Source organism: Streptomyces sp. NPDC015144, assembly GCF_043079735.1.
Taxonomy (GTDB): Bacteria; Actinomycetota; Actinomycetes; order Streptomycetales; family Streptomycetaceae; genus Streptomyces.
In genome coordinates this window covers 1-110890 of the sequence record NZ_JBIBUU010000002.1, presented here as the reverse complement: position 1 = coordinate 110890, position 110890 = coordinate 1, and the positions used below count along the sequence as shown (strand labels likewise).

The 110890-nt window shown below is 71.1% G+C and carries 113 protein-coding genes, 1 rRNA gene and 2 pseudogenes (1 of these 116 cut by a window edge); 57 read left to right on the top strand and 59 right to left on the bottom strand.

What is annotated here, in order from left to right:
• Nucleotides 1–316, bottom strand: the start of a protein-coding gene (gene ispD, locus ACF08W_RS04585; protein WP_352279027.1) for a 2-C-methyl-D-erythritol 4-phosphate cytidylyltransferase. Its footprint begins 431 nt before the window's first position; the window shows 316 of its 747 coding nt (coding positions 1–316); its start codon is at nucleotides 314–316; its stop codon lies off the left edge, out of view.
• 489 nt (nucleotides 317–805) lie between these two features.
• Nucleotides 806–1288: a CarD family transcriptional regulator gene (locus ACF08W_RS04580; RefSeq protein WP_006380568.1), complete on the bottom strand. Its 483-nt coding sequence runs from the start codon at nucleotides 1286–1288 to the stop codon at nucleotides 806–808.
• A gap of 652 nt (nucleotides 1289–1940) precedes the next feature.
• Between ACF08W_RS04580 and ACF08W_RS04575 the strand changes: the two genes are divergently transcribed.
• Nucleotides 1941–2588: a DUF461 domain-containing protein gene (locus ACF08W_RS04575; protein ID WP_385215583.1), complete on the top strand. Its 648-nt coding sequence runs from the start codon at nucleotides 1941–1943 to the stop codon at nucleotides 2586–2588.
• A 200-nt stretch (nucleotides 2589–2788) separates the two neighbouring features.
• Here the strand turns inward: ACF08W_RS04575 and ACF08W_RS04570 are convergent, their stop codons facing one another.
• Nucleotides 2789–3469 (bottom strand): response regulator transcription factor, encoded by a 681-nt coding sequence (locus tag ACF08W_RS04570; protein WP_072487966.1) that lies wholly within the window; start codon nucleotides 3467–3469, stop codon nucleotides 2789–2791.
• A complete protein-coding gene (locus tag ACF08W_RS04565) occupies nucleotides 3466–4740 on the bottom strand; it encodes an ATP-binding protein (protein ID WP_352279024.1) in 1275 nt (424 codons plus the stop codon). Before ACF08W_RS04565 ends, ACF08W_RS04570 begins: the two co-directional genes overlap by 4 nt.
• Nucleotides 4741–4938: 198 nt before the next feature.
• Here ACF08W_RS04565 and phoU point away from each other — a divergent pair, with 198 nt between their 5' ends.
• Nucleotides 4939–5616, top strand: a complete 678-nt coding sequence (phoU, locus tag ACF08W_RS04560; protein WP_352279022.1) for a phosphate signaling complex protein PhoU — start codon at nucleotides 4939–4941, stop codon at nucleotides 5614–5616.
• Between the two features lie 237 nt (nucleotides 5617–5853).
• Nucleotides 5854–6003, top strand: coding sequence for a hypothetical protein (locus ACF08W_RS04555; RefSeq protein WP_352279020.1), 150 nt, complete (start codon nucleotides 5854–5856; stop codon nucleotides 6001–6003).
• Nucleotides 6004–6175: 172 nt separating this feature from the next.
• Here the strand turns inward: ACF08W_RS04555 and ACF08W_RS04550 are convergent, their stop codons facing one another.
• On the bottom strand, nucleotides 6176–7492 hold the full coding sequence (locus ACF08W_RS04550) for an MDR family MFS transporter (protein WP_392278403.1): 1317 nt from the start codon (nucleotides 7490–7492) through the stop codon (nucleotides 6176–6178).
• A 235-nt stretch (nucleotides 7493–7727) separates the two neighbouring features.
• On the opposite strand from ACF08W_RS04550, the gene ACF08W_RS04545 reads away from it, so the two are divergent.
• Both ACF08W_RS04545 and ACF08W_RS04540 read left to right on the top strand, forming a co-directional pair.
• Nucleotides 7728–8489 (top strand): phosphoglyceromutase, encoded by a 762-nt coding sequence (locus ACF08W_RS04545; RefSeq protein ID WP_383072658.1) that lies wholly within the window; start codon nucleotides 7728–7730, stop codon nucleotides 8487–8489.
• Between the two features lie 96 nt (nucleotides 8490–8585).
• Nucleotides 8586–9038 (top strand): NUDIX domain-containing protein, encoded by a 453-nt coding sequence (locus ACF08W_RS04540; protein WP_392278402.1) that lies wholly within the window; start codon nucleotides 8586–8588, stop codon nucleotides 9036–9038.
• Between the two features lie 59 nt (nucleotides 9039–9097).
• Here the strand turns inward: ACF08W_RS04540 and ACF08W_RS04535 are convergent, their stop codons facing one another.
• Nucleotides 9098–9541 (bottom strand): ATP-binding protein, encoded by a 444-nt coding sequence (locus tag ACF08W_RS04535; protein ID WP_392278401.1) that lies wholly within the window; start codon nucleotides 9539–9541, stop codon nucleotides 9098–9100.
• Nucleotides 9542–9644: 103 nt separating this feature from the next.
• Between ACF08W_RS04535 and ACF08W_RS04530 the strand changes: the two are divergent.
• The 3 genes and pseudogenes from ACF08W_RS04530 to ACF08W_RS04520 all read left to right on the top strand — a co-directional run.
• Nucleotides 9645–10409: pseudogene (locus ACF08W_RS04530) on the top strand (DUF1152 domain-containing protein); the annotation flags it as partial.
• 601 nt (nucleotides 10410–11010) lie between these two features.
• The gene (locus ACF08W_RS04525; RefSeq protein WP_266416166.1) at nucleotides 11011–11259 is read left to right on the top strand and encodes a hypothetical protein; all 249 of its coding nucleotides are present in this window, start codon (nucleotides 11011–11013) and stop codon (nucleotides 11257–11259) included.
• Entirely contained in the window at nucleotides 11256–11498 is a 243-nt protein-coding gene (locus ACF08W_RS04520; RefSeq protein ID WP_352279011.1) for a hypothetical protein, read from the top strand. Before ACF08W_RS04525 ends, ACF08W_RS04520 begins: the two co-directional genes overlap by 4 nt.
• Before the next feature lie 72 nt (nucleotides 11499–11570).
• Here ACF08W_RS04520 and ACF08W_RS04515 read toward each other — a convergent pair whose 3' ends face one another.
• From ACF08W_RS04515 to mshA, 4 genes are all read right to left on the bottom strand, one after another.
• On the bottom strand, nucleotides 11571–11912 hold the full coding sequence (locus ACF08W_RS04515; RefSeq protein WP_392278400.1) for an SCO0607 family lipoprotein: 342 nt from the start codon (nucleotides 11910–11912) through the stop codon (nucleotides 11571–11573).
• A gap of 138 nt (nucleotides 11913–12050) precedes the next feature.
• On the bottom strand, nucleotides 12051–12845 hold the full coding sequence (locus tag ACF08W_RS04510; RefSeq protein WP_392278399.1) for a hypothetical protein: 795 nt from the start codon (nucleotides 12843–12845) through the stop codon (nucleotides 12051–12053).
• A gap of 165 nt (nucleotides 12846–13010) precedes the next feature.
• Complete coding sequence (locus ACF08W_RS04505) at nucleotides 13011–13553, bottom strand: YbjN domain-containing protein (RefSeq protein ID WP_392278398.1); 543 nt, start codon at nucleotides 13551–13553, stop codon at nucleotides 13011–13013.
• Complete coding sequence (mshA, locus tag ACF08W_RS04500) at nucleotides 13546–14883, bottom strand: D-inositol-3-phosphate glycosyltransferase (protein WP_385215558.1); 1338 nt, start codon at nucleotides 14881–14883, stop codon at nucleotides 13546–13548. Before mshA ends, ACF08W_RS04505 begins: the two co-directional genes overlap by 8 nt.
• A gap of 279 nt (nucleotides 14884–15162) precedes the next feature.
• On the opposite strand from mshA, the gene ACF08W_RS04495 reads away from it, so the two are divergent.
• From ACF08W_RS04495 to ACF08W_RS04485, 3 genes are all read left to right on the top strand, one after another.
• A complete protein-coding gene (locus tag ACF08W_RS04495; protein WP_392278397.1) occupies nucleotides 15163–15939 on the top strand; it encodes a class I SAM-dependent methyltransferase in 777 nt (258 codons plus the stop codon).
• Nucleotides 15940–16225: 286 nt separating this feature from the next.
• On the top strand, nucleotides 16226–17281 hold the full coding sequence (locus ACF08W_RS04490) for an NlpC/P60 family protein (protein ID WP_392278396.1): 1056 nt from the start codon (nucleotides 16226–16228) through the stop codon (nucleotides 17279–17281).
• Between the two features lie 532 nt (nucleotides 17282–17813).
• Nucleotides 17814–19139 carry a PP2C family protein-serine/threonine phosphatase gene (locus ACF08W_RS04485; protein WP_392278395.1) on the top strand — a complete coding sequence of 442 codons (1326 nt, stop codon included), beginning with the start codon at nucleotides 17814–17816 and terminating at the stop codon, nucleotides 19137–19139.
• A gap of 55 nt (nucleotides 19140–19194) precedes the next feature.
• On the opposite strand, the gene ACF08W_RS04480 is transcribed toward ACF08W_RS04485, so the two are convergent.
• The 4 genes and pseudogenes from ACF08W_RS04480 to ACF08W_RS04465 form a co-directional block, all read right to left on the bottom strand.
• On the bottom strand, nucleotides 19195–19530 hold the full coding sequence (locus ACF08W_RS04480) for a DUF2516 family protein (protein WP_352278999.1): 336 nt from the start codon (nucleotides 19528–19530) through the stop codon (nucleotides 19195–19197).
• 130 nt (nucleotides 19531–19660) lie between these two features.
• Entirely contained in the window at nucleotides 19661–20299 is a 639-nt protein-coding gene (locus ACF08W_RS04475) for a hypothetical protein (RefSeq protein WP_392278394.1), read from the bottom strand.
• Between the two features lie 171 nt (nucleotides 20300–20470).
• Nucleotides 20471–20896: a helix-turn-helix transcriptional regulator gene (locus tag ACF08W_RS04470; protein ID WP_352278995.1), complete on the bottom strand. Its 426-nt coding sequence runs from the start codon at nucleotides 20894–20896 to the stop codon at nucleotides 20471–20473.
• A gap of 353 nt (nucleotides 20897–21249) precedes the next feature.
• Nucleotides 21250–21429 (bottom strand): annotated as a pseudogene (locus ACF08W_RS04465) (hypothetical protein); the annotation flags it as partial.
• Nucleotides 21430–21556: 127 nt separating this feature from the next.
• On the opposite strand from ACF08W_RS04465, the gene ACF08W_RS04460 reads away from it, so the two are divergent.
• On the top strand, nucleotides 21557–21745 hold the full coding sequence (locus ACF08W_RS04460) for a hypothetical protein (RefSeq protein ID WP_392278393.1): 189 nt from the start codon (nucleotides 21557–21559) through the stop codon (nucleotides 21743–21745).
• Nucleotides 21746–21848: 103 nt separating this feature from the next.
• On the opposite strand, the gene ACF08W_RS04455 is transcribed toward ACF08W_RS04460, so the two are convergent.
• The gene (locus tag ACF08W_RS04455; protein WP_392278392.1) at nucleotides 21849–22982 is read right to left on the bottom strand and encodes a CU044_5270 family protein; all 1134 of its coding nucleotides are present in this window, start codon (nucleotides 22980–22982) and stop codon (nucleotides 21849–21851) included.
• Entirely contained in the window at nucleotides 22979–23599 is a 621-nt protein-coding gene (locus ACF08W_RS04450; protein ID WP_392278391.1) for an RNA polymerase sigma factor, read from the bottom strand. The genes ACF08W_RS04455 and ACF08W_RS04450 overlap by 4 nt, the downstream gene beginning before the upstream one ends.
• 274 nt (nucleotides 23600–23873) lie before the next feature.
• Between ACF08W_RS04450 and ACF08W_RS04445 the strand changes: the two genes are divergently transcribed.
• The 3 genes from ACF08W_RS04445 to ACF08W_RS04435 all read left to right on the top strand — a co-directional run bounded on the left by ACF08W_RS04445 (nucleotide 23874) and on the right by ACF08W_RS04435 (nucleotide 27477).
• A complete protein-coding gene (locus ACF08W_RS04445) occupies nucleotides 23874–24470 on the top strand; it encodes a nucleotidyltransferase family protein (protein ID WP_392278390.1) in 597 nt (198 codons plus the stop codon).
• Between the two features lie 449 nt (nucleotides 24471–24919).
• Nucleotides 24920–25216, top strand: coding sequence for a hypothetical protein (locus ACF08W_RS04440; RefSeq protein WP_352279055.1), 297 nt, complete (start codon nucleotides 24920–24922; stop codon nucleotides 25214–25216).
• A 428-nt stretch (nucleotides 25217–25644) separates the two neighbouring features.
• Complete coding sequence (locus tag ACF08W_RS04435) at nucleotides 25645–27477, top strand: CocE/NonD family hydrolase (RefSeq protein WP_392278389.1); 1833 nt, start codon at nucleotides 25645–25647, stop codon at nucleotides 27475–27477.
• Between the two features lie 290 nt (nucleotides 27478–27767).
• Here the strand turns inward: ACF08W_RS04435 and ACF08W_RS04430 are convergent, their stop codons facing one another.
• Nucleotides 27768–28196 carry an ester cyclase gene (locus ACF08W_RS04430; RefSeq protein ID WP_352278989.1) on the bottom strand — a complete coding sequence of 143 codons (429 nt, stop codon included), beginning with the start codon at nucleotides 28194–28196 and terminating at the stop codon, nucleotides 27768–27770.
• Nucleotides 28197–28290: 94 nt separating this feature from the next.
• On the opposite strand from ACF08W_RS04430, the gene ACF08W_RS04425 reads away from it, so the two are divergent.
• Nucleotides 28291–29163 carry an alpha/beta fold hydrolase gene (locus ACF08W_RS04425; protein WP_385215533.1) on the top strand — a complete coding sequence of 291 codons (873 nt, stop codon included), beginning with the start codon at nucleotides 28291–28293 and terminating at the stop codon, nucleotides 29161–29163.
• A gap of 48 nt (nucleotides 29164–29211) precedes the next feature.
• Here ACF08W_RS04425 and ACF08W_RS04420 read toward each other — a convergent pair whose 3' ends face one another.
• Nucleotides 29212–29901 carry a VOC family protein gene (locus ACF08W_RS04420; RefSeq protein WP_392278388.1) on the bottom strand — a complete coding sequence of 230 codons (690 nt, stop codon included), beginning with the start codon at nucleotides 29899–29901 and terminating at the stop codon, nucleotides 29212–29214.
• A gap of 123 nt (nucleotides 29902–30024) precedes the next feature.
• On the opposite strand from ACF08W_RS04420, the gene ACF08W_RS04415 reads away from it, so the two are divergent.
• The 4 genes from ACF08W_RS04415 (at nucleotide 30025) to ACF08W_RS04400 (ending at nucleotide 33786) form a co-directional block, all read left to right on the top strand.
• Entirely contained in the window at nucleotides 30025–30792 is a 768-nt protein-coding gene (locus ACF08W_RS04415) for an N-acyl homoserine lactonase family protein (RefSeq protein WP_392278387.1), read from the top strand.
• A gap of 82 nt (nucleotides 30793–30874) precedes the next feature.
• Entirely contained in the window at nucleotides 30875–31984 is a 1110-nt protein-coding gene (locus tag ACF08W_RS04410) for a MerR family transcriptional regulator (RefSeq protein ID WP_392278386.1), read from the top strand.
• A gap of 102 nt (nucleotides 31985–32086) precedes the next feature.
• Nucleotides 32087–33001, top strand: coding sequence for an oxidoreductase (locus ACF08W_RS04405; protein WP_385215522.1), 915 nt, complete (start codon nucleotides 32087–32089; stop codon nucleotides 32999–33001).
• Nucleotides 33002–33261: 260 nt separating this feature from the next.
• Complete coding sequence (locus ACF08W_RS04400) at nucleotides 33262–33786, top strand: DUF2199 domain-containing protein (RefSeq protein ID WP_392278385.1); 525 nt, start codon at nucleotides 33262–33264, stop codon at nucleotides 33784–33786.
• 44 nt (nucleotides 33787–33830) lie between these two features.
• Here the strand turns inward: ACF08W_RS04400 and ACF08W_RS04395 are convergent, their stop codons facing one another.
• From ACF08W_RS04395 to ACF08W_RS04380, 4 genes are all read right to left on the bottom strand, one after another.
• A complete protein-coding gene (locus ACF08W_RS04395) occupies nucleotides 33831–34508 on the bottom strand; it encodes a TetR family transcriptional regulator (protein WP_392278384.1) in 678 nt (225 codons plus the stop codon).
• Nucleotides 34509–34554: 46 nt separating this feature from the next.
• Nucleotides 34555–35814, bottom strand: coding sequence for a GNAT family N-acetyltransferase (locus ACF08W_RS04390; RefSeq protein WP_392278383.1), 1260 nt, complete (start codon nucleotides 35812–35814; stop codon nucleotides 34555–34557).
• 100 nt (nucleotides 35815–35914) lie between these two features.
• Entirely contained in the window at nucleotides 35915–36901 is a 987-nt protein-coding gene (locus ACF08W_RS04385; RefSeq protein ID WP_352278974.1) for an asparaginase, read from the bottom strand.
• A gap of 47 nt (nucleotides 36902–36948) precedes the next feature.
• Nucleotides 36949–37581: an ABC transporter substrate-binding protein gene (locus ACF08W_RS04380; protein WP_392278382.1), complete on the bottom strand. Its 633-nt coding sequence runs from the start codon at nucleotides 37579–37581 to the stop codon at nucleotides 36949–36951.
• Between the two features lie 116 nt (nucleotides 37582–37697).
• Between ACF08W_RS04380 and dtd the strand changes: the two genes are divergently transcribed.
• On the top strand, nucleotides 37698–38147 hold the full coding sequence (gene dtd, locus ACF08W_RS04375) for a D-aminoacyl-tRNA deacylase (RefSeq protein ID WP_352278970.1): 450 nt from the start codon (nucleotides 37698–37700) through the stop codon (nucleotides 38145–38147).
• Nucleotides 38148–38201: 54 nt separating this feature from the next.
• Here the strand turns inward: dtd and ACF08W_RS04370 are convergent, their stop codons facing one another.
• From ACF08W_RS04370 to ACF08W_RS04345, 6 genes are all read right to left on the bottom strand, one after another.
• Nucleotides 38202–39167 carry a YgfZ/GcvT domain-containing protein gene (locus ACF08W_RS04370; RefSeq protein ID WP_392278381.1) on the bottom strand — a complete coding sequence of 322 codons (966 nt, stop codon included), beginning with the start codon at nucleotides 39165–39167 and terminating at the stop codon, nucleotides 38202–38204.
• Nucleotides 39168–39219: 52 nt separating this feature from the next.
• Nucleotides 39220–39705 (bottom strand): Fur family transcriptional regulator, encoded by a 486-nt coding sequence (locus tag ACF08W_RS04365; protein WP_392278380.1) that lies wholly within the window; start codon nucleotides 39703–39705, stop codon nucleotides 39220–39222.
• A gap of 106 nt (nucleotides 39706–39811) precedes the next feature.
• Nucleotides 39812–40384, bottom strand: coding sequence for an FABP family protein (locus ACF08W_RS04360; RefSeq protein ID WP_385215502.1), 573 nt, complete (start codon nucleotides 40382–40384; stop codon nucleotides 39812–39814).
• Nucleotides 40385–40735: 351 nt separating this feature from the next.
• Nucleotides 40736–41662, bottom strand: a complete 927-nt coding sequence (locus ACF08W_RS04355; protein ID WP_392278379.1) for a hypothetical protein — start codon at nucleotides 41660–41662, stop codon at nucleotides 40736–40738.
• A complete protein-coding gene (locus tag ACF08W_RS04350) occupies nucleotides 41659–42498 on the bottom strand; it encodes a hypothetical protein (protein ID WP_392278378.1) in 840 nt (279 codons plus the stop codon). The genes ACF08W_RS04355 and ACF08W_RS04350 overlap by 4 nt, the downstream gene beginning before the upstream one ends.
• Nucleotides 42495–43385 carry a hypothetical protein gene (locus ACF08W_RS04345; protein WP_392278377.1) on the bottom strand — a complete coding sequence of 297 codons (891 nt, stop codon included), beginning with the start codon at nucleotides 43383–43385 and terminating at the stop codon, nucleotides 42495–42497. The genes ACF08W_RS04350 and ACF08W_RS04345 overlap by 4 nt, the downstream gene beginning before the upstream one ends.
• A gap of 106 nt (nucleotides 43386–43491) precedes the next feature.
• Between ACF08W_RS04345 and ACF08W_RS04340 the strand changes: the two genes are divergently transcribed.
• Nucleotides 43492–43854, top strand: coding sequence for a DsrE family protein (locus ACF08W_RS04340; protein WP_352278959.1), 363 nt, complete (start codon nucleotides 43492–43494; stop codon nucleotides 43852–43854).
• A 33-nt stretch (nucleotides 43855–43887) separates the two neighbouring features.
• Here the strand turns inward: ACF08W_RS04340 and ACF08W_RS04335 are convergent, their stop codons facing one another.
• From ACF08W_RS04335 to ACF08W_RS04300, 8 genes are all read right to left on the bottom strand, one after another.
• Entirely contained in the window at nucleotides 43888–44145 is a 258-nt protein-coding gene (locus ACF08W_RS04335; RefSeq protein WP_352278957.1) for a DUF3099 domain-containing protein, read from the bottom strand.
• Between the two features lie 166 nt (nucleotides 44146–44311).
• Nucleotides 44312–44599 carry a DUF1416 domain-containing protein gene (locus ACF08W_RS04330; protein ID WP_030925040.1) on the bottom strand — a complete coding sequence of 96 codons (288 nt, stop codon included), beginning with the start codon at nucleotides 44597–44599 and terminating at the stop codon, nucleotides 44312–44314.
• A gap of 51 nt (nucleotides 44600–44650) precedes the next feature.
• Nucleotides 44651–45496, bottom strand: a complete 846-nt coding sequence (locus tag ACF08W_RS04325; RefSeq protein WP_352278956.1) for a sulfurtransferase — start codon at nucleotides 45494–45496, stop codon at nucleotides 44651–44653.
• Nucleotides 45497–45664: 168 nt separating this feature from the next.
• Nucleotides 45665–45772, bottom strand: a complete 108-nt coding sequence (locus ACF08W_RS04320; RefSeq protein WP_350983699.1) for a putative leader peptide — start codon at nucleotides 45770–45772, stop codon at nucleotides 45665–45667.
• A 238-nt stretch (nucleotides 45773–46010) separates the two neighbouring features.
• Nucleotides 46011–46700, bottom strand: coding sequence for a DUF2993 domain-containing protein (locus tag ACF08W_RS04315; protein WP_392278376.1), 690 nt, complete (start codon nucleotides 46698–46700; stop codon nucleotides 46011–46013).
• 171 nt (nucleotides 46701–46871) lie between these two features.
• Nucleotides 46872–48488 (bottom strand): hypothetical protein, encoded by a 1617-nt coding sequence (locus tag ACF08W_RS04310; RefSeq protein WP_392278375.1) that lies wholly within the window; start codon nucleotides 48486–48488, stop codon nucleotides 46872–46874.
• A gap of 10 nt (nucleotides 48489–48498) precedes the next feature.
• Nucleotides 48499–48753: a MoaD/ThiS family protein gene (locus ACF08W_RS04305; RefSeq protein ID WP_352278951.1), complete on the bottom strand. Its 255-nt coding sequence runs from the start codon at nucleotides 48751–48753 to the stop codon at nucleotides 48499–48501.
• 56 nt (nucleotides 48754–48809) lie between these two features.
• Nucleotides 48810–49703, bottom strand: coding sequence for an alpha/beta hydrolase (locus ACF08W_RS04300; protein WP_392278374.1), 894 nt, complete (start codon nucleotides 49701–49703; stop codon nucleotides 48810–48812).
• Between the two features lie 258 nt (nucleotides 49704–49961).
• Between ACF08W_RS04300 and ACF08W_RS04295 the strand changes: the two genes are divergently transcribed.
• From ACF08W_RS04295 to ACF08W_RS04275, 5 genes are all read left to right on the top strand, one after another.
• On the top strand, nucleotides 49962–50786 hold the full coding sequence (locus ACF08W_RS04295; RefSeq protein WP_385215480.1) for a winged-helix domain-containing protein: 825 nt from the start codon (nucleotides 49962–49964) through the stop codon (nucleotides 50784–50786).
• Nucleotides 50787–50810: 24 nt separating this feature from the next.
• Entirely contained in the window at nucleotides 50811–51854 is a 1044-nt protein-coding gene (locus ACF08W_RS04290) for a LacI family DNA-binding transcriptional regulator (RefSeq protein ID WP_352278947.1), read from the top strand.
• Nucleotides 51855–51954: 100 nt separating this feature from the next.
• Complete coding sequence (locus ACF08W_RS04285; protein WP_392278373.1) at nucleotides 51955–53061, top strand: S1C family serine protease; 1107 nt, start codon at nucleotides 51955–51957, stop codon at nucleotides 53059–53061.
• A gap of 110 nt (nucleotides 53062–53171) precedes the next feature.
• Entirely contained in the window at nucleotides 53172–53903 is a 732-nt protein-coding gene (locus ACF08W_RS04280; protein WP_392278372.1) for a response regulator transcription factor, read from the top strand.
• Nucleotides 53900–55330: a HAMP domain-containing sensor histidine kinase gene (locus ACF08W_RS04275; protein WP_352278943.1), complete on the top strand. Its 1431-nt coding sequence runs from the start codon at nucleotides 53900–53902 to the stop codon at nucleotides 55328–55330. Before ACF08W_RS04280 ends, ACF08W_RS04275 begins: the two co-directional genes overlap by 4 nt.
• Nucleotides 55331–55916: 586 nt before the next feature.
• Here ACF08W_RS04275 and ACF08W_RS04270 read toward each other — a convergent pair.
• From ACF08W_RS04270 to ACF08W_RS04255, 4 genes are all read right to left on the bottom strand, one after another.
• Nucleotides 55917–56363: a helix-turn-helix domain-containing protein gene (locus tag ACF08W_RS04270; RefSeq protein WP_385215468.1), complete on the bottom strand. Its 447-nt coding sequence runs from the start codon at nucleotides 56361–56363 to the stop codon at nucleotides 55917–55919.
• Between the two features lie 80 nt (nucleotides 56364–56443).
• Nucleotides 56444–57820: a PQQ-binding-like beta-propeller repeat protein gene (locus tag ACF08W_RS04265; protein ID WP_392278371.1), complete on the bottom strand. Its 1377-nt coding sequence runs from the start codon at nucleotides 57818–57820 to the stop codon at nucleotides 56444–56446.
• Nucleotides 57821–57913: 93 nt separating this feature from the next.
• Complete coding sequence (locus ACF08W_RS04260) at nucleotides 57914–58423, bottom strand: DinB family protein (protein WP_392278370.1); 510 nt, start codon at nucleotides 58421–58423, stop codon at nucleotides 57914–57916.
• A gap of 109 nt (nucleotides 58424–58532) precedes the next feature.
• Nucleotides 58533–59123 carry a TetR/AcrR family transcriptional regulator gene (locus tag ACF08W_RS04255; RefSeq protein ID WP_385215459.1) on the bottom strand — a complete coding sequence of 197 codons (591 nt, stop codon included), beginning with the start codon at nucleotides 59121–59123 and terminating at the stop codon, nucleotides 58533–58535.
• A 239-nt stretch (nucleotides 59124–59362) separates the two neighbouring features.
• On the opposite strand from ACF08W_RS04255, the gene ACF08W_RS04250 reads away from it, so the two are divergent.
• Nucleotides 59363–61312 (top strand): serine/threonine-protein kinase, encoded by a 1950-nt coding sequence (locus tag ACF08W_RS04250; RefSeq protein WP_392278369.1) that lies wholly within the window; start codon nucleotides 59363–59365, stop codon nucleotides 61310–61312.
• Between the two features lie 17 nt (nucleotides 61313–61329).
• Here the strand turns inward: ACF08W_RS04250 and ACF08W_RS04245 are convergent, their stop codons facing one another.
• Nucleotides 61330–62241, bottom strand: coding sequence for a phosphatidylinositol-specific phospholipase C (locus tag ACF08W_RS04245; RefSeq protein WP_392278368.1), 912 nt, complete (start codon nucleotides 62239–62241; stop codon nucleotides 61330–61332).
• On the opposite strand from ACF08W_RS04245, the gene ACF08W_RS04240 reads away from it, so the two are divergent.
• Nucleotides 62240–62878 carry a hypothetical protein gene (locus ACF08W_RS04240; RefSeq protein ID WP_392278367.1) on the top strand — a complete coding sequence of 213 codons (639 nt, stop codon included), beginning with the start codon at nucleotides 62240–62242 and terminating at the stop codon, nucleotides 62876–62878. The genes ACF08W_RS04245 and ACF08W_RS04240 overlap by 2 nt on opposite strands.
• A 306-nt stretch (nucleotides 62879–63184) precedes the next feature.
• Here the strand turns inward: ACF08W_RS04240 and ACF08W_RS04235 are convergent, their stop codons facing one another.
• From ACF08W_RS04235 to ACF08W_RS04205, 7 genes are all read right to left on the bottom strand, one after another.
• The gene (locus ACF08W_RS04235) at nucleotides 63185–63763 is read right to left on the bottom strand and encodes an RDD family protein (protein WP_392278636.1); all 579 of its coding nucleotides are present in this window, start codon (nucleotides 63761–63763) and stop codon (nucleotides 63185–63187) included.
• Between the two features lie 526 nt (nucleotides 63764–64289).
• Nucleotides 64290–64973 (bottom strand): hypothetical protein, encoded by a 684-nt coding sequence (locus ACF08W_RS04230; RefSeq protein WP_392278366.1) that lies wholly within the window; start codon nucleotides 64971–64973, stop codon nucleotides 64290–64292.
• 314 nt (nucleotides 64974–65287) lie between these two features.
• Nucleotides 65288–67666 (bottom strand): hypothetical protein, encoded by a 2379-nt coding sequence (locus tag ACF08W_RS04225; RefSeq protein ID WP_392278365.1) that lies wholly within the window; start codon nucleotides 67664–67666, stop codon nucleotides 65288–65290.
• The gene (locus ACF08W_RS04220; RefSeq protein ID WP_392278364.1) at nucleotides 67663–68088 is read right to left on the bottom strand and encodes a DUF6507 family protein; all 426 of its coding nucleotides are present in this window, start codon (nucleotides 68086–68088) and stop codon (nucleotides 67663–67665) included. Before ACF08W_RS04220 ends, ACF08W_RS04225 begins: the two co-directional genes overlap by 4 nt.
• A gap of 203 nt (nucleotides 68089–68291) precedes the next feature.
• Nucleotides 68292–68651: a hypothetical protein gene (locus tag ACF08W_RS04215; RefSeq protein WP_392278363.1), complete on the bottom strand. Its 360-nt coding sequence runs from the start codon at nucleotides 68649–68651 to the stop codon at nucleotides 68292–68294.
• Between the two features lie 331 nt (nucleotides 68652–68982).
• Complete coding sequence (locus ACF08W_RS04210; RefSeq protein ID WP_352278921.1) at nucleotides 68983–69177, bottom strand: DUF397 domain-containing protein; 195 nt, start codon at nucleotides 69175–69177, stop codon at nucleotides 68983–68985.
• A gap of 13 nt (nucleotides 69178–69190) precedes the next feature.
• A complete protein-coding gene (locus ACF08W_RS04205; RefSeq protein ID WP_385215434.1) occupies nucleotides 69191–70042 on the bottom strand; it encodes a helix-turn-helix domain-containing protein in 852 nt (283 codons plus the stop codon).
• A gap of 247 nt (nucleotides 70043–70289) precedes the next feature.
• On the opposite strand from ACF08W_RS04205, the gene ACF08W_RS04200 reads away from it, so the two are divergent.
• Nucleotides 70290–70766 (top strand): ATP-binding protein, encoded by a 477-nt coding sequence (locus ACF08W_RS04200; protein WP_385215430.1) that lies wholly within the window; start codon nucleotides 70290–70292, stop codon nucleotides 70764–70766.
• Between the two features lie 138 nt (nucleotides 70767–70904).
• Here the strand turns inward: ACF08W_RS04200 and ACF08W_RS04195 are convergent, their stop codons facing one another.
• Nucleotides 70905–72758, bottom strand: a complete 1854-nt coding sequence (locus ACF08W_RS04195; protein WP_392278362.1) for a bifunctional metallophosphatase/5'-nucleotidase — start codon at nucleotides 72756–72758, stop codon at nucleotides 70905–70907.
• Between the two features lie 327 nt (nucleotides 72759–73085).
• Here ACF08W_RS04195 and mshD point away from each other — a divergent pair, with 327 nt between their 5' ends.
• From mshD to pstB, 11 genes are all read left to right on the top strand, one after another.
• Nucleotides 73086–74009, top strand: coding sequence for a mycothiol synthase (gene mshD, locus ACF08W_RS04190; RefSeq protein WP_392278361.1), 924 nt, complete (start codon nucleotides 73086–73088; stop codon nucleotides 74007–74009).
• Between the two features lie 123 nt (nucleotides 74010–74132).
• Entirely contained in the window at nucleotides 74133–74540 is a 408-nt protein-coding gene (locus ACF08W_RS04185) for a GntR family transcriptional regulator (RefSeq protein WP_392278360.1), read from the top strand.
• Nucleotides 74540–75436 (top strand): ABC transporter ATP-binding protein, encoded by an 897-nt coding sequence (locus ACF08W_RS04180; protein WP_392278359.1) that lies wholly within the window; start codon nucleotides 74540–74542, stop codon nucleotides 75434–75436. Before ACF08W_RS04185 ends, ACF08W_RS04180 begins: the two co-directional genes overlap by 1 nt.
• The gene (locus ACF08W_RS04175) at nucleotides 75433–76383 is read left to right on the top strand and encodes an ABC transporter permease subunit (protein ID WP_392278358.1); all 951 of its coding nucleotides are present in this window, start codon (nucleotides 75433–75435) and stop codon (nucleotides 76381–76383) included. The genes ACF08W_RS04180 and ACF08W_RS04175 overlap by 4 nt, the downstream gene beginning before the upstream one ends.
• A gap of 285 nt (nucleotides 76384–76668) precedes the next feature.
• Nucleotides 76669–78921, top strand: coding sequence for an RNA degradosome polyphosphate kinase (locus ACF08W_RS04170; RefSeq protein ID WP_352278907.1), 2253 nt, complete (start codon nucleotides 76669–76671; stop codon nucleotides 78919–78921).
• Entirely contained in the window at nucleotides 78908–79894 is a 987-nt protein-coding gene (locus ACF08W_RS04165; RefSeq protein ID WP_392278357.1) for a CHAD domain-containing protein, read from the top strand. Before ACF08W_RS04170 ends, ACF08W_RS04165 begins: the two co-directional genes overlap by 14 nt.
• Entirely contained in the window at nucleotides 79891–80331 is a 441-nt protein-coding gene (locus tag ACF08W_RS04160) for an NUDIX hydrolase (RefSeq protein ID WP_392278356.1), read from the top strand. Before ACF08W_RS04165 ends, ACF08W_RS04160 begins: the two co-directional genes overlap by 4 nt.
• A gap of 185 nt (nucleotides 80332–80516) precedes the next feature.
• On the top strand, nucleotides 80517–81653 hold the full coding sequence (gene pstS / locus ACF08W_RS04155; protein ID WP_352278902.1) for a phosphate ABC transporter substrate-binding protein PstS: 1137 nt from the start codon (nucleotides 80517–80519) through the stop codon (nucleotides 81651–81653).
• 176 nt (nucleotides 81654–81829) lie between these two features.
• Nucleotides 81830–82825: a phosphate ABC transporter permease subunit PstC gene (gene pstC / locus ACF08W_RS04150; protein WP_366298556.1), complete on the top strand. Its 996-nt coding sequence runs from the start codon at nucleotides 81830–81832 to the stop codon at nucleotides 82823–82825.
• Entirely contained in the window at nucleotides 82822–83907 is a 1086-nt protein-coding gene (pstA, locus tag ACF08W_RS04145; protein WP_352278899.1) for a phosphate ABC transporter permease PstA, read from the top strand. Before pstC ends, pstA begins: the two co-directional genes overlap by 4 nt.
• Before the next feature lie 28 nt (nucleotides 83908–83935).
• A complete protein-coding gene (pstB, locus tag ACF08W_RS04140) occupies nucleotides 83936–84712 on the top strand; it encodes a phosphate ABC transporter ATP-binding protein PstB (RefSeq protein ID WP_352278897.1) in 777 nt (258 codons plus the stop codon).
• A 184-nt stretch (nucleotides 84713–84896) separates the two neighbouring features.
• Here pstB and ACF08W_RS04135 read toward each other — a convergent pair whose 3' ends face one another.
• Nucleotides 84897–85895: an inorganic phosphate transporter gene (locus ACF08W_RS04135; RefSeq protein WP_352278895.1), complete on the bottom strand. Its 999-nt coding sequence runs from the start codon at nucleotides 85893–85895 to the stop codon at nucleotides 84897–84899.
• Nucleotides 85896–85900: 5 nt separating this feature from the next.
• The gene (locus tag ACF08W_RS04130) at nucleotides 85901–86521 is read right to left on the bottom strand and encodes a DUF47 family protein (protein ID WP_352278893.1); all 621 of its coding nucleotides are present in this window, start codon (nucleotides 86519–86521) and stop codon (nucleotides 85901–85903) included.
• A 200-nt stretch (nucleotides 86522–86721) separates the two neighbouring features.
• On the opposite strand from ACF08W_RS04130, the gene ACF08W_RS04125 reads away from it, so the two are divergent.
• Nucleotides 86722–87072 (top strand): metal-sensitive transcriptional regulator, encoded by a 351-nt coding sequence (locus ACF08W_RS04125; protein WP_352278891.1) that lies wholly within the window; start codon nucleotides 86722–86724, stop codon nucleotides 87070–87072.
• A gap of 33 nt (nucleotides 87073–87105) precedes the next feature.
• On the opposite strand, the gene ACF08W_RS04120 is transcribed toward ACF08W_RS04125, so the two are convergent.
• Nucleotides 87106–87300, bottom strand: coding sequence for a hypothetical protein (locus ACF08W_RS04120; RefSeq protein WP_352278889.1), 195 nt, complete (start codon nucleotides 87298–87300; stop codon nucleotides 87106–87108).
• A gap of 112 nt (nucleotides 87301–87412) precedes the next feature.
• Nucleotides 87413–88312, bottom strand: a complete 900-nt coding sequence (locus ACF08W_RS04115) for a hypothetical protein (RefSeq protein WP_392278355.1) — start codon at nucleotides 88310–88312, stop codon at nucleotides 87413–87415.
• Nucleotides 88313–88442: 130 nt separating this feature from the next.
• On the opposite strand from ACF08W_RS04115, the gene ACF08W_RS04110 reads away from it, so the two are divergent.
• Both ACF08W_RS04110 and ACF08W_RS04105 read left to right on the top strand, forming a co-directional pair.
• Nucleotides 88443–88631 (top strand): hypothetical protein, encoded by a 189-nt coding sequence (locus ACF08W_RS04110; protein WP_392278354.1) that lies wholly within the window; start codon nucleotides 88443–88445, stop codon nucleotides 88629–88631.
• A 56-nt stretch (nucleotides 88632–88687) separates the two neighbouring features.
• Entirely contained in the window at nucleotides 88688–90301 is a 1614-nt protein-coding gene (locus ACF08W_RS04105; protein ID WP_392278353.1) for an FAD-binding oxidoreductase, read from the top strand.
• Nucleotides 90302–90408: 107 nt separating this feature from the next.
• On the opposite strand, the gene ACF08W_RS04100 is transcribed toward ACF08W_RS04105, so the two are convergent.
• From ACF08W_RS04100 to ACF08W_RS04085, 4 genes are all read right to left on the bottom strand, one after another.
• Nucleotides 90409–91140, bottom strand: a complete 732-nt coding sequence (locus ACF08W_RS04100; RefSeq protein WP_392278352.1) for a phosphatase PAP2 family protein — start codon at nucleotides 91138–91140, stop codon at nucleotides 90409–90411.
• A gap of 296 nt (nucleotides 91141–91436) precedes the next feature.
• On the bottom strand, nucleotides 91437–92438 hold the full coding sequence (locus ACF08W_RS04095) for a bifunctional lytic transglycosylase/C40 family peptidase (protein WP_352279052.1): 1002 nt from the start codon (nucleotides 92436–92438) through the stop codon (nucleotides 91437–91439).
• A gap of 187 nt (nucleotides 92439–92625) precedes the next feature.
• Nucleotides 92626–93225 carry a hypothetical protein gene (locus ACF08W_RS04090; RefSeq protein WP_385215391.1) on the bottom strand — a complete coding sequence of 200 codons (600 nt, stop codon included), beginning with the start codon at nucleotides 93223–93225 and terminating at the stop codon, nucleotides 92626–92628.
• On the bottom strand, nucleotides 93222–95513 hold the full coding sequence (locus tag ACF08W_RS04085; protein WP_392278635.1) for an alpha/beta hydrolase: 2292 nt from the start codon (nucleotides 95511–95513) through the stop codon (nucleotides 93222–93224). The genes ACF08W_RS04090 and ACF08W_RS04085 overlap by 4 nt, the downstream gene beginning before the upstream one ends.
• A gap of 599 nt (nucleotides 95514–96112) precedes the next feature.
• Between ACF08W_RS04085 and ACF08W_RS04080 the strand changes: the two genes are divergently transcribed.
• The 9 genes from ACF08W_RS04080 to ACF08W_RS04040 all read left to right on the top strand — a co-directional run bounded on the left by ACF08W_RS04080 (nucleotide 96113) and on the right by ACF08W_RS04040 (nucleotide 105991).
• Complete coding sequence (locus tag ACF08W_RS04080; protein WP_392278351.1) at nucleotides 96113–96883, top strand: DUF4232 domain-containing protein; 771 nt, start codon at nucleotides 96113–96115, stop codon at nucleotides 96881–96883.
• Between the two features lie 153 nt (nucleotides 96884–97036).
• Nucleotides 97037–97471, top strand: coding sequence for a DUF6892 domain-containing protein (locus tag ACF08W_RS04075; RefSeq protein ID WP_385215386.1), 435 nt, complete (start codon nucleotides 97037–97039; stop codon nucleotides 97469–97471).
• Nucleotides 97472–97553: 82 nt separating this feature from the next.
• Entirely contained in the window at nucleotides 97554–98192 is a 639-nt protein-coding gene (locus tag ACF08W_RS04070; protein ID WP_392278350.1) for a DUF402 domain-containing protein, read from the top strand.
• 314 nt (nucleotides 98193–98506) lie between these two features.
• Complete coding sequence (locus ACF08W_RS04065; protein ID WP_352278875.1) at nucleotides 98507–98815, top strand: hypothetical protein; 309 nt, start codon at nucleotides 98507–98509, stop codon at nucleotides 98813–98815.
• 184 nt (nucleotides 98816–98999) lie between these two features.
• Entirely contained in the window at nucleotides 99000–99872 is an 873-nt protein-coding gene (locus ACF08W_RS04060; protein WP_392278349.1) for a hypothetical protein, read from the top strand.
• Nucleotides 99862–101244: a hypothetical protein gene (locus tag ACF08W_RS04055; RefSeq protein WP_392278348.1), complete on the top strand. Its 1383-nt coding sequence runs from the start codon at nucleotides 99862–99864 to the stop codon at nucleotides 101242–101244. The genes ACF08W_RS04060 and ACF08W_RS04055 overlap by 11 nt, the downstream gene beginning before the upstream one ends.
• Nucleotides 101241–102791: an SCO6880 family protein gene (locus ACF08W_RS04050; protein WP_385215376.1), complete on the top strand. Its 1551-nt coding sequence runs from the start codon at nucleotides 101241–101243 to the stop codon at nucleotides 102789–102791. Before ACF08W_RS04055 ends, ACF08W_RS04050 begins: the two co-directional genes overlap by 4 nt.
• A gap of 154 nt (nucleotides 102792–102945) precedes the next feature.
• Entirely contained in the window at nucleotides 102946–104376 is a 1431-nt protein-coding gene (locus ACF08W_RS04045) for an ATP-binding protein (protein ID WP_392278347.1), read from the top strand.
• Nucleotide 104377: 1 nt separating this feature from the next.
• Nucleotides 104378–105991, top strand: coding sequence for a type VI secretion protein (locus ACF08W_RS04040; RefSeq protein WP_392278346.1), 1614 nt, complete (start codon nucleotides 104378–104380; stop codon nucleotides 105989–105991).
• 100 nt (nucleotides 105992–106091) lie between these two features.
• Here the strand turns inward: ACF08W_RS04040 and ACF08W_RS04035 are convergent, their stop codons facing one another.
• Entirely contained in the window at nucleotides 106092–106658 is a 567-nt protein-coding gene (locus tag ACF08W_RS04035; protein ID WP_352278866.1) for a GNAT family N-acetyltransferase, read from the bottom strand.
• Between the two features lie 147 nt (nucleotides 106659–106805).
• Here ACF08W_RS04035 and ACF08W_RS04030 point away from each other — a divergent pair, with 147 nt between their 5' ends.
• Genes ACF08W_RS04030 through ACF08W_RS04015 form a run of 4 tightly spaced genes read left to right on the top strand, consistent with a single transcriptional unit; the run spans nucleotide 106806 to nucleotide 110522 of the window.
• Complete coding sequence (locus tag ACF08W_RS04030) at nucleotides 106806–107741, top strand: ABC transporter ATP-binding protein (RefSeq protein WP_392278345.1); 936 nt, start codon at nucleotides 106806–106808, stop codon at nucleotides 107739–107741.
• A complete protein-coding gene (locus ACF08W_RS04025; protein ID WP_392278344.1) occupies nucleotides 107738–108538 on the top strand; it encodes an ABC transporter permease subunit in 801 nt (266 codons plus the stop codon). The genes ACF08W_RS04030 and ACF08W_RS04025 overlap by 4 nt, the downstream gene beginning before the upstream one ends.
• Entirely contained in the window at nucleotides 108535–109860 is a 1326-nt protein-coding gene (locus tag ACF08W_RS04020; RefSeq protein ID WP_392278343.1) for a sensor histidine kinase, read from the top strand. The genes ACF08W_RS04025 and ACF08W_RS04020 overlap by 4 nt, the downstream gene beginning before the upstream one ends.
• Nucleotides 109857–110522: a response regulator gene (locus ACF08W_RS04015; protein ID WP_392278342.1), complete on the top strand. Its 666-nt coding sequence runs from the start codon at nucleotides 109857–109859 to the stop codon at nucleotides 110520–110522. The genes ACF08W_RS04020 and ACF08W_RS04015 overlap by 4 nt, the downstream gene beginning before the upstream one ends.
• 98 nt (nucleotides 110523–110620) lie before the next feature.
• On the opposite strand, the gene rrf is transcribed toward ACF08W_RS04015, so the two are convergent.
• Nucleotides 110621–110737 (bottom strand): 5S ribosomal RNA (gene rrf, locus ACF08W_RS04010).
• Nucleotides 110738–110890: the final 153 nt, after the last annotated feature.

Genomic DNA, 110890 nt, shown 5'->3' with positions numbered 1-110890 from the left:
CCTCGGGCAACGCCTCGATGCCGAGCCGCACCGACTCCTGCCGGGTGGCGCCGCCGGGCACGACCAGGTAGTCGGTGCGCTCGGGCAGGGCGTGCTCGTCGAGGAGGTTCTTGACCTCGGGGGCGCCCTCCGGCGGCGCCACGACGACGACCAGGGAGACGGCGCGGGAGGCCGCCATGGCCCGGACCGCGTGGATGAGCATGGGCGTACCGCCCAGCGCGCGGAGCGCCTTGGGGGCGCCCGGACCGAGCCGCACCCCGCGGCCGGCCGCGGGAATCACGGCGGCGGTGCGGGACGGACGCGATTGATCAGACATCGGTTGCACTCCGAAGCTTCGGCATGTTTGTTTCCACGGCCGACATGGGTATGGCCAGAAACGAGCCGGGCGCCCAGTCCCGACTCGGCCGGACCCTTTCCGTGACGCCCGGCCGATTCGGACCAGCCGCCCCGGCGGCTCGGGGTCGACCGCACAAGATCGCGAGCAAGGTATCGGGGCTCTCACTGATGAAGCCAACGCATCGGTGAGTCCAGATACATTTCAGCCAGGCTGCATTGAAATCAAGACACTCGCAGTCTGGAAATAGCCATGTCATAGACATGCCGCAGTGCCCGGCGACATACCGTGCATACGGCTGTCAGCGGGCACTGCGGCACATTGATGGGGACACCGGCCGATCGCCACCGGCACGGTCAATCGCGTCGACGAGACCGACTCGGCTTCGAACAACGCACCCCGACCGGTTCCGGTTCAGTACGGCCGGTTCATTCCGATCGACTCAGCCCGATCGGGCTCGGTCCGATCGGCTCAGGATGCGAGGACCTCGTCGAGCAGGGCCTCGGCCTTGTCTTCGTTGGTGTTCTCCGCGAGGGCGAGCTCGCTCACCAGGATCTGGCGGGCCTTGGCGAGCATCCGCTTCTCACCTGCGGAAAGTCCGCGCTCGCGCTCACGACGCCACAGGTCGCGGACCACTTCGGCGACCTTGATGACATCGCCGGAGGCGAGCTTCTCGAGATTTGCCTTGTAGCGCCGGGACCAGTTCGTCGGCTCTTCGGCGTACGGCGCGCGCAGCACCTCGAAGACCCGGTCCAGCCCCTCCTGCCCGACTACGTCGCGCACACCCACGAACTCCGCATTGTCCGCCGGCACACGAACCGTCAAGTCGCCCTGGGCGACCTTGAGCACCAAGTAGGTCTTGTCCACGCCTTTGATCTGGCGAGTTTCGATAGCCTCGATCAGCGCGGCCCCGTGATGGGGATAGACCACGGTGTCGCCAACCTTGAACGTCATGTGACAGGTACCCCTTCCGTGGCTATCAATCGTAACACGAGAACGGCTTCTCCTGAATGGCGTTTTCGCAGGTCAGGGCATATCTCGGGGCTTGACAACAGCAACGGGCACGTGCTGCGGAAGGCTTACGGAGGGCGGTATTCGCAGGTCGGAGCGGTTGTGCGGGCAAGGTGAAACACACACGTCCCACACATCCGTACCACCCGACGAAGGTGACGAACATCCCGTTTTGCCGGATTCTGGATGCCGGACTTTCCCTACTCCGTTCGGAGATCGATCACCCATCCGAGCGTAAGCCGAGGTAAGTGGTGTTGATCAATGGAATTGGCCGTCGGCGCGGCATGATCGCTTATGCACTCGGAATGCGCCACGCTCCATGAATTGATCACCGGCGATATGTGAACAGCACGTGTCGACGCGTGTCGGCCCGTTTCGGAGCGGCCCGGAGGACACCCGTCCGTACCTCTTCGTCCGTGCGGCGCGACCCTCGGTGATCCGAACGGAAGACCGGGGAGACCGTCTTTGGGGCGGGTCGGGTGCGGGGGCGGCGGGGCGGCTCGGTAGCCTAAGGCCGCTGACACACCCTTAGGACGGCTTTACGCGGCCGTCCTCCCCCGTCCGCCGCCCGAACGTTCAAGGAGTTGCCGCCGCCGTGAGCCGCAGCCTTCGACACGGCGCTCTCGCCGCCACTGCCATCGTGTTCTCGATCGCCTCGCTCGCCGCGTGCGGCGCGGGCAATGACGCAGCGACGCTGCAGGTCAAGCCGGACAATGCCGCCACCACCATCGGCGACATCAGCGTCCAGAACGTGAACGTCATCACCCAGCCCCGGCTCACCGCCGAGGGCCCGGCCGTCATCGCCGCGACGCTGTTCAACGACGGCACCAAGGCGCAGACCCTGAAGTCCGTGGCCGTCCAGGGCGGGGGCGCCCCGGTGCAGCTGCACCCCGCCAAGGGCGAGAGCCGGATCGTGATCCCGGCCGGCGGCCAGGTGACGCTGGGCGGCGCGAACAACGCCGCCGCCGTGATCGAGGGCGGCTCGGAGGCCGCCAAGGCGGGCGGCGTGCAGCGCGTCGTCTTCACCTTCAGCTCGACCGGCGAGGTCCCGATCGACGCCCTCGTCGTGCCCGCGGAGAGCTACTTCAAGGATTCCGGCCCGAGCAGCCTGCCCGTGCCGCCGTCGAAGACCCCCGCGTCGCCGACCGGCTCCGCCACCGGCAAGCCCGCCCAGGGCGCGTCCGGCGACGCCGTGCCGGACGCCCCGAGCGACTCCACGTCCGCCTCGGCCGACTCGCGCTGACCGTCCACCGCACGGCGGGGACACGACCCCGCGCGCATACGTGAACGGCGGAGGGCGCCCTCCCTTTCGGGGGCGCCCTCCGCCGTTTCCGTGCGCCTCCGTACGCCGGTGACGGCTTACGGCTTACGGCTTACGGCTTACGGCTTACGGCTTACGGCTTACGGCTTACGGCTTACGGCTTACGGCTTACGGCTTACGGCTTACGGCTCGAACTTGTAGCCCAGGCCCCGCACCGTCACCAGGAAGCGGGGCGCGCCCGGATCGGGCTCGATCTTGGCGCGCAGCCGCTTGACGTGGACGTCGAGGGTCTTGGTGTCGCCGACATAGTCCGCGCCCCACACCCGGTCGATCAGCTGCATGCGGGTCAGGACCCGGCCCGCGTTGCGCAGCAGCATCTCCAGGAGGTCGAACTCCTTGAGCGGCAGATCGACCTTGCCGCCGGCGACCGTCACGACGTGGCGGTCCACGTCCATCCGGACCGGGCCCGCCTCCAGGGCCGCGGGGGTGACCTCCTCCGGCTCGCCGCGGCGGCGGAGCACCGCGCGGATGCGGGCGACCAGCTCCCGCGAGGAGAACGGCTTGGTCACGTAGTCGTCGGCTCCTATTTCCAGGCCGACGACCTTGTCGATCTCGCTGTCCTTCGCCGTGACCATGATCACCGGCACGTTGGACCTGCTGCGCAGCTGGCGGCAGACCTCGGTGCCGGGCAGGCCCGGCAGCATCAGGTCGAGCAGGACGAGGTCGGCGCCGTTGCGCTCGAACTCGTCAAGCCCGTCCGGGCCGGTGGCCGCGATGGCGACCTCGAAGCCCTCCTTGCGGAGCATGTAGGAAAGGGCGTCGCTGAAGGATTCCTCATCCTCGACGACGAGCACTCGGGTCACGGAAGGACCTCCGGGGCTGGGATTGGTTCAAGGGTGTCGGAGTGGGCGGGTCCCTCGGGACCCTCGTCGTCGTTGACGGTGCGCGGCCCGGCCGGACCGCGGTCGCGCTCCCGTACGGAGCCCGCTTCGGGCAGCCGCAGGGTGAAGGTGGAGCCCTGGCCCTCCGAGCTCCAGACCGTGACCTCCCCGCCGTGCGAGGCGGCCACGTGCTTCACGATGGCGAGGCCGAGGCCGGTGCCACCGGTGGCCCGTGAGCGGGCCGGGTCGACGCGGTAGAACCGTTCGAAGACCCGCTCGCGGTCCTTCTCCGAGATGCCTATGCCCTGGTCGGTCACGGCGATCTCGATCTGGTCCCCGCCGGGTACGGACACCCGCCGGGCGGCGATGCCCACCCGGGTACGGGCGGGGCTGTAGTTGACGGCGTTCTCGACGAGGTTGCCGAGGGCCGCGGCGAGCTGTCCGCGGTTGCCCCAGATGTGGAGCTCCGCGGTGCCGCCGGCCGCCATGGTGATCTGCTTGGAGCCGGCCTGCTGGCGGCAGCGGTCGATGGCCTCGGCCACCAGCTCGTCCACCCGGACCGGCTCGGCGTCCTCCAGCGGGTCGTCGTTCTGCACCCGCGAGAGGTCGATGATCTCCTGCACGAGGTTGGTCAGCCGGGTCGCCTCGACCTGCATCCGGCCCGCGAAGCGCTCCACCGCCTCCGGGTCGTCGCTGGCGTCCATCACGGCCTCGGAGAGCAGCGAGAGCGCTCCCACCGGGGTCTTCAGCTCATGGCTGACGTTGGCGACGAAGTCGCGTCGTACCGCTTCTATCCGGCGGGCCTCGGTGAGGTCCTCGACCAGCAGGAGCACCAGGCGGGAGCCGAGCGGGGCGACCCGGGCCGAGACCGCGAGGGCCTCGCCCCGGCCGGTCCCGCGCCGGGGCAGGTCCAGCTCGACCTGGCGTATCTCGCCGTCCCTGCGGGTGTCCCGGGCCATGTTGAGCATCGGTTCCACCGCGAGCCGACCGCCCCGTACCAGCCCCAGCGCGTAGGCGGCGGAGCTGGCCTTGACCACGCTGTCGCTCTCGTCGAGCACCACCGCCGACGAGCTGAGCACGGACAGGACCGTGTCCACTCCGGGCGGCAGGGGGGCGTTGCTGTCGGGCCGCATGGAGGTCCGCGTCGGCTTCTTCTGGTCGCGCTCGCTCCAGCGGAACGCGAGCATGGCGATCACACCGGTGCCCGCACCGCCGATCGCCGCAGCTGCGGCGACCGCCGCGTTCACGTCCATACGTCAAGGTTATGCGGGTACCGGAGGACTCTCCCAGCCATCCGAGTGCCTGTCCGAACACTCGTCGCCCAGAGTTCACCGAGGGGCAAGGGCTGGTTCACTTGGGCGGCCGGAGCCCGACGCGTAGGCGCCCCAAGGTGGCAGCGTGGGGTTCGAAGCTGGCCCCGGCCTTACGAAGAGGACTGGAGAGGGACTTCCATGCGTGACGCGTACCACGAGGAACTCGACTCGATCGGCGAAGGGCTGGTCGAGATGGCCCGGCTCGTCGGGTCGGCGATCGGCCGGGCGACGACCTCCATGCTCGACGCCGATCTCAAGCTCGCGGAGAGCGTGATCGCCGCCGACCAGAAGGTCGACGACCTTCAGCACGACCTGGAGGCGCGGGCCATCGCCCTGCTCGCCCGTCAGCAGCCCGTCGCGACGGACCTGCGCATAGTGGTCACCTCCCTGCGGATGAGCGCCGACCTGGAGCGCTCGGGCGACCTCGCCCAGCACGTCGCCAAGCTGGCCCGGCTGCGCTTCCCGGCGTCGGCGGTCCCGCACGACCTGCACGCCACCATCCTGGAGATGGGGCAGCTGGCGCAGCGCCTGATGGCCAAGGCCGCCGAGGTCATCATCACCAAGGACGTCGACCTGGCCCTCCAGCTGGAGCAGGACGACGACGAGATGGACCTGCTGCACCGCACGCTCTTCCAGCACCTGATGGACGACCGCTGGAAGCACGGCATCGAGACCGCCGTGGACGTGACGCTGCTCGGCCGCTACTACGAGCGCTTCGCGGACCACGCGGTGTCGGTGGCGAAGCGGGTGGTGTACCTGGTGACGGGCGAGCACGCGGACGAGATCCAGCAGCAGGCGGCGGTGGAGGGCGCCTGACACGGGTACCCCGGGGGCGTACGGGACGGCCGGGACGGTACCGGGGCGTGCGGGACGGTACCGGGGCGCGTAAGAGAGCGTGCGCGGGGCGCATGGGCGGTCCTGCGCGAATGCGCCGTTGATGCGCCCGCCGGTGCGGGCATCCAATGGGGTGGGGCTGCGCGCCTTGCCCGTACGCCCCGGCCGTACGCGCGTCGTCATGGCGTACGGCCCTGTCGTACGCCTTGAGGAGGATCCATGGCCGATTCCCCCGTCACCGACCCCCAGCAGGACGTGCCCGCCGAGGCGGTCCGCCTGCCCCTGCTCGGCGCCTGTGGCTGCGGCTCCGGCTGCGGCTGCGGCTGCCAGTCGGGCGCCCCGTGCCAGTGCGGTGGCTGCTGCGGCTGACCGTCCGTCGTGCCACCGGGCGCGCCCCGCGCGAAGCTTTCGCGCGGGGCGCCGCCGTGTTCCGGTGCCGTGTTTCCGTGTCGGGCCGGGGTGCTGGGGGCGTGGTGCTCCGTCCCGGTGCTCCGTCCTGGTACTCCGGTCCGGTGCCCCGTCCCGTTCCGGGTGCGGGTGCTCAGGCCGTCCGCTCGGCGGGGGCACCGGCACCGGCGTCGACGCCGTCCTCTTCCGCGACCGGGCCCGGCCGGCCCCCGGCCGCCGCCACCGCGTCCGACGCCGGAAGGTTCCGCATCAGCAGCCCGTACCCCAGCGCGGCCACCGTCCCCAGCACGGCGCACGTCCCCCACAGCCACTTCGGGCCGAACCGGTCGATCACCACGCCCGACATCAGCGGGGCGATCAGCGCCGCCACGGCCCACGACATCGTGTACATGCCCTGGTAGCGGCCCCGGCCCCGGGCGGGCGACAGCCGGACGACCAGGCTGCTCTGGATCGGCGAGTTGACGATCTCGGCGACCGTCCAGACGCAGATGGTCAGCGCGTAGGCCCCGACCGAACCGGCGAACGCGGTCAGCCCGAACCCGTACCCCGCCAGCAGTGAGGAGACGACCAGCAGCCGGCGCGGATCGCGGTGCTCGATGAAGCGCGTGACGGGGATCTGGAGCACCACGATCAGCACCCCGTTGACGGCGACGGCGGTGCCGAAGTCGGAGCTGGAGAACCCGTCCGACCCCATGGCCACCGGCAGCCCCACGTACCCCTGCTGGAAGATCAGGGCGATGACGAAGGAGAGGCCGACCACGCTCATGAACCGGCCGTCGCGCAGCACGGTGGAGAGACGGACCTCCTCCTCCACCCCACCGCCGCCACCTGCCGGGCCGACCGCCGCGGCCTTCTCCGGCCGGGTCTCGGGCACCTTCAGGAAGACGACGACGGCGCAGGCCAGCGTCATCACGGCCTCGCCGAGGAACCCGGCGAGATAGCTGTACTCGGCGACGAACCCGGCACCGGCCGAGGAGACCGCGAAGCCGAGGTTGATGGCCCAGTAATTCAGCGAGAAGGCCCGTACCCGGTCCTCGGGCCGGACGATGTCGGCCATCATCGCCTGCACGGCCGGCCGCGAGGCGTTGCTCGCCATGCCGACGACGAAGGCGACGCCCGCGATGGCCACCGGGTGGACCATGAAGCCGAGCACCGCCACCGACAGGGCCGTCGACGTCTGCGCGATCAGCATCGTGGGGCGGCGGCCGAGCCGGTCGGTCATCACCCCGGCCCCGAGCGAGGAGACGACCCCGCCGAGCCCGTGCAACGCGGCGACCAGCCCGGCGTACGAGGCCGAGTACCCCCGGTCCAGGGTCAGGTAGAGCGCCATGAACGTGGCGACGAAGCCACCGAGGCGGTTGACCAGTGTGCTGGTCCACAGCCACCAGAACTGGCTGGGCAGACCGGACACGGATGCGCGGGCGGCCCGTCTGAGACCAGCGACGGACATGCGGAATCCCCCGGGGACGTAGATGACGTGGATACGGAACGAAAGCCGCTGGGTAAGCGGCCCGGCCGTTGTCCACACATTACGAATCCGGAATTCCGGTCCGCCAGTCGTTTGACGCCCGCCGTCAATCGACCGCTCGACGGGCCCGGCCCCCGGCCCCGGCCGGAGGTGTCCGCCCTGTCCGATCTATGGCCGCCCGCGCGGGGTTCGTACGGGTTCGATTACGCTCGGCCCCATGGCCGACGCACCGTACAAGCTGATCCTCCTCCGCCACGGCGAGAGCGAATGGAACGCGAAGAACCTGTTCACCGGCTGGGTGGACGTCAACCTCACCGAGAAGGGCGAGAAGGAGGCGGTCCGCGGCGGTGAGCTGCTGAAGGACGCCGGTCTGCTCCCCGACGTGCTGCACACCTCCCTCCAGAAGCGCGCCATCCGCACCGCGCAGCTCGCGCTGGAGTCCGCGGACCGCCACTGGATCCCCGTCCACCGCTCCTGGCGGCTGAACGAGCGCCACTACGGCGCCCTCCAGGGCAAGGACAAGGCCCAGACGCTGGCCGAGTTCGGCGAGGAGCAGTTCATGCTCTGGCGCCGCTCGTACGACACCCCGCCGCCCGCCCTGGAGGACGGCACCGAGTTCTCGCAGAGCGACGACCCGCGCTACGCGACGATCCCGCCGGAGCTGCGCCCGCGCACCGAGTGCCTCAAGGACGTCGTCGTCCGCATGCTGCCGTACTGGTACGACGGCATCGTCCCGGACCTCCTCGCCGGCCGCACGGTCCTGGTCGCCGCCCACGGCAACAGCCTCCGCGCCCTGGTCAAGCACCTCGACGGCATCTCCGACGCCGACATCGCGGGCCTGAACATCCCGACCGGCATCCCGCTCGCCTACGAACTGGACGCCGACTTCCGCCCCCTGAAGCCGGGCGGCACCTACCTCGACCCGGACGCGGCGAAGGCCGCCATCGAGGCCGTGAAGAACCAGGGCAAGAAGAAGTAGGTTTTTCGATCATGCCTCCCACCTGCGCATACGGCACGGGCGGGAGGCGTTTTCGTACGCTCGACGGGCTGCCAGGTCGGTCAGGGGAGGGGAACGATGGAGGCCGAGGTCAGGACACGCGTTTCCGCGTACGCGATAGCCGTGCGGGGCGACCACATGCTGGTGGCCCGGCTGTCGGAGGCGTCACCGGTCTTCGCACCGGGGCTGTGGCATCTGCCCGGCGGAGGGATCGACCCGGGTGAGCAGCCGGCCGAGACGCTGGCGCGCGAACTGCTGGAGGAGACGGGCCTCGAACTGACGAAGGCCCACCTGCTCGACGCACGGACGTACCCGGCCCGGCGGAACGGCGTGGACTGGAGCCTGACGGCCCTCTTCTACGCCGTCTCCCTCAAGGACGGGGAGCCGACGGTCACTGAGGTAGACGGCTCCACCGAGGCGGCCATGTGGGTCCCGCTCACCGACCTGGGGCCCGGCACCGTGTCTCCCCCGACGGCCGACGCCCTGAGCATGTTGGACCGGGCGAAAGCGGCCCTCGTCACCCCACACTGACAACCGTGCCAGGGCAGACCGCGCCGCCGAAGGCGGCACCGCCGTCCCGGGCCGGACCTTCACTCTTCCTGCGGCCCGGCATCGTCAAGCACGAAGACCACCGCCGTGCCGCCGAAGCGACTGGGTACCGCATGCCAGGAGTTGGCGATCGAGTCGACCAGGAGCAACCCACGCCCGTGCACGTCGTCGGCGCCTGCATGCCTGAGGCTTACGTGCGCCGGGGTACCCGGGCTGTGCCCTTCGACGCGGAGCGAGGTGCCGTCCTTGAACCACTCCACCCGTACCAACCATGGTTCGTCGGAGCCTCCGTGATGGATGGCGTTGGTCACCAATTCCGAGAGCATCAGGGCACAGTCGTCGACGGAACATGCCAAGTTGTACGGAGCGATGAACCTCCGGAACCAGCGCCGCGCGCGGGGAACCGACTCTGGAACCGGGTGCAGGGTCATCGCCCCGAGGCGAGGCGATTCCTCGCAGGGGTAGCGGTCCACCATGTAAGCCATTCGCTCTCGCTCCTTGCCGCCGCCTTCACAGTCGAGGCAGCACCGCTTCGATGTGGCACGGGAGTTGTCGGTGGTGCGTAACCGCCAGAAGCGCACGCGAGCCATGGACATCGGAGGGGACGTCCTGGCGCAGGGCGACGAGCCGACGCTGAAAAGCCCCGTCGCCGACGCCCTCGCTCTGGCCGCGTGCTGTCAGGTGAACGCGCCCATACGCCTCCTGGTGGCCGGTCCCGGCCTGGACGGCGAGCTCCCTCTCGAAGACCTGCGTGGCCTGCTCGGCCCCCTCGTCCACGTCTTCACCGCGAAGGACACCGAGCCGATCGACTCGGTCCTGAAATGGCACCCGTCGGAAGCGACCGCAATGCTCGCGGCGACGGCGCGAGGAGTCCGGGGTGCCTGCCAGGTGCGCGACGCCGGGCTCCCCGTACCGCTCACGAACGAGGGCCCGATCGTCGACGAAACCGATCTGGACGAGGCGTTGAGCCGCAACCGGCTTGCCCGCGCCATCATGGCGACGGATACCCTCGACGAAGTCGAGGCTCTCAGCCGGGAAATCTGCGGTCGCTCGGAGATCGACTACGAACGCCACAAGGCCCGGCGGCTCAGCGAGCAGCCGTCGCCGAAGCTGGCCCCGGAGACCGTCCTGGCCCGACTGGACCGGTTCGAGGCCGAGGCCCAAAGCCGCAACGTCACCCACACGACGTTCCGCCACCTCAGCGAGGCTCTTGGTCTCCACGGGAACCAGCGCCGCCCCGACCTGCGCGAACTACTCATCAGCAGCCGCCCGACGCAGTACGACGCGCCTCTGTGGCGCATCGCCGAGAAACCCGAGCAGCAACTCTCTCCGCATATTTCACGCGCCCCCTGACCGGGCCTGCGCTTCAGCAGGACCGGCTTCCTTCCCCGCGCGCCCCTGCGCTTCAACGGGCTGAGGGTATGCGCCGGTGTGCGCCTTCCGTGGGCGAGGGGTGCTCGGCACACTCGCCTGGTGGGTCCGTCCGGCGGCGTCAGGAGGAAGTGTGGCTCGAACACAGTCCAGGTGCGGAGCGCTTACGCAGAAGGGGACGCGATGTCAACGGCTGGCCATGGTCGGGGCGTCACGCTGCGACCGTCACCGTGGCGAGTGGTCCTCCTACGAGACGGAGAAGCGCCGAGCGAAGAAACGGCGCAAGTAGGGGCGTCCTTGAGCGGGAGGCAGTAGCCCCCTTCGGCGTTCCGTACGCCGAGGCCTGGTCGTGACGTAGCCTCAGGTCGCGCCAACTTCCCTCGTACGCACGTTATGTCATGGATTGCCGAAGGTGTTCGTACCCGTTTCCGGCGGTCCGTGCGTATGGCGTCGGCGGCGGCGCTAAGGTCTTCGTCACACTGCTGGCACGTGTTCGGAAGGTTGCCGTCCGGAACGCGGCCGGGTGGCGTCCCGGGGGCGTTTCCGGGGCGTACGGGGAGAGCGACGAGAGCGGGGAGCAATCATGGGCGAGCCCCTGAAGACCTTCGTCGGTGGTGCCGAGGTCGACGTGCCCAACAGCATTCCGGCCATCCGGGCCACGCTGCCGGAGGAGAGACGCGAGGAGTTCGACCGCGCCATCAACGAGGCGGGGGTCCACGAGATCCAGGCGGTGATGCGGCACTGGATGCTGGAGGCCGTGCCCGACCCCGAGGCCGAGCGGATTCTGGACCGGCTGGCGCAGGACGAGGCCGAGAGGCGGAGCGTCGCTTGAGCTTCCGCATCTCCTACGCGCCGCCCGCCGACGACTCGCTGGCCAAGATGCGCGACGGCGAGACCTTCCGGGCCGAAATGGCCCGCACGCTCGGCCTCGACCCGTACGGGCACGGCTCGTCGGCGGTGAAGAGCGAACGCGACCGCCGCGAGGCGACGGTCGCGGGGGCGATCGTGCTCTATTACGTCTCCGGATCGGTGCTGACCGTCACCGTCGTACGGCTCGTCCCGCTGCCCTGAACCGCCCGCGCCCGGATCACGCACCGGGAATCGCCTGCCGGGGCTACGAGCCGCCCGGTTCGCGTCCCGGGGCTACGAGCCGGCCGGGACCTCGATGATGTCGCCCTTCTTGTCCACGGTGTGGGTCCGCCAGTAGATGTCCCACTTGTCGTCCACGTGCTTCGGCACCTTGCCCTCCGGATAGCGGACGTATCCCTTCGGCGGGTCCTCGCCGTTGGGCTGGCAGGCCGATCCGGTGCCCCCGACCGTCATGACCGGGTACTCCCCGCCGCCGCAGGTCGCGTCCTGCATCGAGCAGCCCGTGGCGAGCGCCGCCACGGCCGTCGCCGCGAGGGCGAGGGCCACCGCCGCCCTGTTCCGGCCCCGCCCGTTGCGCGTGGAGTTCGTCCGGCCGTTCCGACTGGTCCCGTACATGGTCCTGCTCCTTCTGCTCGCTGGTGCCCCCAGCCTGCCCGGCGCAGAAACCGTCGATCATGAGTACGAGTACTCACACCCCGGGGCGCCACGTACTTGTCCGTCCGTACGTACGTGGCGCCCCGTCGCACACCAGGGTCAGGCGAGCTTCGCGGCCTGGGCCTCGACCACCGCGGCCGGCAGTTCGAAGTCCCCGCCCTCGCTCGCCGCCGCCAGGTTCATCGAGGAGAACGAGGCGAGTGTGCCGCCCTGACGCACCACCACCAGCTTCATCCGGGTCTTCTCGCCGTCCTGCTGCACCTCGATGGTCCAGGCCGCGGACTCCTCGCCGCCCTTGACCTTCTCCTCGGTGATCCCGGCGACCTTCTGCTTCTCGCCGGCCGCGGTGTACTCGAAGCCGCCCGCGCACTCGGTGGCGGCGGTGCGCATCGAGGCGACCGACTCCTGCGCGCCCTTGCCGTCGTACGAACCGAGGGCGAGCTGCGTGGTCGTGATGTCGAAGGCGGCCTTGAACGCCTTCTCGACGTCCGCGTCGTCCTGCTTCTTCAGGTCGGCCTTCTTCGGCTTGCTGACGACCGTGCGCTTGGTGAACGCCGCCGGCTCACCGACCTGCGAGCCCATCAGCGCGTGGACCAGCGGGGTGCAGACCTCCTTCCCGACCTTGATCTGGTCGACAGGGAGGGTGTCCTTGGCCGCGGTCTTGCTGATCTCGTGGTCCTTGACGTCGCCCTGGGCCAGCGCGACCTTCTCCAGCTCGGCGGCGCTCAGCGCCTTCGCGGCGGGCGCGGCCGCCGCGGACTCCTTGCCCTTGGCGCCCTTGTCCCCGGCGCCCGGGTCGGACGCGGAGTCCGAACCGCCGCACGCGGTGACGAGCAGAGCCAGGGACGCCGCGGTGGCGGCAACAGCGGTACGACGTATGGCGATGGAGCGCATGGTCTGGTCTGATCCGTCTCTATGGGTCGAGTGTTCGATCTTGATCACTCTAGAAGCGGAAAATGACCTGATGACCCGTCAAATCGGGCGCAGGGGGCGATCGTGACGTCCCCGTGATCATCCTGTGAAGGCGGCCGCGCGCGGTGGGGCACGGCCGCCGGGAACTCAGTCGGCCGCACCGTCCGGCTGCCGGGTCAGCCGGTCGAACGCGTCCAGGTTCCGGGTGGACTCGCCGCGCGAGACGCGCCAGGCGTACTCCTTGCGGATGGCGCTCGCGAACCCCAGCTCCAGCAGGGTGTTGAAGGACCCGTCGGCCGCTTCGAGGACCACGCCGAGCAGCCGGTCCAGCTCCTGCGGGGTGACCACGGAGAGCGGCAGCCTGCCGACGAGGTAGATGTCGCCGAGCCGGTCGATCGCGTAACTCACGCCGAAAAGACGGAGGTTGCGCTCCAGCAGCCAGCGGTGGACGGCCGCGTCGTTCTCGTCGGGGTGGCGGACGACGAAGGCGTTGAGGGAGAGCGAGTGCGTGCCGACGCGCAGCGAACAGGTGGTGGACAGCTTGCGCGTGCCGGGCAGCTTGACGACGTAGTCGCCGGGCGCGGGGCTCTCCCATTCGAGCCCGGCGTCCTCCAGGGTCGCTTCGACGACCCGCGCGGCCCGCTCCGTCGTCACGGCTCCGCCGGTCAGGTCCTCGGGTACGTCAGCCATGGTGCGAGCGTACGCGACGGCGGTGGCCCTGCATCGCGGCCGTGTACACCTCGGCGGTCGCGGCGGCGGCGGTGTCCCAGCCGAAGCCCCGGGCGTGCGCGGCCGCCGCCGCGCCCATCCGGGTGACCAGCTCCGGCGAGGCGAACCGGGCCAGCTCGCGCGCGTACGCCGCCGGGTCGTGCCCGGGTATCAGGAAGCCGCTCACCCCGTCCCGCACGGCCACCGGGAGACCGCCCACGGCCGCCGCGACGACCGGGGTGCCCGCCGCCTGCGCCTCGATGGCGACCAGGCCGAAGGACTCGCTGTGCGAGGGCATGACCAGCACGGACGCGGCCCGGAACCAGTCGGCGAGCTGCTCCTGCCCGACCGGCGGCTGGAACCGTACGACGTCGGCGATGCCCAGCAGCGCCGCCAGCTTCTGGAGCCCCTCCGGCTTGGCGAGCCCGCTGCCGCTCGGGCCGCCGACGATCGGCACGACCAGTCGGCCGCGCAGCGCGGGCTCCCGGTCCAGCAGCACCGCCACCGCCCGCAGCAGGACGTCGGGCGCCTTCAGCGGCTGGATCCGGCCCGCGAAGAGCGGGATCAGGGCGTCCTGCGGCAGCCCGAGCCGGGCCCGCGCGGCGGCCCGGCCGTCGGCGGGGCGGAAGCGGTCGAGATTGACGCCGGGGTGGACGACGGCGACGGACGCGGGATCGGCGTCGTAGAAGCGGACGAGCTCGTCGGCCTCCTCGGCGGTGTTGGCGATCAGCCGGTCCGCCGCGTCCACGATCTGGGTCTCGCCGATCACCCGGGCGGGCGGCTCGGGGGTGTCGCCCTCGGCCAGAGCGGCGTTCTTGACCTTCGCCATGGTGTGCATGGCGTGGACGAGCGGGACGCCCCAGCGCTGGGCGGCGAGCCAGCCGACATGGCCGGAGAGCCAGTAGTGGGAGTGGACCAGGTCGTAGTAGCCGGGGCGCTGGCCGGCCCACGCCTGCATCACGCCGTGCGTGAAGGCGCAGAGCTGGGCGGGCAGCTCCTCCTTGGCCAGGCCCTCGTACGGCCCCGCGTCGACATGGCGGACCAGGACGCCGGGGGCCAGCTCGACCTCCGGGGGCAGCCCGCCGGTGGTGGACCGGGTGAAGATCTCGACCTCGACGCCGATCGCGGCGAGCCGTCTGGCCAGCTCGACGATGTAGACGTTCATCCCGCCCGCGTCGCCGGTGCCCGGCTGATGGAGCGGTGAGGTGTGCACGGAGAGCATCGCGATGCGGCGGGGCCTGCGGTGGCCGCCGGGGAACCTGAGGCGCGGCGCCGCGCGGCCACTGCCGCGCCGGGAGACGTACTGACTCACGTCGTCCGGTCCTCCTCATCCAGGGCATGACTGCGGAGGGACCCGAGCCCCGCCAGGGGCTGGAACATCGGAACGCCCTCTTTCATTTCCGCTTTACCAAATCATTACGGTGCAGCAGGCGCACTTCGGGCGCGCGACCGGCGCGCCATCCGCGCCCTCCCCGGCCCGCCCTTCCCGGCCGCCCTCGCCGGACCCCCCTCCTCGGACCTCCCCCCTTGACCCTCCCGCCCGAGCCCCCGTCTCCTCGGCGCGCCCCGCAGGATCGTTACGCTCGGTGTCATGCGCCCCATCGGCACCGCGACCCGCGGGACCACCAACCCGAACCGGCTCCGCCGCATGGACCGCTGGATCGCCGCCACCCACGGCCCGGCCCTGCGCCGCGCCGACCGCCCCGTCGCCGTCGACCTCGGCTACGGCGCCGCCCCGTGGACCGCCGTCGAACTGCTGCACCGGCTCCGCACCGCCGAGCCGCGCACCGCCGTGGCCGGGATCGAGATCGATCCGGAGCGGGTCGCGGCCGCGAAGCCGTACGAGTGCGAGGGCCTGACCTTTCTGCACGGCGGCTTCGAGATCCCGCTCCCCGAGCGCCCCGACCTGATCCGCGCGGCGAACGTGCTGCGCCAGTACGAGGAGGGCGAGGTGGCCGCGGTCTGGCGGCGGCTGTGCGCCCGTCTGGCACCGGGCGGGCTGCTGGTGGAGGGCACCTGCGACGAGATCGGGCGGCGGCACGTGTGGGTGGCGCTCGGCCCGGAGGGGCCGCGCACCGTGACGTTCGCGGCCCGGCTCGCCTCTCTGGACCGCCCCTCCGACCTGGCGGAACGCCTCCCCAAGGCGTTGATCCACCGCAATGTGCCCGGCGAACCGGTCCACGCCTTCCTGCGGGACTTCGACCGGGCGTGGGCCGCGGCGGCCCCGTACGCCTCCCTGGGGGCGCGGCAGCGCTGGATCACGGCGGTGCGCTCGCTGTCGGGCGACTGGCCGCTGGCCGACGGGGTACGGCGGTGGCGGCAGGGCGAGGTGACCGTGGAGTGGGCCGCCCTCCGGCCCCACCCGTAACGCCTGCCGGCCCGCCCGCGGCGCCTGCCGACTCGTCACACCTGCCTGCCCGCGGCATCTGTCCGCCTGTAGCACCTTTCGGTGAACGCGCCCGCCGGGGGAACGGGATCGGCGCTCCGATCGTCCAGAGAGAGGGGAACGGGGGAAGCGGGGGCGCCACCGGGGATATATGGCCGTCAGGACAGCTGTCGTGCGCCCCTGTTGCTTTTCGGTACGGCATGGCACGATCTCGACATCGGCGAAAAGTTACTGACGGTAAATCAGGTTTTATTCGGAGGGGTGTCCCGTGAACCGACGTCACTGTGCCTCAGCCGCGATCACTCTGGTCTGCGCGCTGTCCGTGCTCATCACGCCGGTCCAGGCCCTCGCCGCGCCCACGCCGCCGTCCGCCGGCGCCAAGGCGCCGAAGAAGACCCTCGAAGAGGTGCGCGAGGAGATCGACGCCCTCTACCGCAAGGCCGGGGCGGCCACCGACGCGTACAACCTCGCCGAGGAACGGGCCGACAAGCAGTCCACCGAGATCGTGAAGCTGGCCCGCGCCATCGTCGTCGGCCAGGCGAAGATCACCGAACTCAAGGCCCAGGCGGGCGCCCAGGCCCGCGAGCAGTACCGCACCGGAGGGCTGCCGCCCGGCGCGCAGCTGATGCTCAGCGACGACCCGCAGCTCTTCCTGGACGGCGTGAGCCGGGCCCGGGAGGGCCAGCAGGCCGCCCAGGGCGTGCTCGGCGAACTGACCAGGACGCAGCAGGACCTGGAGACGTACACCAAGGACGCGAGCATCAACTGGAAGAAGCTCGAAGCCGGCCGGGTCAAGCAGGCCAAGGCCAAGAAGCGGATCGACGCCCAGATCGCGGCGGCGAAGAAGCTGGAGTCCCGGCTGAAGAAGGAGGAGCGGGCCCGCCTGCTCAAGCTGGAGGAGGAGGCCGCCTACCAGCAGCAGACGGCCTGGCTCAGCTCCGGCGCCCTGAAGGACATCAACCGCGAGGCGAGCGCCGCCGGCAAGAGAGCGGTGGCGTTCGCGACCGCCCAGATAGGCAAGCCGTACGTGTGGGGCGCCGAGGGCCCCGGATCGTACGACTGCTCCGGGCTCACGTCCCAGGCCTGGGCGGCGGCCGGCCAACCGATCCCGCGCACCTCCCAGGAGCAGTGGCGGCTGCTGCCGCGCATCGCCATCAAGGACATGCGCCCCGGCGACCTGATCATCTACCACTCCGACGCCAGCCATGTGGGCATGTACGTCGGCGACGGCGCGATCGTGCACGCCCCCCGGCCGGGGCGCAACGTGACGCTGGCGGGTGCGGGCTCGATGCAGATACTCGGCGTCGTACGCCCGGACAAGTAGGCGTTAAGCGGCCAGAAGCGGTAGTCGGCAGTGGTACGAGATCGGCCGGTACCTGGGCCGGGGACGCCCGCACCGGGCGACATTCGGGCCGGCTGAAGAGCCGGCTGAAGAGCCGACCGTACCGTGCGGCACGGAGGGCGCCAGGCACCAAGCGCCACGTGCCGTGCGCCCGAGCCGACCAGAGGACGGTTTCATCCGGTTCGCCGGGTTTCTCCTGCCCGATGGTCCGGCCGGCCGCCGGGCTCGGGATGGCCGTCCCGTCCGCCGCTCGGGCACCACTCGGGCACCGCCGGTGCCCCGGAACGCCCTCCGGCCGTTCCGCGTGACCTTTGTCATGCCCGGGCGGCAGCCTGATTACCGGTTCGGCGCGCCGGATCCGTGACCTGACGCGGCTTATGCCGGTGCATATGCCCGAGGCGGGGCCCGGGACGCCATTCCGTTCACCCGGCATGGACCGCTATCGTCCCCGTCTGGCAGTTCGTCGATCGTCGTTCCGCCGTGCCCTCGGGGGGAGGGAAGGAAAACCGAGCCGATGCCCGTATCCGTACCGCAGCAGGACACCGACACCGCTGCGGAGGCCTCCCACGACGCCGTCCTCACCCTCCTGGTGATCGAGGACGACCCGGCGGGCACCTTCACCGTCCCCGAGCTTCCGGCCGTGGCCGGTACGCGGGTGCGCGTCCGCACCGCCCGCAACCTGACCGAGGCGGGCCGGCTCCTCACCGACGACGTCGACTGCATACTGCTGGACCTCGCCCTGCCCGCCGGAAGCGAGACCCGGACCGCCAAGAACCGCGACACGACGGAAGCGGGAACGGAAACGGCGGCGGAGGCGGTGCCGGAAGCGGACCACCGGCTCGCCGTCCTCGAGTACGTGGTGCGGATCGCCCCGCGCCACGCCGTCCTGGCCCTCACCGCCGAGAACGACACCGAGCTGGCCGCCGCGGCCGTACGGGTCGGCGCCCAGGACTACCTCTGCCGCGACGAGCTGGACGGGCGGCTGCTCAGCCGCGCCATCCGCTACGCCGTCGAGCGCAAGCGCGCCGACGTCGCCCAGCGCAGGCTCACCGAATCGACGCTGCGCGCCCAGGAGAACGCCCGCCTGGAACGCGGCCTGCTGCCCACCCCGCTGCTCGACGGCTCCGACCTGCGCTTCGCGGCCCGCTACCGCCCCGGCCGCAGCCGCGCCCTGCTCGGCGGTGACTTCTACGACACCGTCCGCACCCCGGACGGCACCGTCCACGTGATGATCGGCGACGTCTGCGGCCACGGCCCCGACGAGGCGGCGCTGGGCGTGGAACTGCGCATCGCATGGCGGGCGTTGACCCTGGCCGGACTCTGCGGCGACGAACTGCTCACCACCCTTCAACAGGTTCTGGAGCACGAGCGGGAGAGCGAGGAGATCTTCGCGACGCTCTGCACCGTCGACATCGCCCCCGACGGCCGCCACGCCGGACTCTGCCTGGCCGGTCACCCGGCCCCCCTGCTCGCCCGGCACGGGCAGACCGCGCAGCTCCTCCCGTACGAGGACGGCGGCCCGGCCCTGGGGCTGCTCCCGCACGCCCGCTGGCCCCGCCGTCAGGTGGAGCTGGGCAGCGGCTGGAGTCTGATGCTGTACACGGACGGGCTGATCGAGGGGCGGGTCGGGTCGGACGGGGCCCAGCGGCTGGGCCAGGACGGCATGGTCGAGATGATCAACCAGCAGCTCGCGGACGGGCTGACCGGCGAGGACCTCCTGGAGGCCGCGGTCGCCCGGGTCCGGGAGCTGAACGGCGGCGAGCTGACCGACGACGTCGCGGTCCTCCTGCTCGGCCACGACCTGGAGAACGCGCACCGCCCGGCCGCCGTCGCCCCGTGACCGGGGCGGTTCGGCGACCGGGCGGGGCCCGATGGCTGCTGCTGCGGCCGCCCGCTCAGCGACCGCCGTTGTACGGGCCGTACGGGCCGTCGCTGCTGGAACCGCCGCCCCGACCGCGCCCGCCCGTGACCGCCTGGAGCGCGGGCCGCACGTCCACCAGGAAGACGATGGAGGCGACCAGCCCCGCGAGCTGGAGGAAGAGCATCGGCACGAAGAGGTTCACGGCGACGGTGATGCCGAGGATGACCAGCCAGAACGACTTCTTCTGCTTGTCCGCCGCACGGTAGGCGTCCTCCCGCGCCATCGACGCCATGATCAGCGCGACCACGGCAAGCACCAGCATGAGCAGGAAGAGCAGCCCGACGAATGTGCTGAATCCGGTGAGCAACATGGTGTGTACCGCCTAGTGAGTGGATGAGCGCCTCAACGCCAAGGTACCCGGGACAGCGGGCCGGACACCCGGATGGATTCCCGGGCCGTCGTCCGCCGCCCGTCGCGGCCGCGTGCCGAGTGCCTGTCGGCTACTTCTCCTTCGCGCTCGGCGGAGTGGCCTTCTTCGCGGCGGGCTTGCGCACGGGCGCCTTCCTGGCGGGCGTGGCCGGCTTGGGCCCGGCCTTCGCCTCGGGAGCCGGCTTGGCGGCGGGCGCGGGCTTGGCGGCGGGCGCCGGGCCGGGCTTCGCGGCGCCCGTCCGGGTGCCGGACTCCTTGCGCGGCTCGACGACGACGGCGATCTCGACGGCCTCCTCGGCCACCTCGCCACGCCAGTGCCGTACGGTCCGCTCGCCGCGCTCGGCGACCTTCTCGTACGTCTCTCGGGCCCGCACCGCGTACTCCGCGGCCACGCCCAGACTCCGCAGCGCGAGGTCCTGCGCGTTCTCCCCGAGCTTGCGCAGGTCGCTGTCGAAGGCGCCGATCACCTCGTTGACCTTGGCCTGCACGGTGGCCTGCGCCTCCTTGGCCTGCGTGGTCACCTTCTCCTGCACGGCCTTGGGGTCGGTGTTGCGTACGGCCTCGATGCGCTCGGGCGCCTCGGCACGCAACTGGTCGAGCAGCGCCGGGACCTTGCGCGCCTGCTCGACGGCGAGATCGGCCGTACCGGCGGCGAAGTAGAGGGGGGTCGGGTCGGTGAGGGTCTTGCGCAGGTCATCGGTGATGGCCATGACTGTGGTCCTCCCGGATCATCGGGCTCGGTGCGAGGGTTCTCAGAAGTTCAGAGACTTTGGAGCTCTGGGCTTCTGGAGTTCTGTGGCTATGGAGTTCTGGAGTCGGGGGAATCGAAGGGCGCTGAGGATGCGTCGGCCGGGCCGAACGGCACCCGCGGCACCACCCGGCTACGAGGGCTCGGCAGGCCCCGCGGCCGCTTCGGCACCGGCGTCCGGTCCCGGCTCGTCGTCGGTCCGGGGACCGGACTCGAAACCGTTCTCCCTGCGGAAGGAGTCATAGATCTGCAGCAGAACGCTCTTCTGCCGCTCGTTTATCGACGGATCGGCGAGAATCACCGCCCGCGTCTCCAGCTCCTCCCGCTCCCGCTCGTCCAGAATCCCGGCCCGTACGTAAAGGGTCTCGGCGGAGATCCGCAGCGCCTTGGCGACCTGCTGCAGCACCTCGGCGCTCGGCTTGCGCAGCCCGCGCTCGATCTGGCTGAGGTAGGGATTGGACACCCCGGCGGCGTCGGCGAGCTGCCGCAACGACAGCTGCGCGTTGCGCCGCTGCTCGCGCAGGTACTCCCCGAGATTGCCGACGTTGAGTGATGCCATGCCCCGATGGTGCACCCCTCTTGCTAACTATTGCAAGCAGACGCTTGCAAAAGTGCGCCACACCACTCCCCCGGCCGATTGTGACTCGCAGCGATAGTTGACACTTCTCAGCAGCGGTTGGCACAGGAGGTCAGCCCATCCGCTGGCGATGATGTGACGACCCGGAGCGTTACGGGGCCTCTCGGCAAGATAGGGCCAGAACCCCGCTAGGCACGGGTGGCCTCCAGACTCCGCACCCGTAGATCTCGGGACGGGCCCGGAGGGCATCCAGATGCCGGGGCTCGGGCTGTTCCTCGTCTGTCTCCTGCTGAACCGCAGGCCGCAGCGGCTCATCTCGCCACCTTCGTGGGCCGGACAGGCAGACGGCTGTTGGCGTTCTGGTACTGGACGGACGTGATGTCGTCGCCGCCCAGGTCCATGTCGAAGCCCGCGTCGCGGAGCGCGCGGATCTTCTCCTCCTCCTTCACCCTGGTCTCGATGAAGTTCTCGATGTCGGGGTGGTCGACGTCGAAGATGACCATCTTGGCCCTGCGCTCGCATAGCTACGGCGAAGTGACAAGTAGCTCTCTGTAGCCGATGCGACGGCGTGTTGTCCCGGGTTTCGGTGTTCCCGGCCCGGCCCGGTCGGTCGTCGACATCTTGATCACGTCGGATTGGTCGATGCAGAAGGGAAGGGCCCTGGTCGTGCGGCAGGAGTGGGAGCCGAAGGAGCTGATCTCCGTCTGGACGCCGCTTGAAGAGGACATGGGGCGGCTGCGGAACAAGTCCGGGGCGAACCGCCTCGGGTTCGCGCTGCTGCTGAAGTGTTGCGGCCGGTCGGTTGTGCGGTTCGGAAGGAGCGTCACGTGAGTGTTCCCGGGCAGGTCTGTGGTCTGTTGAGGAAGAACCGGTCCCGGTGCCCGCCTGCCACTTTGCTGGGCGGGCGGGCGGGCACCGGGACCGGTGTCGAAGGTCAGGTGGCTGAACCAGGAGAAGGCTTCTGGCCGGCCTTGTCGACGACGGCGCGTTCGGTCACGGCGGTGCTGACGAGGATGCGTCCGGCTTTGCCACCGGCGCTGTCGTCGTTGACGAGGACGGTCCGCTCGCCGAGGTAGGTGAGCTTGTCCTTGTCGAAGATCCATTCGGTGCGCTGGTTGCCGTGGACCTGGCTGACGGCCACGCCGTGCCGGCCGGACGCGTCCACGGCGTCGTCCACGACGTTCACCCCGGGGATCTTGGCCGCGGCCTTGTAGAGCGCCGCCCCGATCTGCGGGGGCATCAGGGACTCGCGCAGCGCGTCGCCGATCGTCTGGAACGCTTCCTGGTCGGGGTTGAGGTTCTTGTCCACGCCGATGTTCTGGGCGTAGACGGCTGACAGCAGGGCGTCGGGGTCGGTGGGCAGGGAGGCCAGGTACGTGTAGGTGGGCAACTGGAGGGAGGGCTCGGTGTTCTTGCCGAGGTTGACGCCTCCCTCACCGGGCCGGAAGGCCGGGCTGAGGGGCTCGGCGAGGAGACCGTCGCGGCTGCCGTTGACGGAGAACCATGCCTGTCGGGGGCGGGTGGTCCCGGTGCCGTCGTCGTTGTACTGGGCCTTGGCGCCGTCGCCGTCGGCGCCGATCTTCTTGCTCGCGCCGTAGACCTGGCTGGCGATGTAGATGTACTGGTCGTCACGGACCTGCGGGGCAGGGGTGCTGGCGGCGACGGCGGCGATGCGGGTCAGCAGCTGGACGGCCTGGGGTGACGCGCCGCCGGGCCCGCGCTCGCTGACCGAGCCGCCCGGAGCACTGCCCGCCTGGGGGACCGTGGTCGGGGCATGGGAACCGACGGCGGTCACCGCGATGACCGCAGCCATCGCCCCCGCGGCCAGCGACGCCCCGAGGACCAGTCGGCGCCGGGGACGGCCGGGGGCGGCCGCGTCGACCAAGCGCCGGCGCAGTCCGCCTGGCTGGTGGGAGGTGTGGGTGGTGTCCTGGTCGATCTGTCGCATGAGGAGTTCCTTGTGGTGGAGGTGGCGGCCCGGCGGCAGGTCCCGTTCGGCCGGGGCCGGCAGCAGCCGGGCCGTCTCCTCGCGCTCGGCCTGTGCGGGCCGGTACGGGGTGGCGTTCACCGGGTTCCCTCCTGGATGGACAGGGCCGCGAACGCGGCCTCACTCTCTACCTCTCCGCACCCCGGGCGCGGTTCCCGCTCTTCTTCGGCCAGTTGCCGGTCGGTCAGGTCCCGCAGCCTGACCCGGGCGCGCGACAGGCGTGAGCGCACAGTGCCCACCGGTACCCCCAGCGCGTCAGCGGCCTGCTGGTAGTCCAACCCCGACCACACGCACAGCACCAGCACCTCCCTCTCCTGACGGCGCAGGCCCCGCACCGCCCGGTGAACCGCGTCCAGGCGACGGGCGTCGTCGATCCGCCCGGCCGCCTCGTCCGCGAAGTCCTCCACCGGCTCCGGGGCGGGCACCCGGGCCAGGAAGGCGAAACGCCGACGGACACCGCGTCTGGCGTTGTGCGCCTTGTTCGTCGCGATCCCCAGCAGCCACGGCCGCAGCGATCCCCCCTTCTCTCCGACCTTCTCCCTCGTCCGCCAGGCGTCCAGGAACGTCGCCGACATGACGTCCTCGGCCACCGACCAGTCGCCGGTCAGCCGGAAGGCATGGTTGTACACCGCCTTCGCATACTGCTCATAGAGCTCGCCGAACGCCTCGCGATCGCCCGCGCGTATCCGCTCCCGCATCCCATCTCCTCACTCACGCCCGCACCGGGCCGTATCACCTTCTCTCTCCGCACACCCAGCAGGGTTCCCAGAACGGCACCAAGAAGAATTCCGGGCATGAGCGTGCCACTTGAACCCGCAGCTCCCTGATGCCAACTATCGCGAGCAGTCACACCGAGCGCACCGGAGCGCGCGTTCCGGAACACGCGTTCCTGACCGCTCCCCTCTCGGGCTGGGGTGCCTGCCGACGGCCGACGCGCCTTGCGGGAGCGGGCGTTCGTGATAGGGAGTACGGATGTTTGGCCGACTCCCGCTCGTTGAGCAGCTCGATGGCTTGCGGTCCGTGCTCTCCCGGAACGAGGTCCTGACCGACGTGCTGACCAGGGCAGCGACGCTGGAACTGCCGGGCTGGTACGTGACGGCGGGATGCCTGTTCCAGACGGTGTGGAACGTGGTCACCGACAGGCCCCCGACCAACGGCATCAAGGACTACGACCTCTTCTACTTCGATGGCACCGACCTGTCCTGGGAGGCGGAGGACGCCGTGATCAAGGCAGGACGGGAGCTGTTCGCCGGGCTGCCGGCCGAGGTGGAGATCCGCAACGAGGCCCGTGTGCACCTCTGGTACGAGCAGAAGTTCGGCGTGCCCTGTCCGCCGTACGAGTCCACCGAGGCGGCGATCGACTCGTTCGCCGCGACGACGTGCTGTCTGGGGGTGCGGCTGGACCTCAACGGCGAGTGGCGCGTCTACGCGCCCCACGGGCTCTCCGACGTGTTCAACCTCGTGGTCCGGCCCAACCCGGTCCTTGCCCCGCAGGAGGTCTATGAGGCCAAAGCGGCGCGCTGGAAGGGCGAGTGGCCGGAGCTCACCGTGCTGCCGTGGCCGAACTGACGCGCGGGGCGTCGGAGGTGGGCGCTGGGAGCGCGGTCGGCAAGTCGGCCCGAGCACTGGCGCGTTGTCGCGCCGGGGGGAGCGCTGGGGCGTCGGCGTCTTCGTCAACCTGGCCGCCGGTTGCGTCACCGTGTTGACCGGCGACGGTGACTTCGTGGCCGCCTGCCGTCCGTCCCGTCGGGCCCTGCCCCGGCGTTCCGGGGGACCGAGAGCACCGAGTTCCGGGCGAGGGTCATGGCGGGCCTCTGACCTGCCGTAACGGATCGGGGCGGCTGCGACGCAACCGTTGGCGGGGGACTTCCTCCCCATCGGCGACTTCTGCCGTAAACGAAGGTCTTCCGGGGCATTCCACCTTCGGCCTCCGTGTGAAGCGGTAGTCGAAGTCCCAGCGGGCGCCGGCCTGTTGGAGGCCCTGCGCGGCCGTTCAGTGAAAGGCGGAAACCGTGAGCATGACCCAGACCGGCAAGCTCCAGTTGAGCTCGTCCAGTGCCGTGGCGTTGAAGGGCGGAGACACCTCGACGTTCACCCAGGTCACCTTCCCCTCGCCCTTTCCGAGCGGCTCGACGGTCATCGTCGTTCCGTTCGTGCAGACCTTCGCGGGACCGGACACGCCGGGCCTGCGGATCGCCGATGTCACCCTCACCGGCTTCAAGATCCGCATGAACGAGCTGGCGGGCAGCGGCAAGGCGCTCTCGGACGGAACGCACACGTCCGAGACGGTCGGTTGGATCGCCAGCACCGTCTGAGCGACCGACGCCGCTGACGCTGCCGGCCTTCCGCCCGCCGCGCTTCCCTGGGGCCGGAGGCGTCAGGCCCGTCGCTGCGGGGCGGCGCGGCAGCGCGGGCGGTGCGCGGCCTCCCGAAAGGCCGCCGCGCACCGCTCGAAGCCGGTCTTCAGCCAACAGCGGCTGATGACACGCCTGATCGGCTCTCGCCACTGACGGACAGCCCGACAAGTCGGCGACATCGTCGCGCTCCATCCGGTGGGTGTGCCCGGACCGGGGCGCGTCCACCGGTCGCGAGGTTCTCCATCCGATCGAGTGCGGTGGGCCGCCCTTCCGTTTCGGTGGGTGTGCGCCTGTCCATGATCCGCCTGGCGCCCGGCGGGCGTCCCAGTCGCCCGGACGCGGAGGAAGTCCTGGTCGGCCGGCCCTCAGAAGGAACGGAGCGGTTCATGACCACCGAAGGCGGAGCACCTCTCGCATCGGTCACCGAGGCGACCCTCGCGGACATCGCGGCCAACGGCATCTGGCGCGGCGCGAGCCTCGACATCAACCCGTCGGTGCTCGCCGTCGCCCGCGCCCTGCTCGCGGCCCTCCAGGGCACGGCCCCGGCCGGGACGCTCCCCGAGGAGCTGCAAAAGCTGGTGGCGCAGGTCCTGCGGAATGCCGGGGTCACCTTCCCGCGCATCGCTGTGACGGACGAGATCGGCCTCTCCGCGATCGCGATCAAGCAGAAGACCTCGGAGCCGCGCCCGGTCGTGATCATGCCCGCCGGCTGGAACCCGTACGGCTGGATGCCGTTCATGGTCGGCTACCTCTCCCTGGCGGCGCGCGGCTACCACGTGCTGGCGTACACGCCCCGCGGGTTCGGTGAGACGGGCGGGCCGTTCACGTCCGACGGGTTCATCGGTGTCGCCGGGCCGGACGACTGGGCGGACGGGTCGAAGGTGATCGACCACGCGGAGGAGCTGTTCACACCGAGCAAGGTCGGGTTCCTGGGCCTGTCCTACGGCTCCGGGATCAGCCAGCTGGTCGCCGCGCACGACGAGAAGAACCGGGTCGCCGCCGTGGTCGCGCTGAGCACCTGGGGCAACCTGGCCACCAGTCTCTACGACAACGGCACCCGGCACGAGCAGGCCGTGAAGCTGCTCATCAACTTCACCGGGGCCAAGGAAGGCGAGGAGAAGGAGAAGTTCGACGACGCGACGTGGCGCATCCTCCAGAACTTCCAGGACGGGGAGAACATGGAGGAGGTGGTGGAGTGGGGCACCGTGCGGTCCCCGGAGTCCTACGTGGATGCCACCAACGCCCGGTCCATTCCGACCTTCTACTCGAACACCTGGCACGAGAGCCTGTTCCCCGCCGGTGAGGCGATCGCGACCTTCGAGAAGCTCACCGTTCCCAAGCATCTGAACCTGTGGATCGGCGACCACGGCGCCCCGGAGGGCGTCGGCATCACCGGCTTCCCGAGCGGTACCCCGTTCTGGGGCTACCTCAAGCCGATGACGGAGGCGTACGCCTGGCTCGACCACTACCTGCTCGGGAAGAGCGGCGACGTGGCGGACTGGCCGGTGGTCCGCAGCCAGGTCATGTTCACCTACACGACCAGGCCGAACGGCATCGGCGGTGGTGACCGGATCGAGAAGGAGGCCGAACGCGAGTCGTTCTCCTCCTGGTCCGAGGCCACCACCGACACCGAGACCTGGTACCTGAGCGGCACCAACGGGGACGGCGACGGCACGCTGTCCGACAAGCCGTCCGCGGACTGGAGCCGGGCGTTCACCGCCGGGGGCGAGACCGCCGCCAAGGCCATGGACGACATCATGGAGACCGGGCAGAAGGAGTGGTTCGGCAACCCCAAGTCCTACGACGCGGCCGGCTTCGACCGCGACCGGCTCCTGGTCTGGTCCACCGAGGAACTGGCGGGCGGACGTCGCATCCGGGGCGCCGCCAAGCTCAGGCTCACCGCCCGTGTCGAGGAGGGCGACACCGCGACCCTGGTCGCCTACCTCTTCGACGTGGCCCCGGACGGCACCGCCCGGATCATCACCCACGAACCCCTCACCGTCACGGATCTGACGCCCGGCACGGACCGGAACGTCGACTGGACGCTCCAGCCCGCCGCCTACGACCTCGCCGACGGCCACCGGCTCGCCCTGGTCGTCAACGGCCACGACTGGCTCTACTCCCCCACCCTCGAGGAGGGCGAAACCCCCACCACCGTCACCACCACCGTCTCTTCCCCGACCGGCCAGGAAGCCGCCCTGGAACTGCCGCTCGGCTGACGACACCCCGGCCCCGACCGGGTACCGAAGGGCCATGGACGACGTGGGGGTCGGCGGGGAGCGGGACAGCACCTTGCTCCCGGGCCGGCCCCCCTCCCGCCATCGCGGGCGGCCGCGGCGATCCGGTCAGGCGCGGCGTCCGGCCGCCTTCGCCTCGCCGTCCCTCGCCCTAGAGGTCGGTTGTGCGTCATGGGCGGGAGTCAACGGCATCGGCGCGCCCTCGGCGGTCCGTTCGCCGGGGGCGCGGCGCCCCGGCGGGGCCCGTACGGTGCTTGCGGAACGGGACGGGGTCAGTCCCCGGTGGCCGCCCGCCGCAGTTGGGTGGCGGTTCCCTGCCGGTCGATCTGGATCCAGTACTCGACGATGAGCCCGTCCTCGACGCGGTAGACCGCGCTGGTCATCGTCGTGATCCGCGCGCCGGTCGGCGCATGGCCGCCCACCGGGCCGACGTGGCGCCCGTCCTGCGTCCACCGGGCGTAGACCCGGTCCCCTTCGGCGATGAGCTCGTCCACGGTCAGCGTGAAGGGGCCGTACGCGTCGAGCATCTCCTGGACGTGCTCGGTGTACTGCCGCGGCGTCCGCTCCACGACCTCCGGCGCCTCGGAGGCGACCTGGTGGGCCCGGACCAGGCCGGCCATGAAGTGCCCGGCCCGCTCGGGGTGCAGCCCCGAGCGCACCTGGAGGAGGAACTGGCGGACGGTGTCCTTGGCATTGTTCATGGGACAAGTCTGGCATCCCGCGCAGACACTCCCCGGTCCGCATATCCCGGGCCTCCGAACTTGCCCTGGGGACCGCCCCGTTGGAGGCTGAGGCATGCGTAATCAGCCGACCTTCGTCCTTGTCCACGGAGCCTTCGCGAACTCGTTCTCGTTCGCGCCCCTCCAGGCCGAACTGGCCCTGCTCGGGCACCGTTCGGCCGCCGTCGACCTTCCTGGGCACGGATTCGGGGCGACCTTCCCCGTGGCCTACCAGGCGCCCCAGGACCTCGCCGCGCTCGCCTCGGAACCGGGGAGCATCAAGGGGGTCACCCTCGCCGACAACGCCGCCCGCGTGATCGAGACCCTCGAACGGGCCCGGCGGAACGGGCCCACCGTCCTCGTCTCCCACAGCAGGGGCGGCATCACGGCCACCGCCGTCGCCAACGCCCGGCCCGACCTGGTCGACCGGATCGTCTACGTCGCCTCCTGGTGCCCCGTCGAACTGGACGTGGCGGGCTACTACACCCAGCCGGAGATGGCGACCGTCGACCCGGCCGCCCTCCTCCCCACCATCGTCGGGAACCCGGCCGAACTCGGCCTGCTGCGGACCAACTTCCGCACCGCCGACCCGGCGGCGCTCGCCGCGTTCAAGCGGGCCTTCGCCGCCGATCTGACCGATGACGAGTTCCGGACCGTTCTGAACACCTTCCAGCCCGACGAGAACCTCGACGCCGGTACGCCCGCCGACCGGGCCCGGGCCGAGACCTGGGGGCGGATCCCCCGGACCTATGTGCGGCTGGCCGCCGACGCCGGCGTTCCGCCCGCCGTCCAGGACCGCATGATCCGCGAGGCCGACGCGCTCACCCCCGACAACCCCTTCGACGTGCGGACGCTCGAAGGGAGCCACCTGCGCTGGCTCGTCCACCCGAAGCCCGCCGCCGAACTGCTCGCGGGCCTCGCGGACTCCCCGGGTCTCACGGCGAGCTGACCGGTACGGCGCGCTGACCGGTACGCCGCGCAGGGCGGGCGGCGCGGCTCACGGGGCGGACGGTCCGGCGGTCTCCCAGACGAATCCGTCCGGGTCGGTGAACGGGGCGCCGGTCGAGCCGCCGAGGGCGATGCGGTGCGAGCCGGTGCCCTCGGCGGGGACGCCCAGGTCCTTGGCCAGACCGCCGCGCTTGTACAGGGCCAGCTTGACGGGGTCGGACTCCTCGGCGACGAACTCCGCGTACTTGCCGCCGAAGCTCTTGGCCACCGTCAGGCCCAGGTCGGCGTAGAACCGGCGGCTCGCCCTGACGTCCTCGACGCCGAGCAGGAGGACGAGCTCGTCGATCCGGCGGGTCGCCGGGCCGGTGTCCTTCTTCGCCGAGGTCGCGATCTTCCAGATCGTGCCGTCCGGGGCGCGCACGACACCGCCGTAGCCCCACATCGACTTCGTCGCGGGCTTCAGCACCGTGGCCCCCGCGCCCACCGCGTCGGCGACGAATCCGTCGACGGTGGCCGGGCCGGACACCGTGAGGGCCAGGGTGAAGCCGCGGAACCCGGTGGAGTCCGGATCGGACGTGCCGGACGTGCCGGACGTACCGGATGCACCGGACGCCCGCAGCCGGATCCGCGACTCCACGCCGAAGGCGGTGTAGAAGCGGCGGGCGGCCTCGGGGTCGGCCACCTCAAGAGTGACGGAGGTGACGGACGTGACGGACGCGGGGGAAGTGGTGGTTGCCATGGATCCCACGTTAGGGAGGACCGGGTGGCGGGGGCTTCTCGATTCCTGATCGGTTCTCCCTCCGGCCCGGTCCGGAGGCCGAACTCCGCCGGGCCCCCGCCCTCGGCCTGTCAGGATGGCCGTATGGCGGACACAGGGAAGTCGACCGTGGGGACCATGGCGGTGCGCCGCCTCGATCTGGGCTACTTCGTCCGGCCCGCCGAGGAGGTCGGCGGGCCGCAGCCCAGGGTCGAGCCCGTCCTCGCCTACCTGGTGCGCCACGAGCGCGGACTGCTCCTCTTCGACACCGGCATCGGCGACGCGGACCCCGGGACCGAGGCGCACTACCGGCCCCGGCGGCGGCCCCTGCGGGACGCGCTCGCGGCGGCCGGGACCGACCCGGCGGACATCTCCCTGGTCGTCAACTGCCACCTGCACTTCGACCACTGCGGCGGCAACCCCCTGCTGGCCGGCCGCACCGTCCTGGTCCAGGACGTCGAGCTGGCCGCCGCCCGCCGGGGCGGCCACACCTTCGAGGAGCTGGTCGACTTCCCCGGCGCGCGGTACGAGGAGCTCTCCGGCGAGGCGGAGGTCTGGCCCGGGGTCCACATCGTCCCGACGCCCGGACACACCGAGGGGCATCAGTCGCTGGTCCTGCGCCGGAACGACGGCACCGTGGTCCTCGCCGGTCAGGCGCACGACTTCGCCTCCGAGTTCGCCTCCGGCCAACTGGCCCGGCAGGCCGCCCTCCAGGACGTGTCCCCGCCGCTCCCCCCGTACCCGCCCTGGCTGGACCGGCTCGCCGACTTCGACCCGCGGCGGGTGCTGTTCGCCCACGACTGCTCGGTCTGGGAACCCGCGGAAGGGCGGCCCGGCGACAGCCCGCACGGCGCGCCCCCGGCATGGGCGTGAGACCGCTGGTTGACCTTGCCCCTGGGGGAGCCCGCAGCATCGGTGGGGCCGGGCGCCGCGCCCGGCGCGAGGAGGGACCGGCATGGGCCTGTTGACCATCGGGGCGTTCGCGAAGGCGTCCCGGCTGTCGCCGAAGGCCCTGCGGCTCTACGACGAACTCGGACTGCTGACCCCCGCCCGGGTCGACCCCGTGACCGGCTACCGCCACTACGCGCCCGAGCAGTTGGAGCAGGCTCGGCTGGTCGCCTGGCTGCGGCGGATCGGGATGCCGCTGGCAAGGATCCGGCGGGTCTGCGCGCTGGAGCCGGAACCGGCCGCCCAGGAGATCCGCTCGTTCTGGGCCGGCGTCGAGGCCGACACCGCCGCACGGCGCGATCTGGCCGCCTTCCTCGTCGACCATCTGTCACGGAAGGACCCCGCCATGACCGCGACCACCGCACCGCTGGAGATCCGTTACGCCGCCCTCTCCGACACCGGGCTCGTCCGCGAGCACAACCAGGACACCGCGTACGCCGGTTCCCGGCTGCTCGCCGTCGCCGACGGCTTCGGCGGTACGGGAGCCCCCGCGAGCGCCGCCGCCGTCGACGCGCTCAGGCGGCTCGAAACCGGCGGCGTCCCGGCGGGCGGCCTGCTCGACGCCCTCCAGGACGCGGTCGAGCAGGCCGCGCGGGCCGTACAGGACGTCACCGGAACCGGTACGGACCCGGACGCGGACACCGCCTCCGGGGCGGAGGCCGGGACCGGGACCGGCGCCGGGACCACGCTCACCGCGATGCTCTGGACCGGATCGCAGCTCGCCCTCGTCCACATCGGCGACTCCCGCGCCTACCTCCTGCGCGACGACGAGCTGTTCCGGATCACCGACGACCACACCCTGGTGCAGTCCCTCGTCGACGAGGGCCGCCTCACCCCGGAGGAGGCCGCCTCCTCCCCGCAGCGCTCGCTGCTCCGGCGCGCCCTGGGCCGGGGCGCCGACGGCACCCCCGATCTGCGCCTCCAGGACGCCCGCCCCGGCGACCGGTACCTGCTCTGCTCGGACGGCCTGTCCACCGTCGTACCGTCCGACGCGATCCACCGGACCCTCGCCGGTACGCCGGAGCCGGAACGGGCCGTCCGCGCGCTCGTCGGCCTCGCCAACGCGTCCGGCGGGCCCGACAACGTGAGCTGCGTGGTCGCCGACGTCGTGGGCTGACCGGCCCGCGCCACGAACCCGTACGGGGCCGGACCCGCACCGGCCCGGCCCCGTACGCAAACGGAGGCGACGATTCGGCCCGGGTGAGCGATGCTGCACCCCATGATCGCCTCGCAGAACGACCTGAACCCCGACCCCGATCCCGTACCCGCGCCCTCGGCCGGCCCCGGCGTCTTCGCGCTGGGCGGCACCGTCACCGTCCCCCGGCTCGGCTTCGGCGCCATGCAGCTTCCGGGACGGTGGAGCGGCCCGGCGGGCGACACCGAGAAGGCCCTGGCCGTGACGCGGCGCGCGGTGGAGCTCGGGGTGCGGTACATCGACACCGCCGCCTTCTACTTCTCCCCCACCCACCGGGCCAACGACCTGCTGCGCGAGGCGCTGTTCCCGTACGCCCCGGACCTCGTCATCGCCACCAAGGTCGGCCCGCTGCGGGACGAGACCGGCGAGATGTACGCCGAGGCCCGCCCCGACCAGCTCCGCGCGGAGGTGGAGCGGAACCTGGAGGACCTCCGGGTCGACACCCTCGACCTGGTCCATCTGCGGGTGGGCCGGCTGGGCGCGGGGCTCGACGACCCGCTCGGCGAGCGGTTCGAGGTGCTGGCCGCCCTGCGCGAGGAGGGGCTGATCCGGCAGCTCGGCGTCAGCAATGTGACGGCCGACCAGCTCGCCGAGGCCCGGTCCATCGCCCCGGTCGTCGCCGTGCAGAACCGGTTCGGCGTACTCGACCAGTCCGATTCCGGGCTCGTCGACATCTGCGCGGACGCCGGGATCGCCTACATGCCGTTCTTCGCGCTCGGTGGCGGGCACACCCCGCTCGACAGCGAGGGCGTACGGACGGTGGCCGCCCGGCACGGCGCCACGGAGCACCAGGTCGCCCTCGCCTGGGGCCTCGCCCGCTCCCCCTCGATCGTCCAGATCCCCGGAACCGCCTCGCTCGCGCACCTGGAGCAGAACATGGCCGCCGGACGGCTGGCCCTCGACGCGGAGGACCTGGCCCTGCTCGGCCACCGCGGCTGAATCACGACAGCACCGCACGGCCGGGGCTCCGGGCACGGGCCCGGAGCCTCGGCCGTGTCCGTGAAAGGCCCTGGGGCGTGTTTCGAAAGTAGCGTCGTCTGCCCGGAGGGCAGGCCCGGGGGTGTCCGGTGCGTGCGATCGCAAGGCGGAGGGTCACCCCGATACTGGATGTATCGGGGTGATCCCGACAACGCGGCGAGCGTGCGTGCCGGGCGCCCCCGGGCAGACGGGACTTTCGAAACACGCCCTAGGATCCGCCCATGGCTATCGACCCCGGATACACCTGCTCCCGCTGCGGCGAACACCACGCGGAACTCCCGATGGGGTACTCGACCATGGCGCCCGACGTCTGGGACGCGAGCCTGGAGAGCGACCCCGACAGCATGCTCTCCTCCGACCAGTGCATCGTCAGACACGAGCACTACTTCATCAAGGGCCTGATCGAGATACCCGTCTCCGGCAGCCCGGAGCCGTTCTCCTGGGGCGTGTGGATCTCGCTCAGCCGGGAGAACTTCGGCCGCGCCCTCGACCGCTGGCAGACCCCCGGCCGTGAGTCGGAGCCGCCGTACTTCGGCTGGCTGAGCACCGAGCTGGGGCTGTACTCGCCCCGCACCACCAACCTCAAGACCAACGCCCACACCCGCGCGATCGGTCTGCGCCCCCGCATCGAGCTGGAGCCCACCGACCACCCGCTCGCCGTGGAACAGCGCACCGGCATCACCCTCGACCGGGTCCGGGAGATCGCCGAGGCCGTACTCCACGGCGATGACGGCACGACCGGCTGAGCCAAGGCCGGCGCGACCGGCTGGAGAGCGCGGGCGGTCAGCCGTCAGCCGCACTCCCCCAGCCCGTCCCGCAGCTGTGCGAAGGCCAGCGCGGCCGCCTCGACCGCCTCCCCGTACACCCGGTCCGCCCGCTCCCCCGCGTCCATCCGCCGCCAGTTCTCCAGGGCCAGCACCCGCAGGACGGCGACGATCTGGCCGGCCGCCAGCCGGTCCCGCATCCGGCCGCCCAGCGCGGCGGCGAGCGCCGCCTCCGCGCGGCTCTGGTAGGCGGACATCCCGGCCACCAGGGACGGCGCCGCGTACAGCATCCGCTGGTACGCCAGCACCTCCGGCACGTCGCAGAGCCCGGTCACCGGGTCGCGCCGGTCCAGGCCGTCCAGGAAGTTGCGGTGCAGGGCGTCGAGCGGGGACTCCGTGCCGGAGCGCCCGGCGACCACCCGGGCCGACTCGTCCTCGTGGTCGGCGAACCGGTGCAGGGCCAGGTCCTCCTTGGCCGGGAAGTACCGGAAGAGCGTCGGCTTGGAGATGCCCGCCGCGGCCGCCACCTCCGCCACCGAGACCTGGTCGAAGCCCCGCTCCAGGAAGAGGGCGATCGCGGCGTCGGAGACCGCCTGGTACGTCAGCCGCTTCTTCCGCTCCCGCAGCCCCAGCCCCTCGTCCCCGGACCGCCCGGCACCCGCGCCCCCGTCCACGTCACCGCCCCTGCTCCCGTCCACGTCCATGGCCCCGAAGCGTACGCGGGACGACGCGGGACGGTCCCCGGGCCGGTCAGAACATGTCCGGGCACCAGGCGCGCCGGGCCGCCCGGAACATCCCCTCGGCGACCGCCACCGCGCCCTGCCGCCGCTCCTCGATCCGCCCCAGCGCGGCCAGCCGGACGGGGGACTCGTCGCCGAGGTAGAGGGTGCCCAGTTCCCGTACGTCCAGCGCGAGGTCGGCGTCGTCGGTGGTGGGGGTGCAGGCCGCGGCGCCGGAGGCGGTGGCTTCGAGCCGGTAGCGCCCGCCGGCCAGGCCCGCCGCGTCGTGGATGTCGAGGACGAGCGTCCCGGGCACCGCGTAGCTGCGGGCCTCCAGGGCGGCGACGACGTCCAGCACCCGCACCCACAGGTAGTCGGCCTGGGTCACCACCCGGGCCGCGCGCGGGTCCGGCAGGAGGAGCGGCACCAGGTCGTCGGGGGCCCGGTTGCCGGTACGGACCCTGGTGATCCAGTCGACCGAGCAGAGGTAGTGCCACAGCGCGCGCTCGGCGGCCGGGTTGGTGGCGATCAGGCTCGAAACCGTGGCGGTGTTCAGCGGCTGCTTGGCCTCGCTCCAGCGGGAGTCGGCGCGGTAGACGAGCAGGCCGTCGGGCTCGCCGTCCGCGTCGCTGTGGAGCACGTAGAAGGGCTCCTTCCAGGCGAAGGGGCCGGCCACGTTCTCGCCGGTGTTCACCTCCCACCAGCGGGCGTCCCGGTCGATCACCCCGTGCTGCCGGGCGCGCAGCCGGTCGTGGACCGCCGGGCCGAGCTTGCGGACGGTCGCGCCGTCGACCAGGTCGATCCGGCCGTCGCCGGGCCCGGTGGGGACCGGCCGGTGCGGGTCGAGGCCGCTCCTCGGCACGTCTATCTCCCAGTCGGTCGTCCAGACCGCCGGGCCGAAGCCGAACCGCCCGTAGATCGGGTACTCGGCGGCGACCAGCGTGGCGACCACCTCGCCGCGCTCCTTGGCGTCGGCCAGGTCCGCGTCCATCATCCGGTGGAGCAGGCCGCGCCGCCGGTGGGTGGGCGAGACCGTGACGTTGGAGATCGCGTCGGCCCGCACCACCCCGCCGCCGACGACCGTCAGCTCCTGCGCGAAGGAGCGGTACGTGGCCACGCACCGCCCGCCGTCGAACGCCCCTCGCGTCCGGTCGAGGTCGGTGTACGGAAGCCGTTTCCCGGCCTCCTCCGCAGCCTCCTCGGCCGTGGTCGGACGCAGGAACCCGGCGTGCTTGGCGCGGGTCCAGTCGGGGAATTCGGCAGCGGTGATGGTACGGACGTCAAGGGCCATGCGCGCCACGCTAGGTGCCCCGGCCCGCACTGTCGCCCCGTTTTCCCCCAGCCACCGGAATCGACCGGAAGCCGCTGGTCAGCAGCGGGCCGGCGGCGGGTCAGAAGGCCGCCCGGACCTCGCCGACCTCCCGGTCGCCGCCCATCAGCGGGGCGCGGCCGATCCGGTCGACCACCGGCGCGTCGACGCCGAGCAGCCGCAGCGCGCGGGACAGCACCGGGCCCAGCACCCGGATCGCCCCGTCGTCGACCTTGAAGGCCAGTGCCCGGCCGTCCGCCAGCGCCACCGCCTGCACCGCCTCGGCCCCCATCTTGGAGAGCGTGCCCGGCACCTCCCGCATCAGCCAGGTGTCGGGGCGGCGCGTCCCGGCCACGTACTCGGGGTGGGCGCGCATCGCGTCGCCGACCCGGCGCTCCGGCGTCCCGGGCTCCGCGAGCACGAAGGTACGGAAGGCCCGCGCCAGGCCCACCAGGCTGATCGCCATCAGCGGCGCCCCGCACCCGTCCGTGCCGACCGCCGTGACCGGCTCGCCGGCCGCCTCCTCGACGCCCCGGTGGACGAGCTGCTGGAGGGGGTGGGCCGGGTCGAGGTAGCCCGCCCGGTCCCAGCCGTTGAGCGCGCAGGCCGCGAGCATCGCCGCGTGCTTGCCGGAGCAGTTCATCGTGATCGGCGCGCGGACGTGGCCCGCGGCGAGGTACGCCTCCGCCTCCACCGGGTCCAGCGGCAGGTCCGGCGGCGTCCGAAGGTCCTCGGGCGTCAGTCCGTGCTCGGCGAGCATCGTGCGGACGAGCTCCAGATGGAAGGGTTCGCCGGAGTGGCTCGCGGCGGCCAGGGCGAGCCGCTCCCCGGACAGGTCGAGCCCGGCCCGCAGCACGGCCGCGGCCTGCATCGGCTTGTTGGCGGACCGGGGGAAGACCGGCGCCGTCGGGTCGCCCAGCGACCACTCCACGCTGCCGTCGGCGGCCAGGACGACCAGGGAGCCCCGGTGGTGGCCCTCCACGAAGCCGGACCGTACGACCTCGGCCAGGACGGGGAGCTCCGGGGACACGGGAGGTATGGCGGCGGGGGCGGCGGCGCTGGAGGACATGGATGGACCTTCCGGGGACTGGCGTACCCGCCCCCGGAAGGATCGCTTCAGGCGAGCAGGTCGTCTACTTGGGCTTCCCCGTCACGGTACCTGCGGGCGATCTCCGCGCTGCAATCGTCGGCGGTGCGCTGGAGGTGGTGGCGGCGGCGGGAGACCTGCTGCTCGTAGCGGACCAGGCGCCCCATCGCGGTGTGCAGCTCCTCGTCCGTACGGGCGTCGAGGTCGGAGAGTTCGACCTCGGCGAGCGTCTCGGCGGCCAGCCGGCGGTACTCGTCGCTGCGCGGCGTGGTGAGCGTGACGTGCCGGGCGGAGGAGCGGTGCCGGGACGGGGTGTCGGCGAGGATCTCCGAGAGCCGGTCGACCACCGGCGCCTCCGGACCCAGCCGCCGGGCCAGCTCGGCGCGGAGGATGTCGATCCGGCCCTGGACGAGCCGGCGGACGTAGCTGAGGTCGGCCTCGTCGCGCTGCGAGTCGCGGCGGAGCGTGCGCAGTTCCGGCAGCCGCAGCGCGCCCAGGGGCGGGGTGGTGTCCACGTGCGGGGAGCCCGGTTCGGCCCGCGCGTCCCCGGAATCGTGGCCGGTACGCTGCACGGGTGGGCGCATGGTGCTGGTGCTGGCACCGGCGCCGGTGGGCGTGACCGGCACGGCGCCGGGGGACTGCCCGGTTCCATAGGTACTCATGCTTGTGTCCATCCCCTCGACCGGTGCGTCGGCGCACCGCCTCCGAGCATGGTGCCACCTGGCCGGGTCCCATGTGGATGCTCTGTACCCGTTCAGCCCAAGATAGGTTGGTCTGTATGCGTGCAGTGGTACAGAGGGTGGACGGCGCGAGCGTCACGGTCGCCGACGGTACGGACGGGGTGGACGGCCCCCGGGTGGTCGGCGAGATCGTCGGCGAGGGGCTGTGTGTGCTGGTGGGGGTCACCCACGAGGACACCCCGGAGAAGGCGGCCCAGCTCGCCCGGAAGCTCTGGTCGCTCCGGATCCTGGAGGGCGAGAAGTCCTGCTCCGATGTGAATGCACCGCTTCTGGTGATTTCTCAGTTCACCCTCTACGGGGACGCCCGCAAGGGCCGCAGGCCCACCTGGAACGCGGCGGCGCCCGGCGAGACCGCCGAGCCGCTCGTCGACGAGGTGGTGAAGCAACTGCGGGCGCTGGGCGCGCGGGTGGAGACGGGCCGGTTCGGGGCGAGCATGCGGGTCTCGCTCACCAACAACGGCCCGTTCACCGTCCTCGTGGAGATCTGACCGGGGCCTGGACCAGCGCCCGGTCCGGAGCCGGGTCCGGGTCGGCCTGTCAGCCTAAGGCTCGACGACCGTTTCCTGGGCGGCGGCGGTGTCCCCGGCGAGCAGCGGGGCGTCCACCGCGACGTTCCGCTTGACCAGGGCCAGCGCGATCGGCCCCAGCTCGTGGTGGCGGGCGGACGTGGTGACGAAGCCGAGCTGGCGCCCCTCGGCGCCGTCCGCCGCGAGCCGGACCGGGGTGCCGTGTCCGGGCAGCACGACCTCGCTGCCGTCGAGGTGCAGGAAGACCAGCCGACGCGGCGGCTTGCCCAGGTTCTGCACCCGGGCCACCGTCTCCTGGCCCCGGTAGCAGCCCTTCTGGAGGTGGACGGCGGTGCCGATCCAGCCCAGCTCGTGCGGGATGGTGCGGTGGTCGGTCTCGAAGCCGAGCCGGGGCCGGTGCGCCTCCACGCGCAGCGCCTCGTAGGCCAGGACCCCGGCCACCGGGCCGTTCTCCGCCGCGTACGCCGCCAGGTCCATGCGGGGCAGGAAGAGGTCGCGGCCGTACGCGGTCTCCCGTACCGGCACACCGTCCGGGGCCTTCGCGATGGAGCCGGCCGGCAGGTGCACCACGGCGACGTCCTCGGTGCGGTCGGCGACCTCGACCCGGTAGAAGAACTTCATCGACTCCAGGTAGGCGACCAGTTCGTCCTGGGTGCCCGGCTCGGCGTGCATCCACACGGTCTCGCCGTCGTCGACGAGGTAGAGGGCGTGCTCGATGTGCCCGTTGGCGCTGAGGATCAGGGCCTCGGTGGCCTGGCCGGGGGCGAGGTCGCTGACGTGCTGGGTGAGCAGCAGGTGCAGCCAGGACAGCCGGTCGCTGCCGCTGACGGTGATGACGGCGCGGTGCGACAGATCGACCAGGCCGGAACCGTCGGCGAGGGCACGCTGCTCGCGGAACAGGTCGCCGTAGTGGGCCGCGACGCCTTCGTCGCGGCCTTCGGCGGGGACGGCGCCGGGCAGGGACAGCAGGGGGCTCTTCATGCGACCAGCGTACGACGCGGTGCGGCGGGGCCCTCCGGGGTACGCGGGAGGGTCACGGGCGCCGGGACGCGGGGTCCTGCGCCGACCCGGCCTGCTCGGCCTGCTCTCCCGCCCCGCCCTGCTTCGCCGCGCATCCGGCGCACCGGCCGAAGATCGCGAAGTGCTTCATGTCGGTCTCGAACCCGAAGTCGGCGCGGAGCCGGGCGGTGAAGTCGGCGACCACGCCGAGATCCGCCTCGATGACGTCCGAGCAGTCCCGGCAGACCAGGTGGATGTGGTGGTGCCGGTCGGCCAGGTGGTAGGTGGGCGCCCCGTGCCCGAGGTGGGCGTGGCTGACCAGACCCAGCTCCTCCAGGAGCTCGAGGGTCCGGTAGACGGTGGAGATGTTCACCCCGGAGGCGGTCCTGCGCACTTCGGAGAGGATGTCGTCGGGGGTCGCGTGTTCCAGCGTGTCGACGGCTTCCAGGACCAGCTGCCGCTGCGGCGTCAGCCGATAGCCGCGCTGCCGGAGATCGGTCTTCCAGTCGGTGCTCACCACAGGCCCAGTGTAGGACCGGACCCGCACCCCTCCGCCGCGCATGCGGGAAGAATGCGCACGGCCGTACGGATTCTCGTGGCCCGTACGGCCCGTGTGCCCGTGCGCGCTACTTGAAGAAGGCGATGCCGTCGTCCGGCAGGTCGCCGAGGTTCTTCGCCATCGCCTCGACCTCTTCGGGGGTGACGACCTTCTTCAGGTGCGCCGACATGTACGGGCGGAGCTCCACCTCGGGGGTGGCCTTCTCGCCCACCCACATCAGGTCGCTCTTCACGTAGCCGTACAGCCGCTTGCCACCGCTGTACGGGCCGGAGGCGGCGGTGCGCGCGACCGCGTCGGTGACCAGGTCGATCTGGGGCTTCTTGTCGGCCAGCTCCCCGTACCAGATCTCGATGACGCCCTGGTCGCGGGCCATGACGACCTCGACCTTGCGGTCCTTGTCGATGCGCCAGTAGCCGGACTCGGTCTCCAGCGGCCTGACCTTCTTGCCCTCGGAGTCGAGCACCCAGCTGTGCGAGACGTACTCCAGGAAGTCCCGGCCGTCGTGGCTGAAGGTGACTTCCTGGCCGAAGTTGCACTGCTCGGCGCCGGGGAAGTCGGAGACTCCCGCGCCCGCCCAGTTGCCGAGGAGGAAGGCCAGCGGGACGAGGTCCGGGTGCAGGTCGGACGGGATCTCGATCATGAACGGCTCAGGCGATCTGTGAGGTGGGGGCGAGGATGGATGCGACGTCGGACGTGACACATCGGGTGCGAGGTGTCACGTCGCCGCGAGGGGTACCCGTGGTGGCCGGGCGGGCCCGGTGGGTCAGCGCTGGCCCTGGTACAGCTTCTTCACGCTCAGGCCGACGAAGGCGAGAACGCCGACGCAGACCAGGACCAGCAGGGCGGAGAAGAATGCCTCAAGCACGGGAACTCCTTGCAACGAGCGTTATGGCAGCAGTACGGGCCGGGCCCCAGCCTAATGGGTTGGGGCCCGGCCCGCCGGTCCGGGGCCGCTGCCCGGGGGACGGGCCCGGACGGCGGCCGGGACCGGTCAGCCCAGCAGCTGGGCCTGGAGGATCATCGTCTGGTGGAACGGGACGGCCGGGGTGGTCTCCTTGCCGGTGCCCTCGCGGGACTGGACGACGAGGGCGAGGGTGTCCCCGCCGACCAGGTACCCGTGGCGGACCCGCGCCTCGCCGTACGGCTTCTCCTCGTCGAACACGTAGGGCGCGACGCCCTCCACCTTTCCGCCGCCGTTCCACTCCTCGTCGAGGACCGGGTCGGACACCCCGGTCAGCGGGGTCTCCACCCCGCTCTCGGTGATCAGGTCCAGGAAGCCCTGGGCGAAGGCCGTCGAGTTGAACCGGACGAGGTAGATCCGGGTCGACGTGCCGTCCGGCATGGTCCAGCCGCGGGCGACGGCGTGACGCGGCGCCGCGTCCCTGAGCGCCGCCCGGAGCTTGGAACGCCCCTTCTTCTCGTACGCGGAGAGGTACGTGTCCGTGTTCACCCAGCCGCCGTCGAGTTTCTTGTCGACGGTTGCTCCGGCCGGGGCGGGCAGCAGCAGGCGCCGCAGGTCGGCGTGGTGGACCTCGCCGGTGTTGCCCTCGCTGTACGGGCGGGGCGCGCCGTCCGGGAGCGCGGGCAGGCTCAGCTGGGGGTAGTCCCAGCGGCCGTCGCTCTCGGTGGCCAGGCCGGGTACGTCGGTGCGGTCCATCGACGCGATGCCGTACGCCGTACCGACGCCGAGCCCGACGAAGACCGCGGCGACGACGGTGTACCGGGCGACGGCCCGCAGGATCCGCCTGGGTGGCTTCTGCGGCGCCGAGGGGTCCTGCGGGCCGGCGGCCTCGGCGGTGTCGGCACTCCCGGCGGCGACGGCCGGATCGGCGTCCGCGACCGGCTCGGCCTGTGCGGTGGGCTCCGGGGCCGGGTCCGGTACGGGGTCGGCGGGCGTGCGGGTCGACTGCTCGGTCATACGTACTCCCCCGGGGACGTGAGGTGGTCGATCTGGTCCTTCAGGAGGTCGGCGACGGCCGTCCGGTCGAACGGCTTGGTCCCGGACGCCCTGAGGGTGATGCTCATCTCGCCGTCGTACGCGAAGCAGTCCATCGACGCGATGTCCTCCCCGCTCTCCTTGCGGGGGGTGAAGCACGTGGCCTTCTTGGTGTGCTCCTTGATCTTCGGCCCCTCGCGGAAGAGGTCGAGGGCCCTCATCAGGCCCGTCCGGAAGCCGTAGAGGTCCCGGACCACCTTCCGGTTCTTCACCCACGTGATCTCGGTGCTGATCATCAGGGTGTTGCCCTCGTCGACATAGGTGCGGACGGCGATGCCCTCGATGTGGAGCTTGTCGATCCGCTCCTCGTAGGCGCGGCGCTCCTTGCCCGCGAGGCCCCTGGCGCCCTGCTTCATGGCGGCGGCGGCGCGCTTTCCGCTCAGCTCGCCGTCGTTGCCGAGGTCCCGCTGGTCGGGGCCGAGCCGGTAGCCGGACGGGACCGGCAGCAGCAGCTTGCTGAGCTCGGTGGAGACCCGGCCCCGGGCCGCGTCACCGGCGGGGTCCTTGCCCGGCTTCTGCGCGGGCTCCGCCCAGAGGCGGGTCGGGGTGCTCCGGTCGGCGCCGTCCACGGTGAACTTGACGTACGCGGCGGAGAGCACGACCCCGGCGAGGGCGGTCGCGACGGGGAGCCAGACGAAGGCGGCCCGGCGGAACCGGCCGGGGCGGGCGCAGGTCTCGGCGGCCGGGGTCCCGGCGTCCGGGGCGGAGGCGGCGGTGCTCTCCTCGGGCGCGGCCGCCTGCGGGGTCACGTCGTTCACAGGCGCTCCAGCTGTCGTTCGGCCAGCGTCCGGATGTCCTTCTTGCTGATCGGCACGGTGTCGTAGAGGTGGATGTCGGCCATGATGTCGCCCCGGTACATGGTCGCCCTGGCGTGGTAGAGCGGCATGTAACCGGGTTTCCGCTCGACCCCGTAGAGGTAGTAGCGGCCGATGCCGCTGCCCTTGATCGCGTCGCCCTCGTTGCCCGCGCCGATCTCGCTCCCGGACATGTACGCGAGCTGGTCCTCGGCGAACTCCCGGGCCGCCTGAACGGACGACGGGCGGAACTGCACGAGCTGGACCGTGGCGTTGGCGTACTGCCCGCGCTTCCAGGCGGCGGCCGCGACGCGGCGCACATCGCTCTCCAGGAGGTACTCGTACATGCCGCCCTCGTCCTTGTAGGAACGGGCGTAGATGTCCGGGCTCGCCCAGCCGTCGACGATGCCCAGCTCCAGCGGGTCGTCGCTCCAGCCCGCGGGCCGGTTGATGAGCAGCTTGCGCAGGTCGCCGTCCGTCTTCGCCCGGCGGTCCTGGGACACGGGCAGCGGGTCGGGGGCCTTGCCCGGGGGCAGCGCCTTCGCCGGGTACGCCAGTCCGGGCTGGGACAGGGCGGGCAGCGGGGTCGGGTCGCGGCGGTCCTGGATCTCGTAGCCCGCGGCGGTGCCGACCCCGATGCCGAGCACCGCGGCGACGGCGACGAGCAGCGCCGTACGCCCGCGCGGGCGCTTCATGACAGGGGCGGCGGGTACGGCCGGTTCAGCGGGCGCGGCGGATGCGGCGGGTGCGGCGGGTGCGGCGGGCGGCTCGGGAAGTTCGGCCCGCTCCGGCCGCTCGGACTGCTCGGACTGCTCGGACTGCTCGTCAGAAATGGTGTCTTTTGGTTCCAATGGAGGTCCCCCCACGAGACCTGAGGCGCGAGTTCCGTTACCCGCGCATCCACCTGACCTTCACCGTGTGAAGAAGGTTGTCCGCCCGCCGATTACAGTTCGGCATATGTCGAAGAAGCTCGTGATCAAGGTGACCGCAGGTGCCGACTCCGCCGAGCGGTGCTCGCAGGCGTTCACGGTGGCCGCGGTCGCCGTCGCCAGCGGGGTGGAGGTCTCGCTCTGGCTGACCGGGGAGTCGTCCTGGTTCGCGCTGCCGGGGCGCGCCGCCGAGTTCGAGCTGCCGCACGCCGCGCCGCTGCCGGACCTGATCGAGTCGATCCAGGCGGGTGGCCGGATCACCCTGTGCACGCAGTGCGCGGCCCGGCGCGACATCACCGAGCAGGACGTGCTGGAGGGGGTGCGGATCGCCGGGGCGCAGGTCTTCGTCAGCGAGATCATGGCCGACGGCGTCCAGGCGCTCGTCTACTGACACCGGCACCCGCCACCGGCCCGGCCGCCCGGGTCAGTGGCGCTTCTTGCCGTCGAGTTCGTCCCACCACTCGTCGGACTGCGGGTCGCCGGACGGGTCGTCCCACCAACGGTCGTCCGGCCCGCGCCGGTTGGCGACCATCGCCGCCACCGGCGGGATCACCATCGCGACGACGCACATCACGATGGCGGCGGGCATCGACCAGAGCCGGACGAACGACCAGGCGGACACGAAGAGGACGATGCAGACGCCCATCATCAGGAAATAGCCGCGACGGCGTCGCGCGTACATGCTTCCAGAGTAGGCCCGGCCGCCCCCGGTGGCAGTGCGCCGGGGGCGGTGCGTGCAGCGCGAGGGGCCGTACCCCGGATCAGGAAGGCGTCCAACCCCCTGGGGTACGGCCCCTCGGCCGTTCATGGCCCGTACGGAACGGTGTCCGTACGGGGCGGTGTCCGTACTAGACGGCGATGGCCACCTCGGAGAGGCCGCCGGTCTGCGCGACCACGGTGCGGTCGGCGCTGCCGCCGGGGACCAGGGCGCGTACCGTCCAGGTGCCCTCGGCCGCGTAGAAGCGGAACTGTCCGGTGGCCGAGGTCGGGACCTCGGCGGTGAACTCGCCGGTCGAGTCGAGCAGGCGCACGTAGCCGGTGACGGGCTCGCCGTCGCGGGTCACGCTGCCCTGGATGGTGGTCTCACCGGGCTTGATGGTCGAGGCGTCGGGGCCGCCGGCCTTCGCTCCACACATGGGATTTTCGTCCTTCGGGTCGGGGTTCGTGCTGGTCCGGGTCGCGCGGAGTTACTTGTTGGCGCCGAGCTCGATCGGCACGCCGACGAGCGAGCCGTACTCGGTCCACGAACCGTCGTAGTTCTTGACGTTCTCCTGGCCGAGCAGCTCGTGCAGGACGAACCAGGTGAGCGCGGAGCGCTCGCCGATCCGGCAGTACGCGATGGTGTCCTTCGCGAGGTCGACCTGCTCGGACTCGTAGAGCGCCTTGAGCTCCTCGTCCGACTTGAAGGTGCCGTCGTCGTTGGCGTTCTTCGACCACGGGATGTTGCGGGCGCTCGGCACGTGGCCGGGGCGCTGGGACTGCTCCTGCGGGAGGTGCGCCGGGGCGAGGAGCTTGCCGCTGAACTCGTCGGGCGACCGGACGTCGACCAGGTTCTTGTTGCCGATCGCGTTCACGACGTCGTCGCGGTAGGCGCGGATCGACTCGTCCTGCGGCTGGGCCTTGTACTGGGTGGCCGGGCGGGACGGGATCTGGTCGCCGTCGACCAGGTCGCGGGAGTCGAGCTCCCACTTCTTCCGGCCGCCGTCGAGCAGCCGGACGTCCTGGTGGCCGTAGAGCTTGAAGTACCAGAACGCGTAGGACGCGAACCAGTTGTTGTTGCCGCCGTACAGCACGACCGTGGTGTCGTTGGCGATGCCCTTCTCCGACAGCAGCTTCTCGAAGCCGGCCTGGTCGATGAAGTCGCGGCGGACCGGGTCCTGGAGGTCCTTGGTCCAGTCGATCCGGATCGCGTTCTTGATGTGGTTCTTCTCGTAGGCCGAGGTGTCCTCGTCGACCTCGACGAGGGCGACCTGCGGGTCGTCGAGGTGGGCCTCGACCCAGTCGGCGTCTACCAGGACGTCACTGCGGCTCATGCTGTTCTCCTCCGGGGCAGTCTGCGGCGAGATGATGCGGGACGGTGCGGGGTGCGGGTGCGATGCCGGGCACGGCCGTGCGGCGTGCGGCGCCCGTGCGACGGCGATCGGAAAGGGGCCCCGACTTCGGTCGGAAGGGCCGGGAGCGCGGGGGGCCGGAGCGCCCGCTCAGACAGTGCGACAGAGCATGGCGGCGACGCGGCACAGGTCCACTGCCCGCCGCTTCGTGAGATCCGCCCGGCCCCGCTGAGGGAGCCCGCCAATAGAGCACTGCATGGAACCGATCGTAGGGAGGTCCGGGCGGCCATGTCACCGCCGTATCGAATCCTGATACACGATCGTCCGCATCGCGGGACGCGGAAGGGCCCGACGCCCCTCACGGAGCGGCCGGGCGACGCCTCTGCGGGGCGGCCATCTACGGACCGGACGCGTGCGTCTCACTATGTGGTGCGAGGGGGCGGTGGACGGCGCGTGGTCCGGGCGGGCGCGATCCGCCCGCGAGCGGTGGGCGGGTTCAGCTCGCGAGCCGTACCCCGGTGCCGGTAACCGAGATCTCCAGGCCGTCCGCCGTGGGCTGGATCCGCTGGAGCTTCAGGCCGCTGGGCAGGCCGCCGACCCCCCGGTCGAAGTCGGTCTTGCCGCGCACCAGCCCCTCCAGCCCGGGGATGCCCTCGCCCGGGACCTTGTCGGCGCGGACCCGGACGGTGTCGCCGTCGACCAGCGTGACACTGGAGAGCACGCTGCGCGAGAGCGGGCGGCCGAGGATGTCGACCGTTCCGGTGACCTTCACCTTGCCGTTGCCGCCGTACTCGACGACGACCCCGTCGCTGGCGGCCTTGGTGAGGTCCTCGTACGAGACGACGGCGGTGCCGGTGGCGCGGGTGGCGGTGGCGGCGGTGTAGTTGTCGGTCAGCCGCACGTCGTGCAGGGCCGCCTCCATCCGGCTGATCCGCAGGCGGCGGCCGTTGGCGTCGGTCTCGATGCCGGTGATCCGCACGTCGACCTCGTCGAAGCGGCTGTCGGCGGCCTGGGTGAGGAAGGGGAAGCCCTTGATGGAGACGTCCGCCGAGCCGATCGTGGCCCCGGTGATCTTGATCTGTCCGGCGGCCTCCGACTCGGCGAAGTACACCGCCGCCCGGTCGGCGGCGACGAAGACGCCCCCCAGGATCACCACGACGACCAGCAGTATTCGCAGTGCGCGCATGCCCGCTCTCTCCCCCACCCGCAGTCCGGCCCGGCCCGGAGACGCCCACGCCGTCCACAGGTTGTGCACGGCTCGTGCGCGGCGCCCCAGAAGATCGACGAGCATAGACCCCCGCCCGGTTCCCTGGACGGGAAACCGGGCGGGGCGACGGAGGCGGGAGCGGGTCGGCCGTTACGCGACCAGGCGGCCGATCAGGTAGACGGCGGGCGCCGCGGCGGTGAGCGGCAGGGCCACCCCGGCGGTCATGTGGACGAAGCGCGACGGGTAGTCGTAGCTCGCCACCCGCAGCCCGATCAGCGCGCAGCCGCCCGCCACCAGGCCGATCAGCGCGCCCTCGGTGCCCAGGTCGGTGAGGGCGCCGCCCGCGGCGCCACCGGCCGCCGCGACGAGCAGCGCGGCCACGACGGAGACCGGACCCGGCAACGGCAGCGCACGGACCAGCGCCGCGACCGCGACCGCGACCGCACCGGCCACCACCGCGTCCGGGACCGCCGCGAGGTAGCCGCCGGCCAGGACCGTCAGGGCCGCCGAGGCGAGGGTGGCCATCAGCCCCTGCATCCGCTCGTCGGCGCTCGCCCGGCTGCGCAGTTGGAGGACCAGGGTGAGCAGCACCCAGACGCCGAGGGTGCCCAGGAGGGCGGCCGGGCCGTTCTCCCGGCCCGCGGCGAGCAGCGCCACGTCGGCGACGAGGCCGCCCGCGAAGGCGAGCGCGATGCCCTGCCGGGCCGGCCACATGCCGTTGAGCCGGAACCATCCGGCGGCGGTCAGCGCCTGGAGCAGCACCAGCGGCACGACCAGGGCGTACGAGCCGATCGCGGCGCCCAGGGCGATCAGCAGCCCGAGCGCGGCGGTGATCGCGGCGGGCTGTATCCCCGGCGCGATGATCGGCGAGCGGCCCTCGGCGCGGGCCCGCTGGGCGTCGGTGATCCGGCTGTTGCCCACGGTGGTGGGCGCGCTGTACCCGTCCGCGTCGAGCGCGGAGGCGGGAGCGGGACCGGCGTCGGCGGACCCGGTGGCGGACCCGGTGGCGGCCCCGGCGACCGGCTGCGCGACCGGCACCTCGGGCGGCAGCGGGTACGAGCCCGAGGCTCCCTGGGGCGGCACCGGCGGCAGGTAGGCGGTCTCGGCGGCGTCCGGGGCGGGCTGCGGGTGCTGGGCCTGCGGTGCCTGGTGCGCCTGAGGATGCTGCTGATGGTGCGGGTGCTGTGCCTGGTGGGTCTGGTGGGCCTGCGGGTCCGGCTGGGGCTGCTGCGGGTACGGGGACTGCTGCGCGGGCTGGACCGGCTGGAGGTACTGGGTCGGCTCGGCGTGCTGCGGGGGCGCGGCGGCCGGCTGGGGGCGCTGGATGACCGGCTGGTACTGGGTGTCCCAGGTCTGCCCCTCCCAGGTCTGCGCGACGGCGGGGTCCGGGGCGGCCTGGGCGGTGGCCGGTTCCTGCGGGTACCCGCCCGGCCAGGACTGCCCCTGGCCCTGGGCCTGGCCCTGCTGCTGCCCCTGCGGGGCGTTCCCGTACGCGTCGGACCCGTACGACTGACCGCCGTAGGACTGACCGCCGTACGACTGGTCCCCGTACGGCTGACCGAGCGGCTGGCCGGCATGCGGCTGACCGCCGTACGACTGGTCGCCGTGCGGCTGACCGGCATGCGGCTGACCGGCATGGGGCTGCTGCGTGCCGTACGCCGGGTCGTGACCGGGAGCGGAACCGGAGCCGGGGCCTGGACCGGGGCCGGGAGTGTGCCCGTAGCCGGGGTCCTGGCCGTAGGGGTGCTGCTGATCGTTGCTGCTCATGTTCTGCGGTTCATCCTCCTGCGAACGGCGGGAGCACCTCGACCGTGCCGCCCTCGGCAAGGCGTACGGTCTCATGGCCACGGGTGCCCACGGGGTCACCGTCGATGAGGAACGAGCACCGCTGAAGCACTCGGGTGAGCTCTCCGGGGTGCCGTTGACGCACCGTGTCGAGCGCCTCGGCCAGGGTCCGAGCCGTGCACGGCTCCTCCGCGATTCCGGCCGCGGCCTTGGCGGCGGCCCAGTAGCGGATCGTCACCGTGGACATGGCACCGCTCCTCTCGTCTCGTGCCGTCCCGTCTCCGGTCGGCTGTCCATCATGGGTCACGCCGTGACCGCCCAGTCGGCGATCCGGGTGAGCAGGTTCTCGTCCGCGGCGTTCTCGGCGTGGCCCATGCCGGGTTCCAGCCACAGTTCGGCGGCCTCGCCCGCCGCGGCGGCCAGCGAGCGCGGGTGGTCCAGCGGGAAGTACGCGTCGCGGTCGCCGTGCACGATCAGCAGCGGCGCCGGGGCGATCAGCCGGGCGGCCTCGACCGGGGGCATCGGCACCGGGTCCCACGGCCCCCGGGCTATCCGGGTGCGCAGGCCGTACCGGCCGGCCAGCCGGCCCGTCGGGCGGGTGACCAGCCAGTGCACCCGGCGCATCGGCGCCGTACCCCGGTAGAACCAGCGCGCCGGGGCGCTCACCGCCACCACCGCGTCCGCGGCCTCCGCCGGCCGCCCCGCGTAGAGCGCGCCGTGGCGCAGCACCACCGAGCCGCCCATCGAGAAGCCCACCGTCACCACCCGGCGGTGCCCGAGCGACCGGCTCCACGCCACCGCCGCCGCCAGGTCCCGCACCTCGCGGTCGCCGACCGTGGACCGCCCGCCGGACCGGCCGTGCCCCCGGAACGAGAAGGTCACCACGGCCGCCGCCCGCCCCGCCAAGACCCCGGCCGCCCGCCGCACCGCGGGCCGGTCCACCGATCCGGTGAACCCGTGCGCGACCACGATCACAGTCCCGGCGCCCGCCCCGTCCACGCCGTCCGCAGTACCGTCGAAGGATGCCCCCGGCTCGTACATCGCCTCGATCCGCACCCCGTCGTCGGTGCGCAGAACCGTCCGCAGAGCGGCCCTCGGCGCCGTACGCGCGGTGGCGCCCGGGGCCGTACGGGGGAGAGCGGGCGTGATCGAGGGAACAGAAGAACGCTCGATCGACCCCTCGGACACAGAAGTCATGTGGGCTATTGTGCTGGGAAGAGGATCCGGGCAAAGCAGCCCCCGGGTCCTTTTGTGCGTTCCGGACGTTGTTACGGCGACGTTTCCACAAACTCAGCACCCATCGGAACCCGCACGACGAACCGTACGAAGAAGTGCCGCATACTCCCCCGGGTCCGGCCCGGGAGTGCCCCTCTCGCAGGGAACGAGGAGGACCGACGTCATGGGCGAGCGAACCGCACACCATCATCGACCGACGCCCCGGGCAGGTGGGCGTCGATGAGTTCACTGCTGCTTCTCACCAACGCGCTCCAACCGTCGACGGAGGTGCTCCCCGCGCTCGGCCTGCTGCTGCACAGCGTGCGGGTGGCGCCCGCCGAGGGCCCCGCGCTCGTCGACACCCCCGGTGCCGACGTCATCCTGATCGACGGCCGCCGCGACCTCCCCCAGGTGCGTTCGCTCTGCCAGTTGCTGCGGTCCACCGGGCCGGGCTGCCCGCTGGTCCTCGTGGTGACGGAGGGCGGGCTCGCCGCCGTCACCGCCGACTGGGGCATCGACGACGTGCTGCTGGACACGGCGGGACCGGCCGAGGTCGAGGCCCGGCTGCGGCTGGCCACCGGGCGGCAGCAGCTCGCCTCCGACGACTCCCCGATGGAGATCCGCAACGGGGACCTCTCGGTCGACGAGGCCACGTACAGCGCGAAGCTGAAGGGGCGGGTCCTGGACCTGACCTTCAAGGAGTTCGAACTGCTCAAGTACCTGGCGCAGCACCCGGGCCGGGTCTTCACCCGCGCGCAACTGCTCCAGGAGGTCTGGGGCTACGACTACTTCGGCGGCACGCGCACCGTCGACGTCCATGTCCGGCGGCTGCGGGCCAAGCTCGGCCCGGAGCACGAGTCGCTGATCGGGACGGTCCGCAACGTGGGCTACCGCTTCGTGGTGCCCGAGAAGGCGGAGCGCACCGCCGAGGAGGCCAAGGGCAGGGGCCGGACCGCCCCGGCCGGGGACTCCGGGGCGGCGACCCGTTCGGAGGTGGCCCGTTCGGAGCAGCCGGTCGGTGCCGGGGCGCGGGAAGAAGCCCCGGTCCGCCCTGCCGGACGGTAGGTATATCCGCGTAGACTGCCGCGCGTGGCCAAGGTGACGCGGGACGATGTGGCGAGACTGGCGGGGACGTCGACCGCGGTCGTCAGCTACGTCATCAACAACGGACCGAGGCCGGTCGCCCCGGCCACGCGCGAGCGGGTGCTCGCCGCCATCAAGGAGCTGGGTTACCGGCCGGACCGGGTCGCCCAGGCGATGGCCTCGCGGCGCACCGACCTCATAGGGATGATCGTGCCGGACGCCCGGCAGCCGTTCTTCGCGGAGATGGCGCACGCGGTCGAACAGGCCGCCGCCGAGCGCGGGAAGATGGTGCTGGTCGGCAACTCCGACTACCGCGACGAACGCGAGGTCCACTATCTGCGGGCCTTCCTCGGCATGCGGGTCTCCGGCCTGATCCTGGTCAGCCAGGGCCCCAGCGAGCGGGCCGCGGCCGAGATCGAGGCGTGGGACGCGCGGGTGGTGCTGCTGCACGAGCGGCCGGAGGCGATCGAGGACGTCGCGGTCGTCACCGACGACGTGGGCGGCGCCCAGCTCGCCACCCGTCATCTGCTGGAGCACGGCAACGCGTACGTGGCGTGCTTCGGCGGCGTGGAGTCCACCCCGGCGGTCGGCGACCCGGTCGCCGACCACGTCGAGGGCTGGCGCCGGGCGATGCAGGAGTCCGGGCGGTCGACGGAGGGCCGGCTCTTCCAGGCCCCGTACAACCGCTACGACGCCTACAAGGTGGCGCTGGAGCTGCTCGCCGGGCCGGACCGGCCGCCGGCCATCTTCTGCTCCACGGACGACCAGGCCATCGGCGTGCTGCGGGCCGCCCGCGAGCTGCGGATCGACGTGCCGGGGGAGCTCGCGGTGGCGGGCTTCGACGACGTGAAGGAAGCCGGGCTGACCGATCCGCCGCTGACCACGGTCTCCTCGGACCGCCCGGCGATGGCGCGGGCCGCGGTGGACCTGGTGCTCGACGACTCGCTGCGGGTGTCGGGGTCGCGCCGGGAGCGGCTGAAGCAGTTCCCGTCCGCGCTGGTGGTACGGCGCTCCTGCGGCTGCGGGGAACCGGCCCTGGGCCCGCGGTAGGCCCCGGCGGCCCGTTCCTTATATCGGGCATACGCGGTTCTGCCGGGCTTCTCAGGGCGGACTCAGGCTCCTCTCATCTTCGGCGGACACGCTCGTAGTCATGACAGAGAGCCAGCGCCCGAGCGGCGAGTACCCGATGTACCCCTCGTACGGCAACGGCGACGCGGCCTACCCGCCGCCGCCGTCATACCCGCCCGTGGAGCCCTCCGCGCAGCCGCAGACACAGACGCACCCGCAGACCCCGCAGTCCGAGCAGGCCGCGTGGCCCCCGCCCGGACCGGCCGCGCCCCGGCACCGCGAGCGGGCCAGGCGCCCGGTGGCCCTCCTCGCGGCGGTGGCCATCGCGGCGGGGGTCGTCGGCGGCGGCACCGCCGTCCTCGTCGGCGAGCTCACCGGCCGCGGCGGCGACACCGTCTCCGCCGCCGGTGTCGTCCCCGGCACCACCGTCTCGCAGAGCAGCAAGGGCACCGTCGCCGGTGTCGCCAAGGCCGTCTCCCCGATGATCGTCGAGATCAACGCGACGTCGACGGCGGGCGAGTCCACCGGCTCCGGCGTGGTCATCACCTCCGACGGCGAGATCGTCACCAACAACCACGTCATCTCCGGCGCCTCGTCGGTCAAGGTGCAGCTCAGCACCGGCCGCACGTACACCGCGAAGGTCGTCGGCACCGACCCCGCCAAGGACCTCGCCCTGATCAAGCTCCAGGGCGCGAGCGGGCTCAAGACGGCCACGCTGGGCGACTCCTCGGCGGTCGCGGTCGGCGACCAGGTCGTCGCGATCGGCTCCCCCGAGGGCCTCACCGGCACCGTCACCAGCGGCATCGTCTCCGCCCTCGACCGCGATGTCACCGTCGCCAAGGAGGACGGCAGCGGCCAGAACCAGGGGCAGGGCCAGGGCCAGGGCGGGCTCGGCGGCGGGCAGTGGCCGTTCGAGTTCGGCGGCCGCCAGTTCAACGGCGACACCGGCGAGTCGACCACCACGTACAAGGCCATCCAGACCGACGCCTCGCTCAACCCCGGCAACTCCGGCGGCGCCCTCATCAACATGAACGGCGAGATCATCGGCATCAACTCCGCGATGTACTCGGCGAGTTCGTCCGGCGGCTCGGACAGTTCGAGCGCCGGCAGCGTGGGGCTCGGCTTCGCCATCCCGGTGAACACTCTCAAGGCCGACCTGGCCTCCCTGCGCTCCGGCGGCAGCTCCTGAGGGCCCGGCCGTGCGGGGCCCGGCCCCCGGGCGTGCAAGGCTGAGATCCGGAAGGCACCGCCGTACGCCAACGAGAGAACCGGACCGACCGGGGAAGAGGACCACGACCGATGAGCCCCGCCGAGGACGCCCCGCAGCGCATCCTGATCGTCGACGACGAACCCGCCGTGCGCGAGGCCCTGCAACGCAGCCTCGCGTTCGAGGGCTACGGAACCGAGGTCGCCGTCGACGGTCTCGACGCGCTGGCCAGGGCCGAGGCCTACGCCCCCGACCTCATCGTCCTCGACATCCAGATGCCCCGGATGGACGGCCTGACCGCCGCCCGCCGGCTCCGCTCCGCCGGCACCACCACCCCCATCCTGATGCTGACCGCGCGCGACACCGTCGGCGACCGGGTCACCGGCCTCGACGCGGGCGCCGACGACTACCTGGTCAAGCCCTTCGAGCTGGACGAGCTCTTCGCCCGGATCCGCGCCCTGCTGCGCCGCAGCTCGTACGCGGCCCCGGCGGGCACCACCGCCTCCGACCCCGACGAGCTGGCCTTCGCCGACCTCCGGATGAACCTGGCCACCCGCGAGGTCACCCGGGGCGACCGCCGCGTCGAGCTGACCCGTACCGAGTTCACCCTGCTGGAGATGTTCCTGGCCCACCCGCGCCAGGTCCTCACCCGCGAGCAGATCCTCAAGGCCGTCTGGGGCTTCGACTTCGAGCCCAGCTCCAACTCCCTGGACGTGTACGTGATGTATCTGCGCCGCAAGACGGAGGCGGGCGGCGAGCCGCGCCTCGTGCACACCGTGCGCGGGGTCGGCTACGCGCTCCGCGCCGGTGGCGGTGACGGATGACCGGCTCCCTGTCCCGTTTCCGGGCCCTGCCGCTCCGCTCCCGGCTGGCCCTGCTGGTGGCGAGCGCGGTCGCGGCGGCGGTCGCGGCGGTGGCGGTGGCCTGCTGGTTCGTCACCCGGGAGCAGCTGGAGAACCAGCTGGACACCTCGCTGCGGAACGTCTCGGCCAGCGACGACACCGTACGGAGCCTGTTCGCCGCCTGCACCCACCCCGACCAGGCCGCTCCCCCGCCGTTCAAGGGGTCGTACATCGTGCAGCTGGTCACCGCGGCCGGCAGCACCTGCACCTCGGCCGGGGCCTCCCCGATCGAGGTGACGGCCGCGGACACCGCCGTAGCAGCCGGGGAACAGCCCGAGGCCCTGCACACCGCCACCACCAGGAACGGCGGCAAGGTACGGGTGCACACCTACCCGTACGAGACCCGCACCCCGCTCCCCGGGCTGGTCACGGGCGGTCTCGCGGTCTCGGTGGCCCGCCCGCTGAGCGAGATCGACGACCCGCTCTCCTCGCTCGCCTGGATGCTCCTGGTCGTCTCCGGCATCGGTGTCGTCGGTGCCGGGGCGGCCGGGCTCTGGGTGGCCCGCACCGGCCTGCGCCCGGTCGACCGGCTCACCGGCGCCGTCGAGCACGTCGCCCGCACCGAGGACCTCACCGTCCGCATCCCGGTCGACGGCGAGGACGAGATCGCCCGGCTCTCCCGCTCCTTCAACTCGATGACCGCCTCCCTGGCCAGCTCCCGCGACCGCCAGGCCCAGCTCATCGCCGACGCGGGCCACGAGCTGCGCACCCCGCTGACCTCGCTGCGCACCAACATCGAGCTCCTCGCCCGCAGCGACGACACCGGCCGGGCCATCCCGCCCGACGACCGCAAAGCCCTGATGACCTCGGTGAAGGCGCAGATGACCGAGCTGGCCTCGCTCATCGGCGACCTCCAGGAACTGGCCCGCCCCGACGCCCCGGCCCCCGGCCCGCTCCAGGTCGTCGCGCTGCACGACATCGCGGACACCGCCCTGGAACGCGCCCGGCTGCGCGGCCCGGAACTGACGCTCCGGGCCGACCTGGCCCCCTGGTACGTACGGGGCGAGCCCGCCGCGCTGGAGCGGGCGGTGGTCAACGTCCTGGACAACGCGGTGAAGTTCAGCCCGCCCCGGGGCACCGTCGAGATCGCCCTGCGCAACGGCGAACTGACCGTACGGGACCAGGGCCCCGGCATCCCCGCCGACGAACTCCCGCACGTCTTCGAACGCTTCTGGCGCTCCCCGTCCGCCCGCCAGCTCCCCGGCTCGGGCCTGGGCCTGTCGATCGTCGCCCGCACGGTCCAGCAGGCCGGCGGCGAGATCACCCTCCGCCCGGCCCCGGACGGCGGCCCCGGCACCCTCGCCACGATCCGCCTCCCGGGGGCCCCGACACCCCCACCGGGTCTGTGAGGCGGGCCGCTCGGAGGCGGCGGCGGAACTCCGCGGCGAACTGCGGAACGCCGCCCGCGCCCAACCGGTCCAGGCGCCCGTGCAGATCCCGGGGCTCGCGCCGGTAGGAGCCCGACTGCACCCGCAGCACGGCAGTCACCTCCGCAGGGGCGAGGTCCAGCATGTCCAGCAGGAAGTCGTCCGGGCAGAGCACCTCAATCTCGTACGGGGCCGAGGCCTCGGCCGGAAAGTCCTTGAGGTTCAACGTGACCACGGCATGCGCCTGCCCTCGCACCGCGGCCGCCAAGACGTGTCGGTCCTTGGGGTCGTTCGCCATCGCGGGGACGAGCGCCGCGTAACCCGACACGAGGCTGTCGGGAAACGCGCCCGCCATCGCCTCGACGAGTCCCCTTGGCCTTCAGCGCTCCGATCCGTTCGCCCACGTTCCTGGTCAGCTCGTCCAGGATGTCGGTCGACCAGAGCGGCTCGTACAGCTCGGCCTCGGCAAGGCGGAGCAACGTGTCCCTGAGGTAGTTCGGGAAGAGAACACAGGTGTCCAGGACGACGCGCTGCACATCACTCCAGGCGGCTCGGTTGCTTCAGCTGATCAGTTGTCGTAGAGGCCGGCTTCCTCGGTCAGACCGACCAACTCGTCCAGTCCTCGGCGACGCCGTGAGCGCCTCTTCTCCTTGTAGTCGAGAACGTCCGCCAGGAGCACCCTGCGGTGCCGCCCCGGCCTCGAAAACGGAATGCCGCCCTCGTCGAGGATCTTGACAAACGTCGGTCGGCTGACTCCCAGCAAGTCGGCGGCCTCCTGCGTCGTCAGCGTGGTGTTCACTGGCGCGACCGTCACGGCCTTGCCCTCCGCCAAGGCCCGCACCACCACCTTCAGCGCTTCGTAGACCTCCGGGGGCAGGGTCCGGGTCGTCCCGTCGGGACCGCGCAGCAGGGCGGGCTCCGCGGCTTGCGGGGTCCGGTCCAGGAAGGCCCGGAATTCGGCCACCTCCGCGCGGTGCTCGGGCAACAAGGTCCGGTCTTCGACGGAGCTGTGCATGGCTCTTTCTCCTTCGTAGATGACCCCAGCATCACACAATTCGAAAGAAACGCAAGCGCGGGTCCAGGAGCGCCCGCCCGTCACCAGCGGTCGTAGACGCTGAAGGGGCGCGCGCCGTCGTAGCCGCGGACCACGATCAGCAGATCGCCGTGGGTGAGCAGGGCGCGGAGTGGGTTGCCGTAGTCCGCGACCTGGTCGCGGAAGGTGCGGTCGTCCTTCTCGTCGCCGGTGGCCGCGTCGTGGACGTACAGCGTGTCGCCGTGTTCCCAGTCGGTCCGGACGGTCGTCACCCTGCCGTCCGTCACATCCAGCGCCTCGACGTTGCCGGGGCCGTCCCCCACGTCCCTGCGCCACAGCTCGTCACCGCTCGCCAGGTCGAAGGCGACGAGCCGTTCCCGGGCGCCGCCCGGCCCGTTCCGGTACGAGGTGATCGTGAGGAGCCGCCCGTGGTCGACTGCGGTGCGGACGATCCTGCCGCGGTCGCCGACGACGGGGATCGAGCCACGGGGGCGGCCGTCCGGGGAGAAGGAGAGGACGGCCTCGCCGCCGGCCCGCACCGTGGGCGGGTCGGCGGACACGACGGAGAGACCGGCGCCCCGGTCCGCCCCGCGCCGGGTGTCCAGCGGCACCGTCCACCGCACCTCGCCGTCGGCCGGGCCGAACGCGGTGAGCACGGCTCCGTCCGCGCAGTCCATGGCCGCCACCAGCCGCTGCGCGGAGAGGCCGAGGTCGCCGAGGGCGCAGCCCTTCGGCAGCGCGGCCGTCCAGCGGGCGGCGCCGGTCCTCAGGTCGACGGCGCGCAGACGGCCACCGTCGTGGCGAGCAACGCGGGAGGCGTCACGGACGGTGTCGCGGGAGGTGTCGCGGGAGGCCTCGCGAGAGTCGAGGAACACGCCGAGTCCGTGGCCGACGCCGACGACCGCTCCGCCGCCCGTCCGCTCTCCGGCGGTGCGCCACAGCTCGCGGCCGTCGGCGAGGTCGACCGCCACGACGGTGCCGCAGCCCTTGCCGTTGCCCCGCTCCTTCACGGGGCCCGCCGCGCGATGGGCGAGCAGGGTGACCGCGGTCGTGGTGTCGGTGTCGACCGCGCACACCTCGGTCCGGCCCGGAACGGCGTGTTCCCAACGCTTCGCCCCCGACCGGACGTCGTACCCGGTCATGCCGTCGAAGCGGCTGCGGACCACGGTGTCGTCGACGAGCCACACCCCGGCACCGCCCCCGGAGGGCGCGCTGTCGTACGGGGTCTGCCAGGCCGTGACCATGGAGAAAAAGGGCAGATGACCCGAGTTGGCCAGGAAGGTGGTGCCGAAACCGCCGAGGGCGGCGAGCGCGACGCCGAGGGCGATCAGCGGACGGTACGCCGTCCACCGCCGGCCCGCAGCCGCCCCGCCGCCACCTCCGCCCTCACCCCCGCTGCCGTTCCCGGCCCCGTTCTCGTTCCCACGCGCCCCCGCCATACGGATCCCCGCCCCTGGCCCAGATGTACGAAAGATCCACAGCGTAGGTGTTTTCCGGCCATCCCCGCGCGGGTACGGTCCCCCGCCCCCGCCTCAGGCCCCCACGGTCCCGTCGACGCCCTCGCGCAGGAAGTCCGCGTGCCCGTTGTGGCGCCCGTACTCCAGGAGCACGTGCACCATCACCATCCGCAGCGAAACCTCCTCGCCCCACCTCGGCTGGTACCCGACCAGGTCCAGCGAATCGGCCTCCCGCTCGATCCGGCGCGCCGTCGCCACCTCGGCCTCCCAGGCGGCGAACGCCTCCTCCCGCGTCGAGGAGCTCGCGTCGTACGCCGCCTGGAAGTCCATCTCGTCGGACCAGACCAGGGGCACGTCGTTGTCCTCGAACACCCGGCGAAACCACGTCCGTTCCACCTCAGCCATGTGCCGCACCAGCCCGAGCAGCGAGAGCATGGAGGGCGGCATCGACCGCTGCCGCAGTTCCTCGTCGGTGAGCCCCTCGCACTTCATGGCGAGGGTCGCGCGGTGGTAGTCGAGGAAGGCCCGCAGTGTCTCGCGCTCGCTGCCGAGGTGGGGCGGGCCCGTCCGATGGTCGTGGGTCACTGGCGTACTCCTCGTCGTCCGTAAGGGCGTTGATCAGTATCCGCCGCCCCGGGACCGCCGAGGGAGGAGTTACGGGGGCCGGGCCCGACGCGCCCGGCTCGCGCCGCGGCTACCGGCCGACGGAACGCCAGATGCGGTCCGCCATGACCCGCTCGACCTCGGCCAGGTCCACGTCCCCGAGGGAGAGCCAGCGGCGGGCGACCGCCGTGACCGGCCCCAGGATCAGCGATTCCAGCACGGGAAGGGGAAGGTCGACGAGCTCCCCCGAGCTCTGCCGGGCGTGCAGCCAGCCCGCGATCGGGGCCAGCCGGGCCTCCTGCGCGCCCCGTATCCGCCGGGCGTGCGCGTCGATCTCGCGGTCGGCGGCGACGGAGTGCATGAGCCGGGCCGCGCCCGGGTTGAGCTGGACGAAGCGCAGATAGGCCCGCACCAGCGCGTGCACCCCGTCCCGGGCGTCGTCCACCTCCTTCAGGGCCGCGCCCAACTCGTCGAGGAGCCGGCCCAGCCAGGACTGCGCGAGGGCGAGCACCACGCCCTGGAGGCTGCCGAAATGGTGGTAGATGCTTCCCGCGCTGACGCCACTGGCCGAGGTGATCGCGCCGAGCGTGAGACCGGCCTCGCCCCTGGCCTCGTAGAGGTCGAGCGCGCAGTCGAGCACCTGCGCGGCGGTGGCCTCACCGCGTTGCTGCTTGGGGCTCATCGTTGCCGTCCTCGCTCCTGGAACCAGGGCCTCACGTCTCGTCGGCCCCTCCTACGGTGTCCCGGCCGGACAGCCTAGTGAAGTTTCCGAAATTATTTCCGGAAGTAGTTCCAATTACCGCGTTCGGTACCTCAGACTGAACCCCGCTCACCCCAACTGACTTAGGGGCAAGGGCATTTCGGACGGGCCGGCTCGGCCTCGGGGGCCACGGCGCGGGACACACGGGGGAACGCTCGGACATGACCAGCGCGCATCACGACGACCACGGGGGCGGTGGCGGCGGTCTCGACGGCGACATAGAGCCGCTGGCCGCGAACGATCCGGCCCGCATCGGGCCCTATCTGCTGCTGGGCAGGCTCGGCTCGGGCGGCATGGGCCGGGTCTATCTCGCCCGCTCGGAGGGTGGCCGTACGGTCGCGGTCAAGGTGGTGCACGCCGAGCACGTGGCGGACCCGCAGTTCAGAGCCCGTTTCCGGCGCGAGGTCGACGCGGCGAGGCGGGTCGGCACGCGCTACACCGCGCCCGTACTGGACGCGGCCCCCGACGAGGAGTACCCCTGGGTCGCCACCGGATACGTCCCCGGGCTCTCCCTGGAACAGGTCGTACGCGGCCACGGCGCGCTGCCCACCGCGTCGGTGCTCGCCCTCGCCGACGGGCTCCTGCGCGCGCTGAAGGACATCCACGCGGCCCGCATCGTCCACCGCGACCTCAAGCCCTCGAACGTGATGCTCACGGCCGAGGGCCCCCAGGTCATCGACTTCGGCATCGCCCGCGCCGTCGAAACCTCGGTCGAGTCCCTGCTCACCAGTACGGGGATGGTGATCGGCTCACCGGGATTCATGGCCCCGGAGCAGGTCCTCGGGGAGGACGTGGGCCCGAAGAGCGATGTGTTCGCGCTGGGTTGCGTCCTGACCTACGCGGCGACCGGCACGCTCCCGTTCGGCCGCGGGGCGAGCAACCAGCACGCGGTGATGTACCGCATCGTCGAGGGCGCGCCGGACCTCGACCGCGTCCGTGACGCGTCGCTGCGCGCCCTGATCGGCCGGCTGCTGACCAAATCGGTCGACCAACGCCCCTCGGTGGACGAGCTGTTGGCGGACCCGGACCGGCCGCGCCCCGCGTCGGGCGCGGCATCGTGGCTGCCGCCCGAGGTGGTCGGCCACCTCGCGCGGCGGTCCGCGCGGCTGCTGGACGCGGAGGCCGCGCCGGTACGCCGGGAGCAGGTGGACCGGAGCACGGTCGCCCTCCGCCCACCGGCCCCCGAAGCGGAGTCGGCGCCCGGTCCCGATCCGACCGCTCCCGCCGGGGCGTCGGCCGACCCGGAGCCGCCGTCACCGCCCCCCTCCCCGTCACCGTCGCCGTCACCTCGGAAGGCGAAGTCCAAGCGGGAGCGGCGGCGCCGGGCGCTGATCGTGTCCGTCCCCGTGGTCCTGATCCTGGGCGGGGGCGGTGGGACGCTGGCCGTGCTGCAGCCGTTCGGCAGCGACCGGAACGACCACGCGTCCCCGCCCGCCGCCTCCTCCGCCGGCCCGACGGGCACGGCCTCCCCGACAACACCGCCCTCCTCCCCGTCCGCCACCCCGCCCCGGGACCGAAAGAGTCCCCACGCCTCCGACGACAAGAGCGGCAAGGCCCGCGACGGCAAGGACGGACGCGACGGGAACGACGGGGAGAACGGCCGCAACGCGACCGGACAGAGCGGAGGCTCGGGTTCCTCCGGCTCCACCAGCAGCGGGGCACGCAGCGGCGGAACCGGCGCGGGAACCGGCAGCGGATCCGGCGACGGGTCCGGGTCCTCCTCGGGCTCCACCTCCGGCTCGGGCGGCTCCTCCGGGGGTTCCACGGGCGGCTCGGGCGGCTCGGGCGGGGGAAGCTCGGTTCCCTCCTCGTTCGTGGGCACCTGGAAGTACGGCGAGACCTACAACACCGGGCAGCCGGGCACCGTCACCATCTCCCGGACGGGTGTGGTGCGCATGTCCGACTACCCGTACAACAACTGCCCGTACGAGGGAAAGGTGACCTCTACGACGAGCAGCCGCGTCAACGTCGGCGCCCTCCAGCTCGTCGGCGCGAACCCCGGCTACTGCTACCGGTCGCTGGACCCGTCATTCTTCGTCCTCAACCCCGGCGGCATCCGGCACAACGTCGGCCCCGCCAGCGGCGACGGCTACTTCTACAAGCGGGGCTGATCCGGCCGGTCGGCGTCTCAGACCCCCGGGTTGCGCCGGATCAACGACTCGACCAGGCCCGGTCGGGTCGCCGGGAAGTCCAACGGGACGATGCCGAGGCCGGTCCAGCCGGCGGCTTCCGCGCCGTCGAGGAAGGAGTGCACCTGCGGGTTGAGCCGGTCGGCGTTCCAGCGGGGCGGCAGCAGGGCGGCCGTGCTGACGTAGTTCATGAACAGCTTGCCCGGCTGTCCGGCCGCCTTGCGGAACTGGGCTTCGATCTTCGGGTACTTGGCGAACGGCTCCGCCATGTAGTCGTCCTGGATGTCGAAGAGTCCCGGGTCCGCGTACCGAACCCCGGGCAGCCCGCCGTTGTCGGCGAGGAGGACGACCTTGCCGCGCGACTCCCCCAGCGAGGGCAGCGAGGAGCCGATCCGGAACAGCGGGCGCCAGCCCCGGTTGTCGAGGTAGTCGTCGAAGACCGCCCCGAACGCCGCGTCGCTCTCCTCCGAGTACTCCTGCTTGACCCGCATCAGCACGGTCTCGGTGGGATGCGCCGCCAGGAAGTCCCAGCAGGCGCCGAGCACATCGCCGAACATCAGGTTCTGGTACGAGGCCCCGTGGTGGATCGCGAACGACCCGCCGGTGATCCGGCACCGTACGTCGAGGAAGCGGATGCCGCTGTCCAACTGCTCGGCGATCGTGGTGTTCTGGCACTCGGTCCAGGGTCCGCCGTACCGTGCGCCGGAGTCGTGCGACCCGGGGATCGTGAGGGCCCGCAGCGCGGTCGCGTCGGGTATCGCGCCCATCCACCCCTGGGTGGTGAGGGCCTGCCGGTCGTCGGCGCGCGCGGAACCCGCGCCGATCAGCACGGTGGCGGTGGCGGCCAGGGTTCCGGCCAGGAAGTTGCGGCGGGTCGCGGTGTGCGGGGCGTGCGGGCGGTACGGGCTCATGCGGGCGCTCCTCCGTCTGCCGTGGGGTCAGCCGTCAGATTATGACCGGCACACGTCACATCGGGAACAGCGTCAACGGCGGCCCCGGGCGCCCGAAAGGCCTCATTATCCTTACTTACCACCGATCCACCGATCCGTCCGGCGGACGAGCCCGCACGAAGGAGCCGACATCAACGCCACCTCCCGGCACCGCGACACCACCGGGCGGGCCGCCAGAACCCTCGCCCTGACCGGAGCCGCGATCCTGACCCTCGGCGGCTGCGATGCCCTGAACACGGACAAGACTCCGGAGCGCGTCCGGAACGGCACCAACGAACTCGATCTGGAGGTCACCGGCCGCCCGACCCCCGGCAGCCTCTCCGTCACGGAACAGGTCCTGGCCCGCCTCAAGGCCCGGGACGCCGACGGCCTGGCCGCGCTCGCGGCGTCAGTCGGCGACCCCGAGTCCGACGCGAAACGCTGGACGGCCCGATGGAGCGGCCCCGCCCAGCACCCGGCGACGGCCGACTTCTTCCAGGGCGAGCGGGAGAGCACCGTCGACATCCGCTTCACCGACGAACGGTCCACGCTTTCCCTCGTGCTGAGGGACCACGACTACGACGACGCGTACGACGTCGTCCTGAACGACGAGGGCTGACGCTCCGACCACCGCCCCCGGCTGGACCGCAACCGGCCCCCTCACCCCGCTCGCCCCCAGGACCTCCTACGGGCTCTACGGGTGGACCAAGGGCAACTCGGGTTCAGCGGGCCACGTCACCTTCACGCCGGCCAACCTGGAAGGGCTCACGCCGGGAAGGGCCTTCTACCAGCGGTCCACAGGAGTCGGCGCGAGGAAGTGGCCGTCACCATCTCCCCGGCCTGTGGGCGGGAATGACGCGATGGCGCTGCTGTCCGGCTGCCCGGCAAGTGGGGAGTGACCACACCGCCCGTCCGCGTGGGCGCTTCAGGTGTGGCTGACCTTGACGACCACGGTGCGGCACATCTTGTCGGCGAGCGTCTGCCGCTTGCTGTCGAACAGCGGCAGGAACCAGCCGATATAACAGGGCAGGCTGTCCACGATGTGCGCGAGCTTGCGCACGAACGCCATCCCCATGCCGAGCGTGCCACCATCGGCCTCACGACGCAGGCTGATGCCCAGGACCCGCTTCCCGGTCGTCTGCCCGGTCGAACCTTCCCGGTAGAGCTGGAATATCGCCATGACCAGGGTGTAGACGACACCGACCGCGAAGAACGCGCCGGGCTCCGCCGTCGCCGGATCGTCGCTGCGGGCCAGGTCGATGAACCCCATCCCGTACATCGGCCCCAGAATGATCAGCCCGTCAAGCAGATAGGCGCCAACCCGACGCCCCCAATGCGCCAGCGGCGGCACGCCCACCCCGTACCCGCCCTGCGGATACGCCCCGTACGGCGGATACCCGTACGGCGCGTGCCCGGGCATGTTCTGCGGCGCCGGGGCCTGGTATCCGGGCTGGGCAGGTGAATTTTGCGGGTCGTACGGGGTATGCGGGTCGCCGAAACTCAAGGTGCTCTCCATGGAACGGAAACAGGCTGCGCGGGGAAATACAAAGGAAATGGCGGTCATCCTCTCCACGGCCGAGTTCAAGGCCACGGCCTGCGGGCAGGAATGACACGATGGTGCTGTGCTGCCGTCTGGCTGCCCGGGGGTGCGGTCGTTTTTTGATGTGACACCTGCCCCCTCATGTGTCAAATATTTTTGCAATGGGGGTGACCATACCGCCCGCCCGCGTGGGCAGTTCAGCTGTGGCTGACCTTGACGACCACGGTGCGGCACAGCTTGTCGGCGAACGTCTACCGCTTGGTGTCGAACAGCGGCAGGAACCAGCCGATGTAACAAGGCAGGCTGTCCACGATGTGCGCAAGTTCGCGCACGAACGCTACCCCCATGCCGAGCGTGCCACCATCGGCCTCACAAGCAGGCTGATGCCCAGGACCCACTTCCCGGTCGTCTGCCCGGTCCACGGCACCACTGAGCGTTGTCAGTACTGCCCCTCCAGGGCGAGGCATTTCTAAAAACGATCAGTGACCAGTCATGACAGGCGTGACTGCCGAAGTTCCAAGATTTCCCTTGCCTCCAGTGGAGCCTCCTCTACCAGAATTCCCGCTTCAGCAGCTTGTGGCATCTCCCGAAGAACCATCAGCGCGGCCTCAGGCATCATTCCCCGCACATAGGCTTCTTTTAGCCGCTCCAACCAGATGAGTCCGGCTTGGTAGCCCTCAACGTCGGCTTCATCGCGGGGTTCGAAACTCGCCGCACCTTCGCTGTTTGATGCCCAGAGGTAGCCCAGAATTCCGCTGCGACTGCGAGCCGGGAAGTACAGGACGCGACCTGACGCCTCACGCCGATAGCCCTGCTCAAATTCTTGGGTATGCCTGAAGATCCTGTTCCGGTAAGGGATCTCGAACCGCCCCCACGAATCGGACGGCGCACCATCATCATCGAAATGACTTTCTACGCCAGTTTCAGTGGGTTTCCCAAAATAAGTCGGATCTTCTGGCCCCGTATCTGAATCGAGGACCACAGACAGGTCCCTCAGGGCAGAAGCCAACCTGGGTGAATTCTTGGCATACACAGAAGGTTGAGGATTACCTTTGAGGTCATAGGCCATCCACGCATCGGAAAAGGTAGTCAAATCAGTGGTGACGAAATCAAGGAACGCAGAAGTGCCGAGTTGGAACAGGTTTTCCTGGAGGTAATCACCCTCCTCACCCACAAGCATTCCGGCGCACCGGATGGAGGTATCTACCGATCCTATCGACCCTGCGTCGACTCTCGCTTCGATGACACGCGCAAACCTTTGAGCGACCTCATCTCGACCCCCACCTTCCGCAGGGATTTCACCACGAAATAGGTAACCGCCCGACGCACCCGCCTCGGAGACGGAAATTTTAAAGTTGGGCCTCCCACAGGCCAGGCGATGCGCATGAAGAATCGAGTAGGCGTTGAGTGAATCACGGATACACCGAATGATGAGTCCTTCCTCACTGTCACACCCCCAGGTCCAACGGGCTACCGGCGTACTGGTAATCACGACGATCCTTTCGGGAAGAATTTAGCCTCGGGAGGGACGAACAAATTCCCGTCCGGCGAACGAAATATGAACTGGACATCATTTTTGGCGTGCAAGCCATGCAGGCGGCCGAGCTGAGTAGCTATTTCAGCCCTCGACGCCTTGGTCTCCACCAAAAAAATTTTCACGTCCGCATGAGAGTCCGTGAGCTGCCGGATCTTCTTGAATACATTCCTGACAACCTTACCCGGGTCGGCCGGAGATTCCGGACCTGTCATATCTTTCAGTTGCCACCCGTATACGGTTCCGTCCACATCACGTGCCATCACATCGAGATCCGTCTTTCCACCCGTGAAGACACCGGGCTTTATTTCATACCCATCCTGCTTGATCTCAAAAACTATTTTATCAGCCCCTCCAGAATGCAATCTCTCACCGAGGCGCAGTTGCTCAATCCCTCCTGAAATCCCATCAAGCCTACTCAGGCCGGACACTACCTCCCTGTATCCTTCGAAAGCTCCAAGCTTTCCAGACGCAATTATCTCGGATATTTCCTGTCCAGCTGGATTCTTGGACAAGTTGTTCAAGGCCCGTTCAATGTCGTCAGGCTTCACACCGGTGCTGGTCAGCTGGCCACGTACCTGCGCCTCCATTTCACCGCCGAGTTCCAGAGGGCCTGAGTGGTCCTGAGGCCTGTCCCACCCGCCAGGATCGCTGATGTCACGAGCGAATCCATCCGGCCCTCCGCCCCCGACGCCACCTCCACCTCCTCCGGTACCGCTTCCCGCAGGTAGGTCGTGGCTCAAGCTGTGCCTGGTTCCTGGCAGCTCGGTGTGATGGATGGTGGTGTCGAGATGGTTGTGGGGTGGGGTGGGGCTGGTGTTGCCGGGTGAGGTGTGGTCGGGGGTGTGGTGGGCGACTGCGCCGGTGAGGGCGGGTTCGTGGACTTCGGCTGGGGGCTGGGCGTTGAGGTTGCGTTCCTTGGTTGCCTGGTCGGCGCGTTGGAGGAGGGTGCCGTCCTCTTTGTAGAGGTTGCCGTCACGGTCGAAGTAGGCGGCTTCGCCGGCGAACGGGGAACGGACGGCGCCTTCGGGGAGAGCCACCGCACCGTCGGGGAGCTTGATCGTGCCGTTGGGGAGGGCGGTCGCGCCGTCGGGGATCGTGGCGCCCTCGGGGAGGTGCAGGGTGCCGTCCGGGAGGCGGAGGGTGCCCTCGGGGACAGTAATGACGTGGTCCGGGAGAGGCGGGAAGGTGGTGGTCTCCAGGCCCTTCAGCCCGGTCATGACGTCGCTGACCTTCGTGAGTCCGGCACCCGCACCCTTGAAGACGTACGTCATGGGGTCGACGACACGGGCGGTCTTGCCCGCGACGGAGAGGGTCTTGGCCAACGCGCCGGCCTTGCCGGCACCCGCTGCGGAGCCGCCGGTGCCGCCGGTGAAGACGGTGGTCAGGACGTTGAACGTGACCGCCCCCGCCGCACGGGACGGGTTGGAACCCCACTGGTCCCAGGCGATCAGGGCCTTGCCGGTCTCCTTCATCGCGGCGCGTGAGTCGCGTACCCAGGAGGGCAGTTTGTCGTCCGGCGCCGCCCAGAAGATGCCGTTGACGCCAGGAGTGATGGCCAGCGTCACGCCGGTGGCGAGCTTGGCCAGGCCGGTCCATGCCTGCTTCATGGAGTCCCAGCCCTCGGCGCAGACCAGGATGCCGAGACCTTCGAGGGTGCCCCCGACCCCGTCGACGATGAAGCCCTTACCGAAGTCGTAGGCGTGGCGCCACACCTTCCACCACGGCACCGACTCCTCGACCGGTTCGCCCCACGGCAGGCTCGGCGCCTGCTTCAGCGCCTCGGCGTCGTACCCGTACGTCCCCGACCTGCCCGAGCCGTCACCGCTCTTCAGCGGATGCCCGCCGACCAAGGCGACGATCTTCGCGTGGCAGGCCCGCTCCACCTCCTGGAACGCGGCCCACACCTCGGCGATCTCGTTGCGGCGCCGGTTGTTCTCCTCGACTAGGTCGCCGTCCTCGGCCCAGTCGTCGTCCCCGTTCACCTTCACCCGGAAGGCCACCGCGTCCCGTTTCAGCGCCTTCAACTTCTCCACCAGCGGGAACGCGTCGTCCGAGTACGTGCCGAGCGCACCGGCGACCACACACAGGTCCTCGCTCAGCGACAGCCCCTTCGCCGCGACCGGGGCCGTCGTCGCGAAGAGCTGCTCCGCCTCCGGCGCCCGGTAGAAGGCACGCAGTCCGCCGAAGCTGCGATGCACGTCCCCGGCCGCCTCGGCGATCTTCGCCCCGTGCCCCGACAGCTCGGTCACCTTCACGTCGAGCAGAGCCAGATCACCCGTGAAGACGGGTATCCCGATCGGGTCGACCGGCGCCGGCCCTCCGCCGCTCACCGCATCCCCCGCATACGACGCAGCTCGTCCACCCGTACCGCCCTGGCGGCGTTCTGCGCCCGCTCGGCCGCCTCCAGGTCGCCCCGCACGTAGGCGTTCGTCGCGTCCACCGCACCCAGCACCGCGGCCTCGGTCCGCTTCCCCATCGACACGAAGTCCCGCTCACGCACATGCAGAAACTCCGCCAACGCCGCCGCCACCGGGCCCGCCGCCGCGCGCGACAGCGGTGCCTTCCCCGGCACAACCGGCCCCTGGAGCGGTGTGGACGCCTGCGGGCCCGGCACCGCCGTACCCGACGCCGATGCCGCCTCCGACACCGTCTCCAGCAACGCCGTCAGCGCCTTCTGCAGGTCGTCGGCGTGCCCGCCCACCGTCCCCAACTGCCCCTGCACACCCTGTGGACGGATGTCCCAACCCACCACCGCAAGCCCCCCGGAACGTTGCATTCGAACGCTCGCCCCCTGGCTGGACAACCGTTCCCGAGGCCATCCCTATCAAGCCGAACATCGCTGTTGCAATCAGCAAATTGACAATCGGCCAACTACGTCCGAGATCGTGCGCCCACAGGAACTTCGGAGTGCCGAAGCCGAGCCCGAGCCTCCCGGTTCGTTCGCCACTGCGACCTCTACGGCAACGGTTCCTCGGCATCCACGGGGAGGTCGAACCCCGGGCGTACGGTCCACTCGATCCAGGCGTCGCCATGGCTCAGCGAGAGCCCACAGGGTTCGCCGCGATGAAGAGCAGCGAGGGCGCCCACGCATCCGCCGCCCTCGACCCAACTCAGCGCGCGGTGGCGTTCGAACGGCGGCAATCCGACCGCCAAGGCCCGGATGTCCAAGCGGATGACGCGGATCGCCTCGGCGGGGTCGAGCGCCCTGTGCTGGAACACCTCGGCGATCTCGTCGGCCGCCAACGTCCGATAGGTGACCCGTTCGCACCAGAAGACGCGTGTCACGGACGATGCGGGGCGCTGGCGGTCGAGCACGGGCCTCTCCTGGCGCCCATCGAAATCGCCTCGCGCCCGCCGCCGGCGTGACGAGCCGCGAACGCGAGGCGATCCTTTGAAACTCCACCCAACGGGCGCAACACTGAGCGGAGTTGTGTCCCCGGGTGCCGACTCGCCAAGGGCAGGCCAACCAGGAACGCATGCTGAAATTAGCGTTTGATGAGAACCCGTATCAAGCGTTTGGTATCTAACGAGTGAGAGGGAGAGGGCCAACACGGAGGGGCAGACGGTCTCTTCCAAGCCACGCACACACGCTTCGGGCGGCCCCACCTGCGCCGATGAGAGCCGCCCGAAGCATGAACGCTATGAATCAAGCCAGATCGTCGAATTCGCCTTCCTTGACGCCTCCGAGGAAGGCGCGGAGCTTGGCACGGGTGGTGCGGACCACCACGTCAGGGTTGTCGCTCTCGCGCAGCAGAATCTCACCACCGTGCTCCGCCAGCTCCAGGCAGTCATTGCCGTCCGCGTCGGCCGACTTGGACGACTTGCGCCACTGAATATCCATGTTTCTCACGCCTTCACACTTGCTCGGCGACTTCCTTGATGAAGTCTCTGGAACTCTGCGGGTCGAGCGACCGCCCTTCCGTTCGGTCGAGCACCGCTCGAAAAACCCGGAGCCGCGCCTCGGCGTCCACGAATCCGGACCCCATCGGGGTGTCCGTCTGCACGGTGTCGAGCTGCGGCACCGGACCATAGACGTAGTTTGCCGAACTACTGGCGTTCGGAAAGCCACCTGCTGCGAACGGAATCACCCTGACGGTGACGTTGTCGCGTTCCGACTCCTTCAGCAGGTGATCGAGCTGACCACGCACCACCTTGCGGCTGCCGAACCGCATCCGGAGCGCCGCCTCATGGATCAGGAACGTGCAGATGGGCGGGTTCGCCCGATCGAGCACGTCCCGGCGCCTCAGCCTGTGCGAAATCCTGCGCCGGAGCATCGTCGGGGTCGGAGTCGGCATCGCCTCCGCGTAGACGGCCCGCACGTAGTCCTCGGTCTGAAGAAGGCCGGGCATGTGCATGATCTGGACCGATCGAAAACCCGTCGCGTGGTGCTCCAACTCCGCCAGGTCGAGCGCGCTTCCGGAAAGCTCTCCGCGGTAGTCCTCCCACCACCCCTTTATCCGCTCCTCGGCCATGTCGGCGAGTGCATCGACATAGGCCGCGTCCGAGCACTCGTAGTGCCCGGCCCATGTGCGGACTCTCGTACCGCTCACGCCGAACCGCCCCGATTCGGTGTTGCTGATCGTGGTGCGGTCCGTGCCCAGCAGAGTGGCGGCCTCGGTCGGCGTCAGGCCGGCATGCTCACGCATCCTGCGCAGCTCCGCGCCCAGTCGACACTGCCGTGCGGTAGGGGGTTTCCTCGGTGGCATCAACCTCTCCTCTTGTCGAAACCCAGTCTGGCCGCATCCCTCGAAGGGGTCCACTTCTAGCAAGAATGATGGGTTCTGTCACAACAATTGATACGCCCACGCTACCGTTCTCAAAGATCGCGCCGCACGCCGGTAAGCCCGAAGTGCAGCCGTACGCAGGCATGTTCAGCCACGCCCGCGTGCGGCCATCGCCACGGACGACGAGTGACGCACGCACGTTCGCTTCGCATCGCGTTGGGAGAACGACATGACCTCCGTCCACACCACCGCCCATCCTTCGCCGCCGGGTCCGCCGGGTAGCGAGATCTACCGGCTGACCCTGCCCAACACGTCCGGGGCGGCCAAGGTGTCGCGGGACTTCGTGGCGTCGCTGCTGGGCGTCAGCAGATGCGGCGGGCTGGCCGGACTGGTCGACGACGCGCGGCTGTGCGTCACGGAGGTGGTCGCCAACGCGCACCGGCATACGGCCACGGCGCTGATCCAGGTCCATGTCGCCGTAGGGGACGAGCGGGTCACCGTCGCCGTGGCGGACGACGACCACTGGGCCCTGCCCCGGTGCCCCGAGCAGCGCGGCGGGTCATGTCAACCGGAGGGCGGACGCGGGTTGCTGCTGGTGGAGCGGGTGGCGGCCGCGTGGGGGACACGGGTGCTGGGCGAGGGTGTGCCGTACCGGAAGGCGGTGTGGTTCACGCTCGGCGGGGACGGCGGCAGAGTACGGAGCTGAGCCGGGCCGAGTCGAACCGGGGCGAGTCGGGCCGGGACGAGTCGGGCCGTACCCGGCCGGGAACGCCGAACGGGGCGGCGGGCCGGGTTCGGCCGCCGCCCCGTTCGGGTTCGAGCGGTGTTGCTGGGTGGATCAGTCCTACTTGATGACCGTGATGCGGTCGGCCGCCGGCGGGGCCAGCGGGGCGTCGGCCGTGGAGTGGGCCACCAGGTAGTCGTTGAACATGTCCAGGTCGGAGGCGCCGACCAGCTTGTTCGTGCCCTGGCCGAGGGCCGCGAAGCCGTCGCCGCCGCCCGCCAGGAACTCGTTCATCGCGACGCGGTAGGTCTTGGCCGGGTCGATCGCCTCACCGTTCAGCTTGATGGTGTCGGTGACCACGCGGGCCGCGCCGGACTTCGTCATGTCCAGGGTGTAGGTCAGGCCCTTGGAGATCTGGAGGATCTTCGGGCTGGCCTCGTTGGAGCCGCTGACCTGCTGCTGGAGCGCGGCGACCAGCTGGGCGCCGGTCAGGTCGACGACGTTCATCATGTTGGTGAAGGGCTGCACGGTGAAGGACTCCCCGTACGTCACCACCCCGTCGCCCTCGGCGCCGCTCGCCTTGTACACCAGGTCGGCGCGGATGCCGCCCGGGTTCATGAACGCGACGACGGCGCCGCCCTTGTCCGCCGGGGCCAGGCCCTCCAGCTGGGCGTCGGCGATCAGGTCGCCGAGCGGCTTCTCGTAGGCGCTGGAGCCACGGCCGTTGATGTCGGCGGTGATGTAGCCCTGCGGCCGGTTGGAGATCGGGGCCGCGAGGGCGTTCCAGCGCGCGATCAGGGCCGTCATGTCGTTGGCCTTGGGCTGGTCACGGCTGACGATGTGGTTGGCCGACTTCGGGTTCTTGGCACCGGCCGACTTCACCGACGTACGGACGATGTCCTTGGTGCGGCGGTCGTAGGTGAGCGTCGTCTCGGTGTAGAGCTTGCCGAAGGAGGACGCCGAGGTGACCAGGCGCGGGTTGCCCGCCGGGTCCGGGATGCTGCAGACGTACGCCTGGTGGGTGTGGCCGGTGACCAGCGCGTCGACCTTGGGCGTGATGCCCTTGGCGATGGTGGTGATCGGGCCGGAGATGCCGTCGCCCGGGCCGTTGCTGTCGCAGTCGTAGTTGTACGAGGACGAGGCCGGGGCACCGCCCTCGTGGATCAGCGCGACGATGGACTTGACGCCCTGGCGGTCCAGCTCCTTGGCGTACTTGTTGATCGTCTCGATCTCGCTGTGGAACTTCAGGCCCTTGACGCCGTTGGCGGTGACGATGTTCGGGGTGCCCTCCAGGGTCACTCCGATGAAGCCGATCTTGACGCCGTTCTTCTTCCACACGGTGTACGGCTTGAGGATCGGCTTGCCGGTCTTCTCGTCGGTCACGTTGGCGGCGAGGTAGGGGAAGTCCGCGCCCTGGAACTTCTTGCCCTTCTCGTAGCAGCCCTCGACCGGGTGGCAGCCGCCGTTCTGGAGGCGGCCCAGCTCGGTGGCGCCCTCGTCGAACTCGTGGTTGCCGACGCTGGTGACGTCCAGGTCGATCCCGTTGAGCGCCTCGATGGTGGGCTCGTCGTGGAAGAGGCCGGAGAGCAGCGGGCTCGCGCCCACCATGTCGCCGCCCGCAGCGGTGATCGAGTACGGGTGGCCCTTGCGGGCGGTGCGCAGCGAGGAGGCGAGGTACTCGACACCGCCGGCCGGGACGGCCTTGACGGTGCCGTCGGCCTGCGTCTCGTTGACCGTGCCCGCCGAGCCGGCCGGGGGCTCAAGGTTTCCGTGCAGGTCGTTGAAGGACAGCAGCTGCACGTCGACGGTGGGGCCCTGGCCGTGGTTGCCCTGCCGGCCCTGGCTGTTGCCCTTGCCCGGGTTCTCCTGGGCGCCGGCCGGCATCGCGGCGATGAGCGCGCCCACGGTGGCGAGCCCGGCCGCGGCGGTGAGCACCCGCCGGGACGCGCGGTTCTTCTGCGGTGTCGCTGACATCGGTCCCCTTGTGATTCTCAGCGGGAGGTTTTCGATTTATGACAAGTCCGGAGACTTCGTGCGCAGCCTAGGGTCAACGCGCGTAGCGCGACAGGTTTGGCGGGTTACGAACTGGTTGCCATGTGGTGCGGCCGGGGGCCCGCGTCCGGGCAGTGGCCCGTCCCGCCCCTGGGGGGCGACCGTCCGTCAGACGGCGCGCACGGTACGTACGGAGTGGCGCGCGCGGGCGGCCCCACCGGTCCGGTCGACTGAACCCGGGGGCCGACCGTACCCGCCGTGCCCGCCGGGGCCGCCCGGTGCCAGGGCCGTCGCCGTACGCTCGTAGCCATGACGACTGACGCAGCTCTTCCCGCCCCCGGCCGTGAGATCCGGACGCTCGACGTGCTCTCCCCCGAGGAGGCGGAGGCCGTATCCGAACTGCTCGCCGAGGCGGCCCGGTCCGACGGCAGGCAGGCCGTGTCCGAGCAGGGGCGGCTCCAGTTGCGGGGCGGGCGGCGCGAGGGGGTCCGGCATCTGCTGCTGACCAGCGGTCCCGACCTGGTGGGGTACGCCCAGCTGGAGGACACCGACCCGGTGGAGGCGCCGGCCGCCGAGCTGGTCGTGCACCCCTCGTACCGGGGGCAGGGCCACGGGCGGGCGCTGGGCGCGGCGCTGCTCGCCACCACGGGCAAGCGGCTGCGGGTGTGGGCGCACGGCGGGAAGTCCGCGGCGCGCCATCTCTCGCAGGTGCTGGGGCTGGCGCTCTTCCGTGAACTGCGCCAGCTTCGGCGGCCGTTGACCTCACTGGACATCGCGGAGCCGGTGCTGCCGCCGGGCGTCACCGTCCGCACCTTCGTGCCCGGCGAGGACGACGCGGCCTGGCTGGAGGTGAACCGCGCCGCCTTCGCCCACCACCCGGAGCAGGGCTCGCTGACCCAGCGCGATCTGGACGACCGCAAGGCGGAGCCCTGGTTCGACCCGAAGGGCTTCTTCCTGGCCGAGCGGGACGGCGAGCTGATCGGCTTCCACTGGACGAAGGTGCACGCCGAGGAGCATCTCGGCGAGGTGTACGTGGTCGGCATCCGGCCCGACGCGCAGGGCGGCGGCCTCGGCAAGGCGCTCACCGCGATCGGGCTGCGCCACCTCGCGGCGGAGGGGCTGCCGACCGCGATGCTCTACGTGGACGCGGACAACAAGGCGGCCCTCGCGGTGTACGAGCGGATGGGGTTCACGACCCACGAGGTGGACCTGATGTACCGCACGGAGTCCTGAGCCCGGGTCGGCGGGTACGGCGCGGGGCCCTGAGCCCTGGTCAACCCCTGACGGGGCGGCGTCCCTTGACGCCGCCCCTTTCTTACGTCACCCTTTCACTACTCAATTAGTGAAAGGGTGAATATGGCAGAGTCCGCAGCGGTCGAGTACCGCATCGACCGGCGTAGCGGCATCGCCACGTACCTCCAGATCGTCCAGCAGACCAAACAGGCGCTCCGCCTCGGCCTGCTGAAGCCCGGTGACCGCCTGCCCACCGCACGCGAGGTCGTCGAAGCCACCGCCATCAACCCGAACACCGTCCTCAAGGCGTACCGGGAGCTGGAGCGCGAGGGCCTCGTCGAGGGGCGGCGCGGGCTCGGCACCTTCGTCACCCGGGGCCTCGGCGGCGCGGCGGCCGCCGACGACGCGCCGCTGCGCGCCGAGCTCGCCGACTGGACCCGCCGGGCCCGCGCGGCCGGGCTGGAGAAGGACGACGTGAGCGCGCTCTTCACCGCCGTACTGGACAGCACATTCGAGGGGGATCGAGCCTGATGACAGGCGTTGCGATCGAGGCCGACGGCCTCGGTGCGAAGTATCGGGGCGGGGCCAGGAAGTGGGTGCTCCGCGACTGCTCGTTCCGGCTGCCCGCGGGGCGGGTGTGCGCGCTCGTCGGGCCCAACGGGGCGGGCAAGTCGACCCTGCTCGCCCTCGCGGCCGGGCTGATGCGGCCCTCGGTGGGTTCGGTGCGGGTGCTGGGCGGTACGCCCGCCGAGGCGCGGACCCGGATCGGCTTCGTGGCCCAGGACAAGCCGCTGTACCCTCAGTTGACGGTGGACGGGATGCTCAGGGCGGGGGCCGATCTGAACCCCGCCACCTGGGCCCCGGAGACCGCCGAGCGCATCGCCGGTGACCTGCCGCGCAAGGCCCGGGTCCGGCAGCTCTCCGGCGGCCAGCGCACCCGGCTCGCCCTGGCCCTGGCGCTCGGCAAGCGGCCCGAACTGCTGCTGCTGGACGAGCCGATGGCCGATCTCGACCCGCTCGCCCGCCAGGAGCTGATGGGCGCGCTGATGGCGGAGACCGCCGAGCACGGCACCACCCTCGTGATGTCCTCGCACCTCCTCACCGAACTGGAGGGCGCCTGCGACCACCTGCTGCTCGTCGACGGCGGCCGGATCCGGCTCGGCGGCGGGACGGACGACCTGCTCGCCGCGCACACCCTGCTCACCGGCCCGGTACGGGACACCGCGCCGCACACCGCCGTCGAGTCCCGCACCACGGGACGGATACAGACCACCCTGATACGGAGGGAGGGCCCGGTGGACACCGGAGTCTGGCAAACCGCGGAACCCTCGCTGGAGGAACTGCTCCTCGCCCACCTGCGCTCGCCCGAGGCCCCCGCGCTGCTGACGCCGGACGCCCTGCCTTCCGGGGAGGTGGCGGCCCGATGAGCGCCCTCGCCCTGAGCGGCCCGGTCCGGGTCACCCTGCGCCAGCACCGTACGACCCTGTGGACCGTCGGCGCGCTCGCGCTCGCCGGGATCGCCGCCGTGGTCATCGCCTGGCAGGTGGTGGCGTCGGCCACCGACACGTTCGCGGACACCGGCTGCTCGGTCAGCAAGGTGACCCACGGCTGCGGCATCGCCGTCCGCCACTTCCTCAGCGTCGGGTTCTACTTCCACCGGCTGCTGGAGTACTCCGGGCTGGTCATGATGCTGCTGCCCGCGTTCGTGGGCATGTTCGTGGCCGGCCCGATGGTCGCCCGCGAACTGGAGAGCGGCACGTTCCGGCTGTCCTGGAGCCAGGGGATCTCGCCCGCGCGCTGGCTGGCGGCCAAGCTCGCGGTGCCCGCCGTGGCAACGGTCGCCGGGGTCTCGGTCCTCTCGGCCGTCTGCACCTGGGCCGTGCCGCGGGCCGACCGGACGCAGTACCCGATGGAGACGTACGACCGCACCGTGTACGGCGCCACGGGCACCGTCCCGGTCGGCTACACCCTGTGCATGCTGGCCCTCGGCGCGCTGGCCGGGCTACTGCTGCGGCGCACCGTCCCGGCGATGATCGCCACCGTGATCGCGTACGCCCCGCTGACGGCGCTCCTGAACCGGGTGCGGGAAGATCTCTGGCCGACCGTCCGCACCACCGAGAACCAGTGGTTCAGGGACAACACGACCTGGCTGGTCGACTCGGAGACGCTCACCGCGTCCGGGAAGCCCCTGGACCCGGCGGTCTGCGGGGAACCCGGCGCACCCGCCGCGTGCAAGGGCGCCGTCGCCTACGTCGACTACCACCCGCTCGCGCACTTCTGGCCGCTCCAGCTCGTCGAGACCGGCATCCTGCTGGCCGTGGCGGCCCTCGCCGTGGCGCTCGCGTTCCGGGTGCTGCGCGGTCTGCACGCCTGACGCCGGTGCGGTACGGGCACGCCCCCGGGCGCCCGTACCGCACCGCGCACCGCTTCCTGCACGTCATGTCGCCGTTACCAGCCATTCAGACGGGCTTGCGAACCTCTGGCAATGCAGCCAGCTGTGCCGACCCCCCGCAACGGGAGGAAACCCGGCAACGGGAGAACCCCCGGCAAGGGACGGACGGGCGAAACCGCTCTCCTGTCCCCCACGGCCCCCACGAACCCCGTGAACCCCGCCCCTTCCGACGCGCCTACCGAGCCGTCCGCGCGGAAGAATGGGGCCATGAGCCAGCAGCCCAGCTCCGAGGTAACGGTCCAGCCCGCCACGCAGCCGTCGGTCGGCTCGCTCGCCGCCCAGCGGCCGCGCGCCGTGGCCTCCGCGTCCGGCTCCGCCGCCCTGTCCACCGCGGCCGACCTGGACCCCGACATCGACGCGGACGCCGACGCGTACGAACCCGACGTCGACGGCGACGAGCTGCCGCACGACCGCTTCCTGGACCGGGAACGCAGCTGGCTCGCGTTCAACGAAAGAGTGCTGGAACTGGCCGAGGACCCGGCGACCCCCCTCCTCGAACGGGCGAATTTCCTCGCGATCTTCGCCTCGAACCTGGACGAGTTCTTCATGGTCCGGGTGGCCGGTCTGAAGCGCCGCATCGCCACCGGGGTCGCCACCCGGTCCGCCTCCGGGCTCCAGCCCCGCGAGGTCCTGGACCTGATCTGGACCCGCTCGCGCGAGCTCATGGCCCGGCACGCCGCCTGCTACCAGCAGGACGTGGCCCCCGCCCTGTGCGACGAGGGCATACAGCTGATCCGCTGGCCCGAGCTGACCGAGAAGGAGCAGGCCCGGCTCTTCACCTTCTTTCGGCAGCGCGTCTTCCCCGTACTGACCCCGCTCGCCGTCGACCCGGCCCACCCCTTCCCCTATATCTCGGGGCTCTCGCTCAACCTCGCCGTCGTCGTGCGCAACCCGGTCAGCGGCCACCGCCACTTCGCCCGGGTCAAGGTGCCGCCGCTGCTGACCCGCTTCCTGGAGGCGTCGCCGCAGCGGTACGTGCCCATCGAGGACGTCATCGCCGCCCACCTCGAAGAGCTCTTCCCCGGCATGGAGGTCCTCGCCCACCACATGTTCCGGGTCACCCGGAACGAGGACCTGGAGGTCGAGGAGGACGATGCGGAGAACCTTCTCCAGGCCCTGGAGAAGGAGCTCATGCGGCGCCGCTTCGGCCCCCCGGTCCGGCTGGAGGTCGAGGAGTCCATCGACCCGTACGTGCTCGACCTGCTGGTCCGCGAGCTGAAGGTGTCCGACGCCGAGGTCTACCCGCTGCCCGGCCCGCTCGACCTGACCGGGCTCTTCGGCATCGCCTCGCAGGACCGGCCCGAGCTGAAGTACCCCAAGTTCATCGCCGGCACCCACCGCGACCTCGCCGAGGTCGAATCCGCCTCCCCGCCCGACATCTTCGCCGCGCTGCGCGAACGCGACGTGCTCCTGCACCACCCGTACGACTCGTTCTCCACCTCCGTGCAGGCCTTCCTGGAACAGGCCGCGAGCGACCCCGACGTCCTCGCGATCAAGCAGACCCTGTACCGGACCTCCGGCGACTCCCCGATCGTGGACGCCCTGATCGACGCCGCCGAGTCCGGCAAGCAGGTCCTGGTGCTCGTGGAGATCAAGGCCCGCTTCGACGAGCAGGCCAACATCAAGTGGGCCCGCAAGCTGGAGGAGGCCGGCTGCCACGTCGTCTACGGCCTCGTCGGGCTCAAGACGCACTGCAAGCTCTCGCTCGTCGTCCGGCAGGAGGGCGACACCCTGCGCCGCTACTCCCACGTCGGCACCGGCAACTACCACCCCAAGACGGCCCGGCTCTACGAGGACCTCGGTCTGCTGACCGCCGACCCGCAGGTCGGCGCGGACCTCTCCGACCTCTTCAACCGGCTCTCCGGATACTCCCGCCGCGAGACCTACCGCCGTCTCCTGGTCGCCCCCAAGTCCCTGCGGGACGGGCTGATCGCCCGGATCGACAAGGAGATCACCCACCAGCGGGCCGGGCGCACCGCCTACGTCCGCATCAAGGTCAACTCGATGGTCGACGAAGCGGTCATCGACGCCTGCTACCGGGCCGCCATGGCCGGGGTGCCGGTGGACATCTGGGTGCGCGGCATCTGCGCGATCCGCCCCGGCGTCCCCGGCCTCTCCGAGAACATCCGGGTCCGCTCGGTCCTGGGCCGCTTCCTGGAACACTCCCGGATCTTCGCCTTCGGCAACGGCGGCGAACCCGAAGTGTGGTTCGGCAGCGCCGACATGATGCACCGCAACCTCGACCGCCGGATCGAAGCACTGGTCCGGGTCACCGACCCCGCCCATCGCGCCGCGCTCAGCCGTCTCCTGGAGACCGGCATGGCCGACACCACCTCCTCCTGGCACCTCGGTCCCGACGGGAACTGGACCCGGCACGCCACGGACGCGGACGGACGGCCGCTGCGGCACGTACAGGAAATGCTCATCGACGCGCGGAGGCGCCGGCGTGCGACGCCATGACCACCAGACGACGACCCAGGCGGACCTTACGGCGGGCGCCGTCCTCGCGCCCTACCTCCAGGAACAGGCCGCCGAGTTCCTGCGCAGCCTGCGCCTGCACCGCGAGAACAGCGCCCCCACGGACGCCGGTGCCCAGGCCGCCGAAGCGCTGCGCCGATCCTCGCGCCGGATCGGCGGCACCCTGCACACCTTCCGGGCGGCCCTGGACACCGCCTGGGCCGAGCAGCTCCGTACCGAACTGGCCTGGCTCTCGGGCACCCTGGCCCGGGAACACGCCTACGCCACCCGGCTCACCCGGCTCCTCGAAGCGCTGCACACCCTGTCCGGCGCCCCGCTGCCCGCCGCCCGCAAGGGCTCGGGCGACTCCCCCGACAAGGAGCGCGCCGCCCTCGGCGTCGGCGCCGCCCGCGCCGGGGCCCTGCTGGAGCGCCAGCTGACCCTCGCCCGGACCCGGGCCCACTCCGCCGCCCTCCAGGCGCTCGGTTCCTCCCGCTTCCACGCGGTGGCCGACGCCGTGGCGCTGCTCGCCTCCGAGGTGCCGCTCGCCCCGGCGGCGGCCGCCCCGGCGGAGGAGATGCTGCACGGCCCCGCCGACCGGGCCGAGCAGCAGCTGCGGGACACCGTCGCGGCGCTCCCCTCCGGCGGCCACGCGGCCCAGCCGTACAACGAGGCGCAGGACGCGCCGTGGCACCGCACCCGGCTCCTGCTGCGGCTCCACCGGTACGCCCACGAGGTGGTGCGGGGCGCCCCCGATCCGGTGCTGGCCGCGCCGGGGCGGGCGCTCGACCTGCACCGGGACGCCTCGGAGGCGGCCGCGGCGGCGGCCTCCGCGGCCCGCACCCCGCGGATCGCCCCGGCCACCGCGTACGCCCTGGGAGTGCTCCACGCCGACCAGCGCCATGCGGTGGAGGCGGCCCGGGGCGTGTTCCGGACGAGCTGGCCGTACGCGGTGGCGGCCGCGGGCGCGCCGTGAGCGGTCCCACGAAGAACGGGACCGGGAAGCCGGTGCGGGCCGCCGGGTGCGTGCTGTGGCGCCGTACGGACTCCGGCGGGCTGGAGGTCTGCCTGGTGCACCGGCCGCGTTGGGCGGACTGGTCGCACCCGAAGGGGAAGCTGAAGCGCGGCGAGTCCGCCCTGGCGGCCGCCCGGCGCGAGGTCCTGGAGGAGACCGGGCAGCGCTGCGTGCCCGGCGCCGCGCTGCCCACGGTCCGCTACACCGTCGGGGACCGGCCCAAGGAGGTCGTCTACTGGGCCGCCGAGGCGACCGGCGGCGCTTTCGTGCCCGGCGACGAGGTCGACCGGGTCTGCTGGCTCGCCCCGGCGGCGGCCCGTGCGCTTCTCACCCGGGAACGCGACCGGGAGCTGCTGGACGCCCTGCTCGCGACCCTGGCGGACACGCCCGGCCCCTGACCCGGCCGGAACCGCGCCGCCCCGCACGGTTCACCTCCCGTTCACTCTCCCCCGTAGGCCGCTTCACCTGGTCTGCCTAACTTCGTCAGTGCACGGTGCGCGGCGCAACGGCCCGGCACCCACCCAACGCACGCCGTCGTAAGAACCAACAAGACCTCGGCGGCTCCTGGAAGGAACACCCGAAAGTGAAGCTTCAGCGCAAGAACCGGCTTCGTGCCACCGCGCTCGGTGCCCTCGCCGTCTCCAGCGCCCTGGTCCTCACGGCGTGCGGTTCGGACGACAACAGCGGTGGCTCGACCGGCGGCAACGGTGGCAAGACCAACGCCGCGTCGAACATCAAGTGCGACGACGCCAAGGGCCAGCTGCCCGCCTCCGGCTCCAGCGCGCAGAAGAACGCCATGGACCTCTGGGCCAAGAACTACATGGCCGGCTGTTCCGGCGTCGAGATCAACTACAAGTCCTCCTCCTCCGGTGAGGGCATCGTCGCCTTCAACCAGGGCACCGTCGGCTTCGCCGGCTCCGACTCGGCGCTGAAGCCCGAGGAGGTCGCCGAGTCGAAGAAGATCTGCAAGGGCGGCCAGGGCATCAACCTCCCGATGGTCGGCGGCCCGATCGCCATCGGTTACCACCTGGAGGGTGTCGACAGCCTGGTGCTGGACGCCCCCACCCTCGCCAAGATCTTCGACAACAAGATCACGAAGTGGAACGACCCGGCGATCGCCAAGCTCAACAGCGGCGCCAAGCTCCCGGACAAGCCGATCCAGGCCTTCCACCGCTCCGAGGACTCCGGCACCACGCAGAACCTCGGCAAGTACCTCGGCGCCGCGGCCCCGAGCGACTGGAAGTACGAGGCCGAGAAGAAGTGGCCGGCCCCCAAGGGCCAGGCCGCCTCCGGCTCCTCCGGTGTCGCCGCCCAGGTGAAGCAGGTCGACGGTGCGATCGGCTACTTCGAGCTGAGCTACGCCACCGACCAGTCGATCTCCACCGTCGACATCGCCACCGGTGGCTCCGCCCCGGTCAAGGCCACCTCGGAGAACGCCTCCAAGGCCATCGCCGCCGCCAAGGTCAAGGGCACCGGCAAGGACCTGGCCCTGGAGCTCGACTACACGACCAAGGCCGAGGGCGCCTACCCGATCGTCCTGGTCACGTACGAGGTCGTCTGCGACAAGGGCAACAAGGCCGAGACCCTTCCGACGGTCAAGTCCTTCCTGAACTACACCGCCAGTGACGAGGGCCAGAAGCTCCTCACCGAGGCCGGCTACGCGCCGATCCCGGCCGAGATCAACGCCAAGGTCCGCGAGACCATCGCCTCCCTCTCTTAACGACGAGGCACGGGTGACCCCGCGCACGTCACGCACGTAACACCCGCAACATCCGCAGGACCAGCGACACCCGGCGGACCGGTCCGGTACACCCTTCCGGACCGGTCCCGCCACCACCCATCCGGTGCACCGCCGCCAGGGGAGCCAGCCGCTCCCCCACACAGACCGGAAAGACCATGGCTTCCACCACACCGATAGACACGCCGCCGGCCCCGCCGGTGGCGCGCAAGCGCGCCGGGACCTCGTCCGGGCGCGTGGGCGACAAGGTCTTCCTGGGCCTCTCCCGGGGCTCGGGCATCCTGTTGCTCGTGATCATGGCGTCGATCGCCGTGTTCCTGACCTACCGCGCCTCGATCGCCATCTCGAAGAACGAGGGCAACTTCCTCACCACCTTCGACTGGAACCCGGCGGGCAGCCCGCCGGTCTTCGGCATCGCGGTCCTCCTCTTCGGCACCGTCGTCAGTTCGGTCATCGCGATGGCCATCGCCGTCCCCGTCGCCGTCGGGATCGCGCTGTTCATCTCGCACTACGCGCCGCGCAAGCTGGCCGCGCCGCTCGCGTACGTCGTCGACCTGCTCGCCGCGGTCCCGAGCATCGTGTACGGCATCTGGGGCGCGCTCGTCCTGGTGCCCTACCTCGAGGGCCTGAACCTCTGGCTCGACCAGTTCTTCGGCTGGACGTACGTCTTCGAGAAGACCGAGCTGGGCGTCGCCCGCTCCCTCTTCACCGTCGGCATCCTGCTGGCGATCATGATCCTGCCGATCGTGACCAGCGTCAGCCGCGAGGTCTTCCTCCAGGTCCCCCGGATGAACGAGGAGGCCGCCCTCGCCCTGGGCGCCACCCGCTGGGAGGTCATCCGCCTCTCGGTGCTGCCCTTCGGCCGCTCCGGCGTGATCTCCGCCTCGATGCTGGGCCTGGGCCGCGCGCTCGGCGAGACGATGGCCGTCGCCACGGTCCTGTCGCCGAGCTTCATCATCTCCGCGCACGTGCTCAACCCGGGCGGCGGAACCTTCGCCCAGAACATCGCCGCGAAGTTCGACGAGGCCAACGAGTTCGGGCGGGACGCCCTGATCGCCTCGGGTCTCGTGCTCTTCGTCCTCACCCTGCTGGTCAACGGCGCGGCCCGGCTGATCATCGCCCGCCGCAAGGAATACTCGGGGGCCAACGCATGAGCCAGGCAGCCAACACCGGCATACAGGAGCGGCCCGCCACGGCGGCGCCCGCCCGTACGAACAGCCTGAGCAGCCGGACGCTCCCCCGCTGGTCCCCCTTCGCCTTCGCCGCCGTCGCGCTCGTGCTCGGCGTGGGCACCGGCATCGCGGCCGGCTGGCAGAGCCGCACCCAGTGGGGTCTGTTCTCCGCCCTCCTCTTCGTCGTCGTCTCCTACGTCGTCACCTCGGTCGTCGAGAACCGCCGCCAGGCCAAGGACCGGCTCGCGACCAGCATCGTCTGGGTCTGCTTCCTGCTGGCGGTCGTCCCGCTCGCCTCGCTGCTGTGGACGACGATCAGCCGCGGCGCCGAGCGCCTCGACGGCTACTTCCTGACCCACTCCATGGCCGGTGTGCTCGGCTCCGAACCGACCGGCGGCGTCTACCACGCGCTGATCGGCACCCTGGAGCAGGTCGGCATCGCCACCCTGATCTCCGCCCCGGTCGGCATGCTGACCGCCGTCTACCTGGTGGAGTACGGCAAGGGGACACTGGCCAGGGCCGTGACCTTCTTCGTCGACGTCATGACGGGCATCCCGTCCATCGTCGCGGGCCTCTTCATCCTGTCGATCATGCTGATGACCAAGACCCAGCCGTCCGGTCTGATGGGTGCCCTGGCACTCGCGATCCTGATGATGCCGGTCGTGGTCCGCTCCACCGAGGAGATGCTGAAGCTCGTCCCGAACGAGCTCCGCGAGGCCTCCCTCGCCCTCGGCGTCCCGAAGTGGCGCACCATCCTGAAGGTTGTCCTGCCGACCGCGATCGGCGGCATCACCACCGGTGTGATGCTCGCGATCGCCCGTATCGCCGGTGAGACCGCGCCGATCATCCTGCTGGTCTTCGGAAGCCAGCTGATCAACCCCAACCCCTTCCAGGGCGCGCAGTCCTCGCTCCCCTTCTACATCTGGGAGCAGTACCGGGTCGGCACCGACCAGTCGTACGACCGTGCCTGGGCAGCGGCGCTGGTCCTGATCGCCTTCGTCATGATCCTCAACCTGGTGGCCCGCGGCATCGCCCGCTGGAAGGCCCCGAAGACCGGCCGCTGACCGCGGCACGAAAGAAGCAGTGATTCCGATGGCCAAGCGCATCGACGTCAGCGGACTGTCCGCCTACTACGGCTCCCACCTCGCCATCGAGGACATCTCGATGACCGTGGAGCCCCGCTCCGTGACCGCCTTCATCGGCCCGTCCGGCTGCGGCAAGTCCACCTTCCTGCGCACCCTGAACCGCATGCACGAGGTCACCCCCGGTGGCCGCGTCGAGGGCAAGGTGCTGCTGGACGACGAGAACCTCTACGGGCCCAACGTCGACCCGGTCACCGTGCGCCGCACGGTCGGCATGGTCTTCCAGCGCCCGAACCCGTTCCCGACCATGTCGATCTTCGACAACGTCGCGGCCGGTCTCCGGCTGAACGGCTCGTACAAGAAGAGCGAGCTCGCCGAGATCGTCGAGAAGTCGCTGCGCGGCGCGAACCTCTGGAACGAGGTCAAGGACCGGCTGAACAAGCCCGGCTCCGGCCTCTCCGGCGGCCAGCAGCAGCGGCTCTGCATCGCCCGCGCGATAGCCGTCGAGCCCGACGTGCTGCTGATGGACGAGCCGTGCTCCGCCCTCGACCCGATCTCCACCCTCGCCATCGAGGACCTGATCGGCGAGCTGAAGGAGCGCTTCACGATCGTCATCGTGACGCACAACATGCAGCAGGCGGCCCGCGTCTCGGACCGCACCGCGTTCTTCAACCTCGCGGCGGTCGGCAAGCCCGGCAAGCTCATCGAGATCGACGAGACGGAGCGGATCTTCTCCAACCCGTCCGTCCAGGCCACCGAGGACTACATCTCGGGCCGCTTCGGATAACCGCTCCACCCCGGCGGTACGGGGAACCCGGCCCACGCGCCGGACCCGTACCACCGGCACAGACGGCCTTGGGGTGCTGCATGGCGGTGCCACCGCAAGGCGAAGGGGCCGCCCCCACTCCCCGCGAAGGGAGTGGGGGCGGCCCCGTATGCGTCCGCCCGCGCGGGCCGTCGGCCGTCAGCCGTCAGCCGAAGAGCAGGTACACGACCCCGTAGCTCGCGGCCGCGACCAGCGCCGCGGCCGGCATCGTGATGAACCAGCCCATGATGATGTTCTTGGCGACGCCCCAGCGGACCGCGTTCACCCGCTTCGTGGCGCCCACGCCCATGATCGCGGAGGTGATGACATGCGTCGTGGAGATCGGCGCGTGGAACAGGAACGCCGAACCGAACATGATCGACGCACCCGTCGTCTCGGCGGCGAAGCCCTGCGGCGGGTCCAGCTCGATGATCTTCCGGCCGAGCGTCCGCATGATGCGCCAGCCACCGGCGTACGTACCCAGCGACAGCATCATCGCGCAGACCAGCTTCACCCAGACCGGGATCGGGTCGCTCGGGCTCTCGACATCGGCGATGACCAGCGCCATCACCACGATGCCCATCGTCTTCTGCGCGTCCTGCAGGCCGTGGCCGAGCGCCATGCCCGCGGCCGAGACCGTCTGCGCGATGCGGAAACCGCGCTTGGCCTTGTGCGGATTGGTCTTCCGGAACATCCACATGATCGCGACCATCACCAGATAGCCGACGACCAGACCGATGACCGGCGAGACGAACATCGGGACGACGACCTTGTCGATCACACCGTCCCAGTGGACCATCGTCCCGCCCGCGAGGGCCGCACCCACCATCCCGCCGAACAGGGCGTGCGAGGAGGACGAGGGCAGCCCGAAGTACCAGGTGACCAGGTTCCAGATGATCGCGCCGACGAGCGCCGCGAAGAGGATGCCCATCCCCTTGGAGCCCTCGGGCGTGGCGATCAGGCCCTCGCTGACGGTCTTGGCGACCCCGCTGCCGAGGAAGGCGCCCGCGAGGTTCATCACCGCGGCCATCGCCAGCGCCGCACGCGGCGTGAGCGCACGGGTGGAGACGGAGGTGGCGATGGCGTTCGCCGAGTCGTGGAAGCCGTTCGTATACGTGAAGCCGAGCGCGACCCCGATGGTCACGATCAGCGCAAAGGTGTCCACTGCGGTCAGGACTCCTTGACCGCGATGGTCTCCACCGTGTTCGCGACGTGCTCGAACGCGTCGGCCGCCTCTTCCAGCACGTCCACGATCTGCTTGAGCTTCAGCACCTCGATGGCGTCGTACTTGCCGTTGAAGAGATGGGCGAGCAGTTTGCGGTGGATCTGGTCGGCCTGGTTCTCCAGGCGGTTGACCTCGATCCAGTACTCGGTGAGATTGTCCATGGTGCGCAGACCGGGCATCGCCTCGGCGGTCAGCTCGGCCGCCCGGGCCAGAACCTCGATCTGCTGCGCGATACCGCTGGGGAGTTCCTCGATCTGGTACAGCACGACCAGGTCGACGGCCTCCTCCATGAAGTCCATGATGTCGTCGAGCGACGACGCGAGGTTGTAAATGTCCTCACGGTCGAACGGCGTGATGAAAGAGGAGTTCAGCTGGTGGAAGATCGCGTGGGTGGCATCGTCCCCCGCGTGCTCCGCTGCCCGCATGCGCTCCGCGATCTCGACTCGGGAGGCAGAGTCCGCCCCGAGCAATTCCATCAGGAGTTTCGAGCCCGTGACGATGTTGTCCGCGGACGCGGAGAACATGTCGTAGAAGCTCGTCTCCCTGGGGGTCAGACGAAAGCGCACGTGGGGTCCTCGGGGTGCTTTGGATTCGGTCAGGCTGATGCTAGGCGCATCATCCGGCCACGGCTAACCGGCGTTCTTCAGTGTCGCGCATCGGACACCACGATCAGCACGGACCCCCGGTCACGTTTCAGATGAATTCGTTAGGATATACCCACCAGGGGTATGTATACGGCAGGGTAAAGGGAAAACGGGAGGCAGTAATGACCACGACCGAGACCACCGTGACCGGTGCGGAGACGGAAACCCCGGTCACCGATCACGACCGCGGCATACACGGTTATCACCACCAGAAGGCCGAGCACCTCAAGCGGCTGCGCCGGATCGAGGGCCAGATCCGCGGCCTCCAGCGCATGGTCGACGAGGACGTGTACTGCATCGACATACTGACCCAGGTCTCGGCGTCCACGAAGGCGCTCCAGTCCTTCGCCCTCCAGCTGCTGGAGGAGCACCTGCGGCACTGCGTCGCCGACGCGGCGGTCAAGGGCGGCGAGGAGATCGACGCCAAGGTCGAGGAGGCCACCAAGGCCATCGCCCGCCTGCTGCGCACCTGACGGCGGGGGCCCCGTCCGGGCGCGCCGCCGCGCTCACCCCCGGTGGTCGCCGTGCCGGGGGCCGGCGGACCGCTCGGCCCCCGCGTGGACGTCGAGCACCTCGTCGATCCGGGCCGCGCTGAGCCGCTCCCCGATCGCGGCCGACGCGGCGATCATCAGCTCGCCGCAGAGCTCGATCTCGGCGAGGGCCACATGGTCGGACACCGTCCGCACGCCGCGCGTCACCACGTCACCACTCACCTCTCGCTGCCGTCGCGGGCTTCCCAGCGTAAGGAGCCGACCCCCCACCGCGCATGGCACGGACGGACCATTTCCCGCTCCCGGCATGGCTAGAACCCCGCTACTTCTCCCGGATCCGCCCCGTGTAGATGTCGTCCCCGTCCGGCAGCCGTACGGAGACCGGGGCCCCGAAGCCGAACAGCAGGGTGGTCGACACCACCTCCACCGCCGGGCCCTGCGCCGCGAAACCGAAGCGGTGGCGGACCTTGCGCAGCCGCCCCTGCTCGTCGAGGTACGCGTCGAACGGCACCGCGTCCGTGCGGAACCCCTTCGCCGCCGAGGCCAGCGCCGCGCGCGAGCCGGGCCCCGCCCGGCGCGCGGCCAGCGCCAGGTCCGCCGTCCCCCGGTAGTGCCGCACCCGGACCCCGGCGACCTCCGTCCACCCCAGGTACGTCACCTGCCGCGCACCGCGCAGCAGCTCGGCCGCGGCCATCGGGTCGGTCGCCCCGCCGGTGACGAGATTGCCGTCGGCCAGCGTCGTCGTGTCGACCCTCACCCACTTGTCCTCGGGCACCCCGGCGCCCCGGTTCTTCATGTAGAGCGCGCCCGGCGCCAGCAGCTCCGTGATCGGGCGGTGCGCGTCCGTACCGGCGGCGTCCTTCGGCAGCACGACGGTGAGCCGGCCCGTGCCGGTGCGGAAGTCGTACGCGCCCCGGCCCCTGATCGTCACCCGCGTACCGCCCGCCGCGGTCTCCATCGACGTACGCACCTCGGCGCTCCCGGCCGACACCCCGGCGGTCCCGGCCACCACGGCCGTCCCCGTCCCGCCGACGGTGGCGGCAAGGACGTCGGCCGCGCGGCGCACCTCGGCGAGGGAACCCGAGCCGCCCTGCTCGTCGGCGACCGCACGGTCACCGCCACCACCGGCCGAGCATCCGGCGGCCGCCGCCATCACCCCCACCACGACCAGGGCACAGACAGCACGCACCCCACTCCTGGACCTGTGCTGCCGCACCACCATCGCCTGCCAACCCCCAACGCCGTCACCTGCCCGAGAGGCCCGTCCGTCCGGATAACGACGCCCCGTGTCCCCCGTCACGCGGCCCCCTCGGGGCTCACCGCCCGGGAGGTACGGCCAGTACCGTGGTCGAGTGCATGACCGACACGTCGAAGAGGTCCCGCCGACCACCCCCACCACCGCGTCCACCGCCCACGCCCCCACCACCGTGGAACGCGGCTCCTTCTGCATCGCGCGCTGCTCCTGCGGCTGGTCGGGACCGGCCCGCCGCTCCCGCGACCGGGCCCGCACGGACGCCGCGGACCACCTCGCGGCCCCCTGACGCCCCCGGCTCCCCACTTCCCGGCCTCCGCCCCCCACCGTGATCCCGGAGCTCCGATGAACCTTCCCCTCCCACCCGCCCGGCGCACCCTGCTCGCCGCGGGCGCCGCGGCGGTGCTCGCCGGTGTCACCACCGCGTGCGACGGCCCCTCCGCCACCCCGGGCGGTACGTCGGACGACGCCGGGGGCACCGGGAGCGCCACCGGCTCCCCGTCCGCACCCTCAGCCCCACCGAAACCTTCCGCCACCGCCCGTACGGACTGGTCCGCGCTGGCCAGGAGCCTCGACGGCAGCCTCGTACGACCGCAGGACGCCGCCTACCGGACCGCCCGTCAGCTCTACAACACCCGCTTCGACGGGCTGAAGCCGGCCGCCGTCGCCTACGTCCGGCACGCGGCGGACATCCGCGAGTGCCTCTCCTTCGCCCGCCGCACCGCCACCCCCGTCGCCATCCGCGGCGGCGGCCACTCCTACGCGGGCTGGTCGAGCGGGAACGGCCGGCTCGTCCTCGACGTGTCCTCGCTGGACCGGGTCTCCCCGGACGGCACGATCGGCGCGGGCGCCCGGCTCGGCGACATCTACCGGAGCCTGGGCCGCAGCGGGCTGACGATACCCGGCGGCTCCTGCCCCACCGTCGGCATATCCGGCCTCACCCTCGGCGGCGGCCACGGCGTCGCCTCCCGTGCGTACGGCCTCACCTGCGACAGCCTCACCTCCGCGACCCTGGTCACGGCCGACGGCACCACCCTCACCGTGGACGCCGACCACCACCCGGACCTCTTCTGGGCGCTGCGCGGCGCGGGCAACGGAAACTTCGGCGTCGTCACCGAGCTGAGGTTCCGCACGCGTCCGGTCCGGCCGGCCGTCACCGCGTACCTGACCTGGCCGTGGTCGCGCGCCCGGTCGGTCGTCGCGGCCTGGCAGGAGTGGGGCCCCGCACAGCCCGACGAGATCTGGACCTCCGCCCATCTGGACGCCGGCCCGGCGGGCGCCGACCCGACCGTGTCGGTCTCCGCGTTCGGCCTGGGCACGTACGGCGACCTCCAGAACGCCGTGGACCGCCTCGCCGACCGGATCGGCGCCCCGGCCTCCTCTGTCTCGCTGCGCCGCCGCGGCTATCTGGAGGCGATGCTCGGGTACGCGGGCTGCGCGGGCATCAGCGAGGCGCAGTGCCATCTGCCGGGAACGACGCCCGGCCGCACGCCCCAGGGCGCGCTCCGGCGCGAGACGTACGCCGCCGCCTCCGACTTCTACGACCGCTCACTCCCCCCGGCGGGGATACAGGCGCTGCTCGACCGGACCGCGGCGTTCACCCGGATCACGGTGGCGCAGGGCGGCGGGAACGGTTCGGTCTCGCTCACGGCCCTGGGCGGGGCGATCAACCGGGTCTCCCCGCAGGCGACGGCCTTCGTCCACCGGGGTTCGCGGATCCTCGCGCAGTACATCGGCGCCTGGGACCCCGGCACGGCGGGCAGCGCGCAACAGGAGTGGCTGAAAAACACCCATGCGGTGATGCGCCGTCATGCTTCGGGCGCCGCCTACCAGAACTACAGCGACCCGACGCTGACCGACTGGCGCCGGGCCTACTACGGCGCGGCAGCCGACCGCCTCACCGCGCTGAAGAGGACGTACGACCCGGACCGCCTCTTCTCCTACCCGCAGGCGCTCTGAGGCCGGGGGCCGCGCGGCCCCCGCACCGCAAGTTCCCTACGCGGCGAGGTCCCTGCGCCGTGAGGTTCCTACCCGGGACGGCCCCACGGTCCCTCCCGGCCCGGTTCCTACGCGGCGAGGTCCTTCTCGCCGTTCCCGCCGCACGCGCCCGGCCGCGGCTCGGGGATCCCGAACGCCCCGGACCGGCCCCCGGCCCCGGCCACCGGCCCGGACCGCCGCGACCGTACGAGCCGGCCGAGCCGCTCCGACCGGGAGACGGCCGCCACCAGCGGGGTCAGCAACATCCCGGCCAACGGGGCCAGCAGCAGGGCGACCGCCGTGCCGAGCGCGAATCCGCCGATGACGTCGGTCGGGTAGTGGACGCCCATGTAGACCCGGCAGAACCCCTCCAGGAGGGCGAGCCCGATCGCGGCGATGCCGAACTTCCGGTTGGCCACGAAGAGTCCGACGCCCAGCGCCATCGCCATCGTGGCGTGGTCGCTGACGAACGAGAAGTCGTTCTTCCCGTTGATCAGGACTTCCAGCCCCTGGTGGTCCCGGAACGGGCGGGGGCGCTCGACGAATCCGCGGATCGGGATGTTGATCAGGAGCGCGATCCCGGCGGCGAGCGGCGCCCAGACGATCCCGGCGACCGACGCGACCGCGTCGTCCGCCGTACCGCGCCGCCGCACACTCCACCAGCACCACAGGACCACCAGGACGAGCCCGAGCAGGATCCCGTACTCACCGAGGAACTCCATCACCCGGTCGAACCAGGGGGGAGCGGACTTGGCGAGCCCGTTGATGTCGTAGAGCAGGCCGACGTCGGGGTTCGACCCATCGACTGCGACTCCAGCCATCTGCTGCGGCCCCTTGTCCTGTCTGCTGCCGCGGGCACCCATGTGTGCGCCGCTCTGACGAACCCCCGTGTCGGTTCGGTTCCGGCCGCCGTCGCACGGTCGACGCGTCGATACGCCGTCGGCCCGGTCCTCCCAGGGAACGAGACCCCTGGTACGTGTGTTCCGCTCTCCACCGAATGATCACCATGACGTTATCGAAGAGAGACGCATCACCGCAGCTCAGGGCTGAGGTTTCACGGAGAGTTCCGGCCACCGCCGCCCCGAGGCCATGCCCCGCGCGCCGCCCGTGCCGCCGCTCATGCCGCCGACCGGCTCTTCGGAAGGGCCTTCGGGAGGGCCGCGGCCCCGTCCTTGGTCACCCGCGTCGCACCGAAGTAGTCCGGCGCGTCGATCTTGTCGAAGCGGATCACGGCCCCCGTGTACGGAGCGTTGATCATGTACCCGCCCCCCACGTAGATCCCCACGTGGTGGATGGCCCGCGAATTGGACAGGTCGTTCGAGAAGAACACCAGGTCCCCGGGGAGCAGCTCGTCCCGGGAGGGATGCGGCCCGGCGTTGTACTGGTCGTTCGCCACCCGGGGCAGCTCGATGTCCACCGTCCGGTACGCGGCCTGGGTCAGCCCCGAGCAGTCGAACCGGCCGTTCTGCTCCGGCGTGCCGTTGCCGCCCCAGAGGTACGGCGTCCCGAGCTTCTTCTGCGCGAAGTAGATCGCCCCGGCCGCCTGCTGCGAGGGCTGCACCCGGCCGACCGGACGGGCGAAGCTCTTCTCCAGGCTGCGGATGATGGTGACGTAGTTCTGCGTCTCCGAGATGGACGGAACCCCGCCCGCCCTGATGACCCGGTAGGCCCCGGCGTTGTACGCGGCCAGCATGTTGTCCGTCGGGTCGCCCGGGACCTTCTTCACATAGCCGGCCAGCTCGCAGTCGTACGACGCGGCGGACGGGATGGCGTCGGCCGGATCCCACACGTCGCGGTCGCCGTCACCGTCACCGTCGATGCCGTGGGTGGCCCAGGTGCCGGGGATGAACTGGGCGATGCCCTGCGCGGCGGCGGGGCTCTGCGCACGCGGGTTCCACCCGCTCTCCTGGTAGAGCTGGGCGGCCAGCAGGGCGGGGTTGATCGCGGGACAGAGGTTGCCCCACTTCTCCACCAGCGCCTGGTACCGCGCGGGCACCGCCCCCTTGGCCAGCGCGACGGCCCCGCCACCGGACCCCATCCCGGCGGCGGCCGAGTACGTACCGACGACGAGGAGCGCCACGAAGGTCATGGCGCTGCCCGCCGCGATGCCACCGACCACCCAGAATTTACGCACCCCTCAACCATCCCCCATCCGGGGCGTGTTCATGGGCGGTTTCGACGGTGTGTACGAGTAATCCGCGTCATGCGGGGTCGATCCGTACGCAGCTCCGGCGCATGGGACCGCACGACGGGCGCACCGGGTGCACCGGCCGGATCAACCGGCGCACCCGGCACCCGCACGACCGTCAGGCCCCGGCGGACCAGTGGTCCGAGCGGACGTTGGGGCTCGGCAGCGGATACACGTCCTTGTACGCCGGGCCGTTCGGCTTCGACGCGGACTCGGCGACCTTCGACTCCTTCACACAGGGCGTGTCCGCCTCGAAGAAGACCTGCCCCTTGGCGCGCACGCTCACGCTGATGCCGAAGCCGTCCTTCGTCACCGCGTAGACCGCCGGGAACTCGGTGTCCTTGTTCTTCGCCCGGATACGGAAGTCGCTCGCCCGCCAGGTCTGCTCGACCTGGTCCAGGAACGCCTGCCTCCGGTCCGCGGACACGATGGTCATGACGGTGCGTCGGCGCGTCACGTCGCAGCTGCCCTTGGTCGTCGGACCGTGCGCCCACTGGACCTCGGGGTCGATCTTCTTCAGTACGTCGTCGAGCATGCCGTCGGCCCGGTCGGCAGCCTCCTGCATGTCCATCTTGTTCCCCTTGGTGCTTTCGGAGCCTGCGGAGCTGGTGGTCGAGGTGTTCGCACCGGCCTCCGGGTGCGCCTTCTCGCTGCCACAGGCGGACAGCGCGAACCCGACGGCCAGAGCCACGGCGACGATCTGGAACCTTCGGCTCATCGGTACTCCTCAATCTTGAGCCGGTCGGCGTGCCCGGACACGATAAGCGCGATGCTGTCGGCGGAGACGGCGTCCCGCGACGGGGTGAAGTAGTTGGAGTGCGAATCGAAGCTCATGGGCTTGCCCGGGTCCACCGGGAACCGCCTGGCCCCGAACGCCTTGCTCGCCGGGTCCTTCCCGAACCAGAGGTTGTCGTCGCCCGGGTCGGCCAGGTCACCGGCGATGACCGCGCCGGCCGGCCCGCCCAGGATCATCCCGATCCCGCCCACGACCACCTGGGTCTTGGACGGCAGCTTGGTAACCGGGTCGTTCTGCGCGGCGCCGACGAAGACGTGCTCGGCACCGACCCCGAGGTCCACGGCCCGGTCCACGCCCACTCCGGGGCTGCCGACCAGGATGATGTCGTCCACCCCGGGAATCCCGCCGATCCGCCGGGCGGCGGCACCGACGGTGCGCGAGCCGTAGGAGTGCCCGATGGCCGTGATGTGCGGATCCTTGTTCTGGTTGGTCGCGACGATCCCGCTCATGAAGTCGTTGTACGCCGCGCCGCCCACCTCCGCGCGCTTGGTGCCCGCCACCGCCAGGCTCTGCAGCCCGTCCGGCGTCTGCGGGGCGTCGTAGCCGAGCCAGACGATCGCGGCGCTGGACGGGTCGTACCCCTGGGCGCCGATCGCGGTGTCCTTGGCCCGCCGCAGGCCGCTCTTCGCGAACTCCTCGTCGAGGGCGGTGTTCAGCCCCGGCACGTAGGCCGACACGTTCTTCGAGGTGTCGGGGTTGCCGTACGAGACGATCGCCCGCCCGTTGCCCTCGTCGCTGATGCCGATGAGGTACATCGGGGGCTGGCTGCCCTCCTTGAGCTGCCGGTCGATCTCCTTCAGCCCGGCCAGCTGCTCGCGGGACTTCTTGTCGGTCTGTCCCTCCAGCTTCTGGATCAGGCCGGGCAGGTTACGACGGTTGGCGGCGTCCCGGTCCGCCACGGGGATGCCGTCCAGACCGCCGATCTGGTCCGGGAGGAGCTCCAGGTAGCGGTCGCGCTGCTGCTGCGTCAGCCCCTTCCACCAGTACGCGCGTCCGGCGGCGCTGCCGTTGCGGGGGATGAGCCCGTCGAGGTACTGCCGCTCGCTGTCCCGTACCGCGGACTCGACGCGGCTGCCCGAGCCGGGCAGTCCGGTCAGCGGATTGCTCCCGCCGGGCTGGGCCACCTCCCAGGCGGCGTTGATGAACTTGCCCTTGTTCCACTGGTCGCCGGCCTTCTTCGCGGCCTGCGCGTACTGGTCGACGACGCCGCGACCGGTGGTGACGGGGTGCGCGATGGTGTCGACGGCGCCCTGGACGTCACCCAGCAGGCCGTCCTTGCCGACGACGCCGGAGAGGAAGCCGCCGTTCGGACGGGGCTCGTAGTCCGAGATCACGGGTTGTCTACCCGCGTTGACTCCTACAGAAGAACCGCCGTCCGCACTCGAACCACCACTCCCAACGGAACCACCGGCACCATCGGAACCGCTGGCACCACCGGCACCACTCCCGCTGCCGCCACCATCGGCGCCCCCGGAACCAACGGCGCCTCCGGAGCCATCAGCACCCCCGGAGCCGGACCCTCCGGACTGCGACGAACCCGACGCACCCGAGCCGCCGGTCACGGTCGCGCTGTCCGTCCCGGAGCTGTCGCCGCTGCCGCCCTTCCCCCCGTGGCCGCCTTCGGCGACGGCGGCGGGCGGCGGGCAGGAACTCCCGGTCAGCCGGCACACGGCGTCCTGGATCCGGCCGGACACCTGACCGCCGATCCCCGTCGCCACCAGCGCGCCGACAAGGGCCACGACCACCAGGATCGTGCCCAGGTACTCCATCGCGGTCTGCCCGTGGTCCCGGCGCCGCTGGGCCAGCAGCCGCCCGAGGCTGAACCCCTCGTGGAGCACCCGCTGCTCGGGGGCGAGCCTGAACCACGCGCGCGACCGCGCCCGGCACAGCAGTACGAGAACGAGGACCGGAAGGACCATCCGGGTCACGCCGCGGCCGTCCTCCGAGCTCAACGTGGCCAGCGCCCCGAGCAGGAGCCAGGCGTGCACGGCCACCAGCCCGCGCCAGACCCAGACACCCCCGGTCCGCACCCGGAACGACAGCACGAGCCCGACGATGCCGGGCAACGAGGCGTACAGCAGCATCCCCAGCAGATGACCGTCGACCGCCTCGACGGACGAGGCGGTGAGCAGCGCGTTGAACACACCCACGACCGTGACGGCGAAGAGCAGCCGGACGAGGACCAGAACTGCTTGCAGGGGGCGCGACAGTGACTGTCTGCCGGGACGGTCATCGGGGGCGCGCAAGGCAGCACCGCCCGGTACCGCTAGTTCCTGTATGCCAGACACGGCGAGTCTCCCCAACTTTGTGAGTGGGCGCAGCGACAGTTCCCCCCGGTATCCGTATGCGACCACAACACCCCAGGGCCCGGCATGGGCCCTGGGACCCAATGCCGGACTCAATGCCTGCTCGGCCCCTCACCACCACCACCTCGCTTTTCAGGGCGAGTTGGAACACACGTCCCGCCGCCCCCTCACCGCTCCGGGGCCGCTTCACCCCCTTCAGCGCCCTTCAGCCACGCGCCGCGCGGGGAGTTGAGCCCGACTAGAGCGGGCGGCTTCCCCACCCCTCCCCACCCCTCCCAGGAACGCGAAAGCCCGGTCCGCCCCGACCGCCGGAGCCTCCGCACCCCTGCCCCGTAGCCCCGCGGGGAGTGCCGATCAGAGGGTTCCGACGGCGTCAGCCGGACGTCAGTGGGGCGTCAGCAGAACGTGAGCGATCCACAGGATGCTTTTGATGTCAAGAGGTCGGAGCAAGCGGTTCACCGCAGGATTCGGGCCTTGTCTCACGCTCATCCTGGGAGAAATCCATGCGCTCGATCCGCACCCGCAAGCACACCGCCGCCCTCGGCGTCGTCACCGCCGTCCTCGCCCTCGCCCTCACCGCCTGCAACGAGGGGGACGGCACGGACGCCGCAGGCGCCGCCGGCAACACCTCCTCCGCCCCCTCCGCCGAGGCCACGCAGGCCGGCGGCGACGCCAAGGGCACGGACGGCTCGAAGTCCGGCGGCAGCGCGCAGAACGCCGGCGCGAAGACCGACTCGTCGACCGGCGGCGGCTCCAAGGACAGCGGCAGCTCCGCCTCCGGCGGCAGCGGCGGTGGCAGCGGCAACACCAGCGACAGCTACGCCTACAAGCACCCGTGCAAGGCCAGCGACCTGTCGATCCGCGTGTACCCCCGCGAGGGCTCGAAGACCCAGCACGTGATCGAGGTCAACAACACCGGCGCCAACTCCTGCGGTCTGAGCTACTTCCCGCAGGTCAGCCTGGGCGCCTCGAAGGCCTCGGACCACAGCGGCGACATCATCCCGGCGGTTCCCGGCGGCCTGGGCGGCGCCCCGGCGTACCCGGTCAAGCCGAAGACGGCCGCCATCGCGGTGATCGACCTGAACCCCAAGGGCGGCAACGGCGTGACCTGGATCAACGAGATGAACGTGCTGGCCGACGGCGACCACATGCCCAACGCCGACACCCAGAACTTCGAGCTCGGCCCGGACGTCAAGGTCCTGGACCCGAAGCTGGGTCTGTACGAGGCCTCGGTCGCCGACGCCGTGAGCTCCATGGAGTCCGCGGGCAAGTGACCCCGCCGCACCCCGAAACACCCCGTAGGGCCCGGATCGCGTCTCGGATCCGGGCCCTACGGGGTGTTCGACGCGACCTCCCGCCCCCGCACCGGGCGGGTCGCGGCCTCCGGCGGCCGGCCCGCTGTCAGAGGGGCTCGGTAGGGTCCGGGCATGCCTGCATTCCGCGACTTCAATTTCAAGCTGCTGGTCATAGAGAAGCTCATGTACGAGGACCGGACGCTCACCCCGGCCTTCAGCATCGACGAACTCCTGAGCGCGAGGGGCGCCAGGAGCGCGATGGACTACGTGTACGAGCAGGGCCTCGAGTTCACGGTGCTCGACGAGTCCCGCGCCTACTTCGAGGAGCTGGAGATCAGCGAGGAGCTGCTCGCCACGGTGGAGACCCTCCTCGTCGACGGCGGCAACCGGGTGTACTACCACTGCTCCCCGGTCTGGGACGGCGAGGACGAGCTGTTCGACGTCGCCTCGCTCGACGATCTCGACCTGCTGCCGAACCTGCGGCGGGTCAGTGGCGCGCAGGACTGCGGGATAGGCGTCGCGTTCGACGAGAAGCTCCTCGCGGCCCGGGGCATCGCCTCCGACTGAGCCGCACACACTCTCCCGCTGTCGCCCCGTCAGGTGATCCGACAACGTGTCCGGTGGCTCCGCCACGGGCACGATCAACGTCATGAACGACGGCATGAGCGACGAGCCGGGCAGGATCCTCCGCTGGAACTTCTTCATCGGCGGACACCTGAGTTCCTCGGTGCCCGTACGCCTGGTCCAGCGGACCGGGGCGGGCCAGCTGGTGTGGATGGAGACCGGCACGCCGATGTGGCGGACGAAGCTTCCGCGCGGGGCCCATCTGCGGGACATAGCCCCGGACGACCGGCCGGCCGGCGGCTACCCGGTCGTCGCCGACCACTGGCCGATGGGCAACGCACTCTTCTACCAGCCGGACGGCGCAGCGCATTCGGTGCTCTGGCTCTTCGGACGTGGACGAAAATTCCGCGGCTGGTACGTCAATCTGGAGCGCCGCATCCATCGCGGCGACGACATCGACGTGTCCGACCACGAGCTCGACATCAACGTGGCACCGGACCGGACCTGGAGGTGGAAGGACGAGGAGTCCTTCGCCGAGAAGACCGGTCACCCCGTCTACTGGTCGGCCGCCGAAGCGTCAGCGATCCGGGACGAGGGCGCCTCGGTCGTCCGACTCGCCGAGGCCGGAACGTTTCCCTTCGACGGCACCTGGTGCGATTTCCGGCCGCCGCCCACCTGGACCACGCCGCCCCGGCCGCCCGTTCCCCGCCACCCGCTGCTCTGACGTACCCCCAATTCCGTACGGCATCCCCTGTCACGGCCGCACTGACCAGGGGATCCACGCATTCTCAGCCAGTGTGGCGAGATGGCAATCATTGCCCGGGGTCACACCCCGTGATACATAGAGTAACCATACAAATTCAGTCATACGCCGTTCCGCCCCACGGGCCCGAGACAGCCCGACCGGCCACATGTGCGAGGCCGGAGCAAAGAGAGCCGTCGAGCCGTCGCCCGAGACCGGTTTCATCAGCGAAGATAGAGAGCGACCCGTGCCGTGGGGCAGGGGCAATGAACTACCCAACAGGGGCGGTGACTTACATGATCCTGGCAGCGGAAAAGGGCGACATCACCACCATCATCGGCGGAATCGCCCCGAACTGGGGACCGTTCGGGACCCTCGGCAACGAGGCCCGCGTAATGATCGAGGTCGTGATGGCGGTCGCGATCCTGCTCTGCCTGGGCATCGCGATCTGGGGTGCGGCCAAGCAGCGCATCGGAGCGACGGCCCTGCGCGACACCTTCAGCGCGGAGCAGGGCAAGGGCCTGATCGTCGCCGGGCTGACCGGTGTGTTCATCATCGGGTCGCTCGGCACGGTGTTCACCATCGTCTACGGAATGGCCGTCTGACCCGCTGTCATCCCCCGTCCGGGGCCCGTCCGGCCCATCCACCACCACCCGTCGTCCGTCCGTCGTGCCCACCGGCAGAGGTTGCGTCCCTGATGTCGAGTCACCACACCGCACCCGCGCGGAAGCCCACCCGGCTACCGTCGTACTACCCGGTCCAGGAAACGGTTGAGGGGGCGTACGCGGCATGAGCCTCGGCGACGACAACGGCTACCGCAGCGACTCAGGTCGTACGGACGATGCGTACAGCACCATCGGCGGCACACGGCAGACCCGCACCCGCCTCCCCGACGGCGAGGGAGGCGACGGCTACGGCCCCCCTCGCCGCCCGGCCCGCAAGCCGCGCTCCATGATCATGATGGTCGGCGTGATCGTCCTCCTGATCGCGGCCATCGCGTTCGCCAACATGGGCGGGGGCGGCGGGGACGACAACAACGACGGCCGTGGCCGCGCGGACGGCACCCCGAACACCTCGTCCACGGCCGCCACCGGAACGAAACCGGTGAACGGAAAGAACGGCACCATCGCCTCCGGCTTCGCCCACGACGGGCAGGGGGCGCAGAGCGCGGCGGCGAATTATGCGGTGGCGCTGGGCTCTGCCGAGATGTTCGACAAAACCAAGCGGGACAGCATCCTCGGAGCGGTCATCGCCCCACAAGTCGTCGGCAAATTTCGTGCCACTCTCGATGACGCCTATTCCGCGAATCTGTTCAAGAACCTGGGACTCAACGAAGACGGATCGACGCCAGCTGGATTCACCTTCATTTCACGCACTACGCCTGTCGGCACCAAGGTGACGAAGGAGTCTCCGGACAGAGCCACAGTGGAGGTCTGGTGCACCGGACTGATCGGGTTGGCAGGTGAAGGATCGACCAAACCAGTGACCGACGGCTGGTTCACCATCACGATGGAGCTGGAGTGGGTCGGCGGAGATTGGAAGGCCGTAACTCACTCCCAAAAGGACGGACCTGCTCCTGTCGGCGGCGACACAAGGGCATCTAGTGCTGAGGAGATCGCTGGCGCGGTCAACGGCTTTGGAGGGTTCACCTATGCCCGATAGTCCCCGTCGTGCCAGGTCTCTCGCCGCACTACTGACGGCTGCGCAGGTATCGGCCGTTCTCTGGGCCTCCCGCGCTGCTGCTGACCCCACCCCCGACCCAAACCCGAGTTCCAGCCCCAGCCCTGGCCCCAGCTCCAGCTCCAGCTCCAGCAACAATCCCTGCGACCTTATTCACGGTCCCGCCAAGGACTACTGCGAATCCGGCGACGCCGGCACCGGCCGTCCCCCCAGCACTCTGACCGACTCGCAGGACCCCCTCGCCTCCCTCGCCCGTGGGTGCGCCGACGCCGCCGCGTGGATCGTGGACAAGCTCAGCGAGGCCGTGAAGAGCACCGCCAGCGTCGACTTCACGAACACCAAGTTCCTCCAGCAGTACGCGATCGTCTTCGCCGCCTCCACCGTCCTCACGCTCGTCCTCTGGCTCCTCGCCGTGGCCAAGCGCGCGATCCGCGGCGTACCGCTGACCACCGCGATCTCCGAAGCCGTCGGGTACCTGTGGCTGACGGTCCTGGCGTCCGCGTTCACGCCGCTCATCCTCTACACGATCGTCTCCGCGACCGACGGCGTCACCGACGTCATCGCCGGGTCCTCCGGCGGGCAGACCGACGTCTTCTTCGGCTCGTTCTCCGAAGCCCTCAAGAAGGGCTCCGACATCGGCGGCGGCCCGATCATGCTGATCGTCGTCTCCCTCGTGTCGATCCTGGCCGCGGGCGTCCTCTGGCTGGAGCTCGTCATCCGGGCCGCCCTGCTCTACGTCGGCGCCCTGCTCGGCACCGTCGTCTACGCCGGACTCGTCGACAAGAACATGTGGGGCCACGTCCGGCGCTGGGCGGGCATCATGATCGCGGTGATCATGGTGAAGCCGGTCATCGTCGTCGTCCTCGGGCTGGCCGGCGCGCTCTCGCAGGACGACGGGCCCAACGCCGTCTCCGCCGTGGTCTCCGGCCTCGCCATCATCCTGCTGGCGATCTTCGCCTCCGCGATGATCTACCGCTTCGTCCCCGGCTTCGGCGACGAGATCCAGGGCGCCCGCACCAACCGCAAGCAGGCCACCGACGGCGCCCAGGCCGCCGCCCTGGTCAGCTCCCCCGCCGCGCTCGTCTCCCAGGGCATCAAGACGCACAGCAGCCGGGGCGGCCAGGGCGGCGCCGACAGCACCGGAGGCGGCGCCCGGCCCGCCAACCCCGCCAGCGGCGGCATGGCCGCCCACAGCTCCCGCGGCTCCGGAACGGGTACGGGCGGCACCGGCTCCGTGGCGCCGTCGCCCCGCAGCGGCTCCTCGCCCACCTCCGGCACCCCGCACGGAAGCCGCCCGCACCGCGGCGGATCAGGCAGTTCAGGTAACAACAGCACGGGAGGTGGAGGGCGTTGACGACTCCGTCCCACACGATCGCACCCCGCCGCACGTATCTCATCGGCCGGGCCCGGCCGAACGCGATCGTCGGCAAGAACCGCGAAACCGGCGAGATCGCCCTGATCATCGCCGGGGCGTTCCTCGGCATGATGTGCGGCCTGCTCGTCCCGGTCCTGTCGCTGCGGATCGTGCTCCTCACCGGCTTCCCGCTGCTCGCCCTGGCGATCGTGTACCTCCCGTACAAGCACCGCACCTTCTACCGGTGGTTCGAGATCAACCGCAGCTACAAGCGCACCCTGCGCCGCGGTACGACGTACCGTTCCGCGGCCATGGAGGCGGGCGTCGGCAGCGACGGGCGCGAGGTCGAGATCGGCCCGCCCCCCGGCATCGGCCGGATCAGCTGGCTCGCCGCCCCCTTCGGCCCCGACGAGATCGCCGTCCTGCTGCACGCCGACCGCCGCACCGTCACCGCCGCGATCGAGATCGAGGGCCCCGGCGTCGGCCTCCGCGACAGCGAGGACCAGGAAGCCCTCGTCGACCGCTTCGGCACCCTGCTCAAGCACGTGGCCAACGGCGACGGCTTCGTGACCCGCATCCAGATGCTGGCCCGCACCCTGCCCGCCGACCCCGACGCGCACGCCAAGGACGTCGCCCAGCGCGGCGACACCGCCTCCCCCCGCTGGCTCAAGGACTCCTACGACCAGCTCCAGTCGATGGTCTCCACCTCCAGCGAGCAGCACCGCGCCTACCTCGTGGCCTGCATGCACTACACCCGCGAGCTGGCCGCCGAGGCCAACGCCATGGCCCGCGCCGCCCGCCCCCAGGCCGGCCGCAAGCTCGACCGGGACGCCGGCCTCGCCGTCGTCATGGCCCGCGAGCTCACCGACATCTGCGCCCGCCTCGCCGAGGCCGACATCCGGGTACGCCAGCCGCTCGGCCAGAGCCGCCTCGCCTCCCTGGTGCACTCGATGTACGACCCCGACCACCCCATCGACCACATCCAGGCCATGACCAAGCGCAACGCCTGGCCCGCCGAGCTGGACGCGGTCGAGCCCACGTTCCTCCAGGCCAAGACCCGCGAGTCGGTCACCCGCGCCCCCTGGTGCCACTCCACGGCCTGGGTGAAGGAGTGGCCGATGACCCCCGTCGGCGTCAACTTCCTGGCCCCGCTGCTCGTCCACACCCCCGACGTGATCCGCACGGTCGCGGTCTGCATGGACCTCGAACCGACCGAGGTCGCCATCGAGCGGATGCTCACCGAGAAGACCAACGACGAGGCCGAGGCCAGCCGCCAGGCCAAGATGAACCGCACCGTCGACCCCCGCGACATCGCCGCGCACGGCCGGCTCGACCAGCGGGGCGAGGACCTCGCGAGCGGCGCGGCCGGCGTCAACCTGGTCGGATACATCACCGTCTCCTCCCGCTCCCCCGAAGCCCTCGCCCGCGACAAGCGGACCATCCGGGCCTCGGCCGGAAAGTCCTACCTCAAGCTGGAGTGGTGCGACCGCGAGCACCACCGCGCCTTCGTGAACACCCTCCCGTTCGCCACCGGCATCCGCCGCTGACACCCGATCCCGAACGGTCGGGACTGCCCCGAACGGTCGGGACCGCCCCGAACGACCCGGACGGCAACCACGCCGTCCGATGAGCAACGCCCCAGACCGTCCGAACCACCCGAACGACCCGAACGACCCGAACGAAAGGGAGGTCGGTCACGCCATGCGGGATCCGCTGTCCGCGCTGTCGGACGCCTTCACCGCCTTCCTCTTCGGGAAGGTGGAGACCACCAGGCTGCCCGTCCGCACGTCCACGGGGCAGGCCCAGGCCGTCTACCTGCCCACCGCCGCCCCCGGCCTCGGCGACTCGGGCGTGATCATCGGCCGCGAGGTCTACTCGGGCAAGGGCTACATCTACGACCCCTTCCAGCTCTACGGGCAGCAGCTCCCGGCCCCGCACTGGCTGGTGCTCGGCGAGTCCGGCAACGGCAAGTCCGCGCTGGAGAAGACGTACGTGCTCCGCCAGCTCCGCTTCCGCGACCGCCAGGTCGTCGTCCTGGACGCCCAGGGCGAGGACGGCGTCGGCGAGTGGAACCTCATCGCCCAGCAGCTCGGTCTCACCCCCATCCGCCTCGACCCGACCTCCGCCCTCAACGGCGGAATCCGGCTCAACCCGCTCGACCCCTCGATCACCACCACCGGCCAGCTCGCCCTGCTCCGGACGATCATCGAGGTCGCCCTGGGCCACGGCCTGGACGAGCGGTCCGGCTTCGCCCTGAAGGTCGCCCACTCCTACGTCAACGAGACGATCACCGACCGACAGCCGGTCCTCACCGACATCGTCGAACAGCTCCGCCACCCCGAACCCGAGTCCGCCGAGACGATGAACGTCGACATAGACGACGTGCGCGCCTGGGGCCTGGACGTCGCGCTCGTCCTGGACCGGCTGGTCGACGGCGACCTGCGCGGCATGTTCGACGGACCGACGAGCGCGGGCATCGACCTCGAAGCCCCCCTGATCGTCTTCGACCTCTCGCACATCGACCGCAACTCGATCGCCATGCCGATCCTCATGGCGATCGTCGGCGTCTGGCTGGAGCACACCTGGATCAGGCCCGACCGGAAGAAGCGCATCTTCCTCGTCGAAGAGGCCTGGCACATCATCAACTCGCCCTTCGTCGCCCAGCTCTTCCAGCGCCTGCTGAAGTTCGGGCGCCGACTCGGCCTGTCCTTCGTCGCCGTCGTCCACCACCTCAGCGACGTCGTCGACGGGGCGGCGGCCCGCGAGGCCGCCGCGATCCTCAAGATGGCGTCGACCCGCACGATCTACGCCCAGAAGGCCGACGAGGCCAGAGCGACGGGCCGGGTGCTCGGTCTGCCCCGCTGGGCGGTCGAGATCATCCCGACCCTCACCCCCGGCATCGCCGTCTGGGACGTCAACGGCAACGTCCAGGTCGTCAAACACCTGATCACCGAGGCGGAACGCCCCCTGGTCTTCACCGACCGCGCGATGACCGAGTCCTCCGTCGTCGATCCGCTCCCCGACTCCCTCCCGGAGGACGTACGCGCCGCGGACCTGGAGGCGGAGGAACGGGCCGCCCGGATCGAGCGGCAGCAACGGCTGAACGAGTCGTCCGAGTCAACGGTGGCATGACATGGCAGGGCGCCCTCACGAACGCACCGGCGACTCCGGCCGGTACGGCCGCAGCCATGGCCGTACCGGCCCCGGCCGCACCGACCACGAGCGCCCCGGAGGGAGCGGCGGCATCCCCGACGGCCTCCTGATCGGCCTGCTCGTCTTCCTGCTAGGGCTGGCCGCGCTGGCCTGGACGACCACCGGTCTGGCCGGTCTGTTCGCACACGGCGCCTGGCCGGAGGGCGTCACGCTCACCGAAACGCCCCGCGCGATGCGCAGCCTCGCCTCCGCACCGCACGACCTGCCGGCCGCCTGGCCGGACACCCCGGCGGGCGAGCTCTCCGGGTACGGGCTGTTCTGGGGCATGTTCATCGGTGAACTGCTGGTGCTGCTGGTGCTGACGGTGTTCGTGCTCGGTACGGTGGCCCGCTGGCGCGCCGTACGCGCCCACCAACGAGCCGAACGGAACACGTACGGTCCCGAGGAGAAGAACACCCCCGAGGAGTTCGACGGCCCCGCCTACGAAACCCGGGCCCACCACAACAGCCCCCACAGCGACAGCAGTCTCAACGGCCCCGCCCCCCACACAGCCGTCCCCGCTCCCGCCTCCACCCCAGCGCCACCCCAGCAACGCCGCCCCCCGCAGGAACAGCCGCCCCTCCCCGATCCCGCCGCCCCCGTGGAGCAGCCCTCCACCCCGTCCCCCACCCCCCTCGTCGTCTACGGACCGCCCCCGACCCGCCGACCCGCCGTCGTACGGGCCGTCCACGAGGCCCCCGGCCCAGCGCTCGTCGTCACCTCCGACCCCACCGTCTGGGACGAGACGAAGGACGCCCGCGCCAAGCTCGGCCCGGTCCTCCTCTACGACCCGGGCCACCTCTGCGACACCCCGGCCCGCCTCCACTGGTCGCCCACCACGGGCTGCGAGAACCCCGAGACGGCCGCCGCCCGCGCCACCGCCCTGCTGGCCCCGGTCCGCCCCCAGGCCAAGATCGACGCGGCCACCGCCGACACCGCCGAGACGCTCCTGCGATGCTGGCTGCACGCCGCCGCCGTCGACGGCCGCCCCTTCCGCCAGGTCCACCGCTGGGCCCAGGGCAGCAGCGCCCACGAACCGGTCCGCCTGCTCCGCACCCACCCCAAGGCCGCCTCCGGCCTCGCCGGCCTCCTGGAATCGGCCCTGACCGCGCACCCCGAACGCCGCGAGATGGCCCAGCAACTGACGGCCCGCGCGTTCGCCGCGCTGTCGACCGTCCACATCCGCGAGGCATGCACCCCGAACCGCGCCGATTCGCTCGTACTGGAATCCTTCGTCGCCGAGGGCGGCACCCTCTACCTGGTGGGCGAACCGATCGAGGACCCCCGCTCGGGCCCCGGAGCGATGCCCCTGCTCACGGCGCTCGCCGCCCAGGTCATCGAGCACGGCCGCAACCTGGCTGCCAGGTCCCCCGAGGGCCGGCTCGACCCGCCCCTGACCCTGGTCCTCGACGACATCGCCGCAGTGGCCCCCGTCCCCCGGCTCCCCGAACTGCTGGCCACCGGCCCGGCCATCGGCCTGCCGCCCCTGGCCCTGCTCCGCTCCAGGGAACAGGGCCGCTCCCGCTGGCCCCAGGAGCTCACCCCGACCCCCTGAGCCACACAGAACAACCTCAGTACGAGAACCTCGACGCGAGAGCCCCAGGCCAGGAACCTCAACACGCGAACCTCAGCACACGAACCTCAGCACGGGAGCCTCAGGCCGGGAAGGGCCTCTCCACCACATGCTCGATCTCCCGCGCGGACGGATCGCCCGGCACCGGCACCGTACTCCCGGTCGGGACGAAACCGATCCGCCGGTAGAAGGCCGCCGCCCGCGGGTTGTCCTCGTGCACATACAGCCGTACGCGCTCGATCCTCGGCTCCGCCAACGACCAGGCCCACTCCGTCGCCGCCCGGAACAGCTCCTCGGCCAGCCCCGCACCCCGCGCCCCGGACCGTACGAACACACCGACCACATGCGCCTGGTGGACGTCGACCCGCTCTCCGAACGCCAGCTCCGCGTCCGGCCGCTCGATCAGCACGGTGACACTCCCGTCCCACCGCCCGTCCGGCGCCACGGCGACGAACTGCCGCACCTCACCGCTCCCGGCCTCCGAAGCGTTGAGCGCCCGCTCCCGCCAGAACGCGTCGGAGCGGGTCACGCCCTGCTCGTACGTCTCCAGAAACGCCACCGGCGCGACCGGATCGCGCAGAGCCGCCAGCCGCAACTCCTTGACCTGCGGCCACTCCTCGGCACGCACGGTTCTCACCACATGTTCCATTCACCGATCCTGTCGCCCGCCCGGGACCTGCGCAAACGACATTCCCGACCCGCCGACGGCCCATGTCGTACCCCGGTACCACGCGCACCGCCAGATACCCTCCCCGGTCCGACGCCGCCCGGCGCCCCGCTCCGTAGCGTCGAACGCATGATCAGGGCATACGGACTCACCAAGAAATACGGCGACAGGACGGTCGTCCAGGACCTCGACTTCACGGTCCGCCCCGGCACCGTCACCGCCTTCCTCGGCCCGAACGGCGCCGGGAAATCCACCACGATGCGCATGCTGCTCGGCCTGGACACCCCCACCCGGGGCCGGTCCACGATCGGCGGCCGCGCGTACGGCACCCACCACGCACCCCTCACCGAGGTCGGCGCGCTCCTGGAGGCCCGCTCCGTCCACCCCGGACGCACCGCCTTCCACCACCTCATGGCCCTGGCCCACACCCACGGCATCCCGCGCCACCGCGTCGAGCACGTACTCGACCTGGCCGGACTGACCGCCGTCGCACACCGGCGCGTCAAGGGCTTCTCGCTCGGCATGGGCCAACGCCTCGGAATCGCCGCCGCTCTCCTCGGGGACCCGTCGACGCTCGTCCTGGACGAACCCGTCAACGGCCTCGACCCGGAAGGCGTCCGCTGGATCCGCAACCTCCTCAGGTCCCTCGCCGGGGAGGGCCGTACGGTCCTGATCTCCTCCCACCTGATGAGCGAGACGGCGCTCACCGCCGACCACCTGATCATCGTCGGCCGGGGCCGCCTCCTCGCCGACACCACGGTCACCGACTTCGTCGCCTCGGCCGGCGGCGCCCAGGTCAAGGTCGTCACCCCACGGGCCGACGCCCTGCGCCGGCTCCTCACCCCCGACCCCGCCGTCACCGTCACCACCACCGCCCCCGACCACCTCACCGTCCGGGGCACGGACGCCGCCCACATCGGCCGCACCGCCGCCGCCCACGGCATCCCCGTCCACGAACTCACCCCGCAGACCGCCTCCCTGGAACAGGCCTTCATGGACCTGACCCAGGAATCCGTCGAATACCGGATCACCACCGCCCCAGAACCCACCGGAGCCCCCGTATGACCACCGAAACCCTCCCCACCACAGCACCGGGCCCGTACCGGATCACCCCGGCCCGCATCCTCCGCTCCGAGTGGCACAAACTCCGCTCACTTCGCTCCTCCTGGACCACCCTGGCCTCCGCGTCGGTCCTGATCCTCGGCGTCGGGCTCCTCATGGGCACGACCTACACCAGCGACGGCGGCGACTCCGACATCGACACCGTGGTCCTTGTCCTCTACGGCTCACTGCTCGCCGCCCCGTGCGTCGCGGTCCTCGCCGTCCTCATGACGGCGGGCGAGTACGCGACCGGCATGATCCGCGCCTCGCTCACCGCCGTCCCCCGCAGGCTGCCGGTCCTCTGGGCGAAGGCGGCGGTCCTCACTGCCACGGTCTTCACCACCATGCTCGCCACCTGCCTGCTCACCTTCGTCCTCGCCCAGATCTGGCTCCAGGACACCGACCAGGCGGCCTCCCTGACCGACCCGGGCGTATTCGGGGCGATCACCGGCACCGCCGTCGGCATCACCCTGCTGAGCCTGATCGGCCTCGGCCTCGGCGCCCTCCTCCGCTCGGTCCCCGGCGCCATCGGCGCCTACATCGGCGGGGTGCTGGTCCTCCCCCAGATCCTCGCCGCACTCCCGTACGAGAGCCTGAGGACCGCCCTGGCGTACGGGCCCACCCGGGCCGCCGCCGCCCTCGGCTCCGCCACCCCGTCGCCGGGCGACGCCTCCACCGCGGGCGCCCTGCTCGCCCTGTGCCTGTGGGCCGGTGCGATCCTGGGCTGCGCCGCCCTGCTGCTGCGTCGACGCGACGCATGATCCGGGAGGGGGCGGGGGACGGCGAGGACGGGCACGTGACGACGGACGACGAGACGGGCCGCACACCCGGCACCGACCGGGCCACCACCCCGGTCACCCACGCCCTCGACCGTCTCCTCCGACGCGTCCGCGCCCTCGACCACCGCCGCCCGATGGTCTGGAACGTGCTCCTCACCGCCTTCTGGACGCTCGTCGCCCTGCTCGACGTCACCACGGGCGGCTGGCGGACGGTGGCCGTGAACCCGGAGGTGCCCGCCTCACTGGTCCTGCCGGTGAGCGCGGCCTTCTCCGTACCCCTGCTGTGGCGGCGTACGCACCCGATGGCCGTGCTGGTCCTCATGGCACCGGTCGCGCTGGTGAACGTCTGGTGCGGCGCCGTCGTCCAGGCCGCCTACCTCCAGCAGATCGCCGTCTTCAACATCGCGCTGCGCCTGCCGGGGCGGGCCCTCGCCGGTGCCGGGGCCCTGATGGCCGTACCACTCCTGGCCGCCGGGGCACTCCAGCCGGACGGCTGGAACCAGACGGCCGTCCCCCACCTCTGGGCGTTCGCGCTCGCGGCGATGCTGGGGCTCGTGGTCCGTACGCGCAAGGGGTACACGGAGGCTCTCGTCGACCGGGCCCGCCGGCTGGAACGGGAACGCGACCAGCAGGCCCTTCTCGCGGCCGCCGCCGAACGGACCCGGATAGCCCGCGAGATGCACGACATCATCGGCCACAACCTGTCCGTCATCACCGGCCTCGCCGACGGCGGCGCCTACGCGGCCGCCCGCAGCCCGGAACGCGCCGCCCAGGCCCTGGAGGCCATCGGCACGACGAGCCGCCAGGCCCTCACCGAGCTCCGCAGGCTCCTCGGTGTCCTGCACGACCACCCCGCCGCCGAGGCCGACCGCGCCCCGCAGCCGACCCTGGACGACCTGGACGCGCTCCTGACCGGCGTACGGGCGGCCGGCCTGCCGGTGACCCTGCGCGTCCACGGCACGCCTCCCGCCCTCGCCCCCACCGCCGGACGGCAGTTGACGGCCTACCGGGTGGTCCAGGAGGCTCTGACCAACACGTTGAAGCACGGCGGAACCCAGCCACCGCCGTCCGCGGAGGTCACCCTGACCTACCGGCCCGGTGAACTGGAGGCCGTCATCACCGACACCGGCACCGCCGCCCGTCCGGGGCCCGGCGCACGGGGCGGCGGCCAGGGCATCGCCGGAATGCGCGAGCGCGCCTCTCTCTACGACGGCACGCTCGAAGCGGGCCCGCTACCGGCCTCCGCGCCCGTCCCCGGCTGGCGGGTACGGCTCCGGCTCCCCTTGGAGGACACCCCCTCGTGACGACCGTGCTCATCGCGGACGACCAGCCCATGCAGCGCTTCGGCTTCCGCATGCTCCTGGAGAGCCAGGACGACATGACCGTGACGGGCGAGGCCGCCAACGGCCTCGAAGCCCTGGAGCTCACCCAGCACCACCAGCCGGACGTCGTCCTGATGGACGTCCGGATGCCCCTGCTCGACGGCATCGAGGCCACCCGCCGCATCGTCAGAACGGCTCCCCGCACCCGCGTCCTGATCGTCACGACCTTCGACCTCGACCGGTACGCGTACGACGGTCTCCGCGCCGGCGCCAGCGGCTTCCTGGTCAAGGACGCCCTGCCGGAGGAGATGCTCTCCGGTATCCGGGCCGTGGCCTGCGGCGACGCGGTGGTCGCCCCCAGCCTCACCCGCCGCCTGCTCGACGCATACGTACAGCACCTCCCGGTCTCTCCGGGTGGCCCCGCATCAGTGGACGCGCGCCTCGCCCCGCTCACCGAGCGGGAACGGGAAATCCTCACCGTCATCGGCCAGGGCTGGTCCAACACGGAAATAGCCGAGCGGCTCCACCTCGCCGAATCGACGGTGAAGACCCACGTCGGCCGCATCCTCGCCAAGACCGGCTCCCGCGACCGCGTCCAGGCGGTCATCCTCGCCTACGACACCCACCTGGTCACGCCCCAATGACCCACAACACCCCCTGGGCGAAATACTCCGGGGGAAATGGGGGTAAACGCAGAAAAGCCCCGTGTCCACAAAGGACACGGGGCTTTCCCGTAAAAGAAGTTCGGCGGCGTCCTACTCTCCCACAGGGTCCCCCCTGCAGTACCATCGGCGCTGAAAGGCTTAGCTTCCGGGTTCGGAATGTAACCGGGCGTTTCCCTAACGCAATGACCACCGAAACACTATGAAATTCTGAACCAACCGGACAACAACACGGCAGTTCGTTATTTCAGAACAAACACAGTGGACGCGAGCAACTGAGGACAAGCCCTCGGCCTATTAGTACCAGTCAGCTCCACCCGTCACCGGGCTTCCACATCTGGCCTATCAAC

Bases quoted from the DNA above. Each gene is read 5' to 3' on its own strand.
- ACF08W_RS04580 (WP_006380568.1), bottom strand. From the start codon at position 1,288: ATGACGTTCAAGGTTGGCGACACCGTGGTCTATCCCCATCACGGGGCC.
- ACF08W_RS04565 (WP_352279024.1), bottom strand. From the start codon at position 4,740: ATGGACGTGAACGCGGCGGTCGCCGCAGCTGCGGCGATCGGCGGTGCG.
- phoU (WP_352279022.1), top strand. From the start codon at position 4,939: ATGCGTGACGCGTACCACGAGGAACTCGACTCGATCGGCGAAGGGCTG.
- ACF08W_RS04555 (WP_352279020.1), top strand. From the start codon at position 5,854: ATGGCCGATTCCCCCGTCACCGACCCCCAGCAGGACGTGCCCGCCGAG.
- ACF08W_RS04550 (WP_392278403.1), bottom strand. From the start codon at position 7,492: ATGTCCGTCGCTGGTCTCAGACGGGCCGCCCGCGCATCCGTGTCCGGT.
- ACF08W_RS04545 (WP_383072658.1), top strand. From the start codon at position 7,728: ATGGCCGACGCACCGTACAAGCTGATCCTCCTCCGCCACGGCGAGAGC.
- ACF08W_RS04540 (WP_392278402.1), top strand. From the start codon at position 8,586: ATGGAGGCCGAGGTCAGGACACGCGTTTCCGCGTACGCGATAGCCGTG.
- ACF08W_RS04535 (WP_392278401.1), bottom strand. From the start codon at position 9,541: ATGGCTTACATGGTGGACCGCTACCCCTGCGAGGAATCGCCTCGCCTC.
- ACF08W_RS04525 (WP_266416166.1), top strand. From the start codon at position 11,011: ATGGGCGAGCCCCTGAAGACCTTCGTCGGTGGTGCCGAGGTCGACGTG.
- ACF08W_RS04515 (WP_392278400.1), bottom strand. From the start codon at position 11,912: ATGTACGGGACCAGTCGGAACGGCCGGACGAACTCCACGCGCAACGGG.
- ACF08W_RS04510 (WP_392278399.1), bottom strand. From the start codon at position 12,845: ATGCGCTCCATCGCCATACGTCGTACCGCTGTTGCCGCCACCGCGGCG.
- ACF08W_RS04505 (WP_392278398.1), bottom strand. From the start codon at position 13,553: ATGGCTGACGTACCCGAGGACCTGACCGGCGGAGCCGTGACGACGGAG.
- ACF08W_RS04495 (WP_392278397.1), top strand. From the start codon at position 15,163: ATGCGCCCCATCGGCACCGCGACCCGCGGGACCACCAACCCGAACCGG.
- ACF08W_RS04485 (WP_392278395.1), top strand. From the start codon at position 17,814: ATGCCCGTATCCGTACCGCAGCAGGACACCGACACCGCTGCGGAGGCC.
- ACF08W_RS04480 (WP_352278999.1), bottom strand. From the start codon at position 19,530: ATGTTGCTCACCGGATTCAGCACATTCGTCGGGCTGCTCTTCCTGCTC.
- ACF08W_RS04475 (WP_392278394.1), bottom strand. From the start codon at position 20,299: ATGGCCATCACCGATGACCTGCGCAAGACCCTCACCGACCCGACCCCC.
- ACF08W_RS04470 (WP_352278995.1), bottom strand. From the start codon at position 20,896: ATGGCATCACTCAACGTCGGCAATCTCGGGGAGTACCTGCGCGAGCAG.
- ACF08W_RS04460 (WP_392278393.1), top strand. From the start codon at position 21,557: ATGCAGAAGGGAAGGGCCCTGGTCGTGCGGCAGGAGTGGGAGCCGAAG.
- ACF08W_RS04450 (WP_392278391.1), bottom strand. From the start codon at position 23,599: ATGCGGGAGCGGATACGCGCGGGCGATCGCGAGGCGTTCGGCGAGCTC.
- ACF08W_RS04445 (WP_392278390.1), top strand. From the start codon at position 23,874: ATGTTTGGCCGACTCCCGCTCGTTGAGCAGCTCGATGGCTTGCGGTCC.
- ACF08W_RS04440 (WP_352279055.1), top strand. From the start codon at position 24,920: ATGACCCAGACCGGCAAGCTCCAGTTGAGCTCGTCCAGTGCCGTGGCG.
- ACF08W_RS04435 (WP_392278389.1), top strand. From the start codon at position 25,645: ATGACCACCGAAGGCGGAGCACCTCTCGCATCGGTCACCGAGGCGACC.
- ACF08W_RS04430 (WP_352278989.1), bottom strand. From the start codon at position 28,196: ATGAACAATGCCAAGGACACCGTCCGCCAGTTCCTCCTCCAGGTGCGC.
- ACF08W_RS04425 (WP_385215533.1), top strand. From the start codon at position 28,291: ATGCGTAATCAGCCGACCTTCGTCCTTGTCCACGGAGCCTTCGCGAAC.
- ACF08W_RS04420 (WP_392278388.1), bottom strand. From the start codon at position 29,901: ATGGCAACCACCACTTCCCCCGCGTCCGTCACGTCCGTCACCTCCGTC.
- ACF08W_RS04415 (WP_392278387.1), top strand. From the start codon at position 30,025: ATGGCGGACACAGGGAAGTCGACCGTGGGGACCATGGCGGTGCGCCGC.
- ACF08W_RS04410 (WP_392278386.1), top strand. From the start codon at position 30,875: ATGGGCCTGTTGACCATCGGGGCGTTCGCGAAGGCGTCCCGGCTGTCG.
- ACF08W_RS04405 (WP_385215522.1), top strand. From the start codon at position 32,087: ATGATCGCCTCGCAGAACGACCTGAACCCCGACCCCGATCCCGTACCC.
- ACF08W_RS04400 (WP_392278385.1), top strand. From the start codon at position 33,262: ATGGCTATCGACCCCGGATACACCTGCTCCCGCTGCGGCGAACACCAC.
- ACF08W_RS04395 (WP_392278384.1), bottom strand. From the start codon at position 34,508: ATGGACGTGGACGGGAGCAGGGGCGGTGACGTGGACGGGGGCGCGGGT.
- ACF08W_RS04390 (WP_392278383.1), bottom strand. From the start codon at position 35,814: ATGGCCCTTGACGTCCGTACCATCACCGCTGCCGAATTCCCCGACTGG.
- ACF08W_RS04385 (WP_352278974.1), bottom strand. From the start codon at position 36,901: ATGTCCTCCAGCGCCGCCGCCCCCGCCGCCATACCTCCCGTGTCCCCG.
- ACF08W_RS04380 (WP_392278382.1), bottom strand. From the start codon at position 37,581: ATGAGTACCTATGGAACCGGGCAGTCCCCCGGCGCCGTGCCGGTCACG.
- dtd (WP_352278970.1), top strand. From the start codon at position 37,698: ATGCGTGCAGTGGTACAGAGGGTGGACGGCGCGAGCGTCACGGTCGCC.
- ACF08W_RS04370 (WP_392278381.1), bottom strand. From the start codon at position 39,167: ATGAAGAGCCCCCTGCTGTCCCTGCCCGGCGCCGTCCCCGCCGAAGGC.
- ACF08W_RS04360 (WP_385215502.1), bottom strand. From the start codon at position 40,384: ATGATCGAGATCCCGTCCGACCTGCACCCGGACCTCGTCCCGCTGGCC.
- ACF08W_RS04355 (WP_392278379.1), bottom strand. From the start codon at position 41,662: ATGACCGAGCAGTCGACCCGCACGCCCGCCGACCCCGTACCGGACCCG.
- ACF08W_RS04340 (WP_352278959.1), top strand. From the start codon at position 43,492: ATGTCGAAGAAGCTCGTGATCAAGGTGACCGCAGGTGCCGACTCCGCC.
- ACF08W_RS04335 (WP_352278957.1), bottom strand. From the start codon at position 44,145: ATGTACGCGCGACGCCGTCGCGGCTATTTCCTGATGATGGGCGTCTGC.
- ACF08W_RS04330 (WP_030925040.1), bottom strand. From the start codon at position 44,599: ATGTGTGGAGCGAAGGCCGGCGGCCCCGACGCCTCGACCATCAAGCCC.
- ACF08W_RS04325 (WP_352278956.1), bottom strand. From the start codon at position 45,496: ATGAGCCGCAGTGACGTCCTGGTAGACGCCGACTGGGTCGAGGCCCAC.
- ACF08W_RS04320 (WP_350983699.1), bottom strand. From the start codon at position 45,772: ATGCAGTGCTCTATTGGCGGGCTCCCTCAGCGGGGCCGGGCGGATCTC.
- ACF08W_RS04315 (WP_392278376.1), bottom strand. From the start codon at position 46,700: ATGCGCGCACTGCGAATACTGCTGGTCGTCGTGGTGATCCTGGGGGGC.
- ACF08W_RS04310 (WP_392278375.1), bottom strand. From the start codon at position 48,488: ATGAGCAGCAACGATCAGCAGCACCCCTACGGCCAGGACCCCGGCTAC.
- ACF08W_RS04305 (WP_352278951.1), bottom strand. From the start codon at position 48,753: ATGTCCACGGTGACGATCCGCTACTGGGCCGCCGCCAAGGCCGCGGCC.
- ACF08W_RS04300 (WP_392278374.1), bottom strand. From the start codon at position 49,703: ATGACTTCTGTGTCCGAGGGGTCGATCGAGCGTTCTTCTGTTCCCTCG.
- ACF08W_RS04295 (WP_385215480.1), top strand. From the start codon at position 49,962: ATGAGTTCACTGCTGCTTCTCACCAACGCGCTCCAACCGTCGACGGAG.
- ACF08W_RS04285 (WP_392278373.1), top strand. From the start codon at position 51,955: ATGACAGAGAGCCAGCGCCCGAGCGGCGAGTACCCGATGTACCCCTCG.
- ACF08W_RS04280 (WP_392278372.1), top strand. From the start codon at position 53,172: ATGAGCCCCGCCGAGGACGCCCCGCAGCGCATCCTGATCGTCGACGAC.
- ACF08W_RS04275 (WP_352278943.1), top strand. From the start codon at position 53,900: ATGACCGGCTCCCTGTCCCGTTTCCGGGCCCTGCCGCTCCGCTCCCGG.
- ACF08W_RS04270 (WP_385215468.1), bottom strand. From the start codon at position 56,363: ATGCACAGCTCCGTCGAAGACCGGACCTTGTTGCCCGAGCACCGCGCG.
- ACF08W_RS04265 (WP_392278371.1), bottom strand. From the start codon at position 57,820: ATGGCGGGGGCGCGTGGGAACGAGAACGGGGCCGGGAACGGCAGCGGG.
- ACF08W_RS04255 (WP_385215459.1), bottom strand. From the start codon at position 59,123: ATGAGCCCCAAGCAGCAACGCGGTGAGGCCACCGCCGCGCAGGTGCTC.
- ACF08W_RS04250 (WP_392278369.1), top strand. From the start codon at position 59,363: ATGACCAGCGCGCATCACGACGACCACGGGGGCGGTGGCGGCGGTCTC.
- ACF08W_RS04240 (WP_392278367.1), top strand. From the start codon at position 62,240: ATGCGGGCGCTCCTCCGTCTGCCGTGGGGTCAGCCGTCAGATTATGAC.
- ACF08W_RS04245 (WP_392278368.1), bottom strand. From the start codon at position 62,241: ATGAGCCCGTACCGCCCGCACGCCCCGCACACCGCGACCCGCCGCAAC.
- ACF08W_RS04210 (WP_352278921.1), bottom strand. From the start codon at position 69,177: ATGGATATTCAGTGGCGCAAGTCGTCCAAGTCGGCCGACGCGGACGGC.
- ACF08W_RS04205 (WP_385215434.1), bottom strand. From the start codon at position 70,042: ATGCCACCGAGGAAACCCCCTACCGCACGGCAGTGTCGACTGGGCGCG.
- ACF08W_RS04200 (WP_385215430.1), top strand. From the start codon at position 70,290: ATGACCTCCGTCCACACCACCGCCCATCCTTCGCCGCCGGGTCCGCCG.
- ACF08W_RS04195 (WP_392278362.1), bottom strand. From the start codon at position 72,758: ATGTCAGCGACACCGCAGAAGAACCGCGCGTCCCGGCGGGTGCTCACC.
- mshD (WP_392278361.1), top strand. From the start codon at position 73,086: ATGACGACTGACGCAGCTCTTCCCGCCCCCGGCCGTGAGATCCGGACG.
- ACF08W_RS04185 (WP_392278360.1), top strand. From the start codon at position 74,133: ATGGCAGAGTCCGCAGCGGTCGAGTACCGCATCGACCGGCGTAGCGGC.
- ACF08W_RS04180 (WP_392278359.1), top strand. From the start codon at position 74,540: ATGACAGGCGTTGCGATCGAGGCCGACGGCCTCGGTGCGAAGTATCGG.
- ACF08W_RS04175 (WP_392278358.1), top strand. From the start codon at position 75,433: ATGAGCGCCCTCGCCCTGAGCGGCCCGGTCCGGGTCACCCTGCGCCAG.
- ACF08W_RS04170 (WP_352278907.1), top strand. From the start codon at position 76,669: ATGAGCCAGCAGCCCAGCTCCGAGGTAACGGTCCAGCCCGCCACGCAG.
- pstC (WP_366298556.1), top strand. From the start codon at position 81,830: ATGGCTTCCACCACACCGATAGACACGCCGCCGGCCCCGCCGGTGGCG.
- pstA (WP_352278899.1), top strand. From the start codon at position 82,822: ATGAGCCAGGCAGCCAACACCGGCATACAGGAGCGGCCCGCCACGGCG.
- pstB (WP_352278897.1), top strand. From the start codon at position 83,936: ATGGCCAAGCGCATCGACGTCAGCGGACTGTCCGCCTACTACGGCTCC.
- ACF08W_RS04125 (WP_352278891.1), top strand. From the start codon at position 86,722: ATGACCACGACCGAGACCACCGTGACCGGTGCGGAGACGGAAACCCCG.
- ACF08W_RS04115 (WP_392278355.1), bottom strand. From the start codon at position 88,312: ATGGTGGTGCGGCAGCACAGGTCCAGGAGTGGGGTGCGTGCTGTCTGT.
- ACF08W_RS04105 (WP_392278353.1), top strand. From the start codon at position 88,688: ATGAACCTTCCCCTCCCACCCGCCCGGCGCACCCTGCTCGCCGCGGGC.
- ACF08W_RS04100 (WP_392278352.1), bottom strand. From the start codon at position 91,140: ATGGCTGGAGTCGCAGTCGATGGGTCGAACCCCGACGTCGGCCTGCTC.
- ACF08W_RS04090 (WP_385215391.1), bottom strand. From the start codon at position 93,225: ATGAGCCGAAGGTTCCAGATCGTCGCCGTGGCTCTGGCCGTCGGGTTC.
- ACF08W_RS04080 (WP_392278351.1), top strand. From the start codon at position 96,113: ATGCGCTCGATCCGCACCCGCAAGCACACCGCCGCCCTCGGCGTCGTC.
- ACF08W_RS04075 (WP_385215386.1), top strand. From the start codon at position 97,037: ATGCCTGCATTCCGCGACTTCAATTTCAAGCTGCTGGTCATAGAGAAG.
- ACF08W_RS04070 (WP_392278350.1), top strand. From the start codon at position 97,554: ATGAACGACGGCATGAGCGACGAGCCGGGCAGGATCCTCCGCTGGAAC.
- ACF08W_RS04065 (WP_352278875.1), top strand. From the start codon at position 98,507: ATGATCCTGGCAGCGGAAAAGGGCGACATCACCACCATCATCGGCGGA.
- ACF08W_RS04060 (WP_392278349.1), top strand. From the start codon at position 99,000: ATGAGCCTCGGCGACGACAACGGCTACCGCAGCGACTCAGGTCGTACG.
- ACF08W_RS04055 (WP_392278348.1), top strand. From the start codon at position 99,862: ATGCCCGATAGTCCCCGTCGTGCCAGGTCTCTCGCCGCACTACTGACG.
- ACF08W_RS04045 (WP_392278347.1), top strand. From the start codon at position 102,946: ATGCGGGATCCGCTGTCCGCGCTGTCGGACGCCTTCACCGCCTTCCTC.
- ACF08W_RS04040 (WP_392278346.1), top strand. From the start codon at position 104,378: ATGGCAGGGCGCCCTCACGAACGCACCGGCGACTCCGGCCGGTACGGC.
- ACF08W_RS04035 (WP_352278866.1), bottom strand. From the start codon at position 106,658: ATGGAACATGTGGTGAGAACCGTGCGTGCCGAGGAGTGGCCGCAGGTC.
- ACF08W_RS04030 (WP_392278345.1), top strand. From the start codon at position 106,806: ATGATCAGGGCATACGGACTCACCAAGAAATACGGCGACAGGACGGTC.
- ACF08W_RS04025 (WP_392278344.1), top strand. From the start codon at position 107,738: ATGACCACCGAAACCCTCCCCACCACAGCACCGGGCCCGTACCGGATC.
- ACF08W_RS04020 (WP_392278343.1), top strand. From the start codon at position 108,535: ATGATCCGGGAGGGGGCGGGGGACGGCGAGGACGGGCACGTGACGACG.